Genomic DNA, 115343 nt, shown 5'->3' on the forward strand with positions numbered 1-115343 from the left:
GATTTTCTATAGAAACTACCACCATAGACAAACGCTTTGGGTTTATCAGTGAATCACCAGGCTCAAAGTTATTAGTGGCTACCACTCTCTCAAAAGCTACTGTAGCTATTGACTATACCAAAGGGAAAAGTAAGGAGAAGTTTACCGAAGAGTTGATACTTGATGACCTAATAGATGTAAAAGGGTGGAAGGCCTTAGGGAATAAGCTTTCTGTTCACAATGTAAAAAAAGTGAATTTCATAGGTGGTGAGGAGCCGATAGTAGAGGATAAAACCGTAGTAACCTCTCCGGAAGCCCCTGACGATGCTGAAGCAGCTTCGGGCGAGCAAAAAGATAAAGCGGCTGATAACTCGTCTACGGATACTAAAGAAGACAACGGTTATGGAGCCGGCCAAACCATCGAGTTGGATTTTTGATCATGTGTGGTGATCAGTCCGGTTTTTTTGAGTTTCTGTCGCAATACGTTACGGAAGGTAAAAAGCAGGCTATAGAACGGGTTTTAGAACACCGGACACGCTACCTGACGGTGGTGTTGGAAGATGTTTATCATTCGCAGAATACCAGTGCAGTGGTACGATCTTGTGATTGCTTCGGTATCCAGGACCTTCATGTTATAGAGAACAAACATCATTATGAACTAAATCCCAGGGTAGTTCATGGAGCTTCTCAATGGGTAGATGTGATTCAATATATGGAGGAAGAGCATAATTCTGAAACATGCTTTTCCACGCTTAGGGAGAAGGGTTACCAATTAGTAGGTACTGTACCTGACCCAATGGCGCCAAATATCCATGATTTTCAATTCGAACAACCTACCGCACTGGTATTTGGCACAGAAAAAGAGGGTTTGTCTGATATGGGTAAAAAATATTGTGATAAACTCGTAACCATCCCGATGTATGGCTTCACTGAGAGTTTCAACATTTCTGTAAGCGCTGCCCTTTCCATTAATTTACTCGCACGGAAACTTTTTTCTTCCAATTTGCATTGGAGGTTATCGGAGAATGAAAAACAGACGCTTAGGTTAAAATGGTTTAAACGGATAGTGCGTAACTCAGATATAATGGAAAAAGAATTTTTTGGGTCCGGGAAATATTTGTGAAATAACACGTTGTAAGCAGCAGACTATTTTTTTACGCCTTCAATACAATGATTTATAAAACATTTCAGCCTTTTCATTTGCTGCTATTCATTGAAAACTTCCTATCGCTTCGCGCGTTTAATTGTAAAGTTTTTTGAATAAAAAGAAACCCTTTTGATCTTAGAGATACTTTATAGCTAATAGATGTTTTCAATTTAATCTAAAAGATTAGTGTTAAAAAAAGTTACCCCTCTGATATTGTCTTTGATAGTGTTGAGTTTGAGCTCCTGGGCTCAAAAAACAATTATTAAGGGGAAAGTAATAGATGCTAATTCAGGTGACCCTGTTCCTTTTGCCAATATTGTTTTCCAGGGTACATCCATAGGTACAAGCACAAACTTTGAAGGGGTATATCAATTAGAGACGGATAGCCCCACCGATTCTATGACAGCGTCATATGTAGGATATATTACCCGTTCGAAACCTGTCAGAAAAGGACAGACACAGGTCATAGATTTTCAACTTTTTGAGAATGTCATTAACCTGCAGGAAATCGTATTTGTAGCGGGTGAAAATCCGGCATTTGAAATAATGCGGGATGTTGTTGATAATAAAAAGAAGAATAACAAAAGATCTCTCGAGGCTTATCAATATGAAACCTATACAAAGATTGAAGTTGACGTAGATAACATCACAGACAATTTTAAGAAAAAGAAGATCGTCAAGAAGATCACCCAGGTAATGGACAGTGTAGAACGTCTGGCTGGTGAAGACGGCAGGCCGATATTACCCGTGTTTATTTCAGAATCACTATCAGAGTATTATTACCGCAATGAACCCAAACTTCAGCATGAAAAGATCCTTAAATCTAAGATAACAGGTGTGGGAGTAGGGGACGGGTCACTGGTTTCACAATTTATAGGATCCTCTTTCCAGGAATACAATTTTTATCAAAACTGGCTCAATATTGTAGGCAAAGAGTTTGTCTCACCTATTGCGGACTCATGGAAGGTATATTACGAATACGACCTGATAGACAGTGCAGAGATAGAAGGCCACTATTGCTATCGATTAGATTTTTTTCCCAAAAGTGAGCAGGATCTCGCCTTTAAGGGAAGCATGTGGATCACCAAAAATGAATATGCACTGAAACAAATTGATGCCACCGTTTCTCCATCAGCGAACCTGAACTATGTTGAAAAGATAAAAATACAACAGGCTTTGGAACCAAGTTCGGCTGGTCCATGGATCCCTACCAAAAATCGCGTACTCTTAGACATTGGTGAAGTAACCAACAACATGGCGGGAGTGCTGGCTAAATTCTATACCAGTAACAAAAAGATTGTGGTGAATAAACCACGTGATCTGAAATTTTATGCGATGCCCATACAAGTGGCAGAAGATTTTAAGATAGGTAATACGGACGAATACTGGGATGGGCATCGACACGAACCCCTGAGTTTAACAGAGTTGAGTGTTTATCAAATGATTGATACCCTGAAAAACATTCCGGTTGTAAAAACATATACAGAGATCCTAAAGATAGCCATCAATGGTTACAAGAAAGTTGGAAAAGTTGACATTGGTCCTTATTTGGGCGTATATGCTAATAACAGTATTGAGGGAAACCGCTTTCAGCTTGGTTTTCGTACGAATATTGATTTTAGTAATAAATGGATATTTGGAGGTCGCATGGCTTACGGAATGAAAGATACCAAGATAAAGTATCATGGCTTTGCAGAACGTATTTTAGACCGTAACCGATGGACCACTGTTAGGGCAGAGTTTGGGCGCGATATTGATCAGGTGGGACTGGCAGCGGAAGACCTGATTGGTAATAGTGTTTTTTTGGCTGCCACGCGCTTTGGTGATCTTATAAGACCGTATTATTATAAACAAGGTAAATTCACGGTACAAAGAGAACTCTTTAAAGGTTTTACGCAAAAAGCCCTTTTTCGATACCGGGATTTTAACCCGGCCGTTGGGTATAATTTTGCCTATATAACGGATCTGGAAGCTAACGATCCGTCTCCACCTCTGGCCAATACGTTTAAAACTTCAGAACTGATATTGGAAGCCAGGTACGCTAAGGATGAAGTCTTTGTGCAAAACGATAATCAACGCCTGAGTATCGGAACATTGAAGTGGCCAATATTTACACTCAGGTATACGCGAGGGCTAAAAGGCGTATTTGGTGGTGATTTTGATTATAATAAAATCACATTCAACATAGAAAAAGGATTGAAAATGGGCTTTTTCGGGACCTCTAACTTTTCCATTACTGCCGAACATATTTTTGAAACGCTTCCTTATCCGTTGTTGAAAGCTCATATTGGTAATGAATCCGTCTTTTATACTACAGCAGCTTTTAATCTCATGAATTTTTCCGAGTTTGCCAGCGATAGCTATGCTTCACTCAGATACAATCACTTTTTTCAGGGATTTCTATTGAATAGAATCCCGCTGATGAAAAAATTAAAATGGAGACTATTGGCTTCTGCCAATGTTTTATATGGGGACCTCTCCAGTGAAAATCGTGCTCTGATACCGGAGTTTGATGGTGAGGGCCGGGAGGTAGAGCCAATAAGTGGCCTTGGTAATGAACCATATGTTGAGGTAGGGTATGGTATAGAGAATATCCTGAAAGTGATCCGTGTTGATTTCATCCATCGTCTGAACTACCTGGACAAGCCGGATGTAGATAAATTTGGAGTTAAGGTTAGCTTTCAGTTTATCTTGTAATCTATTCAATGATCCATTTTACCTGGATTTCTATGAGAGTATAATAATTCTCAAGGCATTTTTCTTCTTACAATCCATCTGCTCTACTTTTGTTTTGCCAAGCTATCCGCATATCGTGTATCAACCTCACCTGCTTTATAAAGCACATGGACTTAATATATTAACTTTGTAGGACGCTATAAAAGATCTAGTGCTTAGATTTACTGACATGTATTTTTGTAGAATTAGTATAGTCATTCTGATGGTGACAGTAATGATGCAGTGTGTGCCACGTTCAAATGATTCCATAGAGGATGTATCAACCGAAAATATCCGGTTGGTGATGGAATACCTGGGTGACGTCGTGAAATCTGACCCCTCGAATAGCAAGGCCTATTTTCGTATAGCGATGCTTCAGAAAGAAAACCAAAACCCTGAAAAAGCGCTACAGGCCATAGATCGTGCCATTCAGATTGAATATGCTGATCCTAAATACTTTTTGACAAAAGGCGATATCCTGACTGACCTGGGCAATGCACAGGAGGCAATTGAATGGTTACTGAAAGCCGAAGCAGCAGGAGATAAAAATAGGGACCTCTATCGTTTGCTGGCACAAAACTATTTAAAGATGGACCGCCCTGATATGGCACGTAATGCTGTAGACAGACTGCTGAGAATTGATGATAGAGATCTAAGCCATGTGTTAGCCGGCAAAGCTTACCTCGAACTGGGCGACACCACATTGGCGATAAACCAATTTAAACAGGCTATTTTACGCAATGCTGATAATATTTCAGCCCATTCCGGACTGGCGGATATTTACGAAGCTCAGGGTGATCTAAAAACTGCAGAAGAGGAACTGGACATTGCATTGGCACTCGAAAATGGTAATCTTTTATTTCTGAGGAAAAAAGGTGAGCTGTTATCCGCCAGGCAATCATATGACAGTGCGCTTCAGTTATACAAAAATATCGCAGCACTTCAACCCGAACATAAGTCTTACCTGGACCTGGCCACCATCTTTTATCGTATGGGACATTTTGACTCCACGTTGCTTACTCTTGATCAACCTTTATTGAATGATCATTATTATGAGGAAGTATTATTGCTGAAAGCCAGGGCCAAAAACGAGGTGCGTGACTACAGCGAAGCTATATTACTTTATTCACAAATACTGGAAAAGGATTCTACTCACAATTTAGCGACCACCGAGCTGGATAAGTTAAGGAGAAAAGTATCATATTTGCAGCGTCAGGAACAAAGACGCCGGGCGTTGGATTCGGTTGTCAATAATCCACCGCCATCTTTGAATAGAAAAGGAATAGAAAATTAAGAATAAATGATCAAGATCACCTTACCAGACGGTTCTGTAAGGGAATATGAACCAGGTGTTACCAGTCATGAAATAGCATTAAGCATTAGTGAAGGACTGGCACGTAATGTACTTTCCGCAAGAGTAAATGGAGAAGTGTGGGACTCAAATCGTCCGATACAGGAGGATGCGACGGTACAATTACTGACCTGGAATGATGATGACGGAAAGTCCACATTCTGGCATTCTTCAGCTCACGTGCTCGCAGAAGCGCTTGAAGCTTTATATCCCGGTGTAAAATTTGGCATAGGTCCACCTATAGATAACGGGTTTTATTATGATATAGACCTTGGAGATCAGGAGTTTGGTGAAGATGATCTGGAGCAGGTAGAGAAAAAAATGCTCGAACTGGCTCGAGGTAAAAGTCAGTTTGTGAGAAAGGACATCGGCAAAGCAGAAGCAGTCGATTACTACAATGGTAAAGGGGATGAGTACAAGCTGGAGCTACTGGAAGGCCTGGAAGACGGACAGATCACATTTTATGAGCAGGGAAACTTTACCGACCTCTGTCGGGGCCCACATATTCCGCACACTGGTTTTATCAAAGCCATCAAATTGATGAACGTAGCGGGAGCATACTGGCGTGGTGATGAAAAGAGAAAGCAGTTGACTCGTATCTATGGCGTTTCGTTCCCGAAACAAAAAGAGTTAACAGAATACCTTGAACTGCTTGAAGAGGCCAAAAAGCGTGACCATCGTAAGTTAGGAAAAGAGTTAGAACTGTTCACTTTTTCAGAAAAAGTAGGCATGGGTTTGCCATTGTGGCTACCCAAAGGCACTATTCTTCGTGAAAGACTGGAAAACTTTATGCGCCGGGCCCAGATAAAAGCCGGGTACGATCCTGTGGTGACACCGCATATAGGAAGTAAAGCACTTTATGTTACCTCAGGGCATTATGAAAAGTATGGTGAAGATTCTTTTAAACCCATTAACACGCCACATGAGGGGGAAGAGTTCTTATTAAAACCTATGAACTGCCCTCATCATTGTGAAATATACAAGTCAAAACCCCGGTCCTATAAAGACTTACCGATACGGTATGCGGAGTTTGGTACCGTTTATCGCTATGAGCAAAGCGGTGAACTCCATGGATTGACCAGGGTAAGAGGTTTTACCCAGGATGATGCACATATTTTCTGTCGCCCTGAGCAGGTAAAAGAGGAGTTTATCAAAGTTATAAACTTAGTATTATACACTTTTAAAGCTCTCGGGTTTGACAATTATACCGCCCAAGTATCTTTACGTGACCCTGAAAATAAGTCTAAGTACATTGGAGATGATGCACTATGGGAAAAAGCTGAGCGTCAGATCCAGGAAGCGGCAGATGAATGTGGTTTGATCACTGTAACAGAGGTGGGAGAAGCAGCATTTTATGGCCCTAAGCTGGACTTTATGGTGAAAGATGCGTTGGGCCGTAGCTGGCAGTTAGGCACAATTCAGGTGGATTATACCTTGCCAGAACGTTTTCAACTCGAATACATTGGCTCTGACAATCAGCGACATCGACCAGTGATGATCCACCGTGCGCCATTTGGTTCTATGGAACGTTTTGTAGCGGTATTGATAGAACACTGTGCCGGTAACTTCCCATTATGGTTAGCACCTGAGCAGATTGCGGTGCTTCCCATTTCTGAGAAATATCATGATTATGCTCAGCAAGTGCTTACAACGTTGAGTGAGCAGGATATCAGAGGTTTTCTGGACAATCGTGATGAAAAAATCGGACGTAAGATCAGAGATGCTGAAGTGCAAAAAGTGCCTTACATGCTCATAGTGGGAGAAAAAGAGGAAAGTGAGGAAAAAGTAGCGGTACGGAAGCATGGTCAGGGAGACCAGGGAAGCCTCGCGCTAACAGAATTTGTAGAAAAATTCAGAGCGGAAATAGTATTGTGAAGTTATTTCTTTCCTTTTTATAAGCCTTTTTGGTTTTGATAAATCGAAAATATATATGGATATTTGCATCCCTGTTGGCGGAAGCAGACGGGAACTGTTTTTTTATAATTAAACTTAGGAGGTAAAAATTAGTAAACGACCATATCAGAGAAGGGGCTTTCGCGGTAGAGTGGAAGAGCCTTACAAAGTCAATGAAAAGATCACAGCTGATCGTGTGAGGCTTGTGGGTGAGAATGTACCCGTTGACGTGTATCCTACGGATAAAGCCATACAGATGGCTAAAGAGAAAAATCTCGATCTCGTAGAAATATCTCCTAAAGCTGATCCTCCGGTTTGTAAGATCATTGATTACTCTAAGTTTAAGTACGATCAAAAGAAAAAACAGAAGGAGATTAAGGCCAAAGCTCAAAAAACGGTGATCAAAGAGATCCGGTTTGGCCCTAATACCGAAGAACATGATTTTAATTTTAAATTGAAACATGCGATTAGCTTTTTGGAAGATGGGTCTAAAGTGAAAGCCTATGTTCATTTTGTAGGAAGGACGATAGTTTTTAAAGAGAGAGGAGAGATCCTATTATTGAAATTTGCTCAGTCTTTGGAAGACTATGGCAAGGTAGAGCAGTTGCCTAAGCTGGAAGGGAAACGTATGATCATGTTCATCTCTCCTAAGGCACTTAAGAAAAAGTAAGAATACAGATCGATCAAATTATATAGTAATGCCAAAAGTAAAGACGAAATCCGGGGCCAAGAAAAGGTTTAAGTTAACCGGGACAGGTAAGATTAAGCGAAAGCATGCTTTCAAAAGCCACATTCTTACCAAAAAGGGAACAAAGCAGAAGAGAGCTCTGACACACACTGGGTTAGTTAACAAAGCTGATGAACCTAATGTGAAAGCAATGCTTAACATCTAGTAGAAGATGTATTAATGCTGTCTGAAAAGACAGCCAGGTTTAATTGTATCACCCGATCATATGGCCCAAAAGAAGTTGAATTCAACTCGCCTGTGATCAAAAACAAAAATTAAAATGCCAAGATCAGTCAATCATGTAGCCTCAAAGGCTCGTAGAAAAAAAATCCTCAAAGTAGCCAAAGGATACTGGGGTAGAAGAAAAAATGTATGGACAGTAGCTAAAAATGCTGTCGAAAAAGGATGGACTTACGCATATCGCGATAGAAAAGCCAAAAAGAGAGATTTCAGAAAACTTTGGATCCAAAGAATTAATGCCGGTGCTCGTATGCATGGAATGTCTTACTCTCAGCTGATGGGTAACCTTAAGAAAGCAAACGTAGATTTGAATAGAAAGGTACTGGCCGATCTCGCCATGAACCACCCCGAGGCCTTTGAAGCTATCGTGAAAAAAGTAAAGTAAGTAATCACTAAAGATCTGTAGTGTAAACCCCGGCCGAAAGGCCGGGGTTTTGTTTTTTAAAATTCAACCAATAATGGCCATTTCGTTTAGTGTGAATTCCTCTATTGCTCCATCAGTAGCTTTGGCGTAATTAGCCAAATGAGAGTTATTTACATGTTTTTTCCATAGTTCACGACTGGTCCAGTTTTCATAAAACAAAAGGAGGTTTTGGTTTTCGTTATCCTGGTGCAGGTCATAGTTAATGCAACCTTGCTCTGACCGGGTAGTGTCAATAAGTTTTAATAACTCTTGTTTGACCAGGTCTCGTTTTTCATCTTTTGCTAAAATTTTGGCTACAATGGTTAATTTTTGATTGCTCATGATTTGATTTTCGATCTTTAAGTGTACTATATTTATAGGATCAGCTTTTACTTAAAACTCACTGCGCATATCCAGGCTAAGGTGGTTTAGAAACTATTGATCTGCCTGCTTATATCCAGGAAACATAGTCTATAGTGTTTCAAATAAAATTGCCCCAATGATTTTTATTTCGTTGGTATCTCAATCTTTTCGTTCCAAATATATTTACCAAACCACTGCCAGTTATGCCACATAGCTGCCAGCCTTTCCTTTGGTTTATTAATTCCGTGCCCAAACCCTTTGTAAATAATTAACTTTGTATCTACGCCTACATCCTGAAGGCCTTGAAACAACTCATATGCATTAGCAGGAGGGACCCTTTTATCAAATTCGCCATGTTGTATCAATGTAGGAGTGGAAGCACTATTTATATTTGTCATCGGTGAAGTCTTTTCATATACTTTCTTGTCTGACCAGGGAGTAGCTTTTAAATACTGCCGGGTAAACGGGTGGATATCCGTATTGACATAATAGGTCATCCAGTTTGAAATCCCTGCACCCACAGAAATGGCTTTGAACTTTTTTGAGTTAGTGGTCAAAAAAGCGGATATGTATCCTCCCTGACTCCATCCCATTGAAGCTACTTTATCGCCGTCAATGATGCCTTTATCCTCTAAATATTTCACCCCGGATAATACATCCCAGGAATCTCCCACACCTAAATTCTTGACATTTAATGACCTGAATTTTTCGCCGTAACCCGCTGAACCTCTATAATTTGGTCTTAATATTAAGGCGCCTTTGTTAAGCCATTGGAGCATCGGATACACATAAGAAGGTGTTGCACCGGGTGTGGATATACCTGTTGGTCCACCATGGATGATCACCATAAGCGGATACTTTTTGTTAGGATCGTAATTCTGGGGTTTATGCAGGACGCCCTCTATGGCCGTGCCATCCTCACTTTCCCATGAAATAACCTCACTTTTGGCCACTAACCAATGCTGAATTTGTCTGGTTGACTGAGTTAATGGTTTTGGAACGTTTAATGGATAGCCACCAACATACACTTCCGTTAAGTCATCGTCGTTTACTCCTGTATATGCCAGTTTTTTGCCATCTTTTGAGAAAGAAAAATTCCATACCCTTTCAAGGCCGTTGGAGAGTATGGTGGCATTGCCTTTTTTTGGATCTATTCTTATCATTTGCCTGACAGTCTTTTGCCAGGACAAAGCAAATATTCCGTTTTTGTTCCACTGCAGGCGAAACAGGTCCTCATCAAAGTCTTTAGCCAATTGCTGATTGTCAGAACCGTCCACGTTAATTCTAAACAGCTTTCCATTCAGGTAATAATTGGAAGTACTATCGTTAAGACTTGTTTGATACAGGATCGACCTTCCATCCGGAGACCAATCCACCAAACCATCATAACTCATATTGTTAACCAAAATTTCATAGCTTTTAGAAGCGATATCATAAATGGAAATATCTGCTTTAAAAAAGGTATTTCTTAGAGGGTTAGGTTGATGTTCAATAGCTAATTTTTTTCCGTTGGGTGACCATTTGAAACTATTTACAGAAAAGTTGACACTATCGAGTAATAGTTTCGGTTTTAGCTTCCGGGTGTAGACGGAGTCTTTAATCTGTTCAGGCAACGGCATCTCATTCAATCGTGATGGATTGAAATCTGTGATCCAGATTTGGTTTAAGCTATATTCTGCGTCTTCAACAGCAAAGCCACCATATTTCTCTTTTCGTTTTTTTTCTTCTTTGGATTTATCTTCAGATTGGAGAAAAGCTATTTTCTTACCATCCGGTGACCATTCAAAGTCGAAGATATTGTTTTCAGTGTTAGTGATCTGAAAAGACTCTCCCCCGACTAAACGGATCACTTGCAGTTGTGTTTTCTCTCCTCGTTTTGACAAAAAAGCTATCCATTGACCGTCGGGAGACCACTTTGGGTGATTACTGCTATGATTAAGATTATTTGTGAGCTGAAATGGAGTTGCTCCATTTTTTGAAAGCCATAGTTCTCTATCATATCGGTTTTCTTTCCAATCTACCGATTGTGACTCAAACACTACATGATTGCCATCAGGTGATATGACAGCATTAGACACAGACTGTAGTGAGATCACTTCTTCAAATGAGGGCGCTTTTAGAGCCTGGGCATTTGACATGCTTGTAAGGCCTGAAATTAATGTGATTAGAAATGCTCTTTTCATCAGGTTAATGGTTTAACGTTTGGTGTATGGTTTTTTAGTACAATTTATCCCTTAGGTACTGGTGAAGGTTCTGCTTTTCATTAGTCCAGGCTAAAGAAGATATTTTCTATCCTTTGTTGACTTTGATAAATTAGACCTTTTTTACGCCCTTTGATTCAAAATCTACTTCATTTGTATTGCTTATTATCATTCCGTCGGAAATAAATAACTCTTTTATTTTTTGGTCATCAATAACACAGTTTACATTAGTGAAAAGGTCAAAAAAACAGTGGTTAACTTGTCAATATCCTTCCTGTCTTTTGTATTACTTAATGGAGAAAAAAGCAACACACTATCGTTTTCTGATAGATTTAATGTCTTTTCAAAATGAAGCCCTATCTTATTCAAAAGCTTGATTGAAGCAATATTATTAGGATCAGTGATAGCCACAACCTTATGTATACCCAGGCTATTCTTGGCATAAGTCAAGGTTGCGTTTGCCATTTCAAACCCATAACCTAATCCTGAATATTCGGGAAGCATGGCAAACCCAATATCAATGTTTTCCAGTGTAGCTCTATTTACCAGGCCACACATTCCAATGGGTGTGCCGGGATCCTTTAATTGAACTAACCAAAGACCATATCCGTGTTCCTTATAACTTTTTATTGGGCCATTTTTTAAATAATTTTCAGCACTGTCAACACTCTTAACGCCCTTATCTCCAATAAATTTGAGCCAATCGGGTGTGTTGACCAATTTTAAAATAAAATCAGCATCGCTTATTTCAAATTCACGAAGGGAAAGCCTTTCTGTTTCAAGTATTGTTTTTGGTGCCATTTACGATTCTCTAATCACTGTCAACGATAGTTTATCTCTAAACCTTAAATTACAAAAACTAAAGTGTCTTCCGCTTAAAAAGGCCCGTTTTGAGGACAGGCTACACTGGCTAAAAGCATTCAGATATAGACACTTTGTATATTTATTATTTCTCGGTTCCTATCAACTCATTCAAAATTTGACTTAATTCTTCTGACCTGTTCATTACCATGAAATGCCCGGCTTTTTTTATGATAAAGGCACTTTCATTTTTTGAACATCCCAAAAGCCGATCTGACGATCCATGAATTCTGATCATGTTACCAGGTATTTCCACATTATTCCATTTTGTAATTCCCTTTAGCGCCCATCTGAGAAAATCTACGTCAGTATCCGCTATAATTTTCCTGAGAATACTTTGGTACCTGGGCTCATGTACTCCGAATAACCAGCGGGTCACAAAAAATGGTGGCTTCATCAAGAAATTTGGTATTAGATTCAGCAATCCAGCATGCCCAAATATTCTGAATGCAACGGGAATGTCAGATTTGCTGGAAGCCGATGAAATTAAAATGATTTTCTTAGGCTGAAGAATTTTGTTCAATTCAATGGCCAACATTCCTCCAAAGGAGATGCCAATGATTGAGAACGGTTCATTTTGATCAATTTGGATAGAAAACCTTCGCGCATAATCTTGTAGCGGTTCATTTGATGCTGGTCGGATCCACGAAAGAGGCGTCAGTTCGAAATTAGGATTTAACTCCGAGAAAACCCTCTCATCTACTCCAAGTCCGCCTATTGCATACACTTTCAATTTTTGATCGGGGTTTTAATAAGAAGTAATGTTTCGACTATGCCGGCATAAGATTGAAAGGAGTAGGGTAAGCTCTTTGCTAAGCACAAATAATATGGCCCTTATTACCTATGGGCGATTTTGTTGGCTTGTACCACATGTCTTTCATTATGATAAATAAGTACCCTAAAAGTATCTCCTAATTTCAATTTCATCCACTTCGAAATACTTATAGAAGTTTTAACCTTACTTAAATCTTTGTTTCCGGCTATGTCTAATAATTCTAAGGTCTTCTTTTGTTGTCTGATAAACCGGTCAATACATTTTTTATCCAACGTTTTGTTAATGGGGTCCTTATCTTTGAACGTCGTCATTTTATTCAGCTTTTCTTTGGGTAGCATGCTTTTAGCGAAATAATTCCCCAGAAAACCTGATTTAAAAATAGGCGTACCTTCCTTATTTGACGCTGACATTCTATTTTCAATTTCAGGAAGGTAAAAATCCCCGTATAAATTTAAGTGTTCAAGACATTCTAAAATACTCCAACTCCCCGGGGCATTTCGCCCATTCAGCATTTCGATGGATAGCTCATTGAACTTCTCTGCTTCTTTCAGGTTATTTTGTGTTCTTTTTACCAGGTCCTGCAGCAGATCTTTTGATGCAATATTCATTCTCTTTTTACTACAAACCTCTCTATTTTGTTGTGTTAAAACATTGATTGAAATTAAGATTTTTTAATCCTTGAAAGTGTTTCCGGTGTCATTCTTAAATACGAGGCGATATATTTGTTTGGTATTTCCTGGAAAAGTTGAGGGCTACGCTTTAAAACCCTGTTATATCTTTCTGAAGGAGAAGTCGTTAAAATGTCCCTTTCTCTTTCCATTTGTTGTAAGATAAAATTTTCCAGGATCGTGTACCATATTCCTGTGTTTTCAGGAGAAGACACAACCCAGCTCATAAGTTCCGTTTTTTTGACGGCTTTTAACCTGGTTTTCTTTATGGCTTGAATATAGAAGTCAGATGGCCTTTCATGTATAAATGAATCCAGCGCTGCAATAAGATTGTTTTTATAGCCGAACCGAATGGTTTGTTCCTCAAATTCATCCACAATAAAAATCCTTAAGCTACCATTTACCACCAGGTAGAAGTCGGTGTCAATGCTGCCTTTTGTTTTTAAATAGTCATTCCTGTTCAGCACGAATTCTTTATACCATAAGCGTTGGTTGCTTATTTCCTCGATCAGGATTGAAATAGGATCCATTTTTTTGCCTGCAGGTAGATACACCTAATTATGTCTTTTGTTATATAAAAGTTATAACAATTGCTCCAGGAGGAAATCAACTTGTTTTATTGCACCTTCTTCTTGGTGGAAAAAAATGATCTCTACCTTCTTGCCTTCCTCTTCCAACATCCTGCGATATACCTTTATGTCTTTGGAGTTGTCTTTGTTGATAGATATAATCTTATCTCCTTTTCTTAGTCCCAAATTGTAAGCGGCAGATTCAATGGCAATATTGCTTACCGTAACTTCATCATTGTCTTTTTTCAGTTCGATCCCACTCCTGGAAAATTCAAATGCATTTTCGAAGTTAGAATTTGCTTTTAGGTATAGCATTTTTTTTCTGTAATCTAATATTACATCAAACCTGGAGATGATGACATTACCTAAGATGCCTAAATGGGTCCCGTTTCCAAAAACTCCGGAATCACTCATTGAAACCTGGGCAGCCATTTCACCTAAAGAAGAAGTGCCGATTTTGATCGATTGAATAACCGCCTGTTTGTACTCAGAGCTGGTGTGCAGGCCTCTGCCACTCAGCGTGATTGTCTTTCCGAATTTTTCAAACAAGTCGTTTGTTGTGGCAAATTGTTTTCCAACTCTTAAAGTCAGACCCGCACCAGAATCAAAAAGTACCCGGGTAGTTAAGGTCTCGTTGTTTTTTAGAACAATGGATATCTCAAATTGTGGAATATTGGTATCGTTGTCAAACTTAAACGGGATGGCCTGGTAGTCAGATATGTCAATGTCTTTTATCTTTTTGTAGAATGATAGTTTCTGATGGATGTAATCTATTTTTGTTACGTATTTTTCAAGTAGATCATAGCCTATTGCCCCATCAAATTTTTTTTCAAAAGCTGACAGATCAGACAAAATAAAGTGAAGATTTTTAAGTGTAAAGTTGTCGGCAACGGTCAGGCTTTGATTAGAAACATATTCTAATGATCTCTTAGCATCCGCGCCGGTTACTTCAATTTTTCCATCGACTTTCATGCCTGTTTTTTTTGCCAGCCCGGCATCAAACAAGGAAGGTTCTGCCCCTGTATCAAACATGAAATCCCTTTCCACCCCATTACCGTCTTTAACCTTTATGAACAGATGATCCTGGTGTATCTCGAAAGGCAACTCTGCTATCTGTGCGTTAAGACTTAAAACAGAGACAGTAAAAAGTAATGTATGTATAAAAAAGGATTTCATGGATACTTTAAGTATAGTTAAAGTTTTGCTCTATTCAGAGGTCAAATATAGAGAATGCTTAATGCTCTTTTACAAGTTGTTATGAGCTTTTCTACCTACAAATCTAATGACAGAACCCCTGCCAATATGGTATTTTCCTTCATTTAAAAGAATTTCTTCCTCTTCTAACATCAACATTTCATAATTGCCAAAATCGGCCATCAATTCAGCTTTTGAATAAAGCATATCAATGTCCTTTGGGCCTCCCACCTTAGGATCAAGCTTGTTGTAGTGTAAGTGATTTTTGCTGAAAGCCTCTAAAATAACGATACCACCCGGTTTGAGATAGTCATTTAACTGCTCGTGAAACATCGACTTTCTATTAGCAGAAAAATGAGCGTAGACAAGCCCAATGGCGTCGAATGTTTCTTTTTCAAAAGTAAGTTTTTCAAGATCTCCAACAATATACTCAAGTGTAACCTGGTTTTCCCGGGCAAGCTGTAATGCTTTTGACTGTCCTTCTGCACTTAGGTCAAGCGAGGTTACTTTCCATCCGAGGCGTGCGGCAAATACGCCATTACGTCCTTCTCCATCCGCTGGCATTAATATAGATCCAGCCTCAAATTTCGTGAGCCACTTTTCAAAAAACACGTTAGGTTCTTTACCATATGCAAATTCTCGATCTTTATATCTTTCATCCCATTTCTGTTTCATATTGGTTCTGTTTAAACTTCTGTTAATAATTTGATTACAACGTTTTGTGAGCCGGCAAAAATAATTGTCAGAGCAGCCTGCCGGATAGGACAATAATGTAATTTCACAGGACTTACCCGTAGTTATTTATGTCTGAATGCTTCGGGCGAATAGCCGGTATGTTTTTTGAAGAACCGGATGAAGTAGGAGACATCTTCATATCCCAGGTGGTAAGCTATTTGATTTACCTGGTTTGTGGTGGCAAGAAGATATCTTTTAGATTCCAAAATTATATATTCATTGATCAATTCTGAGCACGTTTTACCTCGTGTTGCTTTCGTGATTGCATTGAGCTGATAGGAGGAAAGGTTCAACATACCGGCATATTGAGATACCTGCTTATGGCTGGAAATATGGGTCTCCAAAAGCTCTGAAAATTCCTCAAGTCGTTCTTGTTCGTATGAATTAACACTATTTGAGGGGTTGTCGCTGTTCTGCCGGATAAGTTCAACAAGGAAAATACCCAGGTTCGCTTTGATGACCTCCTTATACCCTTCTTGTTTGTCAGTGTATTCCTGGAAAATATATGTCAAAATAGAAAGTAATTTTTCGAACCGGTTGACTTCGGATTGATAAAGATTCAAATTACTTGCTTTGCGTAATAACTGGTTGGAGAGCGTGTCATAGGAATAATAGAAATCAGTTTTAAATTGCATCAAGTATCCTGTACTTCCTGCTTTTAGCGTGAGTTGGTGAACCTGCCCGGGGCGCATGAAGAAAACAGAATGGTCGCAAACTTTGTACGATGTAAAGTCTATTTCGTGATCACCAGTTCCTTTTTTCAAAGCCAGTACATAAAAGAAATCATGCCTGTGAAGCTCCTGGATCATGTCTTTTTCGGCAAGTAGACCCTGAACATCCCGTATGCTAAAGCTTTTGAAAAAAAATGATTTTCCTTGTGTTGCATCTATATTCCTTATTGGAATATGCTCCATTTTAGTTTTATTGCTTCTGCTATCGGTTTGCCTCAAAATGTCAAATTGCGAATTATAAAAAGCTTTCCATTAGCGTAAACAGTGTTTTCGGGAAATGGTTGTAGATAGCAAGATGAACTTATAGTCCATTGGTGACTCAAATGTTCGTAACACTCATCAATGTCTTAATAGTTCTAACCTTTGAGGAATTTGACCGATAACTAAACCTTGCACATTAAGTTTACTTCTTTTTGATGCTCTTTGTTTTCTCCATAAACCCCTTTGCTATTTCATCTACCAATATATGATAATTGCCCCATGACTGGTAGACTTCCTGCCCCCATTTTTTGATCATTTCTTTACACGCTGATGCTGACTCTGAATGGCTAAGTACGTCTGTTGTTGTTATGTGTCCGCGTTTTGAAATGGCCGGGGGTGTCAAAAACTCATGTTGCTTATCGATTTTATAAGCATTCAAGTAATCACTTAACTTTGGAGATAGCTCATAGTTCCAGGCCATGTGGTATCTAAAAATCAAGTGCAGCCTTAACAAATGAAAATGGTTATTCCACCTGCCGTGAATTTCAGGGTGCTGCAAAGTATGAGCGTCCACACTGATAAAGCGATATATATGGTTTTCTGCTTTTGAATAGTCAAGGCTTTGAAAGCCTAAATTAAAGATCTCAACACATTCATGTACTCCTTTTATGGTATTGGCCCCACAGAATTGGCACCTACCTGTGTCAAGAAGTGTAATCCCATTCTTCCTGGCTAAATCGATGTAATTTTGCATGAAATACTATGGGTTTGTGGCTAACCTAATAAAATTATCCACAAACCCATAGCCTAACTATAATAATATCCTAGAAATTGAAAAACTGAAAATATTGCGTATGTCTTAAACTGTCATGACTTACGCGATAAACCTGTATTTTCTGTAACACATTATTTAACTTCTAATCTGACATTTTCATATCCAACGAAGCTTATATGCAAGTCATTGGGTCCATCAGCTTTCACTTTGAAAGTGCCGTCAAGGTCAGATACGGTCCCTGTTGTAGTTCCGGTGACCACTATGTTGGCCCCTGGTAACTCCTTACCTTCATCATCATAGACAGTGCCGGACCATTGGCCATCGGAGTATTGAGCGTCTACCTTAAGCCGATCTTTTTTCAGCTGAACTTCCTCTACAACAATTATGCCCTGTGCGCTGTTATCTGCATTAGACTTACCTTCGTTAAGCTTGAAAACAATGGGTAGTGTCATGCGTACTCTTACCGCCTTACCTCTTTGAGATCCCGGCTTAAACTTGGAGGCGTTTTGTACGACTCTCGTAGCCTCGCTGTCACAGTCGGCGTCAATCCCTTTGATGACCTTTACATCTGATAAGGACCCGTCTTTTTCCACGACGAATTGTACATATACACGTCCTTCAATACCTCCAGTCCTGGCTTCTTCTGGATACTTTATTTCACTTGCAACGTAATCATAGAGCGCGTCCAGACCCCCGGGATACTGTGGTAGTTCTTCCACCACCGTGTATACTTCACCGTCCATTTTGTACTCATCAGCGTTGCTTTGGCTAAAAATATCTTTTGTTTTCCCGTCCTGCTCTTCACTGCATGCGAATACTACGAAAAGTATCACACCCAGAGCACCAAGTGTTCCCAATTTCCATGGGCTTACATTTTTTGCTTGTTGTTTCATTGCTATTAGTCGTTTTAAAATTAAACCATCATGAAACGAGCTGGCCAGGCTCAGTCCATTTGTTCTCAAAGTAGAACTGATCAGTATAGACGAATATTGGTCAATGCCGTACGACTTAAGTGCACATGCATCAGCCTGATATTCGTGTATTTTTCTAATTTCTTTATTGATGAACCATGTGGTGGGAAGCCACCAGAAACATACTTTAAACAGCTCGAAGAACATTAAGTCATAGGTGTGTCCCAAAGAGGCATGTGCCTTTTCATGCTTTAAGATAACCTCATAATCTTCTTGGCTTTTATCGATCTCATCACTTAGGAAGATCCAGTTGAAAAAGGTGAAGCTTCCTTTAATATTTGCGACTTTAAGGACATACAGGTCATTAAATTTTTCACAGCTGCTCCTGCGCTCTAAGTAGATCAGATAGAAAAGACTGTTCAGAAATTTGATCAGAAAGAACACACTAATGGTCACATATATCCAGATGAGCAAGTCAGGGTTCCAGATCGAAGCATCGGCCTTAGTAGTTACGGTCATAGCATCCAGCTGGATGGTTTCCAAGGGCATCGTATGTATAGGGTCATTGCTTTGAAATAATAGCTTTGGCAGTTTGATCAATGGGATGATAAGCGCCAGAAGGGTGGAGGCCAGAAGATAAAATCTCATTTTAGCATACTGTCGTTCTTTTCTTAGAAAAAACCAATACCCCAGCACCAGTGCAATATGGATAATCGAAAATTCTGTTAAATAATTGCTCATGCGTCTTTGTTTTTGAGGTCATTAAGGAGTTGCTCCAATTCACTGAGGCTAAGGTTGTCCTCCTTGGTAAAAAAGGAAACCATTTGCTGATAAGAGCCACTGAAGTACCTTTTTACAAATCCTTTCATAAATGACCGGGTATAAGCTTCTTTAGTGATCAAAGGGTAATATTTATGGGACTTACCATGTATTTCATGTCCTACGAATCCCTTTTGCTGTAAGATCCGAACGATCGTAGATACGGTATTGTAGGCAGGTTTTGGTTCAGGTAGTTTGGTGATGATGTCCTTTACGAATGCTGAGTCCAGCTGCCATAGGACTTGCATGATTTCGTCTTCGGCTTTCGTTAGTTCTTTCATTACGCTTCTTTGAAACTATTCGATTAGTTTAAACTATATTATTAGTTCAAATATATCGGGGGAAAACCACTTGTCCAAGCAAACAAACTAAAAGTTTAGTTTTGATGATTGGATAGATGTAAAAAGGGGTGGTCATCGCAGGAGATAGTGAGTGATGGCCTCAAAGAAGATGAAGTCAATCTGACTTGGTAAGCCGGAGAATGGGTGTTTCAGTAGTTGGGTTCATGAAAGCAATTCCATTTCTTGTTGTATGTTTTGTTTTGCTTGTGCTTCAAACGTTTTATAAAAAATATCTGTCTTGAATATTCTGTCCATTTCCAAAAAATGGGTTAACACCTTTTTGCGACCTGGATTGTAAATAAGGTCTGGGTAAATGCGATACTCCTTTCTTACGTTCTTATAATACTCGGAATATTTTTTCCAATTTTGCCCTAATACGGAAAGGTCAGTATCTGTAAAATAATTCGTGTCGGAGTCAGGTGATTTACTATGGGATTTGGTGGCTAGAATTTGTCTTTTGCAAAGTTTTATTGTGTCATCAGGAACAGAAATTTTTTTCATTCGTATTTCAGCAAGTTCAGCACTTTTTTCTTCGTTATTTGATTTTAGTGGGTTGTATACTACATCGTGATAATAAAGTGTGAATAATATAGCGTCCCAATTGCGTATTTCTCTTTTTATTTTAATGCATTGAATTAATAGACTTTCAAGATGTTGTAGGGTATGATAATGTCTTTTTTTACTCGAATAGTTTGTCTCGATTTCGTTCCATAGTTCATTGACCAGGTTTTTGTTATCTGTATATTTTATCAAAAGTTCTAAGAAAGTTTTTTTGAGCACTTTTACTATTTTATTTACCGGTAACCAACTAATAACAGGAGCCATTCCTGTTATCAACCTTTCAAATATACTCAAATCTTCAGGCACGCCCGGAGGACTTGTTATTCAGAAATATAGTGTTTGTAAATATTTGATATACAACTTTTACTATTAATACGCGTTTGTCCGGGAGGTGAAATTAAGCTGTGATTCCTGCAATGTGGACCAAAACAAGTTTGTCAAAAATATGCGCTTAGAAATCCTACATTTGCCGCTTTACAAGAAATTGGAATGCATTTGTGTTAGTGTTAGAACAAAAAACTAATATTCTACTTCTAACTCCAGGCCCTTAGCAGATTCAATACACCTGTTCATGTCACGAGCGCCAATATGTGCATTGTATAGTTCTCTTTCCTGGTTGAGTTGTTTTACTGTCTCATATAACTCCTTGTAATGGGCATTTGCCACTTTTTCAGCAGTATCATAGCCTGCTTCAAGTAATACATAGGCGAAGGTATGGTTCACCCAATTTATACGGGAAAGGTCTGCTAATTTCGTAAGCTTCATTATTTCACTCTTACTAATTCCTGCTTCCTTGGAAAGTGAGGTTCTTTTTTCGTCAGTTAGTATCTTGTCATATAATGTAAGCGTATTTTTTATTCCTAGTTTTTCGAGTGTGGCGACCGTTTCTTCCCCTATGCATGTAAAATCTTTTATTCTATTCGGTTTCTGTCGATAGCCGTTTACCACTCTTTTGAGTACAGTTAAGTAATTCTCCTGTAACCCGCTTTGTTTTGAGAATTCATGGATTTTGTTTTTGTCCTTAAGGGCTATTAATAATTCGTCAAGGTTCTCAATGTTATATTTCTTAATAACGTCAAGGTTTTTATCGATATCTTCTTCCAGGACTTTCCAACTTGGGATTAAGTCAGCCCTTTTTAAGACTTCTTTGTACTTATCAATACTGATGCTTTTTAAATTAATATAGTATCCCATTTTATCATTCCTTTATATTGGTATTTGCTCTAGTCAATATGGAGAACAATGCTATTATTCCCAAGCATGATGTTGGTTCGCCTGTGAGCTTTGACCAAGTCTATGCAACCAATAAGCCGGATCTTTCCTATATGCTCATTAGATAAACACTTGTCTTTAAAAACTAGTGCCTGTTCAATGAATAATTATTTTCTCATTTGTTTGAGAGCGCCTGGAAAATCAGGATACACATTTACACATTCAGGTTTTCTGAAGGCACTTCTTCACCGATAAACCCCAGGTTCAACCGGTCTGAAAATTTGTTGCTGAAGATTTTGTTGGGATTAAATTCTCTGAAAACCTCTTGCCATTCTTTCAGTTTGGGATAGTTGGCCTGGATTATCTCAGGTTTGCCGTCAAGGATGGTGTTGATCTTCCCCCAGTGGGGGATACCCTTGTTTTTCAACATAATCTCCTGGTACCCAAGCAGGATCTCGTCCAGTTTTGGGGTATGGAGAATAAAAGGAGTATCGATATAGGCTACCTGTCCGCGGTATTCGGGTGAAAGGTAAGCGGGGGATTGGTCTACAAAACGTAAACCCATTGGGGCGGTTTGGTAAAGTTTATCGGCCTTGTTGCTCTCAGCCTTTTTGAACATTTCCTCCAGGGCTACGACAAAGTCATTTTTATTGCCGGTCATATCAAAGGCAAACTCACTGTCATAGGCCCTGATCTTTACAAATTCAGCGCCTTGATATAATATTTTATAGCCTTTGTTGATATAGCGTTTGTCTTTAAGGGACCGGAGAGAACGGTCTATCATTTTGGGCATTTTAGCAGCGTTTTTATTGGCTATTCTTCGTATTACCCAATAAGAGACGGGAAGACGCCCCAAAATACTGCTTATCCAGTTTCGGGTGGCATCACCTATGGACCTGCCACGTTTTTTTTCGATCAACCGGTGCCTTACTACAATGCACGTATGGTCTTTTTGGTCATTTTCGTAGGGATTGACCTGTACCATTACTCCCCGGATAGGTGTAGTACCGTCTTTCTCATAGAACAGACTTCTGTCTTCCAATTGAGGTTTAATAGTACTCCACTCGTAACACTTTTTTGTTTCCTCCAGGTAATACATCTTTTCCATTTCCAGGATAAAAGAATATACAATACCGAAACAGCCAAGACTAAGGATAGCGCTATAAAAGATCTTGTCATTCTGGACCAACTCCACCCCGGTTTCGTTATATTGGTCCGCGTTTGTGATGCCGTTTGTAGGTTCTATGCGTAAGCATTTACCTCCATGTGTCACTAGTAGCAGCGAGCGTACCATGCCGGGAAAGGAGGGTAGGCCTAACCCAGTGCCGTGTGTGCCCGTGGCAATGGCGCCTGCCAGCGTTTGATTGTCTATACCTCCCATATTGGCTACACAGAGGTCCATGAGTTCCATCCTACGGTTAAACTTCTGCACAGTCATTCCACCCTCTACATGCACCAGGTTTAATGTATGAAAGTCAGGCTTGATGGTGTCCTTGTCTAAGGATAAGAGCTTGTCCAGCTTTTTGAGATCTACCAGATAACTTTCAGGAACAGCTACATCGGAAAATGAGTGGCCGGAACCCACGGCTTTAATACGTTTGTTCTCACTTTCGGCACGTTTAACCAGTAATATTACGTCCTGTAATGACTTAGGAATACAATAATATGGCATCCGCCCACCAAACTTTTTGATGGTGTTAAACCAACGTTTGTTTTTAATGATTCTCATAGAAAAGTGATTTACAGGGCATAATGGGAATGGGCGCTACTTAGCTAATAGTATTACAATAATATGATTATTTTGATAAAAAATAAAATTAATGACCATATCAAAAAAAGAGCTACCCCTTATTTGGAGGTAGCTCTTTGACAGTTAATAGGTTATGATCAGTATAAGAAATTCAGTGCTGTTTTGTCATTGGCGGTAAATGGGCGGTCCCCTTCGGGGCTTCCACATGCCAGCATCCATGAACCGGCTTCAGGTCCAACGGGTGTTCCTGGAATATAGTTAGCTCCAATACCACCGTCACCTTCGTTATCAGGAGCACCACCGCAGCTGAAGCTTCTGTCCATATAGTCGGTATGACGGAAACCTATGCAGTGACCCATTTCATGAGCTATGGTAGTAGCGAGACCATTTATGTTTACCACATTGTCATAGAACTGGCGGGTCAATAGAATTTCGTTGAAAGGATCTCCTCCTGCTGTTGGGAACCCGGCTGATCCCAGGATGCCAAACCAGAAATACCAGAAAGGCGAGGCCTGAATGACCATGTCAGCACCGGCAGCGGAGCCTACCTGTTGGAATGTGAGGTTCAGAGGCTCTGCATTGTACCTCGCAATGGCAATGTCGGTAGCATCTCTATAACGCTGTGGCATATTCACAAAGACGGAAATGACGCGTGGAGTACCCGTTACCAGGTTGTCCGTAGAATAATGCTCTTCCGTAGGAGTGGTGCCGGCAGGTGACATGTTCATGATCTGCTCTTCGGTCAGTAAAATGTCACGCTCTACAATATACCCGGTCTCTATCTTTTTTACATCGAAATCCACTGTATTGAAACCAATGGCTTTTAATTGATTTAATATTTCCGGGGATACTTCATCCTGTGGAGTGGCAGATTCTTCTTCCTGACTACAGGCAAATACCATTAAGGCCATCAGGGCAATGCCCCATAAAGAGAACTTTTTCATAACTAATTGGGTTTAGGTTAATTAAATAATTATCTGTTAAATTAAATTATTTTAAGATTAAATTAAAATTGAAAAAGATAATGAATATTACCTTGACAGTATCGATGAAGTATTTTAGCTAAAATATACTTAGGAGGAGTTGATTTACTTGGTTTTGATAGAGGTGCCAGCTAAAAATTTAAGTGTTATTTCAGCAACTTTAGCTGCGAAAGCCGCATTTTGCGCTCTTAACTCAGCGTTGATCAAATTGATTTGAGACTCTCTCAATTCCAGTGCGTTAGACAACCCTATCTCATACCGCTCTTGAGCTATTTCATTGTTCTCTTTGGCTACTTCCAAGTTTTCTCTTTCGAGGGTAAGCAAGTCTAAATTATTGCGATAGTTGAGGTAATTGGTTTTGATGTCCGTTTTTATGGCCAACAGACGATTTTCATACTGAAATTGTGCAGTTTCAGAATCAATTCTTGCATTCTGTTTTCTGCGTTGCAGGTTAAAACCGTCAAACAATACCCAGGAAGCAGAAAGACCATAGGTAATATTATCTGAAGTGTTTTCTACCACGAAACCTGCCGGAGATTCTGAATTGGTATGGGTAAAATCAGCAAACAGACCAACGCTGGGAAGCATTTCACTTTTTAGAAGAAGCTCATTTTGATGGCGTAACAATTCTTGTTTCTTCAGGCTGGTAAGTTCGGGGTTTTGCATCTCTACTGCTGATAAAAGATCATTTAGGTTGAGTTCATTATCAAATAACAGTGTGTAGTCCAGGTCAAATTCAATGGAATCAGTGTCCAGTGCCATAAGTTGGAGCAGATCAAACTTCCCTCGTGCCAGCCGTTCGATTTGTTGTATATAATTGGATCGGTCTGCGTTAAGGTCAACCTGGGCCTGCAGATATTCAAGTTTAGAAGCTTTGCCAAGCTCATACTTTTGTTTTGCCACTTGAAGACGATCTTCAGACAGGGTTACATTACTATTCAGCAGACGCAGTCGTTCTTTTTCTGCTGCTGCCAGATAAAAGGAGGACTGCAGTTCGAAAATAGTGGTTTGTATTTGGAATTTAAGATTTTCTTTTTCGAGTGCGGTCAATTCTTTTAAGATATCACTGGCCACAAACATTCCTAATCCATTGAAGATAGTCCAATCCAGTCTCGCACCATAAGAGAGGCTATTAGATTTAACTCCGGACTCTTCACGTACATCTCCTGATGCTCTTAACTGATCAAAAGACTGCCGTCCGAAATTACGATTGAAAGAAGCGGTAACACGAGGTAAAAAACCTGCATTACCGAGGGTAGCATCGTTTTCTGTGATCTCAAAACTGTTTTCTGCTATTTTGATATCATAATTGTTTTCCAGCGCTATCTGTACAGCATCTTCTACGGTAAGGATATCCTGGGCGCTTGCCGAAGAACAGATACCGACAACAAGAAAAAGAGTGATCAGTTTTTTCATGTCCTGGCGAGTCTTTTTTGCCTGCTGGTAATGAAGACGTAAACAGCAGGAATAACAAAAAGTGTAAGTACGGTGGCAAATAACATCCCTCCAATAACGGCAATACCCATGGAAACCCGGCTTTCAGAGCCAGCTCCTAAGGCCAGGGCTATAGGTAATATGCCTAAAACAGTAGAAAGGCTGGTCATTAATATGGGACGAAAGCGTGCTTTAGCAGCACCTAAGATAGCTTCTTTTACACTCATGTCCTGGGCTTTGCGCTGGTTGGCGAATTCCACAATTAAAATCCCATTTTTAGTCACCAGGCCTATCAACACAATAATACCGATCTGGCTAAAAATATTGATGGTCTCTCCAAAGGCATACAACGAGAGCAGTGTGCCTGCCAGTGCCAATGGCACGGTAAACATAATGATCAGAGGATCACGAAAACTTTCAAACTGCGCGGCCAGTACCAGGTAGATCAATACCAGGGCAAAACCAAAAGCAAAATACAGGTTTCCGGAACTTTGCGTAAATTCCAGTGAAGTGCCTGCCAGTGCAGTGCTGAATGAGCCGTCCAATACTTTTGCAGCTACCTCATCCATTGCCTCTATACCATCACCTAGGGAGTTTCCGGCCGCCAGGCTGGCAGAGATAGTGGCTGAAGCGAATCGGTTGTAACGATAGAGTTGGGGAGGAGTACTTTTTTCTTCAAGGGTGACCAGGTTATCCATTTGTATCAATTCACCATCTTCATTCTCAATATAAATAGATTTAAGGTCGAGTGGGTCGTCCCGGTCACTTCTCTCCATCTGACCAATGATCTGGTACTGCTTACCGTCCTTAATGAAATACCCGAAGCGCTGACCACTCAGCGAAAGCTGTAGCGTCTGGGCAATGTTTTGTACCGACACCCCCAGATCACGTGCCTTGTTACGATCAATAGCGATATTTATTTCAGGCTTGTTGAATTTTAAATCGACATTCACGAAGTCAAAAACCCCGGTTTGATTGGCTTCTTTTATGAAAGATGGTATAACCTCTTTGAGTTTATCCAGGTTGGGAGCCTGGAGCACATACTGAACGGGAAGGCGGCCACGTCGGTTGCCTATGGTCTGTGGCTGAGACACAAAAGCCCTGGCCCTGGTATTTTTAGCGACCAATGGTTTTATTTCATCCACTACCTGGCTTTGGCTTCTTTTGCGGTCTACTGCATCTACCAGGTTCACCACGGCAAACCCTGAATTGACGCTGGAGGATGCTCCAAACCCGGGAGAGGTAATGGTTAGGATACTTTTATTCTCAGGCACTTCATTGCTCACCAGTTCCAATATCTGGTCCATGTAGAAGTCCATATAATCAAAGGTGGCACCTTCCGGGCCGGTGGCATATATTCTAAAGTTACCACGGTCTTCCATAGGTGAAAGTTCCTTCGCAATGTTTTGACCCAAGAGGTAGATCGATACTCCGGACAAGCCAATGACCACAAAAGCCACCCATTTGATATTCATAAAGCTATCCAGCGCATTTCCATACACCCTGTTCAACCATTTGAAAAAAGGTTCGGTCCTGGTATAGATCCACTGCTGCTTCTCACGTTTCTTCAGCATATTGGAAGAAAGCATAGGGGTAAGTGTCAGGGCTACAAAACTGGAAATGATCACAGCCCCTGCCACAACCACGCCGAACTCCCGAAACAGTCTGCCGGTGAGTCCCTGTAAAAAAACAATAGGAAAAAATACCGAGGTTAATGCTACGGTAGTACTGATTACAGCAAAAAAGATCTCTTGTGCTCCTTTTTTACCTGCTTCGTGGGGTTCCTCTCCATTTTCAATTTTCGAATAGATGTTTTCCAATACCACTATAGCATCATCTACCACTAAACCGATGGCTAAAACAATTCCTAAAAGTGTTAAAACATTGATCGAGAAATCGAAGGTATACATCAGGAAAAAGGCCCCTACCAGGCTGATAGGTACTGTAATGATGGGAATAAAAGTGGTACGCCAATCTCTCAGAAAAGCAAAAATAATAAGTGCTACAAGGCCAAAGGCAATGTATATCGTTTGCTCTACTTCATTGATGGATTCGGTAATGTATTCGGTGTTATCAAAGGATATTTCCAGCTCTATGTCCGATGCCAGGTTCTTTTTGATACCTTCCAGACGTTTGTAGAATTCTTTTGAGATATCCAGGTTATTCGATCCGGGTTGTGGAGTAACTACCGTGATCACCATGGGGACCCCGTTATTTTTTAACACAGTACGTTCATTTTCCGGGAAAAACTCTGCTCTGCCTATATCTCTGAACCGGGTCACACCACTTTCGTCTTCTTTAATAATAAGGTCATTGAATTCTTCCGGGGTATTTAGCCGCCCGAGCGTACGTACTGAAAGTTCAGTAGTGTTGCCTTCTATTCTTCCGGAAGGTAGTTCCAGGTTTTGTGCATTTACTGCATTGAAAACGTCCAACGGAGTTACTTTGTATGCCGCCAGCTTAACCGGGTCCATCCAAAGGCGGATAGAGTAGCGTTTTTCTCCCCATATACGTACTTCACTGACGCCCGCTATGGTCTGGAAGTTTTCTTTGAATACGTTGTTGGCTATTTCTGATATTTCCAATAAGCTACGCTGCCGACTGAATATGCGTACACCAATAATGGGAGAAGAGTCCGCATCTGATTTGGACACTACAGGGGGTTCAGCATCGGGTGGCAGGTTTCTTACGGCCCGCGAGACCTTATCTCTCACGTCATTGGCAGCCGCTTCCAGGTCACTATCAATACCAAATTCTACCCGGATGGTACTTCGTCCGTCACGGGAAACGGAACTTAATGATTCAATGCCCTGTATACCGTTGATAGATTCTTCCAGTGGTTCGGTAATTTGAGTTTCCACGATATCAGCATTGGCACCGGCATAACTGGTAGATACGGTAATGATAGGAGGGTCTACGCTGGGATATTCACGTACACCCAGAAAGTTGAATCCCACGACACCCATGATCATGATCAGCAATGACATGACAATGGCCAATACCGGCCGGTCTATACTTATATTGGATAAACTGCTCATTCAGTTGTCAGCGTTATATCTGCTTTCATTCCAGCCCTTAGTTGTAGAATACCTGTAGTAAGTACAGTGTCCCCGAGATTGATCCCTGAAGTGATCTGTACCTGGTCAGCGGTACGAATACCTGTTTGTACGGGGCGGTTCTGGACCAACCCATTTTCCATGACAAAAAGCTTTTTACCACTCAATTCGGGGATCACAGCTTCGGTAGGTACCATAATGGCTTCTTCAAAAGTCTCTAAGGTCAGCTTGATCTCTGCAAACTGGCCCGGCAGCAATTGGTTTTTCGGGTTAGTGCTTTTTGCACGTATACGCAGACTACGTGTTTGAGGGTCGATCTGGGGTTCTATAGCGTAAATACTTCCACTGAATTCTATTTCACTGGCATCTGTTTTAAAAAGGACCTTATCGCCAGGGTTCACCTCATTAGCGTATTTCCCAGGGACTGAAAAATCCAGTTTTATAGGATTTATGCTGTATACGGTGGCAATATCATCCGATGGATTCAGGTAACGACCGATACTGACTGACCTTAACCCAATGATACCGTCGAAAGGAGCTCTGATCTTATGTTTTTGCAATTGTACCTGTAACACTTTAATATCTGCTATAGTTGTATTCAGAATGGTAAGCGATGTTTCGTATTCTTCTTTGCTTATAGCTTCTTTAGCAAGGAGCTGCTTCTGTCGGTATTCAATATCTTCATTGAGCTTTTTAGCGAACTGAAATTTTGCTATCTCTGCCTTGATCTGTTCATCGTTCAATTGGATCAGTAGTTGACCTTTTTTCACTTTCTGACCTTCTTCAAACAATATGTCGGCTACAACACCCGCTACTTCACTTTTCAACACTACCGATTCATTAGGAAGTAAAGATCCTGTGATTCTCAGGCTGTTATCAAGGGTGCTTCTTTTAGCTATAACACCGTTGACAGGTAACGGAGGCCTACTTCTACTTTCTGCAGAAGACTCCTTGGGGTGTTCTGCACTGAAAATGTTAGGGAAAAAAATAAATACTGCTGCTATTGAAGCTATCACCAGCACCAACAACATCTTGATTGTTTTGTTCATGAATCAACTAAAACACAAAGGTAAAGCCATTAAAAGGGGATTTGCCTGACCGTTCATCATAATTACAGAAAAAACAGGATTTATGTCTTGTTGTAAAGGTTGGAAGGCAGCCTTTTTGCGCTGAATGACTGTGCATTACTAGTGTTAAGTTAAGTGTTAGATGACGGTTAACTATTTTTCCGGTTCCGTTCTTAAAGTCAGCAGTTGGCCATAAACCATCGGTAAACCTATCATTTGCCTATTGCCGACCGATCGAAAGTTTCACAATACCGCAAGTATAATTCATCATGTAACCTATGCATTAATTTGAACTTAACTTAACAATAAATAGCAACACACTTATTTGAAAAGTGGTTTTACATCATGTAAATCTTACCACTATTGCTACATTGACTGTTTAAGGCAGAACAGGTATCCTTCCCGGTGACCTATGTCTTATCCGGGAAGAATGAAATCTGGATATTAGTCTTCCTGTATTTTGATTTGCTGGATCTTGTCGCCCTGGCGGATGTCATCTACTACTTCTACACCTTCCACCACTTTTCCAAAACACGTATGGTTACGGTCCAGGTGTTGAGTATTTTCACGACTGTGGCAGATAAAAAACTGACTGCCACCCGTGTTACGTCCTGCATGTGCCATGGATAACACACCACGATCATGGTATTGATTGTCTCCGTCCAGTTCACAATCAATTTGATAGCCCGGGCCACCGGCGCCGGTACCATCAGGGCATCCACCCTGGATCACGAAGTTGGGGATAACACGGTGAAAAGTAAGGCCATCATAATATCCGCTTTTAGAAAGCTTAATAAAATTCTCTACAGTGTTGGGAGCATCATTGTCATAAAACTCCACTTTCATAGTTCCTTTGTCTGTTACGATCTCGGCTGTTTTCATAGTTGCTTTTTATTTTTGCAAACCTATTAAAACTTTGCTAAAAAACTGAGTTTTAAATGTATCGCAATGGCGGAGGTAAAAGAGGTAACCACCTTGATGACTTTTTGGGAGAAGGAGAGTGCTTTAAGTGTTTTAAATTAATTTTGACCTATGTTGAGTTATAAGACCAAAATGAAACTGATTAACTGGTGGCCGCCAATGCTGGGCACCGGGATCAGCCTCAAATCCATTTCTGATGACTACACTCGTTTTGAAGTGGAAATGAAACTAAAATGGTATAACCGAAACCTCATAGGCATTCATTATGGCGGGTCGCTTTATTCTATGTGTGACCCCTGGTATATGTTTATTCTTACGGCTAACCTGGGTAAACGGTATGTGGTAGTGGATAAATCTGCCAATATCCGTTATTTAAAACCTGGTAAAGGCACCTTGCGTTGTGTTTTTGAAGTCAGTAAAGATGAAGTTAAGGATATCAGAAGCGAGCTGGACCAGATTGGTAAAAAAGACTATACATTCCTTTGTGAAGTGCGTAATGCGGCAGGTGAGGTAGTCACTGAGGTGGATAAGATCGTTTATATCAGGAAGAAAGACTTTGACTGGGAGGCCTTTAATCAAAAATCCAGCGTTAGCTGAAGCCCGGGAGGCTCTTCCTCTTTCATTTCATGATTAAGATTGGATACGGACAGTCCCAACAGCCGTATTTTAATGTTGTTCATGTCCAGAGTTTGAAGCAGTTCCTCAAACAGCGCTATAATTTGTTTTTCATCTTCAATCCAGGTCGTCAGCGTTTTGCTTCGTGTGATAATCTGGAAATCAGAGAATTTTACTTTTAGCGTCAATGTCTTGCCTTTCGTGTTAGAGTGCTCCATACGTCCGGTGAGTATTTCAGTAATATGCAATAGTTGCTCCCTGATCTGTTCCAGTTGAGTCAGGTCTTGTTCGAAGGTGTTCTCAGCTCCTAATGATTTGCGAATACGATTAGGATTGACCTCACGCTCGTCCTGGGCACGGGCAATCCGGAAGTAATAGCGACCAGCCTTACCAAACCGGCTCACTAAATCCGGCTCAGACAGTTGTTTCAGGTCCAGTCCGTTATAAATGCCCATTTTATGCATCTTTTCAGCGGTCACCTTACCAATCCCAAAAAAACGTTCTATAGGTAGTTTTTCTACATATGCGATAGCTTCATCCGGGGGAATAACAAATAGTCCATCCGGTTTATTGACATCGGAAGCTGTTTTTGCAAGAAACTTATTGATAGAAATACCTGCAGAAGCCGTCAGGTGTGTTTGCTGCCTGATCCGGGTTTTAATTTCATGGGCGATAAGAGTGGCGGATGGTAACGATTTCTTATTGGTAGTTACGTCCAGGTAAGCTTCATCAAGAGATAATGGCTCTACCAGGTCTGTGTAGTTATAAAAAATATCCCTGATCTGATGGGATACTTCTTTATATGCGTCAAAGCGAGGTCTTACAAAAATAAGATCAGGGCACTTTCGGGCAGCTATTTTGGAAGGCATGGCAGATCTTACACCAAACCTCCGGGCTTCATAGCTGGCTGCGGCCACTACCCCACGGTCAGAACTTCCGCCAACAGCCAAAGGTTTCCCTTTCAGGTCAGGGTTATCACGTTGTTCTACAGAAGCATAGAAAGCATCCATATCGATATGTATGATCTTCCGCATAGTAGTATTACGTCATTTGCCTTGAAATTGGTTATCCGGTATTTCCAACCGCTTAAATAATTGCTTTTTGCTTCGGGTATTTTAATGAACATCTTCAACAGTATAATGAAGAAACGAGTTTTTCTACATTAAAGTAAAACATATCACCTAAACCAAAAGGAGGACAATTTGAAACGAAGAGATTTTGTGCAATTGGCCGGGCTCGGAGCAGGCGCTGTAATGCTTCCAGGTCAGTTGACAGGCAATGCCATTCCTGTTGAGGCGCTACTCGCCCCGGGTATGGACATAGCTGCAAAGAAACGTATGGCTGATGTCGCCCTGAACACCGCCAAAAGCTTTGGCGCCAGCTATGCTGATGCGCGCATAGGGCGTTATTTGAACCAATACGTTTTTACACGTGAAGATAAGGTGCAAAACGTGACCAATACGGAATCGTTCGGTATTGGCATACGTGTGATCGCCAATGGTACCTGGGGGTTCGCCTCTACCAACAATGTGACAGAAGACGGAGTAAAAAAAGCTACTGAACAGGCCATTGCTATTGCTAAGGCAAATGCCAAGATACAAAGCGAGCCGGTCAAACTTGCTCCTGTGAAATCCCTTGGTGAGGTAAGCTGGAAAACACCACTCCAAAAAGACTTCAAAGAGATCCCGGTATCAGAAAAGGCGGATTTGCTGTTAAGTGCCAATGCTTCAGCCATGGAAAACGGGGCTAATTTTGTGAATTCAGCCTTGTTTATGGTAAATGAGCAAAAGTACTTCGCTTCTACAGAAGGCTCTTACATTGATCAGGATGTGCATCGTATCTGGCCTACATTCGGAGTAACAGCGATTGACCGTTCCCAGGGTAAGTTCAAGTCCCGGCAGGCATTAAGTGCACCTATGGGTATGGGATATGAATATATGGATGGGTTGTCTTCTGAAAAGGTAGAAAGCCCGGCAGGTTTTAATTTGTTCAGGAAGAGCTATGATATAGTGGAAGATGCTACATTGGCAGCCAAACAAGCTAAGGAAATGTTGGAGGCCAAATCGGTTGAGCCAGGAAAGTATGACCTGGTACTCGAACCTAACCACCTAGGACTTACCATTCATGAGTCTGTAGGTCACCCTCTTGAGCTGGACCGGGTATTAGGCTATGAAGCTAACTACGCAGGTACCAGTTTTGCCACTCTGGACAAATGGAAATCAAAAAACTTTCAATACGGGAGTGATATTGTGAACCTTGTGGCTGATAAAACACAGGAAGGTTCATTAGGGGCAGTAGGATATGATGATGAAGGTGTAGCCTGCAAAGAATGGGACCTGGTGAGAAACGGGATACTGGTAAACTACCAGGCCATACGTGATCAGGTGCATATGATCGACCAGCAGGAGTCACATGGCTGCTGCTATTCCCAGAGTTGGAACGACGTTCAGTTTCAGCGGATGCCTAACGTATCCTTAGAACCTGGAAAAGAACCCTATTCCATTAAAGAAATGATCAAAGATGTGGAAAAGGGTATTTACATCGCAGGTCGCGGTTCATACTCTATTGACCAACAGCGTTATAATTTTCAATTTGGTGGTACAGTGTTTTATGAGATCAAAAACGGTGAAATAGGGCCTATGCTCAACGATGTGGCCTACCAGTCTAATACCCAAGAGTTCTGGAACTCCTGTACTAAGATCTGTGATGCCAGTGATTACCGGATGTTCGGATCATTCTTTGATGGAAAAGGCCAACCACCGCAGATCAGTGCGGTGTCACACGGCAGTTCTACCACACGGTTCAATGGCGTGAATGTCATTAACACCGGGCGGAACATTTAATCATTGTTGCAAAAAATTGAGATCATAACATGGCAATATATTCAAAAGAAGAAGCAAAGCAGCTGTTGGAAAAAGCGTTGTCTTTTTCTAAGGCAGATGCCTGCGAAATAACATTGAACGGAAGTGAGAGCGGCAATATCCGTTATGCGCGAAATTCCGTGTCTACAGCCGGTCATCGTTCAAACCAGACGATGTCCGTACAAAGTAGTTTTGGAAAAAAATCAGGAGTAGCTACTATTGATGAATTTGACGATGCTTCACTGCAAAAAGTGGTAGGCCGTTCAGAAGAACTGGCACAACTTGCACCGGAAAATCCGGAATTTATGGAGCCACTTGGCCCCCAGGAGTACCTGGATTCTAAAACGTATGTCGAAGCCACTGCTAAAATTAACCCGGAATACAGAGCCCGAGTGGCATCAGATAGTATCAAACCGGCAGCGGCTAAGGACGTGACGGCAGCCGGATTTTTAAATGACTCCGCCGGATTCACGGCGATGGCTAACACCAATGGTTTATTCGCTTATAATCAGTCTACAGATATAAGCTTTACCGTGACCATGCGTAGTAATGATGGCACAGGTTCCGGTTGGTCTTCCAGGGATTTTAATGATGTCAATAAATTTGATGCAGCGGAAGCTTCGGCGGTGGCCATCGATAAGGCCATACAGTCCAGGAATGCCAAAGCGATAGAGCCTGGTAAATATACAGTAATATTAGAGCCTGCGGCATCTTCACAACTGCTTCAGAATATGTTCAGCGCATTTAATGCCCGTACTGCGGATGAAGGCAGAAGTTTTATGAGTAAAGAGGGCGGCGGCACTAAACTTGGAGAGAAAATAGTAGATGAGCGTGTGAACTTCTGGTCAGACCCGCAGCACCCTGATGTGCCTTCCGCTCCCTGGAATGGTGAAGGGCAGGCAAGAAAGAAAATGAATTGGCTGGAAAACGGTGTGGTGAAAAACCTTGCTTATAGTCGTTACTGGGCGAAAGAAAAGGGAGTAGAACCAGTGCCAACACCCAGTAACGGTATCATGACCGGTGGCGATGCTTCACTGGAAGACCTCATCAAGGATACTAAAAGAGGGGTACTGGTCACACGATTATGGTATATCCGAACGGTAGACCCGCAAACCTTGCTTTACACAGGTTTGACACGTGATGGTACTTTTTATATTGAAAACGGTAAGATAAAGCACCCGGTGAAGAATTTCCGTTTCAACGAAAGCCCGATCATTATGTTGAATAATTTGGAGGCATTGGGAAAACAGGTGAGGATCAACGGCAACCTGATCCCTTATATGAAGGTGAGGGATTTTACATTTACCAGTTTGTCAGATGCGGTGTAAACCACTGTGATATTTATTGGATCCACATGAAAATTTGCTCCGGTTTTTATGTGGACCATATCATAGGCATTTGTTTTGTTATTAACAGGTCAATTTAACTTAAGGGTTTCCGGTGTTTGTCTTCAATTTATTCACGGATTTTGTTCTGGCAGACAGACGTAGTTTTAAGTTACTGTCAAATACTTAAAATGGAACGGTATCGCCAATTACCTGGAACCCCTGGTTCATTGACGATCAGAAGTCTGGTTTTATTATTGGTGTAGTTTTTAACTGGATTTCATCACAATACAACATCCTTTTTTAGCCATATCTGTGCTAGATTTCGGACCTCTGTATTTTTACAACGGACCTCTTTTTCTTTAATGGTTTATTCTTACCCAATTGGAATTGAAATTAGGCGATACATGTAGCTTATCGATGGTGTATATAATTTAATGAATTAAAAACCGCCGAACCCGAAAACCCTACCATTAGTCGAAACATTCCAAATTGTATAATAAACAACCTTACTTTCGAGGAAATCATAGATCATGTTAGTTGAACAACCCCATATTGGCAGTATTCTGGCGCAGTGCACGGCTTCACAATTAAATTTTTTAATGGTGGGTGAGCACAGTGATCTGGACATTTCCAGTTTAGTACAACAGGCCAATGAGGTGGGAATTCGATTAGCAGGTGGCATTTTTCCAGGTATTTTGCATGGTGACCGGCATCTGGAGAAAGGGGTGATCATTAAACCATTAAATGTAAATAGTTCGTTCATGCTGTTTCAGGGTTTGACGCAACGTCATGAACTTCCTGAAATAGATGAAACGAGCCATTCTGCTATTGTTTTACTGGATGGCTTAACAAATGGTATTCCACACTTTTTAGAAAGTATCTATGAAAAATATGGTGATAACCTGAACTATATTGGCGGTGGATGCGGGTCCCTGTCATTGAAGTCTCAGCCCTGTATCTTTACGAATGACGGGTTTTTTCAGGATGCAGGATTACTCATTTACGTGCCAGACCAGCTGAAAATCGGAGTGCAACATGGGTGGAAAAAAATTGAAGGCCCTTTCCTGGTCAATAAATCTGAAGGGAATGTGATCTATGAGATCAATTGGAAGCCGGCTTTTGAGGTGTATAAAAAAGTAGTAGATGCACACAGTAACACCGCCATTGAACAAGATAATTTTTTTGGAATAGCTAAAGGTTACCCTTTTGGAATTTTCAGAGAAGGGTATGAAAATGTGGTGCGTGATCCTATCATGACATTGGATAAACGCACATTGACGTGTGTAGGAGAAGTGAATAACAATACTTCAGTAGATATATTGGTAGGCAGCCCCCACGACCTGATAGCTTCTGCAGGTAAGGCAGCCGAAACGGCTGTGGATGGAGTGGATACAATGTCTGTTTTGGTGGTAGATTGTATTTCCAGAGTGCTATTCTTAGAGCAAGATTTTTCAGAGGAACTGGAAGTTGTAAATAGCGTAATTAAACAAAAAAAAGATTCAATTGAATTGGAAGGAGTCTTATCTTTAGGAGAGATATCCTCTTTTGGCGAGGGCTACCTCGAATTTTTTAATAAAACCATTGTAGTTTCCAGCTTCTATTAAAACCATTGAATGGAAGATAATTTTTCCCAAGTAGCGTTGCTCTATGAGCTCAGTCTTACGAACGTTAAACATCGTAATCCGGAAGATATTGCCGGTAATTTTATACGTAAGATCCTTTCAAGGAAAGCGTTGAACTACGGAGCCGTATGGCTCAAAGACGTGGAAAAAGAGGGAGTCGTTCATTTCTCCAGTTTGTATGCGATGCCGGTAACCTGGGAAGCCGTAGATACCACTCAGCAAAGGATAGATCAGTTGTTTAAAGAAGGTAACCTCGCGCTGACTACCGAATCTTTCTTTTTTGGAAAAGAGCTTACGGGACATTTCGCGTACTTTCGGTTACTGGATATAGGTATTCTGGAGTTGTATTCATCCAATGACGCTGAAAAGCTATGTGAAGATAGCGTTTACCCTCTGCTGGATGTGGTCCAACAACTGGCAGCTACCATAGAAAGTGGTTTTGCTTTTAAAAAGCTGAAAGATGAGATAGGCCATCGAAAAAGAGCAGAGAAGTATCAGAAGAATAGTGAAGAAAAATATCGCAAGATCATTGATAATATCCATTTAGGACTCATGGAAGTCGATAATGATGAGAAGGTACTCTTTGCCAATGAATCATTTTTAAGGCTTACGGGATATAAATTAGACGATATAATAAGCAAAAGAGCTTCTGATATTTTTTTACAACCGGATGCCACACAAGCGCGCGAACAACTTAAAGAAGAACATAAAAAAAGACTGAACGGAGTATCCAGTTTTTATGAACTCCCCATTATAGATAAAGAGGGGAATGAAAAATGGGCCATGGTGAGTGGTGCACCTATTAAGGATGGCACAGACCAGGTAGTGGGGTCCATCGGTATTCATCTGGATATCACGGAAAAGAAAGAGCGGGAACTGTCTGAGCGAAAACTACTGGCAAAACTTGCAGAGCAAAATCAAAAGCTAAACGAACACCAAAGTTATTTGAATGCAATCAACGATTTTGCTACCCGACTGATCAAAGCACAGGGAATTGAAAGTATTGCGAAGGAGATCACCGAGAATGTAGTCAAACAATTCCGGTTTACAGACTGTATGGTGTATCTGGTAGATGACGATAAGAAATCACTTACACAGGTATCTTCGTATGGTGTCGATAATAAAAAGGGGATACTTAAAAAGCCTGTTTCTATTCCCATTGGAAAAGGAATACCCGGACAGGTGGCTAAGACCGGAATACCTGAAATTGTAAATGATACGTCAAATGAGCCCAGGTATCTTCATGACGGTGGTGGGTTATCAGAACTGGCTGTACCTATTATTACGGACGGAGAGATCGTAGGGGTGATAGATACTGAACACTCTGATAAAGGGTATTATACGGATAAACACCAGGAGACACTGACTACCATTGCCAACCTTACAGCTACCAAAATTAAAAATGCACTCATTCGTAAAAGAAGTAAACGAGCGGAAAAGGCATTACTTGAAAGTGAAAGTAAGTTTAGGTCAATCATTGATTCAGCGTTAGATGCCGTAGTAACCATTAACATGGCGGGTGACGTTACCGAATGGAACCCACATGCTGAAGTGCTTTTTGGCTACAGTAAAGAGGAGGCGCTTGGAAGGCCTTTATATTCATTGATTATACCTCATCACTACCGGAAAGCACATACCGAAGGGATTACACGTTTCAAAAAAACCGGGGAGACAAGGGTTTCTAATAAGCGTATAGAGATAACGGCTTTGCATAAGGACGGAAACGAATTTCCCATAGAATTAAGTATCAAGCCTGTTACCATAGGTGGGAGGACTTTTTTCTCTGCATTTGCAAGAGATATTACACAGCGAAAGCAGGCAGAAGAGGATATGAAAATGGCGCTCGAACAACAAAGAGAGCTTAATAAAATGAAATCGCAGTTTGTGGCCATGACCTCCCATGAGTTTCGTACACCGCTTACTACCATTCAAACAAACATTGAGCTGCTTGCCTTCCGCCTGGAGAAAGAAGAACTGGCAGCGAAAGAAAAAATAGAGAAAAGCCTTGATCGTATTAACTCAGAAGCAACACGGCTGACGGTGTTGATGAATGAAATATTATTGATGGGTAAAATAGAGTCCGGTAACATTCCTTTTCATCCGGTGCCTACCAACATTCATGAGTTGGTGAAAGAGGTGATTGACCAGTCTTTTTCCAATCAACGTGATGGTCGTGAAGTGGCTATAAAGATGGTAGGGAAAGAGCGTGACATACGTATTGATCCCAATATTTATACGCATGTCATTACAAATTTAGTGTCTAATGCATTTAAATATTCTCCCGAAGCCGGTAACCCCGAATTGCATTTAATATTTCATAGGGAACATTTAGAAATGCGAATAAAGGACTGTGGTATGGGCATTCCCAAGGCTGATATCCCCAAGCTGTTCAACTCTTTTTTCAGAGCAATGAATGTTGGAAATATTCAGGGCAGTGGCCTGGGGTTAGCAATTGTTAAAGAATTCATAGACCTGCACAAAGGTACGATTGATATTACCAGTGAAATGGATGTGGGCACCACATTCATTATTGATCAGCCTTATTCGGGAGCAAGTGCGAATTAAAATTACAGTTTATGAAAAAGGTTTTAGTGATTGAAGATGATGTAAACATCAGAGAAAGCATCGTTGAGTTGCTTGAAATGAAAGAATATGATGTGATGGAAGCGGAAGATGGTGATCAGGGAGTGGAAATGGCCAAACTGAACAGACCTGATATTATATTATGTGATATCATGATGCCCGGAAAGAATGGCCATGAGGTACTTGCTGTTATCAGAAATGAAAAAGGATATTCTAATGTGCCTTTTGTTTTTCTTACGGCCCTTTCACAAAAAGAGGATATACGGGCAGGAATGAACCTTGGTGCAGATGATTACCTTACCAAGCCCTTTAAGGCCCGTGAACTCTATGCTACCATTGAAACAAGGCTTGCCAAACAGGCTGAACGTGCGGAGGAAAGCACCTCAGCGCCTGACCCGTTCCAGCAACGGGTAATTAACGAGAATATTGTGGCACCCATACAGGGACTTAAATCATCTTCCGCTACATTACTGGAATATTTTAATGACTATGCGAAAGATGAAATTGCCACTTTCATCCAGAAATTAAACGCTTCATTGGGCAGGGTGGAGCGTGCTACCCGTAATCTTGTCGCAGCACAGGCTATTGAACTCTCTAATTACGATGAGAAAACAATGAACGGGCTGATCACAGGCGTGACCTCCGACGGGTGTCGTTTGATTAAAAGTATCATACAGGAAACGGCTACCAACTGGGACAGGTTGGAAGACATCTTTGTGAAAGATATACCTGAACATACCTTAAACCTTCCCGAAAACACTTTTCGCACAATAATGTCGGAACTATTATTCAATGCCTTTAAATATTCAGACAAAGGTACTTTGGTAACAGTAGAAGCAGCTTGTGACAATGACCGCTTTGTCATTACCATTAAAGACAATGGCATTGGAATGGATACGGCATTACGAGATAAGTTGAATAATGAAGAATTACTACATCCTTTGGAAGGTAAATATGGCCTGTATATTGTTAAGTCCTTGATAAACAGGACTGGAAATGAAATGAAAATAGAGTCTGAAAAGGAAAAAGGAACTTTGATTATTTTAACATTTCAATAAAATTTCGGTTATATTCATAAGCTATTTTAATTAAAGCATACTTTATTTCATTTATTCAATACATTAAACGTTTATGAATTCATACAAAGTACTTGTGGTTGAAGATGACCCTAGAATATCGGAATCACTTTCTGAAATGTTGGAAATACTAAACCATGAGGTGGTGGGTGTGGCCGAATCGTACGACGAGGTGGTAAAGATAATGGAGAAAAATGATGCGGATGTTGCACTCCTGGATATACAGATCAAAGGAGATAAAACCGGTATAGATGTAGCTGAGCTGTTGAAAAATGATTATCATATTCCCTTCCTTTTTACCACAGCTTTTGCCGATGCTGATACTATAAAAAGGGCTACCAAACACAGCCCTTATGGCTACCTGGTAAAGCCGTATGGTATGAAAGATATCAATGCCGGTATCGAATTGGCGGTGAATAACCATAAAAATGTTTCTTCACTCAAAAATGAAGAAGGTAACTTGTTCAATACGGATAATTTATTTGTAAAAGTAAATTCACGCCTTGTACGTATAGAACCCAAAGACATTTTGTTTGTTGAAGCTAAAGGAGATTATGTGCTTTTCAAGACAAAGGAAAAGGGCTATATCGTTCATTCTACCATCAAAAACATAGAATCAAAATTAGATCCTTCTATTTTTGTTAAAGTGCACCGTTCTTACATTGTTAATGTGAGTAAGATCGTAGATATTGAGGAGAATAACTTACTTATTGGAGATTTAGTGATACCCATAAGCAGAGGGCAAAAAGGTACTTTACTTGGTCGTTTGAATACGATCTGACATAGTATTGAATTTATTGTAAAATACCGGTTTATCCATTATTCTATATTTTATCGCTAATCCGATCCCTGAAAAGCTAAAACCATTATTAGTAACGGCTGATATTGAATTATGCTGACCATGCAGCTTCATTTGTAAACGTCCGATCTCTTTTTCGAAAGCCACATTCACTCGCCAGGCAGGCTGTTCCTGTCCGTCACTGAATTGATAACCAACGGCCAGGTCAGCGCTAATGGCTAATTTAAACTTTTCCGTTTCGTCCTTTTTGAACCCTGCAAACCACTCAATGTTGTGAAACTTTTCAGGGCTGTAGTATAATTCAGGCACAGATCTGGAAAAAGTCATGGTGGAGTAATTGATCCCGGTTTTAAGCAGGGGCTTGTCTAGCAAATTTCGATAGACAGAAGTAAACAATAGTGACCGCTCGTTTCCATCACTGAATTGTGTGTAGTAATATTCAGAGTACCAACCTATTTTAGGGATCTTCCAAAAACTAATGTTTTTCAAAATATAGTGGTCCATCATGATGTCTAACTCAAGGAGGGCTTTGTTGAAGTTTTGTATCTCTCTTTCATGAGCTACTATCACTTGCTGGCTTTTACTTAACCTAAAAGAAGCCTGTACTTTATAATTTAAAAAATCAAGATCAATTGTTTCCGAAGTCGCGCTGGTGATATCAATGTTTGCTTCTACCAGGGTAAGTTTATTGATGCGGTAAGAAGAACCTACGATGAAAGTGTTGGCATCGGCGATATCATCGGTAATGGCATCACCGAAAAGTTCATGCTCGTAACCAAGATTTACCTTGAATAACGGACCCAGACTTAATGAAGAGTAGCTCGTAAGCCGTTTTCTCCAACTGCCGTCACTGGTTTCCGACAGGAAACCTTCTGTACCAATATAGGGCGCATGCCCATCGTTAAGTCGATCAATAAAACCTAGTACATCTTTTTGTCCGGGGTAAAATGTCAGTGTTTTAAAGGCTCCCTGGTAGGCCAGATGATCCAGACCCAGCGCATGATTGGCATCGGCCATACCCAGGTTCCCTTTAAATGATTTAGGCGCATAGCCGAGATACTCCTGATATTTACTAACTCCACCGGAATAATCTGAAAAATAGATCAGTACTTCTGCTTCTGAAGCTATCACCTCTTTATTCTCCGGATAAGTTTGCCTTAGCTCTTTTACGAATTCACTGGCGTCTTTTAATTCGTTATTCCAAAGTAGTGCTGTCACATATTGAAGTTGCATGGCAAGCTTGTCTTCCTTTGTGCCTTTCTCAGAGAGAATTTCTATTCCTTCTTTTACCACCTCTAACGCACGCTCGTCGGCGCCCAGAAAATGCTCTGCGACACACCACCCCTTATACGCTTGTACTTTATTATCAATTCTATGTTCGTATATGTCGCGGGCTTCGGCAAAGCTGCCTTCTAACAAATGAATGGTAGCTTTCAGCATCAAAGATTCCTGGTCCTTTGAGTTAGCAGTAAGGTTTTCATTGACTAACTTCTTAGCACCGGTATAATCACCTTTTTGTGAAGCCAGATAATCTGCCAGGCCTAAACGAATAAATTTCCGGGATATCCGGGCCTGTTGATTGTCAGGATTAATAACAAGTGCTTTTTTGATGTAAGTATATGCCTCATCATATTTTTTTTGCATGGACATACTATTAGCATAGCCCATAAGGGCTACGAAGTTTTTCGGATTAGAAGATAAAATATCACTGTAGACAGCTGCAGCGCTAGCGCCATCGTTACCCCATAAGTGAGACTCCGCCATATTTAAAAGTACCTCTTCGCTCTGAGGGTTTTGATTGAGGAGGCGTTGGAAAATACTCTGTGATTCAGATACATTTCCCGAGAGCCCTGTAGCCCTTCCATAACAGATCAGGGCCGTAGGATTCTCCGGGTCATTTTCTAAAAAATTACCGAAAAAAATTTTTGCCTCTCCAAACTGACCGGATTCCAATAACTTGAAGCCTTCAGACATGTTTTGAGCCAAAACGGTAAATGAGTATGTTAAAAAAAAGATCAAGACAGTTATATGACGTATGGCGCAGGCCGGTAATCGATACGTTTTCAATACTATAATATGATGCCGGATCATGTGGTGTTCTAAGATTTATGCCATTCAAAATTATCCTTCTTAAAAGGTTATGATTGAATATTTCGATGAGCAGTAGCTTAGTGACGAGAAAAGGTGCATTTCAACTTGTGAAACGTTTCTCCTACCAAAGGAATGACCTTCCTGAAAGATGTCATGACCTATACCTATTTGCTTTGGCCATCATAATACGAGATGCAAATGATTCTCGTTTCCCTTATGCCTTTCAGTTTGGAAAAGCGAATAAAAATGAGGTGGTAATGCATCAGGTAGCTATGAATTTACCAGCTGTATCCGGGATAGGTGATTCCTGTTGCATTCACCTTCGATTTTCATCCAGTCGTCGAAATGCTACCGATCGTGAGTGATTTAACAATACATTTGATATAAATGAGAGACCTTATGATACGAGAAATGATTTTACAAGAGACTGTCAATGGAAAAGTATCAGCGCCTGCCGCTTTACAGCTTTCAATGTTTGGAGAAATTACCTCTGATAACGCTCATGACATTTATCACAAATTGAGGGGACAATTGGATGATGCGGATAATATTAAAGTAAGTCTTTCAGGCGTAGAGAAAATTGACCTGGCAGGTTTTAATGTGTTGATAAGGATCTATATGACGGCGAAGAGGCTTAAAAAAGAATTGACTTATGTCGATTGCCATGATAAAAGACTGGCGCACCTTATAACGCTCACACGGTTTCATCATGTTTTCCATACGGAATAGCGCTTTATCACGAAGCTGGCTGCTCAGGCAGCTAAACCCTTCACTGATCTTTATGATCAGTGCGATGGTGGTGAATGCAGGAAATTATTATTACAACGTTTTTTTAGGAAGGTATGTAGGCCCTGAAGTATTCGCTGAAACAGGTCTTTTAGTGACCTTACTTTTGCTGCTTTCTTTTTTGGGGATGACTTTTCAGATAGTGGCAGCCAAATATGTAGTAGACTTAACGGCGGGAGATAAAGAGCGCTTTCAACGAAATATCACAACGATCAGTATAAGCATTGGTCTGTTATGTTGCTTACTGTTATGGGGAGGAGCAGAAACCTTATCCGTATTTTTTCAACTGTCCAATCCATGGGTGATTAAGGCCTTTGCAAGCGGAATACCTTTTTATTTTTTATTGAGCGTGCAGCGTGGCTTGTTACAGGGGCAGGAGAAATTTATACCTCTGTCCGTGTCTTATCAGGCAGAAATGCTGGGCCGGTTCGGTATTACGTTAGCCATTCTGTTTTTGATTGACGGTCAGGCTGGTATTGGAGTAGCTTCTGGCATAGCTGCTTCTATTGTCTTTGCCGTACTTTTTACAGGTAAGGTTCGGTTGACTTTTGATCTGAGGTCTTTAGGGAAAACTCCCAGGTACGTATTGCATTTTTTCATTTTTACTGCACTATACGAAGTAGTGCAGATGGTGATCAACTATTTTGATATCTTGTTGGTAAAGCATTATTTCTCATCGCTTATGGCAGGTTATTATACTTCCCTGTCACTGATAGGCAGAATGATCTACTTTGTTACCTGGATGTTTGTGATGCTGTTGTTACCCGCAGTGGTGAACCGCAGGAAAGAGGGTAAACCTTATCAGTATTTACTTAACAGGTATGTTCTGTACATTTCTCTGATCGCTTCGGCAGCAGTATTGAGTTGTTACCTGTTTGCTGACCTGATCGTAATTATTGTTTTTGGAGAACAGTATCTTCCTATCAGTCCGTATTTATGGAAATATGCCCTGGCTACCAGTCTTTTTGCCGTAAGTAATATTTTTACGTATTATCACCTTTCTCTCAACAATTATAGGCCTATGTTCATTACAGGTGCTTTTGCTCTTTTGCAAGTATTGAGCATGGTAGTGTTCCATAAAGACTTCAGTCAGATCATTCACATTCAGATAGGTTTCATGGCAATGGCTGTGCTAGGTCAGAGTATATACCACAAGGCACATGGCAAATACTAAAGCCATCCGGTTTTGGCGGAAATCAACGACGAATGGAATTCGGGTGATTGGTCGAGTACTTTCAGGCATTCATCGAAATATTATCATTATGGGGCGACTCCGGCGTACATTTACATCAAGATAATAAAGGAATAAAGTGAAGAGGGAATAAAGTGAAGAGGGAATAAAGTGAAGAGGGAATAAAGTGAAGAGGGAATAAAGTGAAGAGGGAATAAAGTGAAGAGGGAATACTCTTTGACGGTAATGTGAGGTTGGGAAGAGATGATCAAAGAGTAAGACAGGTGGGGGTGAAATATCTTCCACCTGTTTTTTTTATACTGTTTTCACGACTGACTCTTAAGCCTATGCTACCATATCTGGTAATTCAAAGTATTATTGGACGGTCTTTTTCAGATACTTCAATGACCCATTCCGGAAATAGAAAACCTCAAATTTGGCTGGTTATTCAAAATATCAGGTTTATTCTGTGACCTTGGGTTAATAGCGTTAAGAGTTTCAACAAAGCACTGTACTACATTGCCAGGTTTAAGTGCAGCTGGTCTGTGGCCTTTTATGTAATCTGCGTTAGAAAACTTTTCATTTGGCTTAATCCCCTCAGGTTGTTTTGGTTGGTTTATTCAGGCCTTCCCTGAAAACTAAAATGATAGGAAATGCACTCAACGGTGTATTGCATTACGATTGTGGACAACAGCGACTGCATAATGATTACTAAAAACAGCATTTTGAGGGCCTTAATTTGATTTTCATTGCCCTTTCCTTGTTCTGAAAGATAATGATCGGGTTACCTGGTACGTATAAGTAGCGAGAATTTCCCACCAAATCGGCTGTAGGTTCAGCAATCTCCGGTATCCGGTCATCAGTCCTGAATCTATTATACGCTAAACCCTAAACTCTATGTGCCATGCGCTACGCTGCATGTGAAACGCCAAAATGGATCAGATACCAATCTGCAATATCAGACATCCCCAGGGAGGTAGAGGCCCGATAGTTTTTGACGCCTAATGCATGGCGATATTCTTCATCGGTAAGCACCATTTCTAATGCGTTTGCCAGGCTTTCCACGCTTTCAGGCTCAAAGTAGGAGCCACAATAACCCTCAGAGTCCATGAGCCTTTCCAGATCTCCTAATCGAGGTAAGACAGCCGCTTTTCCATAACTACCCGCCTGATGTAATACACCGGAGCTTCCGGTGGTAGAAGTGTATGGGAACACTACCACGGTACTTTCTTTGAAAATACGTTCTACATCCTCTTCAGGGACGTATCCTGTAAAGGTAAGATCAGGAACGTGTCGATAGGTCTCCTGTACCCCAGCCAAATAGCCTGGTACATTGGGGCTGTCCGTTCCCGCGATCACCACCTCAATATTCAGGTCTCTTTTTTGACGTAACTTCTCAACAGCTTCAATAAGGATTTCCACTTTTTTGTATGTTCCGAATTTACCGAACGTCATCACTTTCAGGGACTCTTTTTTGTCCAACTTATCGAACGAAGGCATTTTAGGGATATCGAAAGTTCCGTGAGGAATAAGCGCTATATTGTCTTTTTTATACTTGTTTCGAAGTACTTCGACATACTTCTCAATGGTAACGCCTACTACATCTGATTGAAGTATCATCGTAGTAAGCGTATTGCCGATCAGTTGATATATTTTTTGCAAAAGCTTGTTGTCTGTGAAACCGGCACTACCTAAGTCTACCTGCTCAAGAATATTATGTAATAACGTTACGGTATGGTACCCTTTCCATTTGAGCAGCATGGGTGTCATCAATCCAAGCGCCGCAGGTACCTTTTTATCCGCGAATAAAAGGAACTGCAGGTTAAACAAGACGACATCGGGTTTTTCATGTTTTACCTGGTTGAGGATACTTACCGGGTTTTTCCAGCTATTGAACGACCAGCAGGGTACGAGCCTTACTTTTCTATGCTCACTTGAGTAAGCGGAATTATCCGGCAGATGATTGGTAAGGACGACTATTTCTCCTACCTCTTCTTTTCGTGCCAGATGTTTTATTAAGTGATATCCGTACTCGTTTAACGTAACTTCACTGGGCGGATAAGGCGAAACAATAGCTATTTTTATCTTGGTCATCACAAAAAATCGATTGGTTGGTTATTAAATATATGGCTCAAATACCTTTTGCGAGTATTATTTCGATGAATGGCTGGATGGTGACGATGAAGAGAAAAAGTAAGCAATTGGCAAAAGAACGGTAAGCAAAGTTTGGGTGGCAAACCGGCATTGGTCCTAAAGCTACATGTTGGAGTTTTATAGATAAATTTTGTTAAAATCACTCATTAATTGAAAGGCTTTCTTCTTTTTGTTTCTATTGCCAATAAGTCCGAAATTCTTTTGTATGTTTTTTCTCCAGGGTATTTTTCCTACTACATTGTCAGGTATTTTCCTGAAATCATATAATGTCCAAATGGCATAGGAAATGGTGTTTTCCCGGATTACTTTGGTCAGTTCGGAAAGGTATTGGTATTGATCTTCTTTTGTTTTTCGGAAAGGATACCACCATGAACTGTAAGAGTGCTGACCCATTTCTTCCAGTAACAATGGTTTATCAAAGTCTGCTTTCAGGTAGGTTGGCAGGTCTTCCGGAGCTTTATAATAATGGAACGAGTAGTAGTCCACGTCATTTTTTAGCGTGGTGATGTATTCCGGGGAGCTCCACCCAATAGTGACCAGGTGATTCGGGTCATAGCTTTTGATCCTTTTACAGGTAAATGATAACCATTCCATCACCGTTTCTTTTCCTTTTGATTCAAAATCCAGATCAGGTTCATTTTTGATGTCCCATGAAAAGATAGCCGGGTGATCTTTGAAGCGTGTCACAATGCCTTCCGTATGTCGGTCTGATAAGGTCCATTTATTGACATCATAACCTAAGAAGAAATCGAATAAGGTAATGATCACCTTAAGCTTATGCTTGTGGGCGATATCCAGTAAATTTCCGAGTTTAATGATATACTCTTCCTGTACCTCGGCACCGCCAAACTTCTCATAAGGTACAAAAACACGTAACGTATTAAAATGGGCTGATTTGATGAGTCCAAAATCTGAATTGAGCAACGAGGCATTGACATTATCCCAGAATAAGTGCCAGGGAAAATCAGCAGGATAGTAGTTGATCCCTTTACTGATAAACCTGACATTATCGACCAGGAAGTGCTTTCCTTCCGTTTTCGTACATTCATTTGATGTTGATACACTCATTGGAATTTCCGTTTCTGAGCGTACTTTATGTCTTATTCTCCAGAAATTATCTTCTAACAGCAGCATAACATCGTAAGAGGTGGTGTCATAACCGGAAAGAATGAACTGCTCGTTTTCAAAAAGCTGATAATGGCTTATGTTCGTATCCTTAAGTACCACCAGTGTACCGTCCTCTGAATAGAAATCCAATGTTAGATCATGGGCTATTGTAGTACTTCTTATTTCCTGCTGCTGCTGTTCTGTTTCGAAAGCTGCGAGCATTACTTTATCTCTTGATTTTTCGGTGAAATGGTCTTTTAAGCCAGCTGTTTTCCTTCCGGCAAGTGTTTCGTTTTGATAATAATAAGAAGCCAGGTAATCTTTGGTGATCTTTTTCAAAGTGTGTTTTTCCATTTCACGTCCTTCATTTTGCAAAGGCTCCCATGTATACGATGGCTGATACAACAGCTTTGTTTGATTGGCTGGTCGGAATTGAATGATCGTTTTATCAGCAGTTTTGAAGTAGGCTACCAGCCGGGAGGATACAATGAATAAGATGATGGATATCCCTAGAAAAGAGAGGATCACATAAGTCATATAAAGTTTTTTGATTTTATTCATTGCACTAAGATTTGTTTATAAGCAATTTGCCCCCCACAATTCAACACTACATCATATAAGCCACGGGTCAGATTAAGCTTTTCAGGATCAAAAGTTGCTTTACCACCGGCGGTGTATAACACTGTTTTATAATGCTCATCTTTATGGCATAGTGTGATGTTGATTTCTGTATGATCAGGTACAAACTGATAGGAAAACCCCTTTATCGGACCTATTTTCATCATACCTTCTTCAAAAGCCACAGGATATGGCTTTACAGATGGCAAATACTCAATACTACTTTCAGTGCTTTTGGTATAATCTTCAATAAAGGCTTGTACTGTCCATAACATAGCCTCTTTTGGGGCAGGCAGACGAATGGTAGCTATGCCATTTACCATACCGGCGGTGGCGTAAGTAGTGGTACCCAGGTTACTGACAATCTTAAAGTATACCAAAGTACCATCGGCGATAATATTCCTCAGCTCGTCTTTTATTACAGAGGTTTTTATGGCGGTGACCTGTTTTCCGTCTGCATACTTATGGCTGCGATCATATTCCAGGCTAAAGGTTTCGGGACGATTAGGGTATAGTGTGACATTAAATTCACTGTGGCTGGAACCATGGGAAGCCACCGTAATGACCGGCGTACCGGATTCGTCATCAGAGAAGAACCGGGTATAACTATGTAGTGTTTTGGTGTTTACCGATCGTTTTTTAAAAGTACGTTTGAACAGGTATTCATAATCTACAGCAGTACCCCGGGGCCATGGGTTGTCCAGTGAATCTACTCCGGTCCCTATCACCATGGTAAAATCTTCGCCTCCCGTCAGGATCTGTTTGGGCCCGCAATAGGCTTCTACTAATGGAGCATAACTGGTATCCGGCAGTATGGTAAGCTTTTCTTCAGACAGTAGTTGGTTTTCGAAAAAAAGCTTTAGCTCAACTTCTCCCGAATGATTCCATAATTCAGAGGAAGTTGGAAATGAGACCACACACTCAGCGGCATTAGCCTGCCAGCTATGGAGTCCAAAGCTGTGTAGTACCAACAGACGTAAACGGGCGCCTTCCTGTATGTCTATTGCATACGAGATACCGGGCAATTTACCTGCTATTTGTCTCTTACCTGTCAATAACATCACATGATGTGCCGGTGATGCGTATAGTTGGTGTGTGATCAATATGATGAATAAGATAACTCTCAATTAAAAAGGCGTTGGGTTCCCTACATAATTATTGAGACTTAAGCTGACCGATGGTACGTCGATCCACCCGGTCATGATAAGATTTCTGTTCCTGTCTAAAGAGCCTCCCTTATACTTAGCCCTTATGGGTGTATTGTCAAGTCCATTCACTAGTATCTCATCTGCCTGGTAAGCCACGATCTCGAGCCCTTCCAGATCAGGCCTTTGTTTTCTGAAATCTTCATTCCTTCTGGGTTTGACGCTTTTTTCTACAAAAAGATGGTCCACCCACACTATTCGATTTTGGTTATTATAATAGGCCAGTAATATTTGCGGGATGGTTACTGTGCCCGTACCCTGGTTGAACAGTTTACCAACGATGTTCCCGTCTTTCATGATGACATCGGTAAAAGAAATGTCCTTATACAGATCTTGCGTAGTTACGGTGGCGAGCGTTTCCAACTCAAATGAACAGGCCCTTTTTCCCAGGTTTGCTTCTACAAATGTATCGGGGTCAAAAGGTATGGAATCCTCTTTGTTATAAGTGCCTCCAAGAGATTCAAAGTCGATGCGAAAAGGAGTGATTTCCTTAGGTGCAAGCTTGTGAGTGACATGGAATTTTTCAGTGTATTGGATCAGTAGGCTACTATCCGTATCGTATAGTTTAGCTTTTAGACTTATGTCTGCCGGGTAGCTGTCAATATTTTGAAGCATACCCACTACTGAATATTTTCCCTGAAAGTATACCAGAGCGGCTTCTAATACATGGAGCACAGGCCTGTCCAGGATGTCGGTATGAAATGTTTCTTCTGTGGTGATCTTTTTACGCCCCTGATTCTTAAAGTTCGTGGCATTTGTAAATACAAATTGGTCAGCGGGTATGGCATATTCCAATGGCTCAGCTTGCATTAGCCACTTAGTCCCTCGTTTTATTAATACATGCTCTTTAGTCCGATGAAAAACTTCCAGTGGAGTGATAAAGGTCAGGTCTGTCTTGATAAAGGCATGATCTGATGTAGCGCTGACCACAGTGGTGCGAATGTCATCGAGTTTTCCATAAGACTCTACCAAACCATCTGTTACTGATTTTTCGAGCATAAACTGTTGAAGCGTATAGGCTTCAGGCGAATTCAGGTAGCCGTAGGCTTCTTCAAATTCGCCAAAATCAAGTGCGTTGTAGTAACTTATCACTGTTTTGGAGGGAGTATCTTGTTTGAGATTAATGAGGTAAATATTACTGATGATCAAAAAGACAAATAATAGTACCAGGTAAAACCAGTACTTGGACAGAAAATAGGTGATAGGGTGGATGGTCTCTTTGAGGGTTTCCGGGTTGCCATAACTGTCTCTGTTAACATTTCCCTTGACAATATGATTGATCCAGTGCAGTTGGACATTGAAAAAAAAGGTCATGACAAGGCATAGCATAGGAACGGTACCCCACATAATTTTTTGATAGATTGGGATATCTTTTTTAGGGAGCAGGGCGGGAAGGGCGCTGACATCTTCGCGTTCCCAGACCATAATACCATTGTCAAGTAACTTGACCCGGTGCCATCCGCAGAAATACAGAACCGGATCGTAGAATTTATCATTTGAAAAAATGTATTTCAGATGATACTGTTCCGGGTAGGTCAAAAACTGTTGCAGCGTTCCGATACCCTCACTGCCTTTATATTTAGAGTTCTCCAGGCGTTCAACTGCCCTGGAGGTCAGCTCAGGGACCCTTCTGGCAGAGTGATAATTACCATCTATGGTAAGTGCAGTAGTATTGGCCGATAACCAGGCCATCTGATCGCCAAAACCAAGTGTGAGGAACCTCCATTTATCATGCTTGTCTGTGTTGATAAAATTCAGGAGTGGAGTAATCTCTACCGTCTTGGGCTGAAGAGGTCGAAAATAACTCAGGTTCATAGTAAATCCCGCACTGCAGAAAATGGAAATGACCATAACTCCAATGAGAAAATTATATACTTTCCTCGAGTTGTTGCTCAGGATACGGTTTCGTATAGGCCCTTCAAAAAAGCTCCATAAAAATTCGCCGGTTACGGGTGTAGCTAAAATGGTGGCCCAGAAGGTGAACCGTTCCAACGTTAAAATTGAAAATGCATTTTCACCTAACAATAGTTTAGGTATTGGGGTAGTACCACCTGTACCAAGTATGAGTAGCAATCCAAATGATAATCCTAAAAATATGTTCCGTTTAGAAAACAGCCGGTAGGCTATATAAGGCAGCAGTGCCAGCAGAAAACCCCAGGGGATAATGAAAAAGACCAACCCGGAAGAAAAAACCTCAAAGAAGTTATCCCTTGACCCATGAGGTATAGGCACTTGTGTAATGGGATCGTTTTTAGAATATATCCAGTAAGGGAGTATGACAACTACGGCTACAATGATCACACAAAGGCCTGTGGCAATGACACGTGGGAAGTACTTACGGAAGTATTTTATAAACAATAGTACGCCTATACTCCGGTAGCTTCCTGCTTCTTCTTTAGCTCCATCCATTACGGCAGTACCCATTAACGGCAGTACGAAAAAAACCATTCCGAAAATAGGTGTAACGTGGTGTGAGCATACGGCTACAGCAATAATGCTAAGCCCATTTCTAAAATAATTGAGTTTACCATAACGTACCCAAAGGTATATTTCAGGGAGGGCATGAAGTAGCCAGCCAATTCCCAACATCATAGGTAACTGGCCAAACACATGAAAACTTTCCACTACGGATGGAGTAAACACGGCCACCAGGGCAGTATAGCCTGCTGCCCGGTCATTTCCGGAAATCATTTTTCCGAAGCGATAGGACCCTGTGATGTATAATATTATAATGGCATATCCCAGGGCATAGGCGCCGAACTTCAATCCTCCCAGATAAGAGAATAGGGCAATCAACTGGTGCGCCATAGGCGGGTAGCTGGTCAGGCTGAAACCGGTATACCAACGCATTTCCCAGGGTTCAAACCAGGAATGGGCATAATGATCTGCAAAAAAGACATGTACATACACATCATAGGTATCTTCCAAAGTGCTGAACATGGTGCCTCCATGAAAGAGCAAACCTATGGCAAGCGCCAATACAAGCAGTAAATAGTGGTCCTTTTTGAGCTGCATTCATACAAAAATACCCTGAGGGCAATGTAAGGGCGTTTTTTTCGATGAATGGTAGAAATTTGGCGGGGAAGAGTCAAAAATGCTTTACCATACGATCAAACCCGTATTAGTGCCTCTTAGACTTCTAAGTGATACCCTCTAACGAATCATCATAAAAAGTGTAGCTGACCTCATTTAATTCGCAAATGTGACAGTGCAGAAAATCGAGAAGAGATGAATCACGGAATAATAATACCATGCTATAATGAATCCAGCCGGCTTGATATCGATAGTTTCCTGGATTATGCTACGAATAATAAGAAAGCGACCATCTGCTTTGTGAATGATGGCAGTTCAGATGCGACGAGGTCCACTTTGGCGCACATTAAAAATTTCGAAAGTGACAATGTGCATATTTTTAACCTCGCTGAGAACAGTGGAAAGGCACGGGCTGTCAAAGAAGGGGCGCTCTATCTTTACAATGAAACTGAAGTAGATACCATTGGTTTTATCGATGCAGACTTATCTACTGACTTTAACGATTATCATCACTTGCTGGATACGATAGATAACAAAGAGGATATTAAGGTGATTTACGGTTCCAGGGCAAAAAGCGATGACAACAATATCGAACGTAATCCCATCCGAAAATTCATAAGTTTTGTAATACGCTACATCATATTACTGATCACGCGGTTGAATATTCAAGACACCCAGTGTGGAGCGAAGGTGTTTGACAGAGAGCTGGTGCCTAAAGTTTTTAAAGCTAATTTCAGAACCCGGTGGCTATTCGATGTTGAGATACTTTTGCGACTTAAAAGTTTGCACGGTGTAAAGAAATTTAAAGCGATGTTTTTTGAGCAACCATTACAAAACTGGGTGCATATGGACGGTTCCAAATTGGGTCTGAAAGACTCCATTAGTATCCCCTTGAATTTGATCAATATCTGGCTTATTTATGATTTTTTCCCACCGTTCAAGCCTCATATTAAGCACTTTAAAGACCATATCACCCAACCTTTTGCAAGGTTTGTAAAACGATCAATGTCTAATAAAGCCGTACAATTAATAGGTTTTCTGTTAGTACTTATTGAATCTGTCTATTTAGTGTTTGACAACTTGTCGCCAAAATTAATCGAGGTACTTGAAATTGTACGCGTATCATTGTTGCCGGCGTATCTGCTGATCATCGTTTTCGAGCTTTTCAAAAACAGGTTTGGAGATGGTGCCAAATTCAAAAGATGGGTGGGGAAACTTAAAATGACTTTCAGAAATTTATCCAATCAGAATACCTGATCCGTTTTTTACCTTACGGCTGCGGACTGTTTTTAGATGATCTTTTATACCGTTTAAATAAAGCCGGTTTGCAATCTTATGTTATTGGCTGCAATTTAGAATAGGTATAAAGATCAGATACGTAGTGAAGAGATCGGAAATAGCGTTAGGTAATCAGGCTTTCTTTTTCACGAGGCTTCAATATGAGTCCGGTGATTGGGATGTAGACCAGCGTATGCCTTCCAATCTACTTCATTCGCTGGTGGAATACACCACCTTAAAAGTAGATACGCAGGAGAATATTATTCCACTCAGTAGCAGTAAGATCTTTGAATGCCCTTTCTGCTATTTATCAGGCCACAAACTGGTACAATTCAACAGAGAGGAGCGAAGTAATTTCCAACGTTATGTGGAAAATGGCGGGTTCGTTTTTGTTGATGATTGTAATCATGACATTGATGGGCTATTTGCCAAGTCATTTGAGTCCCAGATAGCACGATTATTTGGCCGGGAAAAGCTAAAGAAAATAGGGAATGATCATCCCATTTATACTACCTTTTTTGAATTTGAAAATGGGCCTCCCACCACGTCACAGGAGTTAAATGGCTGGGGCGATGATCTGGTGCATGACTACCTGAAAGCTGTTGAGATCAATGACCGTATAGGTGTGCTTTATAGTAACAAAGATTATGGGTGTGAATGGGACTATGATTTTAGAAATAAAAGGTGGTATAAAATTGATAACACGCGTTTTGGAGTAAACATCGTCATGTATGCACTTACATCGTAAAATTGATGGATAAATTCACCTTAAGAGAAGCAATACTTGATGACCTTCCTCATATCGTCAATATGTTGGCAAGTGATAAGTTGGGAGTGCAGCGAGAGTCGTTCACAGATCCTTTGCCGGAAGCCTATGTTCAGGCATTTGATCAGATCACCGCCGATCCGGCCCAATATCTGATGGTGATGGAACTTCAGAGTGAGTTGGTCGGTACGTTGCAGCTGAGTTTTTTGCCGTACCTTACCTATCAGGGGGGCGTCAGGGCTCAGATAGAAGCCGTGCGTGTTCATAATGATCATCGCGGTAAAGGATTAGGAAGAAAAATGATAATGAGGGCCATAGAAATGGCCCAAAAAAAAGGCGCGCACATGGTGCAGTTAACCACTGATAAAAAGCGACCTGAAGCTATTCGGTTTTATAATGACCTGGGCTTTACAGCAACACATGAAGGAATGAAATTACATTTTTGATGACAAACGAAGAGCTGAAAAATACAGAGCAGGAAGTAAGTCAGGTGGTCAGTAAGCTCGGATTACTAAAGAGTGAGATGCAAAAAGTGATCATTGGCCAGGATGAGACGATAGAGCAGTTGATCATTACGTTCCTGGCAGGCGGACATGCCTTGCTTGAAGGGCCCCCCGGACTTGCAAAAACACTTATGGTACGCACACTTTCCCAGGCGGTGGATCTGGACTTCCGGCGTATACAGTTTACACCTGATCTTATGCCTTCGGATATTATAGGCACAGAAATACTGGAGGAAGACCATACCACTGGAAAAAAGTTTTTTAAGTTTAATAAAGGACCCGTATTTTCTAATATCATCCTGGCAGATGAAATTAACCGGACCCCCCCAAAGACGCAGGCTGCCTTATTAGAAGCTATGCAGGAATTTGAAGTTTCCTATAGTGGTAAAACCTATCAGTTAAAACGACCTTTTTTCATTTTAGCCACGCAAAACCCTATAGAACAAGCCGGTACCTTCCCACTTCCTGAAGCCCAGTTGGACCGGTTTTTATTATACATACAGATAGGCTATCCTGGAGAAAATGCGGAAACAAATATTCTGAGGAGTACGACAGGTGCTGGTTCAGTTTCGATAGAAAAGGTACTGGACGGACCTGATATTATCGAGTTGCAGGAACTTGTGCGTGAGGTAGTCATCGCGGACGACCTTATCGCTTATGTAAGCCGGCTGGTGAGGGGTACAAGACCTCAAACCACCACGAGCGAATACGTCAAAAGCTGGGTAAGCTGGGGGGCTGGTCCAAGAGCCGGACAGGCGCTTATACTCACAGCCAAGGCCCGTGCCCTATTGAAGGGTAGATACGCGGTGATACCTGAGGACATACATGTCATGTCCAAACCGGTATTGCGTCACAGAATATTGATAAATTTCAAAGCGGAAGCTGAAGGAGTATCCTCCGATGACATTACCTCTGAGCTGCTTAAGGTGTATACGTTACCATCAAATGGTTTGAAATAGTGTTAAGTGAGTACAAAGAGCTGCTGAAACCTGAAATCATCAATGCTATCAAGGGCCTTGAACTGATATCCCGGGTAATTACAGAAGGCTTTTTAAAAGGACGGAACAAAAGTTCTAACATAAGCTTAGGCCAGGAATTCAGTCAATACAGAAGCTATGAACCCGGCGATGACCTACGACTATTAGACTGGAAGATGCTGGCACGTTCTGCACGTTATTACATCCGCCAATCCGAATTAGAAACCGATATAGCTGTTACATTTATATTAGATGCCAGTCATTCTATGCAGCATACGGAAAACGGACTGTCCAAAGTTGATTATGCGAAAGTATTGATTGCATCTATGGCATACCTTGCCCGACATCAGGGAGATAGTATTGGCCTATGGTCAGTTAATGACCTAAGAGAGCATAAAGTGTATCCGCGAAATGACAAACAACATTTTCAGCGAATTTTACATTATTTGATTGAAACTAAGGCGCAAGGACGGTGGCCGGGCGATGCGAAGATGGAACCTGCACGTTACAGCAGTGGCCGGGAGCTTGTTATTTTTATCTCTGACATGTATGAGCACGAAAAAGAACACGTAAGCTTTCTTAAAGCTTTAAAGACCAGGCGAAATGAAGTAGCCGCTATTCAATTGATCGGTAATGACGAATGGCAATTGAAGTATCCTGAGGCGGTGACTTTACAAGACCTTGAGACTGGTGAGAAAGTAAAGATCGGAGGTATGCGGGAGGCCTATAGGTCAAACCTCAATGAGCATCACGAGAAACTTCGTCAGACGATGTTAGATAACCAGGTGGATTATCATACCTATTCACTGCAGGAGCCAATGGATGATGTGCTGGTTCGGTTTTTACAAAGGCGGAAAACGTTATTGTGATGTCATTTTTAGCCGGTGAATATCTTTTTGCACTAATGGGGCTACTGGTGCCTCTGGTCATACACCTTTGGAGTAAAAAAGAAGGTAAAGTGATCAAAGTAGGTAGCATACGTTTTTTTCCGAAACAGGAAACCAAGAAATCTCAAAGTATCAGGCTTCATGAATTGGGCTTACTTGTGTTGAGGTGTCTGATGGTTATCTTTTTGGTTGGCATACTTGTGCAGCCTTTGATCCGGACAAAAAAGAACAGACAAAAGCATGTGATATTGGTGGAAGGTGAATTATGGGCAGATGATCGTTTTACGCTGATAAAAGATAGCCTGATCCGGTCTCAGGGTTATGAGCTACGTCTTTTGCAAAAAGGATTTCCACTTGCTGAAGAAGATATAAATGTGCAGCAAGAAACCATACATTACTGGCAGCTGCTTCAAAGTGCCAGGAAACTTGAGGCAGACAGTATCTCGGTTTTTGCACAATCAAGGCTAAGAGCATTCAAAGGAAAGAGGCCAAAAGTACCGTATATTCTACAATGGTATACAGTGCCAGGCAATAAAACCAGTGAGTTTATTGCAGAAGCTTATCACGGAACCGACGGCATCAACGTGCTGAGCGTCCGGACAAGCCCGGACGTGACACATATTAGGCATTATGTCATAAATGAAGCGGGTACAGCAGAAGTCAAAAGTAAAGAGGAAGGAGGGAACCACTACGTTAAAACGGATGGACAAGAGAACTGGATAAAAGCCAACGTACCTGTTCAGCAACGAATTTATATATGGTATGATCAGGCTTTTACAGAAGATTCCTACTTCATGGAGGCAGCTATTAAGAGCATAGAGCAACACCTGGGAATAGCTTTTAAGGTGTTGCGCCAACTGTCATCGGAATACCAGGAAACAGGGCCTACAGACCTTGTCATTTGGTTAAGTCAAACCTCTTACCCGGGAGGAAGCAGTAAATCAATTGTTTATGCACATGATCCTGTGTCTTCCATGATAATTCAACCTTCATTACAATCAGAGAAATATTATTTAACGAATAAACTATCTTATGATGTGGTCTTTCAGGAAGACCTGATTGCTCATCTTCTGCCGCTCATTTTTGATCTTTATCGCACAGATTCACTGATCACGGCTCTGGATAAACGAGTTGCGACGAGTGATCAACGAAAAGCTATCCAGCAAAATGTTGATATTCAAGGCGAAAGGTCACAGCAAGCGGGAATCCCTTATTTTGTATGGGTTTTATTTGCTGTCCTTTTTTTAGCGGAAAGAGTATTGTCATTCATGAGAAAACAATGAGCCAGGGTAAAAAAATATTGCATAATATCAAAACGAGGTGGCGGTTCTATCGATGGGTGGAGACATCCATTTATGCGGTATGCCTCGCGTTGATTGCTTATTCTTTTGCCGGGACAGTGGCGGCATTTATTACGTTTATCATGGGCTTATCAATGATCATGTTATTGCTTAGACCATGGGACCTGAACATGGCCACTGTAGTTCAGTTAGTGAACCTACAACTAAAAGCTATTCATTACAGTGCGGAATGCTTACTGGCCAATCCGGTAAGTCTTACCCGACTGGGAAAGATCCAACAGCGTAAAACAGCTTATTTACTTGCTGAAAAGCGCCGTCAGGTAAAAGTGCCAATACCCGTTAAACGCATTGCATTGATCTTCTGTCTCTTTTCAATGGTCTTTTTGGGTACACGTTATGTACCATTGACAAATCAAATGACCTCACCTCACATAACAGCCGGAGACCTTGTATTGCCTGCCGATACGCTGGCAGAAAACTATAATTGGCCAGTGGTGGAAAGTCTTATTGTTGATATTACCCCTCCCAAATACACTCTCCTTTCTTCCTTCACTCAAAATGGCCCCGGTATTAATGTAGTTGAAGGTGCTTATGCAAAGTGGGAAGTACGGCTTTCACATGCTATTGATGGTATTGATTTAATCACTTCTGCCAATAAAGTCTATCCTATGAAGGCTGAGGGCAATGTTTATACCTGCGGTGCGAGGTTATTTCAAAACGGATTTTATAGTTTCAGGTTCACAAATGGAATAAGAGAATATGTCAGTGATCTTTATGAAATTAAGGTCATCCCGGATAATCCCCCCGAATTGGTGCTGAGAGGTGTGCCGATTCATACTTATTTCGATTACAACCAACCGAAAGTGATAAATATTACGTGTGATGTACAAGATGATCATGGTATCACGGATGTTTATTTGATAGGGACAGTTACCCAGGGATCAGGAGAATCGGTGAAGTTCAGAGAAGAAAAACTATTCTTTGACGCGGGTTGGGAAAAAGGTAGTAAACGTTTAACACTTTCCAGGCGCATTGACCTGGACCAGCTAGCAATGGGACCTGGTGATGAGCTGTATTTTTATGCTGAAACTCTTGATAATCGTTACCCTAAAACACAGAAAAATCGCACAGAAACTTTTTTTGTGGGTGTAAAAGACACGACGAAAGTAGAATTCTCATTAGCAGGCTCACTGGGGGTAGATGTCATGCCCGATTATTTTCGCAGTCAGCGTCAACTGATCATTGATACCGAAAAACTGATCAAAGAGAAGAAAACCATCCCAGCGCAATCATTTAAATCTAAAAGTAACGAACTGGGGCATGACCAGAAAGCACTACGTATCCGGTATGGAAAATTTATGGGAGAAGAGTTTGCTACTACTTCGCCTGGTCAGGAGAGAGGTGCACCTGAACCCGATCCAAAGACCGGACCTAAAGACCCCCTAAAAGCATTTATGCATGACCATGATGGTGACAATGAACATCACCTGGTAGAAGATCATGACCATGATGACCATAGCGAAGATAAACAAAATAAGGAAGGAAATGACCCATTACATGCGTATCAGCATATACATGATGATACGGAAGAAGCCACCTTTTTTACCATGTCTGTGAGGCAAAAGCTAAAGCAGGCGTTAACAGAAATGTGGGATTCGGAACTCTATTTACGTCTTTATCAGCCGGAGAAGTCACTGCCTTATCAATATAAAGCATTGAGGTTATTGAAGGAGATAAAAAATCATTCCAGGATATACGTACATCGGATTGGGTTTGAACCTCCTCCCATTAAGGAGGAAAGCCGCTTAAAGGGGGATTTTGATGAAGTGATTAGCCGTACCAAGACAGTATATCATGTTTCCACAGAACCTTATACGAGCCTAAGAAATTCAATACCTTTACTTCAAAGACTATTGACCACAAACGCGACCCTTGACATAGAACAAAAAGCACTGCTGGAAAAAGCCGGTGATGAGCTTGCAGGATTAATAATTCAACAGCCGGGGCAGCACCTGGAAACCCTGCAGAGTTTGCGTAAAGTGCTCACCTCGGATAGTGATCCGGTAAGCAGGGCTGCTTTAATTGAGAAGGCCTTGAATGGAGTTGTCCAGGCCGTGCCTTCATTGTTACCAAAACCTTCCGTGGAAAATACCGGGGAACACATACTCACGCAGTTGTTCCGGTTAAATCTGGATTCAATCAGGAGGCGGAAGCCATGATTACCTTGCCGGATACAAAATACCTGTTCTGGATATGGGCATTGGGGCTTCTATTGTTTTTAATATTGGTGATCGTTGAATTTATGCGTAAAAGCGATCATTTTTATTACAGGATCATTGCTTTGTCAGGATGTGTCCTATCTTTAATGGGGATAGTACTGAAACCTGCATTTCCTGAGAAGATACAGCGCAAAAACCTCATAATTTTAACGGATAATTATAGCCAAAAAGTACTGGATAGTTTACAGAGGTATAGTGCCAGCCAGGTGGTCCGGTGGGATTCATTGTCAGTAGATCTGTCCCGGTTTGATAAGTTTCATTTGCTGGGTGCGGGTATCCCGGTATATGACCTTTGGCAGATGAAAGACAAGTCGGTCCGTTATGTTCCCGCTGAACTTCCGGAAGGAATTACCAGGATCAAATACGCTTCCTATATAACCGCAGGAGAATCTGTCATTCTTCAGGGGGAATACAGGCAGTCAGAGGCAAATCATGTAAAACTTATACTGAATGGTCCATCCGGAAAAAAAATGGATTCTACCTCCGTATCCATAAGCGGAACCACACAATTTTTATTGAAAGGGCCTTCTTTTGCTACAGGAGAGCTTTTATATACGTTGGAAGTACGGGACACTACATCCTTACTTTCCAGTGAGACCGTGCCCGTAGTAGCCCAGGCTCCTACGGTAATGAACGTGTTTATTATTAATGACTATCCAACATTTGAAACCCGTAGCCTTAAGCAGTTATTGGTCTCCGAAGGTCACAAAGTAACAGTAAGGAACAAGGTCACTCAAGATCGTTATAGCTATGAATATTATAATACCCGCGCCAGGCAGATCGATCGGTTAACGTCCGGATTACTACAGGCAGTTCACGTAATCATTATTGATTTTGATTCTTTCAAAGGACTTACGGATAGCGAGTATCAGGAATTACACAGGCAAATGACGGAAGCAGGGCTGGCTTTGTTCATACAACCTGATGAGGCAATGTTCCACTCGGGTTTGGAGAGGCTGCCGTTCTCATTTTCGAAAGCCGATTCTAAGGAGACGGTGCTGAAAGTGAATGATGAACCTTTATCCGTGCCTACCTACTCCTATAGACCTGTAATGAAATTGGGAGTGGAGGCGATAACGAATTTTTCAACATTTCCTGTTTTCTTTTTCCATCATTCCGGTCGTGGGAAAATAGGGTCTGCCTTGTTAACAAAAACTTACCAGATAGGCCTGCAAGGGGATACAATAAGCTACAATCGTATTTGGAATACGGTATTTGATCGCCTGTTGGCGGATGTCAATGAAGCAATAGAACTTGACCGGCAAATGGTTTATGAAAATGAACCCCTTCAAGTATTCTGGTTTTCAAAAGATGAGAAGCCCTTTGAGGTTAAATACAGGCAGGAACTGCTACCTCCCATTCAAACTGCATTGATCCCGGAACAATGGAGCAGTCAGCTATGGCCTGATAAAAAAGGATGGGACGAACTGGTATTTATTCGTGATTCATTAAGGCGATATTCATTTTATGTGCATGATGCCGCAGACTGGAAGACAGTTCGTCAGTTTGAAAGAATAAATGCTAACATTCGTGCCTTTGGAGCGTTCACTAAACTATCTGAGAGCATCAAAAAGAAGGATGAAGTCACTGAACAAATACCAATAGAGCCCATTTGGTTTTATTTGATCTTTTTGGGATGTGCAGGATATTTGTGGATAGAACCAAAATTTTAACGCGTTCTTTGCGTGTAGGCTGGTTTTATTGTTTGATATTTTTATAAGTGTATGAAGTCTTCAAAAAAGATCTTTTTGTTTTTAGCCATAACATTTTTCATTGGAATGATATATTTAGGGTATGATATTTCGAGTAGAACCACGTTCCCTGGTTCTAAACCTCAATTGAAAGAAAGAATAATTAAAGATGCCAAAGCAGACTCCATTGAGTTGGATTCAGGGCGATCTTATTGACTTGAAGTTCTATGATTAGAAAAAAAATTGTGTTATTCCATTTTGGTATTAGAAAATTTCCTGTATATTCGTCTTAATTAAAGCCAACTATAAACGATGAATTATTCCCTGACAGAGCACTTTGTCAGGGAATTTTTTTAGCGCTGTCTGATATCATTTGAATGTGGCATTGGGCATTATAGACTATTACCTTTTGTTTTGATATTTAGCCGGTGCATAGTGCTCAATAAATTTCTGCTGATTCTGACAATATGATCAAATAAGTGTGGTGATTATTCGGGTGTGTAATGTGCTGGTTTTTAAATTCCTCATCATCGTTTCTAAGCGCTATTTATCGGCCTTAAGATACGTTGGTCGATGAAACTTTTGTCATCAGGTTCCGGGTATTTAGTTTTCAATACATAAAGCCAACTATAGACAACGAATTATCCTCCGGAGCCAGGTCTTCGGGGGATTTTTTGTATCCACTGATATCTCATTCGTCTATTATATCCCGTTTTTATTATTCCTGATATCATGTGCTAAATCAAGTAATATACAGGCGACCTTGTTTTAATGCGTTAAGAACGCTATTAAAAAAGGCAACACACCTGTTATCTGTCACATTTACTTTTTATCGTCACTTTTAGAGGTTGATCGAATGAAGATTTATTTAGCATCATTTACTTATTACATTTATACCAGTTAAAGCCAACTATAGACAACGAAAAATCCCCCGGAGCCAGGTCTTCGGGGGATTTTTCGCTTTACATATAAAATGTTTGGCCGTACTTTGCCAAAAAAGCCTTCCTAATGTATCGTTCACGTCCTACCGGGGCTATGGTTTAATCGCATTATTAATTACTTTGGAAAATATTTTTTGCTGAGGCAACCGATCCTAATAAATATCCGTGTTGTGTAAAATTTAAAGCTAAAAGAGTCAGTAAGTATACTAATGGTGCTTATTAAGGGATGTCAGGAAGGAGACCGTGAAAGTCAGCGATTGCTGTATAAGCACTATTATGTATACTGTATGAGTATTTGTGTGCGCTATGCCCAGAGTGAAGAGGAAGCTAAAGAAATATTAAATGATGCTTTTATTAAAGTATTTAATAAAATTAGTCAGTATGATACTGATAAGCCATTCAAAGGATGGTTGAGAAGAATAATGATCAATACGGCTATAGATCATTTCAGGTCCAATAAGAAGCATTATTATCATGCAGATATTGACGATGGTTATGATGAGCCTGTGGAGGCAAATGTTGTTGGTGATCTTTCTTATGAAGAAATTTTGCTATTAGTTCAAAAACTAAGTCCGATGTATCGGTCTGTATTTAGTTTATATGTAATAGATGGGTATAATCATGAAGATATATCCGGGAAGTTGGGGATTTCCGTAGGGACGTCCAAGTCGAATTTGTCTAAGGCCAGGGCAAATTTGAAGAAGATGTTGGTTAAAGCGAACAAAGATATTTATGAGCAATATGTCTGAGAAGGATCTTGATAATCTGTTCAGAAAAGCGGCTGATGAGTATACCACACCTTTTGACGAAGAGGCATGGGACGCATTAAATGACCGCCTGGATGGGAAGGGGGCTGGGCTCATGCCTGACTATTATAAAATAACAGGGGGTATAATACTCATGTTCGTTTTATTATCATTGTTCATATGGTATTCAGCTTATAATAATCCGCAAACCGTTACTGAAATCAGTAAGACGGAAGAGTCACAAACGAGCTCGAAGAGTTTCAGATCAAAGCGTGAGCAAGAGTCTCAAATAGCATTTGAGGCACAGGATAAAACACGATCATCACAGTCGCAATCTGAAGCACAAGGTCATGTTAAGGACAACTCAGGCAGGGCTGAGACCGGCAAGAGATCAGCAGAAAACCTGAATGATCCGGCTACTAGCCTTGATGAGGAAGGAGATACAGGCAACGTAGCTGAAAATGACCAGCGCACCATTGAAAACTCCTCTCAAAAAGATATGTATGAAGAAGGCATTGACAGGGTAGGGCAGGAGAGTGCCGGGGTAAGGCGATCTTTAACTTCCGAGGTGTCTGATAATGCATCGTCCAATGATAAACGTACCAATGCATCCCCCACCATTGAATCAATGGATGAAAAAGCAGATCCGGATAAAAGGACACCCCCTAATGCCATCGTAAAACCTCTTGGGTCCCGGGAACCTGAAACAAATGGTAATGCGTTATCCGACAGGAGGCCTGCCAGACCTCAAGAGCATCAAAAATTAAACTTAAACGATGATCAGGCTGCTATAGCAAATGTTGACGAAGAGGACTCTCATTTAACAGGTTACTCTACGGATGATGGCCCCACAATTATTTCAGGAAAAACAGAAGAAGGCTTTCCGTATCTTTTAATAGGGTATAGGGAAGGTTTTGATCATTTATTGATGCTTCCGGAGGTTGACCTTGAAACCGTTGAGGTAGAAAAGGCCGAAGAAGTTGTAGATGAGGAAGAGAAGGATGCGGATACCCCGGAAAAGGATAAAATTTTTGCACTAAAATTTATGCTGGCCCCCGATCTGAGTTCAGTAGGCTATTTTAAACCGGATGAACCAGGCTCTAACATAGGGATTATGTTAGAATATTACCTGGGGAAAAGATGGAGTATATCAGGCGGGGCCATCCGCTCAAGGAAAATCTATTTCACGGATGATGCGCTGGACATTGGCCGGTATGCTTCCAATCCTAATGTTTCCCGCGTAGACGCGGCTTGCACGGTGATTGATATTCCCGTGAACCTGAGCTATTATATACAACAGCATAAGCGTCATAACTTCATGGCTACCCTGGGTTTTTCCAGTTATTTGATGCTTTCTGAAGATTATCGATATTTTTTAGAAGTTCAAGGCAACCCTACGGAATGGACACAACGTATTGAAGGGGAAAATAATCATATTCTTAATATGTTGAATTTGTCCATTACTTACGAAAGACGCCTTAATGAACATTTCTATTTACAACTGGAGCCTTTTGTTAAAGCACCCTTGTCAGGTGTGGGTGAAGGGGAAGTTGACCTGGTAAGTAGTGGTCTTTTCATCAACCTGAAATACAATTTTTTAAGACCCAAAAAGTAACAATTAACACAACAGGATATTTGAATTATGCGAGGAAAATTAAAGAGCCTTGGTGCTATAGGTATGGCCGTTTCAGTAGGTTTTATAGCTGCATGTACTGGTGAGAAAGACCCGGAACCGGCATTTGATTGCAGTCTGTCAGACTTACAGATCGTTGAAGTCAGAACACAGGAATTGACAGGTTGTACGTCGTTGGACGGTATTATAGAAGTAACTTCTACCGGAGGGGAAGGAGACAAAAGTTTTCAGTTGAATGAAGGTGCGCCACAACCCACCGGTCTTTTTGAAAACCTGGCTTCCGGCACCTACAGATTATCCGTTACGGACCAGAATAAATGTACCTCACAGGTGGAAATAGTGCTTACGGCTGTGGATTCTGATCTGGTGATCTCTGATGTTAACTCAACCCTCTCAGGGTGTGAAACATCTAACGGGGTGCTTACGATCAATGCCAGTGGACAGGGGACCCTAAGGTATAAAATAGATAATGGTGCTTTTCAGGAGGGAAATGAATTTGGAAACCTACAGGCAGGAGAGTATACCGTTACTGTTATGGATGATATCTGTGAAACGACCAGCCTTCACCGGATACAGACCGGTGTATCTTTTGACGATCAAATAAAAACAATTTTATCTACGAATTGTATACTTTCAGGCTGCCATAATGGTGGTAACAGTTTACCTAATTTTTCTAATTTTTCCGAAGTTAAAGAAAAGGCTTCCGGCATCAGGAGCCGAACACAAAGTGGCAATATGCCTCAACGCAGCTCCGGTTTAACACTAACACAAGAACAAAAGGACCTGATCGCCTGCTGGGTGGATGATGGAGCACTAAACAATTAAATCACTATAAACTTTAAAAAATGAGAACCTTATTATTAGCTGGGCTGGTATGCATAACATTTACAGCCTCTGCACAAAAGTACAAGTCAAACAAAAGCTACGTAAAGTTTTTTTCAGAGGCCACTTTAGAGGACATAGCCGCAGAAAATAAAGATGGGGTCAGTGTAATCGACCTTGCTACCGGTAACGTGGTTTTTTCTATTCCTATTAAGTCTTTTGAATTTGAGAAATCTCTTATGAAGGAACATTTCAACGAAAAATATATGGAGTCGGAGAAATATCCTAAAGCAGTGTTTAAAGGAGTTATTGATAATGTAACTGATCAGGCTGGTATTCAAAAAGTGAAGGCAAAAGGTGATATGACCATTCATGGAGTAACGAAGAAAATGGAGGTAGAAGGGGAAATAGACAAAACAGGCGATACGGTTTCACTGAAAACCCAATTTAAGGTGCGCCTGGAAGACCACAAAGTAAAAATACCAAAGCTGCTATGGCAAAATATCGCCGAAGTTGTAGAAGTAACCGTTGATTTTGAATATAAACCTATTGAACAGTAATGAAGTATTTTTTCATAATCCTCTTCTTTTTAGCGATATCTCAAAGTTCTTTTGCCCAGGATGATCTGATGGATCTGCTGGATGAAGGGCCAAAAAAGAAAGAGCCTGTATATGCCACTTTCAAGGGTTCCAGGGTAATTCTGGGCCATTCAGTGAAGTTAAAAGAAAAGAAAGAGTTGGAATTCCTGATAAGCCACAGGTTTGGAGCCCTCAATTCCGGGGCCCACGAATTTTGGGGGCTGGACGCTGCCAATATCCGGTTGGGGTTAGAATATGGACTGCTGGATAATTTGAACATTGGTGTTGGAAGAAGCTCTTTTGATAAAAGTTTCGACGGGTTCATAAAATATAAGCTGGTACAGCAGTCCAAAGGACCGGGAAGCTTTCCTTTTTCTATTGTCTTATTCAGTAGTGTAGCGGCGCGAACTACGCCAAGGCAAGAGGATGACGCAACGTATGACTTTAATGACAGACTGGCGGGTACCTACCAGATTTTGATTGGAAAAAAGATAAGTCCTGCACTATCACTACAGTTAATGCCGGTTTTTGTACATAAAAACCGGGTGGCACAAATCGATGATAATGATCAGGCAGCTATTGGAGTAGGGGGACGGATAAAACTGACCAAGAGTTTGGCATTGAATCTTGAATACTACTACCGGCTTTCACCGCCGGACCAGACAGAATTTCACAATTCGTTGTCCGTAGGGCTTGACATAGAGACAGGTGGGCACGTTTTTCAACTCCACTTTACAAATTCTGACATGACATTGGAAAGAGCATTTGTTACTGAAACAACAGGGGACTTTTTCGATGGAGACATCCGTTTCGGGTTTAACATTTCCAGGACTTTCCAGCTGGGTGGAAAGCGTATATAGCTATTATTGTTAGGTTGGGGGACCGCTATCGGAGTATGACGCTGAGTTATGCTCCGATTTTTTTAGCTAAACAGGCCATTTATTTCTGCATCAATACGCTGTATTACCAAAGAACGGTCTTCTATGTTGTTGACAAAATCCAGTTGATTCACATCTATCACCAGGTGTTTTCCTAAATCATAACTGCTTATCCAGTTCGTATAGTGCTGATTTAGATTTTTCAGATAATCCAGCCGGATGGCATTTTCATATTCCCTGCCACGCTTCTCAATTTGACTGACCAGCTTGGGGATATCTGCTTTTAAATAAACGAGCAGATCCGGAGGCGTGACGTGCTCTATCATAGATTCAAAAAGTGTCTGATAGCAGGCATAGTCCCTGGCATTCATAAGGTCGGAAGACTTGAGATTAGCGGCAAATATATAAGCATCTTCATAGATCGTTCGGTCCTGGACGGTAGACACCTTGCTCGATCGTATATTTTTAACCTGTCTGAACCTGCTGTTAAGAAAATAAACCTGCAAGTGGAACGACCATCGCTGCATGTCTTCGTAGAAGTCAGCCAGGTAAGGGTTTTCTTCAACGGATTCTAATTCGGCATGCCAGTTGTATTGTTTGGCAAGTAGTTTGGCAAGGGTGGTTTTTCCGGACCCAATGTTTCCGCAGATGGCTATGTGCATAAGTATTCAGTTAGAGCCTCAAATTTACGATCGTTAAGGAAAGCACTGGCATATAAAAACAAAAAGGTCGACCGTCTGTCGACCTCTTTTTAACCTAAATGAAACCTTATGAAGAAGTTTACGGGTGCAAAGATATTGCTGACATCTACTTACCATTCAAAACGTTAGTTACGGATTTATTATAAAATGATTGTTAGACTTAACCATTTGATAATGATCAAAGAAGCAGTTTCTAAACTTCACACTTCAAATTCTATGTGTGGAGTTATTTTGTCTTCGTTATTTCCAAAATACTTTTCGTTCAATCAGTACTATTAAGAGGTTCCTTTATTTATTATTATCAGCGATGGAAGCTCTGACACTAAGAATAAAATTTCTTCCCGGAGCGCTGATGCCGCTTGAGTACGGCCGGTAATGTCGGTCGAGTATATTTTCCAATGCTGCAGTAATGAGAAAAGTCTTGTTCAGTTCGTATGCTCCGCTGATATTTAATGTATACCAGCCTGGAGAACCATCTTTGGACTGATCAGTGCGATGTCGCGCATATAAGTACGGTTTATCCACTATTTCATTATCAGGGATATCATCACGAAGGCGCGGACCATTGAACTCTGAAAAGAACTCCGCTCTTAGAGCATCTTTCTGGTAGATAACGGACCATCGCCCAAACACAGGTGTGGTATGGCGAAGGGGCTGATCATTGGTCCTGTCGTTACCTGCAGTCTCTGTGATACTCAGGCTAGAGGCCCAGTGCGTCGAAATATTCCAGTCCAGCTGTATACTTCCACCGTAGATAATGGCCTCACTGGCATTGACTTGAGCCAGCACTTTTCGGTTAATTCCATCGGTTAAAACAGAGTCCTGACCATTCACTGTAAAATCCCCTCGTACAATGGCGTTATCCAGGAAAGTGATAAAGCCCGTAAGCCGCCAACTGAACGTATCCGAATTTTTGCTCCAGCTTACCTCCGTATTGTAACTAAATTCAGGTTTTAAATTTTCGTTGGGTACTATGATGGTATTGTCATTTAACTCAAATACCTTTCCCACGTCATCTACATTGGGTGCACGAAACCCTGAAGAAAACAGTAAGCCCAGTTTCTGATCTTTGAGCCCTTTATAGACGATACCCAGACTACCATTCAATGCACTATTATTAAGGTCTATTTTACCAGCGTCAATAAAAGTGGCCTCCTGATTTCTCGTAGTTGCTGTCAGTCTTACATTAGTAAAGCGCATCCCTCCGCTTAAAATGAACTTTTCAAGACGATGGGTATAACTGCTGTACAATGCGGTAGAGTAGTAATCACTCCCCCCATCCGGATATCGCGAACTGGTATTGGTTATCTCCAGGGTGTTAAGGTCTTTTCTAATGCCTTTGGACTGTACATCATTGTATAGAAACTCACCCCCGTAAAATAAGGAATGAATGCCTATTGGCTTATCGAAATCGAGGTTTACGGAATACAAGTCTACATCCTCTGTTCGGGTACGCAACCGGGGGCTTCCAAAGCTACGGTCATTTCGGCTTTCGCGATAGTCCTGGTAGGCGGCCACAAGTTTGGCCTGATGGAATAGTTTTCTTGGAGAGGTATATTCCACTCTAAGCGCATGCATCCCCCAACGTTGAGGCCCATAATACCATTCAGCATTCGTTAACAAGTCTGTACCTGTTACAGGTTCTGTAAGAGCGTCGTACCTGGGAATATCAGTAGTATTGCTCCAGTAGAATCCATAAGACAGGTTAAGTTCTTTGCTTGGTCTATAGGCAAATTTTTGGATGATGTTCCAGCTATCGAAGCCACTGGGAACCTGATTTTCGGGTTTGTCATTGGGTATGAGTATATCTGTACCATTTGCCGCCTGATCCACGAATGAGTTCCTCTTTCCAAATTCAGGGTAATCATCAGGCCGGTTACTACCGCTTCTCAGGTCATCAAAAGAGCTGAATGAGAAGGAACTGAATGAAGCTAGTTTACCACCTCCTATTTTAAGGTCCAGGTGTCCGGTTTTTTCGTTCGTAGCAGTAGAACCACGTAATAATGTGTTGCCCATTACAAGTATCGATTTATTGGTAGCGAACTGCGGGTCTTGTACATGAAAGTCCATCACGCCTCCTAGAGCATCACTTCCATAAATAACTGAGCCTGGCCCCATAATGACCTCAGTGCCTTCCAGGGCATTAGGGTCTACACTGATTACATTTTGAAAGTTACCACTGCGATAGATGGCATTGTTCATTCGTACTCCATCCACCACAATTAACGTAGAGTTAGCTGAGAAACCTCGTAACTTTGGGCTGCCTCCACCAAGCTGACTTTTTTGAACAAATACCTCTCCTGAAGTGGCAAGCAGGTCTGCGGAGGTTTGTGGATTATGGTAAGCTACCTGTCTGGCTTTAATACTCAGTATTCTGTTGGGGATCTCCGAGATATCCTGCTCCCACTTATTGGCCGAGACCACGACACTTTGCATTTCGATAATAAGGTCTTCTAACGTTACTACATCATTAGGTACCTGACTTTTTATCACCGTCAAATCACGGTAAGATGGGTGTTGGAAATGGAGCGCTTCAGTATTTTCAAATATGCTGATATCTGCCTTACCTTCCATGTTGGTCAAAATGGAGGTTTCTCTGGCTTTATTAAAAATAACAACATTGGGAATGGGTACACCGTGTTTATCCAACACCTTTATTTGCTGCCCAAATGCGGCTGTAATACTCAATATACACCACGCAATCATAAAAAAATACAGCCTTGTTTTCATAGGGAGTGAAGCTATTGAAAATAAATAGCAAGTCATATGATGACTCTTATGTTCGGTTGATTTATTATTTAAAGCTTCAGCTTCATTTCCGGCATGCTACCATACGGCCTTCCTTGAAAAGATATTGAGCAGGAGTTCTTTTGAAAGTTTATCCGGTATTATTTTCAGGAATCAGATGAAGTAATGCCAAAAACCTCATGTACGGCATGGGTAAGTCAATTTTTTTATTTTAGCGAAAAGTGTTTAGTAAGTAGCTCTTAGTTTATTGAACTATTAGGGCCCTTCCTGTACAAGTTTTATGTCGCTTACTTCTACGAAACACGGTATAGACACGGACTGGGGTTGATATTCCAAGGTGGGTTTGTCCATATAGGTACGGGGTTCTACAATCCCCTTGATCTGTACTCTCTTACCTTTGAAACGATCAGCTTCTTCAGTTGGGCGGACTGATGCGGGCATGTATGGAGGTAAAAGGAGAACTTCCAATGTTTCACTTATTTTTAGACTGTACCTGCCCGTATGTACTCCCTTTGCCGGCTTTTGAGCTAGTTTGCTCTCCACGTAAATACCTTGCAAGGTCACCGTCTGTCCGGAGATCTTCTCAATGTCTTCAACAGTATTGATTTTCATAGCGCGTTGATTCGAATTACATCCAGTATAGAACAATACTGTTAAAATAAGTGGTAAGACTTTCATTTATTTTTTCTTGATCCTTATTGTGGTAGGAGATTGCCCATGTAGATTGGTATCTTCATGTTGTTCATGGAATGTTTGACCGGCCTTATGTGTTCCGTACATAGCAAAATCCCATTTTTTGTTTTCTATAGACGGGTCACCGACAGCGTAATTTTCCAGGGTCACCTTATCTTTTTTATCGTCACTTTCTGCTACTACACCACCCCAATGAAAATTCCAGGTATCACTTTCATAACCCGGGACGGGGCTTCCTCCGCTGGCCATGGTATAGCCTTCACCCACTTCCGGAACGGCATAGCGATTGATGGCTAGATCCTGATCTATAGACGCTTGTTCGCTAGGGGTAAGCCCGTTGTAATATGTCCAAAGAACTTCGGTTTTTTTGTCATTTTCAAGAATATAATCCTTGATTATTTTGTCTTTATCGCTGGGGGTGGTAGCCGTACTGTAATCTGATGCGAGGACACCTAGCTTCGCATCTATCACGGTAACTGCGTCCAGTACCTTTTTAATTTTGGTCTTTTTACTTGCACTGGTGGTACTCAAGCCATACGTATGGTTAAGCCAGGCATTCATAATTTCACCTCGCATGGAGGAGGGACCTTGTGCAGCAGTTTCTATCGTAGCGCCACTTCCGGGTGATTGGTACATTCCTACGCGTGATTCACTGCCCACCACAACTCCCGCGCTTTTGCCGCAGTCGGCCCATAGATCCATAGCTGTACCAGCGGTAGAGTTCTGAAGGTTTTCCGGTAAGACTTTCTTTAATGTTTTTTTCTTTGTGCCATCAGATACCTCTATGGTTGGCGACATTTCTTTCAGTTTTATCCCTGAACCTACCGATTTCAAAGCGCTATTGGAAGTAGCGGCCTTACCAGAGGCCAGGTACATTACATGGTTTGGATAACCTACTTTTACTGTTGCGCTCAGGTCATCAGCCACCCGATAATTGTCAGAACGTATATTATCTACAAAGTATCCCTGGATGGGGCCTTTACTATTGGCGGTGGCTTGTTGTTCAATTGAACCTATGGCGGAAGGTTCTCCTCTGGCGGCTCTGACTCCGGCTGTGTCTGCTTCTTTCTCTAATCCGGGGTCGTCATTAATGTTACTTTGACCCGCCTGCACTCTGCCTTGCCTCTGCTGTACAACATGCGCAAATTCATGACCTATAAGCTCCTGGCCTTTACTGCTTTCAGGATTAAATTGGCCTGGAGCGAAGTGCACATTTTCACCTTGAGCAAATGCCAGTGCTCCAAAACTTTTTGCCTGTGCTGAATTGGTTTTGATCTTTACGGAAGAGAAATCAGTATTAAAAGATTCTTCCATTTTTTTCTGAATAACGTGCGGTAATGGACCCATGCCGATACTGCTGTCATTTGTCAGGGGTGTATCTTTTTCTGACGGATCAAAATTAGCATTTATATGCGATGGATCTACAGCTCTTTGTATCCTTTGACGTTGGGACTGATTCTTAGTATGAATATCAGGATCACGAGAAAAACTAACCTTGTCGTTACTTTGTTCTTTGAACTCCATTTGTTGGCCAGGGGTTTTAAATGAATAAATATATAACTTATCCTTAAATAACGCAAAATCATGAAATGTGGTAATGAACAAAATGATCTGGGTATTTTTATGCTGATTTCAATTTATCTTATTAAAACGCTGACATCCTTACCTTCTACAGATAGAAACCTGTAATAATCTTGAGCGCGAATCTAAAGATAATTCGAAACCTGGTATCTCCTGAAATAAATTTGATACAAGGAAAGTTTTGACAGAGTATCTGAGATCATACTTCTTTACATAATTGTGCCCCTGGTAAATTCTACATACAAAGCTCCGTTCTTCTTGAGAAACGGACATATAGCTACAGTCATCCCAAGCATTTTGCGCGAGGTGAGTGATATACATTACGTACGGGAAAGAATAGATACACCCGATGATGACTTTCTGGATCTGGACTGGCTTACTGCTTCATCAGGAACATTGGCAGTAATCACACATGGGTTAGAAGGAAGTTCCAATCGGCCTTATGTTTTGGGAATGGGTAAATACCTGTACCAGAATGGGATCGATGTACTTGCCTGGAACTGTCGTAGCTGTAGTGGCGAAATAAATCGTCAGGCTCGGTTTTATCATCATGGTGAAACTCAGGATATTGAACTGGTGATTTCGCATGCGTTGCAAACCAGGGCTTACAAAGCCGTGGTTCTAATCGGTTTTAGTATGGGAGGCAGTATTACGTTAAAATATCTTGGAGAAAACGCACACCTGGTACCAAAAGAGGTGAAAACAGGGGTAGCGATATCTGTACCTACGGACCTGCGTAGTAGTGCAGATCAATTTGAAAAGGCCCATATGGCATTCTATAGAAAGCGATTTTTGAAAAAACTGGAACTGAAGGTGAAAGTAAAGGCTCAATTATATCCTGATAAGATTGAATATTTAGATTTTTCAAAGATCAGGGCTTTCCGACATTTTGATAATACGTACACTGCTCCTTTGCATGGATTTACGGATGCAAATGATTTTTATGAAAAAGCCAGTGCTCAAAATTACATTCCCGGCATAAGGGTGCCATTTTTGCTAATTAATGCATTGAATGATCCTTTTCTTACTCCACAGTGTTTTCCGAGGAGTTTAGCCCGGGATCATCCGCTTTTTCATTTAGAGATACCTGACTATGGAGGGCACGTAGGGTTTACCCGGTATAATAGCAGTATTAGCTATATGGAGATGAGAACATATGAATTTGCAAAAAATATGCTTTAATTATTTGCAATAAATGTATTACTTGTGACGTCATTGTGATAGAAGAATTTTTGTGAAACAGAGCTATTTTATTTTTTTACTTTCGAGTTACTTCCTAATCTTTTCCGGGGACCTGGGTGCCCAACAGTTGACGGAGATAGCTGACCTGAGAAAAAAGCTGGAAACTGCTAATGACACTACATTGGCTGGCATCTACTTTGAGCTCTCTATGAAATACCAGCATATGAAGCCTGATTCGGCCATGTATTTCGCTGAGGAGGCCATTGTTCACAGTCGAACTATCAACTACCAGAAAGGAGAGGCGGACGGCCTGATAAGTTTAGGAAGGTTGAAGAGGGATAAAGGCGCTTACGCGGAGGCGTTGGATGACCTTTTTATGTCTTTGAAAATATTTAGGGACATAAAGGATAAAAAACAGATAGCCAATGCCCTGAATGACATTAGTATAGTTTATGCAATTTCCGAGGATTATGAGCAATCGCTTGATTTCTTTAAACAGGCGTTAACTATGTTTCAGGAACTTGGAGATGAAAAAGGGGAGTCTTATGCATTGAATAATATTGGTATCATTTACCAGGAAATGGGACTTGATAGTACTGCACGCGACTATTTTTTACAATCCTTGCATATAAAAGAAAAGAATAATGACGGCTATGGCATATCCAGAGCATACAGTAATCTTGCTTCCATTATGGAAGAGTATGAACTCTATGACGAAGCCCTCCTGTATTATTTCAAAGCTGATAGCGTATACCAGACCCAATTCGACTTAAGGGGAGAGGCGGATAATTATATATCCATTGCTAACCTTTATCATTTAATGAATGCTCATGATTTAGCACTAAAATATGGTTTAAAAGGACTTGAATTGAGTTATGAAATTAATCTCCCACCCATCCGGCAAGATGCCCTGCAGGTATTGACTATTATATATGAGAGTCTTGGAAATTATAAAGAGGCACTTAAATATCAAAGGTCTTACCAATACCTTACAGATAGTCTTTTGAATGTGGTGAGTCTTGAAAATGTAGAAAGACTTAAGGAAAAATTTAATACAGAAGAGAAAGAAAGAGAGATAATAGCTCTAAAAAAGAACCAGGAATTGCAGCAAGCCCTGGTAGAGAGAAGGACTATACAAGGTTATCTGCTTATCGGGTGTGTAATGTTACTATTACTATCGTCGGTTTTTCTATATATTGCCTACTCAGCCGGTAGGAAAAAGAAAAATACCTTGTTAAAAATGAATCGGGATAAAGACCGGTTTCTTTCCATTCTGTCGCATGACATAAAAAGTCCGTTAAATACACTTAAGGGGTTTTCTCACCTATTATCTTCCTCAGTGGATCATCTGAGTCAGGATGAGATAAAAACTTTTGGCAATCGTATAAATAGCTCTTTGAATAAGTTGACACAACTTATAGACAATCTTTTAGAGTGGTCTATGGTGCGGACAAATGTGAGTGAAATGCACTTCGATAAGATCGATATGAAAGAGCTTATACAGGATGTGGTAGAACTTTATCAGTTGACGGCTGAGCATAAAAAAATAGAAATAGTCACCGATGCTTCTTCTGATGCATTTGGCTATGCCGATTATAACTCGATCCATACAGTCTTGAGAAACCTTTTATCGAATGGTATAAAATTCTCCCATCCTGATAGTAAGATTATGATCAAGACCGAGTCAGACAAAGGACAGGTAAGGACTTCCGTGAAGGATTTTGGAGTTGGTATCGGTAAGGAAGTGCTGAATCGCTTATTTAGCTTAACGAAAGATAAAGTACGAAACGGTACTGCTGACGAGAAGGGAACAGGTCTGGGTCTGGCGCTTTCCAAGGAATTGATCTTAGAAAATAATGGAGAGCTTAACGTGATGAGTCAGCCGGGACAGGGGAGCGAGTTCAGTTTTCTAATTCCTGCTTATCAATAAGTGTATGTTATTCGAGGGTATAAGGGAAGTGTTTTCTTTGTACTCGTAACTAATTGCAATGCGTTGAAATAATCATGATAGATATGAAAAAAGTCATTTACGCTTTTATGATCGTGTTTTTGGGGTGTACTGCCAAAGAAACTACGGAATCCGATATGGGAGAAGGCAAAACAATAAAGTCAGTACCCATAGATATTACAGGCACATGGGCAAATCTATCACTGAAAGTGGATATTGGATCTGATCCTGATTCAGTTGTTGATGTACCGGCAGGTGAGTGGGAGAACGTATTGCAGATCAAACCTATTGTCACCACATTCAGGAAAGACAGTACGTTTGTTTCGGAATACCGAAATTTGGGAGATTCGCTTTTTATGACCAGTTCAGGAGTGTGGTGGATGCAGGGCGACTCTCTTTTTATGGAAGAACAGGGAGTGATGAATTCGTATTTTGTAGAGCTTTCTACAGATACAGCCACATTTACAGCTTACCTGGACTGGGACCAGGATGGTGATGCGGATGACTTATACAGTGGAATGCAGATTAGAAAATAGAACTAATGCTCCATATGTGATAAATCATCACACATGGAGCATTAGTTCATTCTAAAAGCCTTCTCCGGATACAAGATCATAGAAGCAGCGTCCTGGTTACACCCTTTTCTGTATTCAGTGAAGTGGTAAGAATTTTCTGTTTAACTGACTTTGCTCTTAACGCACTTCACCTCACAAGAGAACAAAATAAATGTTCAATGAAATGCTTAATATTTAGCCAGTGATTGATCTATCTGATCTGCATAGGCCAGAATACCACCTTTCAGATTATAAAGGTTTTTGAACCCGTATTTTTTCTCCAGGGTCCGGATGGCCTTAGCGCTTCTTACACCGCTTCTACAGTGTACCACCACTTTTTTATCTGAAGAGATTTGATTGACCTGTTCTTCTATGTCACCCAAGGGGATAAGTGTGCCTCCAATCTCTGCAATTTCAAACTCATAATCCTCACGGACGTCTATGAGTTGAAAGCCGTTACCATTACTTTGCATTTGAGCCAGCTCTTCTACAGTGATTTCCTTCACTTCTTCTTCCTGTTCTTCTTCACCACCTATTCCACAGAAAATTTGATAATCAATCAGTTCAGTAACTGGTTTTTGGTCGGGATCTTTGATCAGTTTTACTACCCTTGTCTCAAAAGTGAGTGCATCAAAAAGAAATAACCTTCCGGAGAGTGGGTCGCCTATTCCTGTGATCACCTTTATAACTTCGTTGGCCTGCAAACTGCCTATGATGCCTGGCAGAACACCAATCACACCACCTTCAGCGCAGCTGGGTACCAGACCTGGCGGCGGTGGGGCAGGGAAGAGGTCACGATAATTAGGGCCGCGCTCACCTTTTTCATTTACATAGTTGAAAACTGATACTTGTCCGTCGAACCGGAATATGGAGGCATAGACGTTCGGTTTGTCTAAAATTACGCAGGCGTCATTTACCAGATACCTTGTAGGGAAGTTATCTGTACCGTCGGCTACCAAATCATAGTCTTTGATAATATCCAGCGCATTTTCGGAAGTAAGCTGTACATTATAGGTATTGAAAGTTATATGAGGGTTTAATCCTTTTAGCCTTTCTACCGCGGCTTCTACTTTAGGACGGCCAATATCGTTTACTGAGAAAAGCACTTGACGCTGTAAATTGGACTCATCTACAACGTCAAAGTCTACAATTCCTAAAGTGCCTACTCCTGCAGCAGCAAGATATTGTAACAAAGGTGCCCCAAGACCACCGGTTCCTACTACCAATACCTTGGCTCCTTTAAGTTTACGTTGCCCTTTGATGTTAAAATCAGGGATGATCAAGTGCCTGCTGTACCTTTCCAGCTCAGCTTTGTTGAAATTGATTTCTTCCATTTTGCATTTAGTTTATTCCACCTGCTATGGCAGGTATGATACTTACTATACTGCTACTGTCAAGTTTAGTATTTTGATTGTCCAGTGCTTTAATGTCGTCTTCGCCAACGTAGATGCGCACAAAACTTCTGATATTTCCGTCTGCATCAAACAAGTGTTTTTGCAGTTCAGGAAAATTATTAGCCAGTCCTTTGATGGCTTGCTCCACAGTACCTTCAGAAGTTTCAATGGAACTCTGGTTTTCTGTGAATTTACGTAATGGTGTTGGAATAATTAATTTTGCCATTTTTCTATTTTTTATTAATGTTTAATTCTTCTTTCTCAAATCGTGACGCATCATTTAGTATCCAGCTGGTCACTTCTGCACTGATACCTTCCATGACACTTATAATAATATATGAAAACACGGGTACCGCACTTATTCGGTCGTGTTCTGATGGCACTGCAGGGTGGTTTGGGTGGGAGTGGTATACTCCTAACAAATCCAACCCATGTTTTAATGCATACCTTTCTCCCTTTAAGTAATCTTCCGGTGATATTTCAAAACGTCTGCGTTGGTCTCCGTCTTTTGTATTGTTTATCACCAGTACTTGGCTGACTGTTTTTTCGTCTCCATATTGACCATAAAAAAAACCGCAGCATTCATTTGGGAAACGTGTTTCAGCATCGTGTTTCATAGCTTCCCATGCCGAATTATTTATTACTATCTTCATATCTTATTTAGGATAAGAACAAACCATTGATGATCTCACTGTATTTATCAGAGCTGTCAGGAAACAGTGTGACTATTACACCTTCGTCAATTTCGTCAGCCAGCTTCAGTGCCCCGGACAGGTTAGCTGCAGAAGAAGGGCTCAGTATTAACCCCTCCTTAGCGGCACATAAACGTATCATCTCAAGGGCTTCGTAAGAGTCGATCTCTTCATACCTGTCAGGAAGTTTGTCATGGTAAATGCCGGGAACTTTAGCTGTCTCCAAATGCTTCCACCCTTCCATCAGATGAAGGGCACTGTCCGGCTGTAGTGCTATCAGTTCTATTGCAGAGTTGTATTCCTTTAATCTTTTTCCTGTGCCTGAGAAGCTTCCTGTAGTGCCTAATCCTGTAATAAAATGAGTAATTTCTCCTTTTGTTTGTGTTATAATTTCTTCAGCGGTGCCATAATAATGAGCTTTCCAATTGTTGGGGTTATTGTATTGATCAGCATAAAAGAATTTACCGGGATCAGACCTGTAAAGTCCCATGGCGACATTTTGGGCTTCATCGGTAGATCCAAATTCAGAAGTGTAAATAATTTCTGCTCCCAGGGCTTTCAGTAGCATCTTACGTTCTTTTGAAGCATTAGAGGGGAGGCAGATGGTAACAGGAATGTTCAAGGAAGCTCCTATTGTAGCGTAGGCAATCGCTGTGTTACCACTTGATGCGTCTAGCAAGGTTTTTTCTTTATCTAACTCACCGTTTTTAATCGCATTTTTGATGATGTTGAAAGCAGGCCGCGCCTTTACGCTACCTCCGAATTGTTGCCATTCCAGTTTTGCATAAAGCTTTACACGTTCTTTTTGCAGTATATTGTTGAGCGGGAAAAGGGGGGTGTTCCCGATAAAATCACTAAGATGTGTAACCTCTTCCTGAAGTTTTTCTTCTGATATAAACATTGTATTTGCTTTGGATTAAGCCCCGGTTTATAAAAGGAAGAGCAATAAAAAGGCCCTTCCAAATACTGGAAGGGCCTTCATTTCATTTTTTTCAATAACCTTATACTATATAATAATGAAAGTCCCTCCGTTTCAGACAACAGTTACAACAACACATTGTATTTTGACTAGTTCTTTTCATTATCAGTTAAAACAACGCAAGATTGGTTTTTAAGTTCTGCTAAATAAACAAAAAAAAACAAAAAGCAAACCATTTGTTCGTAATAGTCTGAAAAACAATTTGTTATATATTGGACTATAGTTAGATTTTTTTCAATACTTTTTCAGCAACTGTATCTCCAATAGAAAGTGATGATGTCGCAGCGGGTGATGGCGCATTACATACATTAACGGCTCTTTCATTTTCCAGGATCAGAAAATCATCGATCAGTCCACCATTACGATCACATGCCTGTGCCCGAACACCAGCGCCACCAGGCATGAGATCAGCTTCGGAAAGTTCGGGCATCAGTTTTTGTAATGCCCGGGTAAAAGCTGACTTTGAAAATGAACGATACATTTCACCAAACCCTGTCTTCCAATACTTCGATGCTACTTTCCGGAAACCAGGCCAGGCTAAGGTCTCTGCCAGTTCACCCAGATGAATATCTGTTTTGGTATATCCCTCTCTTTGAAATGCCAGTACGGCATTAGGGCCTGCTTCTACGCCACCTTTGATCATACGTGTAAAATGTACTCCTAAAAATGGGAAATTCGGATCGGGTACCGGATAGATGAGATTTTTGACTAAATGCTGTTTTTCAGGCTTTATTTCATAGTATTCCCCCCGGAAAGGGATGATCTTCACAGATGATTCCATACCTGTGAGTTTGGCTACCTTATCGGAATACAGGCCTGAGCAATTTACAACAAGCTTTGTAGAGTAGGAAGATCGATCAGTGATTACCACACTTCCTTTTGCATTCTTTTTAACACCGATTACTTTCTCATCAAAGTGTAACTCCCCGTCATTTTTACGGATCACTTCGGCATATTTCAGAGCTACTTCTTTGTAATCTACAATTCCTGTCTGCGGTACGTAGATGGCTTCTAAACCGTTGACATGCGGTTCGTATTCTTTGAGTTGTTCCCTGCCAAGTACTTTTAGGCCCTCCAGACCATTTTCTATGCCTCTATTATGAAGGGTGTGCATCAGTGGGATTTCTTCTTTAGAAGTAGCCACTACCAACTTACCACAGAGTTCAAATGGAATATCGTACTTCTTACAAAACCGGATGAGCATTTCATAGCCCCGTATACAATTGATTGCCTTTAAACTTCCAGGCTTATAATAGAGACCGGAATGTATTACTCCACTGTTATGCCCGGTTTGATGAGCAGCAACTTCAGACTCCTTGTCCAGTACCAATATTTTTAAAGAGGGATTCTTTTCTTTGAGTTTCAAACTGGTGGCAAGTCCTACAATACCTGCTCCAATAACCACAACATCATATGCCATACTACGCTAATTGAATCAAGCTGCGAAATTAGGTATGAAAAAGAAAAACCCCTCAAAATTGAAGGGTTTTAATACTTGTGTGGCGTTTTAATTATCTTTCAACGATATATATTATTGTTGCTTATTCTTTTCAAAATCCAAAGAAGCAGAATTAATGCAATAACGTAACCCGGTAGGTTCAGGACCATCCGGAAAAACATGACCGAGATGACCGCCACATCGGGTACATACCACTTCTTCTCTGACCATACCAAAACTTGTGTCCTTTTCTACTGTCACATTCTCTTCATCAATTGGCTCATAAAAGCTAGGCCATCCGCTCCCAGATTCGAATTTAGTGCCTGATGAAAATAACTTTTGATGACATGCAGCGCAATAATACGTCCCCTCTTCATGATTGTCCCAAAATTCACCTGTAAAAGCTCTTTCCGTACCTTTTTCCCGAAGTATATTATACTCTTCTTTCGTTAATTCCTTTCTCCACTCTTCTTCAGATTTCACTATTCTATCGTCCATATTTTTTATTATAGTTTTTCTTGATTCCTGACCTGTACTGCATGAAAAAAACAATATACCCGTCAGAATCAAAATACCATGAATAAAATTGATGTTTTTCATGTTGAAAATTTTTATCTACATGTATCTTAAACTCAATCTATCAGATAAGGTTTATAGAATAAAGTATTTACCGGCAAGATGTCCAACATCAGACATTTTTTAGGCGATCTTTAATTCAAAAGCGTGATATTGATCAATAATTTATTATTTTGGCTTTATTTTTTAGAAGTAAGAAATTCTGTTGGCTTCATTATATTTGGTTGCACTCGTAATTTCTTTAATTTCGCTTCTCTATGAAGAAATTATTGTTTTTGCTTTTATTACCTCTTACTAGTATACTTCCATCTTTTGGTCAAAATTATCAACTTCATTCAGTTTATATTTATAGCTTCATCAAGTATGTACAGTGGCCCAATACTTCTGATTCGGAGTTTATCATAGGAGTTTATGGAAATTCTCCTATAACAGATCATTTGAAAAAAATGGCTGCAGTAAAAAAAGCTGGAGATAAAACCATTATAGTTAAAAACATAAATAATTTAAGTAATACAGCAAATCTCAGTATACTGTTTGTATCAAAAGCGGTGTCTGGTGAACTGGATTCCATCATTAGAAAAATGATGGGTTCCAGCACTTTGTTAATTACTGAAGTAGAAGGTGCAGCTGCAAAAGGCAGTAACATCAATTTCGTAATCAGGTCCGGTAAATTGGCTTTTGAACTGAATCGTAGTGCCATGGATCGAGACAATTTAAAAGTATCGTCAGAACTGACTCGTTTGGCGATCATTATTTAGCAATATAAACTTATAGAACAACGTAACATCATGCGTAAGATCAGGTTTTCCATTGGGAATAGAATTTTTGGAGGATTTTTAGCACTCATCATTTTGTTTGCTGTAAATGCTACTATCATTTTCTACACAGGTAACCAAATTGATAATGTTGTAGACCGGTCAAGAGAGGTCATCAGGCCCTCTGAAGATGCGATCAATAACTTTATTCTGTTAGTCACCCGCTCCAAAATGCTTATTATCAACTGGGTATATGTCCAAAGCAATACTGATGACAAGGAAGCATTGAAGGACTTGCACAATTTCGAATATCCACAATTGAAGGACGATCTGGTTGAACTGAGGGAGTTATGGAGTCTGGATAGTCAGAAACAGGAACTGGATTCCGTTTTTGCTCAGTTTGAAAGCCTGCTGGCTATTGAACAAGACGTAATGTCACAACTGGTCACTTTTGAGAATTATGAGGACCCACTTACTAAACTCCTGGCAGAGGATGCCATAGAAAGTCAAGTGATCCCTATGACTACTTTGATCATTAACCGCTTGAAAACGGTGGCACAGCTTCAGCAAGAAGTTACCAGAGAGTCTAGTGAGATGCTATCGCTTGCTACCAAACGGCTGCGTACTATCACTATAGTATTGGGACTAGTGTCAATTGTTATTGGATTATTGTTTGCCTATTTCATGGCCCGTTCTATGACGCGACCGGTGAATTATATTAAAAACCTGTTGCTCAAACTTGGTAAAGGAGAATTGGTGGATGATCAGGGTAGAAAGTTCAATAATGATGAGATTGGAGAAATGTCTGTGGCGATGGACAATCTTATCAAAGGGCTTAGGTCCACGACTATTTTTGCTGAGAATATCGGAAAAGGTGAATATGATTCAGAATTTAGTCCTTTAAGTGAAGAAGATGTGCTTGGCAACGCGCTGATAGAAATGAGAAATAACCTTGCCCGGGTGGCACAGGAAGATAATAAAAGGAACTGGTCTACTGAAGGACTGGCAACCTTTGGAGAAATTCTCAGGAGAAACAATGACGATATAGAAAAACTGAGTGATGATATCATTCGCAATCTCGTGAAGTATACGGGGTCGAATCAAGGGGGATTATATATTATTGATGATACCAATACGGATGATCCAAGTATGAGCTTAATGGCTTGTTATGCCTGGGATAAGAAGAAATACGTTGATCAAAAAATACACAGAGGAGAGGGACTGGCCGGACAAGTTTGGCAGGAAAAAGATAAGATCTATCTAACGGATGTTCCTGACGACTACGTTAAAATAACCTCAGGACTTGGTGATGCAAATCCAAGAAGTATCCTTATCGTACCCCTTATGGTCAATGAAGAGATTTACGGAGTGGTAGAGGTTGCTTCTTTCAGAGAGTTTGCCGATCACGAAGTCGAGTTTGTAGAAAAGATAGCAGAAAGCATTGCTTCTACAATATCTTCTGTTAAGATCAATGCTAAAACACAAAAGCTTCTGGAAGAATCACAGGAAATGACTGAGCAGATGCGTTCACAAGAAGAGGAAATGCGTCAGAATATGGAGGAATTACAGGCCACCCAGGAAGAGATGCAGAGAAGCCAGGCAGAATCAGAAAGTACGATGGAGGCCATCAATGAGGCTTTAGGTACGATAGAATTTGATCCTGAAGGTAAAATACTGAACGTGAACAATAACTTCCTGAATATTATGGGGTATACAAAAGACGAGATAATGGGTGAACATCATCGTATTTTTGTACCAAAGGAAGATCGTCTGTCTGAAGAATATAAGCAACTTTGGAAGGACCTGGGTTCAGGCATAAGCAGGAGCGGAGAATTCAAAAGGATCAATAAATTCGGTGAGATAAAGTGTCTTTTGGCAAGTTATACCGTCGTAAAAGGAAGAGATGGCGGCGTCAATAAGGTGATTAAATTTGCTTTTGATATAAGTAAAGAATAAGCAGCAGTGGCAACGTATGCAACGTTCAACGCAATATGTTGCTTAAGGGGTGGTGACAGACTTAATGATAGATTTTAACTCCGTCGGACTGTAAGCCAGGTGATGAACTCCTGTTTCTTTTAATTTTTTGTCATGACCCTTCAGAATGTGACTTGCTCCGCAAAACCCGATTACTTGCATGCCTGCAGCGATAGCTGATTTTGCCCCACTGAGGCTGTCTTCAATAACAAGACAGTCATCAGGGCTCTTTTTGGTCGTTTTAGCTGCATGCAGGTATACATCAGGATGCGGTTTGGGGTGTTCTACCATTTCTGCGGAAAAATAATGTTCACCAATAATATCACCGATATTAAGAAATTTGATGGCTTTTTCAACCTGCCATATGTTGCTATTTGATGCCAGTGCTATTGGCAAAGGTAGTGATCTCAGCAATTCAGGCATGCCTTTGATTACCTTGAGATTACTGTATATTTCACGTTCAATTTCTTCAGCAAAATCAATTATCGACTGATTAGCCTCGGGTTTGATCTCAAGGTAGGATAATATTGATGTTAATGTTTTGCCTGTGTGGTTGTTCAGATATTCTTCTACTGAAATACTTATTCCTAATGGGCTAAGCTTATTCGTTACTACCTCGGCTGCTACGATTTCTGTGTCCACTAACACACCATCACAGTCAAAAATTATCTGTTGGATCATGATTTATATATTAAAGATGCAATGTTAGTACTTCCAAGGCAGTGATGGTGTGAATAAATTGTATAAATTGCGATAAAAGGTTGTAAGCACATTGAAGTTTGAAGATTTTGGCCTCGACGCGAGGCTTTTAGAAGGAATAAATGCTATCGGTTACCAGGAAGCTACTCCGATACAAGAAAAGGCCATTCCGCCGATACTTTCAGGAAAAGATATAATAGGTTCAGCTCAGACAGGTACCGGGAAGACTGCTGCATTTTTGTTGCCAATAATTGACCTGATCTTACGTTCGGAACATGATGGGAACATTCGTGCGTTGATCGTGGTGCCTACCCGGGAGCTGGCGGTACAGATAGACCAGCAAATGGAAGGGTTGTCCTATTTTACAGGCATTAGCTCTATAGCTGTATTTGGTGGGAGTGATGGGAGTTCTTTTACACGTGAAAAGACGGCCCTTACTACTGGTGCCGATGTAGTTATAGGTACACCTGGTCGATTAATTGCACATCTGAACCTTGGATATGTTAAAAGTAACCAACTCAGGTACCTGATATTGGATGAAGCTGACCGAATGCTGGACATGGGTTTTCATGATGACCTTATGAAGATCGTTTCACACCTGCCGGAAGGTCGTCAGAATTTGTTATTTTCTGCTACCATGCCACCAAAAATGCGGACGATGGCAGATAAAATATTGAAAGATCCGGTAGAGGTCAAGATCGCAGTATCTAAACCGGCTGAACGCATTTTTCAAGCGGCTTTTGTGCTTTATGATACTCAAAAGATCCCTCTGGTAACGCATTTGCTTCAGGCGAAGAAATTACAAAGCGTTATAATATTTTGCAGTACCAAACAAAGTGCTAAAGATTTAAATCGAGAGCTTCAAAGGCTTGAGTTCTCTTCAGAAGATATCCACTCTGACCTTGAACAGACTGAAAGAGAGAATGTGCTGAGAGAATTTAAAAATAGAACATTGGGTATCCTGGTCGCCACGGATATTCTATCGCGGGGTATAGACGTAGAAGACATTGATTTAGTGATCAACTACGATGTGCCTAATGATGGTGAAGATTATATTCACCGTATTGGACGTACGGCACGCGCAGCTTCAAGAGGGGTAGCTTTTACCCTTATAAATGAAAAAGACCAGGCAAATTTCCTGCAAATTGAGGAGCTGTTGGGAGAACCTGTGAAGAAGGCAAAAGTACCTGTGCATTTGGGCGAAGTACCGCAATACAATCCAAAGAAAAACCGCGGGAAGGGAAGACGCCCGGGAGGGAAACGGTCAACCAGGCGAAAATAATTACCTGTTTATCTATCTACATTTGAAATGCAAAATTTATTCCTCCTGTTTCATTCCGAGATGAAGAAAGCAGTACTTCAAGCAATAATTCCAATTTGTAAGGATGGCAAAGTTGCCTACGGCATGACTTAAATAAGCAGAATCGTTCTTGAAACCACGAAGTCATCCGTAGGAATCCTTGCAGCAAAGAAAGTCATTGGTATGGATTTGCAGCAGGGTAAAGATGCCTATGGTAAAACTTAACATTCAGGTCGTTAAAGAATTCTCAGATGGCCTTTGCTGCTGAAAAGATCTTTGCGAGATGACTTCCGGATTTTAAATGCGTATTATAATCAGTTAGTCATTTCGTAGCAAAGCGAAGAAATCTTTGCCATATAGCAAGTCCGCCACATTCTTTCTACCTGGTTAGATGTCTTCACCAGGTTGCGACATGACTTCGTAAATGAAAACTAATTGCGACAATTTGAAATGCAACCCCTGAATTGAGGGACTGCCTGCCCTTCGTACGACTTCGGAAGGCGAGGTACTACCCTAAACCTCCGTTAATTGGTGGACTCTCGGATCGTTCTCTTCTGTTTTTTATACCGAACTCAGGTTAGTAAGCCGAATAAAACGAACCTATACTACGGGTTAAATTATTATAAATAGGATCGGTAAAAGCCACAAACATTTGCTGAGGAGAAGGAGGGGATTTCTCCTTGCGCTTGCATATCTTGACTTGTTCATCCGTCAAAGCTCTTTCGTCACCTTTGAAGTATCCCCATTTTGCATTCCATACATACTGTCCTCTGAACTTTTGGTTTTTCAATACGGCATTTGTATTGCCATTGATTACTTCCATGCTCAGTACACCGTGAGACCGAAGGGATTTGGTTAAAGTAGTAACTTTGGCATGTACCGTGCTGTAAACAGCTTGCTTGGTGCCATCTTTCAATTTGACCGTACCCACTTTTACACTGTCTTTGCTTACAGATTCTATGACCTTTTCAGTATGTGAATCGCCTAAAGCAAAATCATCGAATTGTAACCTTAAAAAATGATCTACATAAGGCAATTGTTCTGATTCTGCCTCATACGGCGTGTAAAACCTTACAAACGGGGTTCTTTTGGAAGGTTTATGCAGATAACTCTCAATTTTATTCTGAAAGAACTCAGCGCTTAAGTTATATTGAGTAGGAACGGGTATTTGTTCTACCACTACTTTTAAAGTGGCCTTAAACTTTGACTCCTCAAGTTTATCTCTCACATCTTTGTATTCAGACACGAACCCCTGAACATCTTTAAACCTGTAAAACGCTTCTTTAGCATCTTCGCGTGTATCCTTTTCCAGGGCCTCAATTCCGGCTTCATAACTTTCTTCTGCTGCTCTTTCTTTCAGTTGTGCTACTTTGGTGTAATAATCCACCGGGTTAGGAATGATCCGCATAGCTCCTGGTGATCTACGAATTTCTTCATACAAAAAATTGATCTTTTCATAGTTACGGAAGGCCTCACGATACTTAAACTCTACATCCGCTGAAATAGCATTTATCGCATTTCTTTCAAAAGTTTCTACAGCCAATGGATAACTCTGTTTAAGTGTCTCCCTGGATTTCTTATGGGTGGGGTTCTGACGTAACCTGCTTACGGATTTCATCACCGCCTGGTAATAGTCACCTTGCTCAAAGGATTTTTTGCCGGAAGAGCAGGAAAACAGTGCTAAAGAACAAAGGAAAAAGAATGAATAATAGAATCGGCTCATACTTGAGTTAAATTTTGACAACAACTTACAAATAACACATTTGATGCCAATATTTCAATGATACCTTACAGATATCTCTTTATATCATTTCATTATCTCATTCTCAGTGTTGATCTGTAGTGTTTTCATTGTCATTCACCAAAAGGTTAAAAAGCCCTGCTATTATCATGGAGGAGCCTCCTAATACTAAAGCGAATATAAATTCTCCATTGAAGAATTGTGTAACAAGAAACCCAAGGATACTGGCGGCTATGATTTGTGGGATGACAATAAAAAAGTTAAAAATTCCCATGTAGTATCCCATTTTATTGGCAGGTAGTGAAGCTGATAACATAGCGTATGGAATAGTGAGAATACTGGCCCAGGCAATGCCTACGCCAACCATAGAAATGATCAGAAGAGTTGGGTCCCGGATGAAATAAAAAGACACTAACCCTATACCTCCACTTGAAAGAGCTAACATGTGCATGAACTTTCTGCCAACAACCCGGGCAAGGTAAGGTATCGCTAATGCGAAGATTGCGGCCACACCATTATATCCTGCAAATAGCAATGAAACCCAATCAGCACCTTCATTATAGGTGACGGTAGTTGGATCTGAAGACCCGTAAATATGACTGGTGACCGCTGAAGTAGTGTATATCCACATAGCAAACAGTCCAAACCAGGAAAAAAACTGGACAAATGCCAGTTGCACCATGGTCTTGGGCATATGCTGAAAATCCTGAACGATCTGTACAAGACCATTTTTAGATTGAGAGCGTTGCATAAACATGGCTGCGACTACATAGGTCAGACCAAAAAGTGCGAACATGCCTGCAAAAACGTAGAGTTGTGGTTCCAGCCCTTGAATAGCAAACCAGACGGAGAGTGAAATAGCTACTGCGAATAAAAGCGCCCCTATTTTAAAATAGTAAAACGGGCTATGTCCTGTATTAAGGGATTCTTCCTCCTGTCGCACGTCATTGTCTGTAATTTCCTCTTCAGGAGGATATTCCTTTGTGGTAAAAACCGTCCACATCACAGCAAAGAAAAAAGCAAAAGCCCCAATATAGAATGACCATTTAACGGAGCTTGGTATCTCTCCTTCATCGGCTACATTGCTTATCCCTAGCCAATTGGTGAATATCCAGGGTAAGGCAGAGGCCACCACAGCACCAACACCGATAAAAAAACTTTGCATCGCAAATCCTTTTGTACGTTGTGATTCGGGAAGCATGTCACCAACGAAAGCCCGGAAAGGTTCCATACTTACATTAATCGAAGCATCCATGATCCATAAGGCTCCAATGGCTACCCATAGTACCGAAGAATTAGGCATAAGTATTAGAGCTGAGGAGGCCAAAATAGCGCCAATAGCGAAAAAAGGTCTTCTACGACCCCACTTAGGATGCCAGGTACGATCACTGTAATAGCCTATAATAGGTTGCATGAGCAAACCGGTGACAGGTGCGGCAAGCCAGTAAATAGCCAGGTTTTTGGTGTCACTTCCCAGGGTTTCAAATATTCTGCTGGTATTTGCGTTTTGTAAGGCAAAACCAAACTGTATGCCCAAAAAACCAAAACTCATATTCCATATTTGCCAAAAACTCAAACGAGGTTTGGCTGATGAGATAGATATATTTTCCATAAGTAAATTACCAGCTGATCGTCAGCGGGCCTGTAGTGTAGTCTAGAAGTAGGTAAGGTAGATCCTTTAATACGAACTCTTGTCGGCGGTCTCCGACAGGATCAAAATTTGAGATTTTTTGGATGTAACGATAGTCTTCATAAAAAGTATCAGCCAGTTTGCTATTCACTTTAAATCGGGAGCTTTCAAAACCATGGAAGCAGATTTTTAGTGCGTCAAAACGGGAAGAATAACTTCCTTCAACTTCCGCTATTTTTAGCTGTGACTTGTCAGGATCAAATGCTATGGTACGTTGATGGAAGTCCCCTTCTTTGTAAGCGTAGGACTCTCCGTCATCTTCGTAATAGAAAAACTCGTTTTTATCCTGGCCATAATAAATATGAATTTCCAAAGTGGTTCCCAGGCCTTGCGTATTGTTCTTTGCATAGGGAGCCATAGGTATAATAGCAGAGCCTTTGACGTATAACGGTACCGTTTCAATAGAGCATTCGGCAATGATTTGTTGTTGTCCGATATGCTTTTTATCCGTGAAAAACTCATACCATTCACCTTCAGGTAAATACACTTTAGCCAAAGAAGCATTACTTTCTACTGGCGCCACCATTAGGGAAGGCCCAAAAAGATATTGTTGTTCAAAAAGACCATCATAAATGTGAGCATCTTCCGGGTAGTAGATGGCCAGGCTGCGTGAAACAGGTATTCCTGTTTTTGTGGCCATGTAAAAGCAAGAGTATAGGTAGGGTAGCAGTTTATAACGGAGCGTGATGAAATTACGTGATACTTCTTCTACCTCCTCACCATACGACCATGGTTCGGAATCTCTGCTATTGACCATAGAATGCCCGCGAAAGAAAGGAGAAAAGGCGCCAATCTGAAGCCAACGTGCAAAAAGAGACTCATGTGCATTGCCTACAAAACCACCAATGTCATAGCCGGCGAATGCGATTCCGGTAAGCCCTAAGCTATTGACAAGACGTACTCCAAGCATCATGTGCTCTTCGTTAGCCACATTATCTCCTGTCCATACAGCTGCGTAACGTTGTATACCCGAAAATGCGGACCGGGTTAGGTTAAAGGGTCTTTTACCGTTGAGAAGTTCACGTGTACCTTCATAAGTACTACGTGACATTTGTAGGCCATAAACATTTCTACCTTCGCGGGACGACGTCTTATTGCCGTCAAAATCAAATTCTATAAGTTCTGGTAGCGTATTGCCCCAGGTGGCTATCTCGTTCATATCATTCCAAAACCCGTCAATACCAATTTCTGAATAGCTCTTCAAGCTATTCTTCCACCATTCACGAGCCTCCGGTTTGGTGAAGTCCGGGAAATAGCACCAACCCGGCCATACCTGACCGGAATAATGTGTTCCATCCGGGTACTTTAGAAAGATGTCATGTTCCTTTCCGGATTCATAAGGGGCATATCCATCTTCTGCCTTTATGCCCGGATCACACATGACAACCACATGAAATCCTTGTTCTTTTAATGTTTGGATCATGCCGGCAGGATCCGGGAAGTGATTTTTATCCCAGGTAAAGATCTTGAATTGATCCATATAGTGAATGTCAAGCACGATAACATCCGCTGGAATGTCCTTTTCCCGGAATGTTCGGGCTGTACTCAATACTTCTTTATCAGGGTAATAACTGTATCGGCACTGCTGATAACCAATACTCCATAATGGAGGCAATTCCATCCTTCCGGTAAGCTGTGTATAGTACTCGATAATGCCACTGACCGAATCGTCATAAATGAAATAATAGTTCATATCTCCGCGATCCGCAGCGAAGCTCATGAAACGATTATTGGAAGCGCCGAAGTTAAAATGCGTCTTATGGCTGTTGTCAAAATAAATGCCATAGGCCTGACCAGCATGGATACCGATATAAAAAGGTGTGGAGCAATAGAGCGGATCTGACCCATTATGATAGGCATAATTATCGGTATTCCAGTTCTGATAACCGTTTCCGCGTCTGTCCAGTGATCCGGTCTTTTCCCCAAGGCCAATAAAGCGTTCGTCCGGTTGTAATTTTTTGTAGGTACTTACCTGTTCTCCTATCCACGAAGTACCGAATGCTGCGTCGTCTTCATTGATCACATTACCCTTTAGATCCTTGAATACAAACCTAACGGGAGTGCGATATAGGATCAACTGTATTTTGGATGTAGTGATTACCAATGACGTCTCACTTTCTTCCAATTTGAAGTCCCCGGATGGTGTATCAACTACTGCATAAGAATGGTCATTGTATTGAGCTAATGTAGCATGTATCCTGATGGTATGTGGGTTGTAAACAACTACTTTAAATGTGCCATGAGAAGTGTGACCTTCAATGCCATGGTCTATTTTGGTATATCGTCGTAAATCACCTAATGACTGATTTGTATTATGTTTGTCTATGTCCGTCATAAAAAATGATCGTTTTAAAAGAGGTTTTCATAAAGAGATAAAAACGTCTGCTGATGAATCTAAAGTAGTCATAAATATTCCAGATTGATAGGAGGTAGGTGGTAAAAAGTTCCGTAAACGTTTGCATGAACAGAAATGGCTTGACCACAGTGTCTTATTTTGTTATTATTAGGAAAAGTGTAGCTTGTGATGATAAGGAAAATGAGATAAACACCCGATCGTCTAGGTAGGATGGATTGAGACTTTGCAGAATAGTGCCGTTTTTCGGTGACTTTCCTCAGTTTTTGTCAAAAAAATGACAATTAAATTGGCATTTGAAAAAAGGATAGCTAAATTGGTTGACCAGTTGCTGGTAGGTTAATTATAGGATATGAGAAAAGAGATTTTAAATAACTTCAGTGAGATCGTCATCGAGAAACCGGTTGACAAGATCATCCATCAAATTCGTGAGCTCATATCGTCCGGACAACTACAGCCGGGGGATAAGTTGCCATCAGAACGTATGTTAAGCGAGCGGTTTGGTGTAGGTCGTACCAATGTGCGGGACGCTATTAAGAAGCTCGAGTTTTATGGCATTTTAAAGACGTTGCCACAAAGCGGAACTGTAGTGGCCGGGTTTGGTATCGTTGCTTTGGAAGGACTCATTACGGATGTGTTAATGTTAGAAGGTAATGATTTCCATTCATTGGTAGAAACCCGGGTGCTCCTGGAAAGTAACTCTGCCAAGCTAGCTGCAATGAGACGAACGGATGATGACATTGTTTCTCTTTCCAAGGCGCTGAATGCTTATGAAAAAGCTGTGAAGGCAGGAAAGTCGGCAGTTGAAGAGGACCTTCTGTTTCATTTGGAAATCGCCGAGGCCAGCAAAAACTCCGTATTAAAATCGCTCATGTTAATTGTGACTCCTGATATACTCACTGCATTCAAGGAAAATGATATCTGCGGTGGAGACCGGCCTGAATTGGCCCTGGAGGAACATCATGCCATATTGGATCACATAACAAAACGTGATGCTGTGCACGCCGAGCAATCAATGAGAATTCATTTAAGTGACATACTCAATTTTTATAGTGAGAACACAACCCCTAAATAATATCAATGAAAGAAAAAAACGGATAAAACAAAATGGATTAACTAAGAGCTAATCCATTTAGGCAGGATTGTAATCGGTGGTGGTATCGCGAAATAGTTCCACCCATTCCAATGCATTGTATCAACAAAGATAATTGATATAGCACAAAATATCAATGTGGTGATAGCCTTTCCCTGCCTTTATAGCGCTGAGCCACTCTACCCCAAATTCAGAAACAATGAAAAAAACTTTTACAAAAAGATTTTTATGGGCACCCCTTTGCCTGCTTTTTACCGCCCTGGTAATAGGCGATCTGGCTGCTCAGGAGGCTTACACGTTAAATGGGCGTGTTACGGATGATACTGGTGAGGCATTGCCCGGTGTTGCAGTATTAGTTCAGGGAACCAGCTCAGGTACAGTGACTGACATTAATGGAGCTTATACGGTCAATGTTACCGGAGATCAGGTTCTTGTTTTCTCCTTCATAGGATACAAGACTACCCAACAACCAATAAATGGAAAGACCCAGCTTGATATAAGTATGGAGGTTGATATTGAAGAACTGGAGGAAATTGTGGTCGTAGGTTATGGTACACAGAAACGATCACATTTGACCGGATCGGTATCAAAGGTAAATAATGAGAATTTAGATCAGATACCTTTGGCAAGGGTGGATGACGCGCTCGTAGGCCAAATTGCAGGTGTAATGGTTTCACAAACCAATCCGGCAGCTGGTGAGGCGCCTGTTCTACGTGTAAGAGGACAAGGGTCAATTTCTTATGATTCTGATCCTTTAATCGTATTGGATGGGATCGCTGTGGGAAATGACAGTGATTTTCTTTCCAGTCTGGACATGAATGACGTAGAGTCTGTAGAAGTGCTTAAAGATGCTTCTTCATCCGCTATATATGGCTCCCGGGGAGCTAATGGTGTGATTATGATAACGACCAAACAAGGTAAGGAAGGTCCTACAAGGTTTTCCTATAATGGCTACGTTGGATTTAAGTCGGTCCCTGACAATGACTTACTTCCCCAACTCGATGATTGGTATGATTTTGTGAGGGCTAATAATGGAGGTGAGCTTACTGAACGGGCACAATACATTCAAGAATTGGGTACACGAACAGATTGGCAGGATGTAATGATGGATGGAGGAACCATTACCAGTCATGCTCTGTCAGCCAGAGGGGGTACTGAAAATACCAAATATACCGCTGCACTTAGTTATTTGAACGATGAAGGAGTTTTGCTTACAGATAATTTTGAAAAGATCAATTTCCGTTTGAATGTGAATACCAAGGTGAATGATAAAGTAGAATTTGGCCTCAATCTAAACCCTTCACATACAGAGCAGCGAAGGTTCCCCATAGGAGTGCATGACGCCATTCGTCAGGGCCCCTGGCTGCCATTGTACCTGGACGAAAATAATTTCCAATATGTTAATTTAGATCCTACCAGACCTAATTATGGTGACGCAGAATACCTGTTTTCAAATGCGGCTATTGGTGGGTATGCCATGGAGCGCTTTTTCGATGATTATGATTTGGTTAATGGTCAATCGGTCAATGACGGTGGAACGGATATCTCTGCTACTTCAAATCAAAATGCTTTGGCCAAAGTTTTGGAGCGTGATCAGCGTAGATTCCAAACCATGTTATATGCCAACACCTTTGTCAAGGTAAATATTAATGATGATCTATTCTTTAGACAGACTTTTGGGGGTGATTTCAGGTATATAAGAAATACTAATTGGACCGGAGTTTTGGCGTCAAGAAATGGTCCGGGCGATTCTGAATCCACACGAACGACTAACCTTCGAATGCACGCTGTTTCTGAGAGTACCATTAATTATTCCAAGAACATCGGGAATCATTCCGTGAGCGCTGTTGCCGGATTTGCCTATGAACATTGGCAATATGAGGAATCGGAATTAGAAGCGGCTGGCTTTGATAATGATTTTATCCAAACGATTCCAGAGGCTAATCAAAACGGTGGTTTTAGCTTAGAAGCGGAAGAGATCCTGGTTTCTTATTTGGCAAGAGTGAACTATGCTTATGATAATAAGTACCTGTTTTCTTTTAGCGCCAGACGGGATGGAAGCTCTAAATTTGGGCTGAATACGAAGTTTGGATTCTTTCCTGCTGCTTCTGTGGGTTGGAACCTGACCGAGGAATCTTTCCTTTCTGGTAATAAAATTGTTCAGGACCTTAAGCTTCGTATGAGTTATGGGGAAACCGGTAACAATAACGGGATAGGTCAATATGGTCACTTTGGACTTATTTCTCCTGTAGGTACCGGTTTTGGTTCTACTGGATTCAATGCAGACAACATTCGAAATCCGGATCTTGGATGGGAAAAACTAGTGGAAATTAACCCGGGAATAGATGCTTCTTTCCTATCCGGACGTCTGAATTTTTCCGTTGACTACTACAAAAGAACCAGTAAAGATCTGCTATTGGATTTACCTATACCCTCAGTCACCGGCTTTACGACAGCATTGGTCAATAGGGGGGAGGTAGAAAATGAGGGAGTCGAGATCGAGTTATCCAGCATGAATTATTCATCCAATAACCTGACATGGACTACCACGGCTAATCTCTCTCGTAACAAGAATACTCTTACGGACTTTGCCGGAGCCAGTGGCTTGATAACTACTGTCGATAATAAAAGAGCATTGGAGTGGATAGCCTTAGAAGGAAATCCTGTTTCATCATTTTACGGATATGTAATGGATGACAGCAGGCAAATTGATCCCCAGTTTATCAATAACCCACTTTACCCTATAGGCGGTCAGACGCAAGATGTTTATGTGAAAGACCTGGATGGAAATGGTGTAATAGACTCCAATGACAGGACAATATTAGGTTCACCCTACCCGGATGTGGTTTGGAGTGTAATCAACAACCTGAAGTTTAAAAATTTTGATTTAAGCTTTATGTTCCAGGGCTCACATGGCGCTGAGGTGAGGAATATAATTTCTGAATACGTTTTTAACGAGTTCGCCAGTGCCCAGGATTATACAGGTAGTTTCCCCGATGCGGATCTGGTTAGAAGAAGAATTAACACAGACGACGATATTCAGGATGCCTCTTATGTGGTGCTAAGGAACCTTAATATAGGTTACAGAATTCCCGAAAGTTTTCTCAGCCCGGCGGGAATAAGAAGTGCAAGAGTATATGTGGCTGCTCAGAACCTCCTTTATATCATGGCAGATGGGTACCAGGGATATAATCCTGAAGGGATTGACCGTGCTTTAGACAGTCCTCTGACTTACGGGTATCAAAGAGGCCCGGCACCAATCTATAGGTCTTTTTCTGTGGGTGTAAATATTGAATTCTAATACAATGGAACTTATTAAAAAAATAACAAAACTACTTACGCTGTTGCTTTTGGCATTGGCCTTGGCAAGTTGCGGTGAAGATACATTGGAGCTAACACCTATTTCAGCCATTGCCGATGAAGAATTCTACCAAAATGATGATGATTTGGCGTTAGCAACATTGGCGATCTATGATGGGCTTCAAGCTGTGCCCTTACGTGAATTTGCGCTTACAGAAATGAGATCAGATAATGCGGAAACCAACATTGGTGAAGGGGAATGGGCGGAATTCGAGACTTTAAATGTACAGACTACTAACGGAGCAGTGGCTACCTATTGGGCTGATAACTATAATGTGATTTTCAGGGCCAATGTCGTTCTGGAAAACCTCGATGTGATGACAGATGAAGCTTTGAAAAGTCAATTTGAAGGAGAAGCAAAGTTTGCACGTGCCCTGGCTCATTTCAATTTGGTGCGAGCTTTTGGTGCTGTCCCTTTGGTAGATAGGGTCTTATTATTGACAGATACAGAGCATTTTGGCCGAGATGAAATTGCAGAAGTGTATAGTGCGATCACTGCTGACCTTATAGACGCCGCAGCTTTGCTCCCGTCCAAGGGTGGGATAGAGTTTGGTCGTGCGACTTCCGGTGCTGCTCAGGCTCTTTTAGCAAAAGTGTATTTGACCACTGACAACCATTCATTAGCAGAACCCTTACTCGCCGCGTTGATAGCTGATCCAAATTACCGACTAGTCGAAAAATACAGAGATGTGTTCTACGATGAGCAAAACAGTGAGATCATCTTTGCTATTCCATACATTGATAATAATGCCATTGAAAGTCAGGATTTTTCATTTGAAATGTCTGGAGGAGGAACCGCCAGTGGGTTAAATTATTTAACGGATGACTTCCTTTCCTCCATGACCCCTTCGGATACAGCCCGAAATGCAGTTCTTAGTAATCCGGATAATCAAAAGACAACAGGTAAGTTCCTTAATGAAGGAAGCAACGCAAGGCTGGCTGGTAACGATTGGATCGTTCTCCGGTTAGCGGATGTCTATTTGATGCATGTCGAAGCTATTATGAATGGTGCCGGCTCTACACAAAGTATTGCAGCCATTGAATCTTACAATGCCGTTCGCGATCGTGTAGGTTTAAGCGAGCTGCTTACGGATGGCAGTGAGACCATTACCTTAGAAATGTTGCTGAATGAGCGAAGATTTGAATTGGGATTCGAAAATCATCGCCTGTACGATTTAGTTCGTACCGGGCAAGCTATGACTGTCCTGACTGCTTTTGCGGATGCCGAAGGTTATAATTTTAACGCTGATGATCTTTTATTGCCTATACCTCAAAATGAAAGAAATGTGAGTGAAGGGCTTCTTAGCCAAAATCCAGGATATCAACAATGAGGCAATAAGTGGACATTTCCGCATCATGGTTAAAAACAGAATTATGAAAAACCTGGTATATAATCTTTTTGCAAAGACAGGCGTTCCGGCATTCACTCTTATCCGGCACGACTTTCTGGCAGCAAATTATATGACCAAAGAAGGTGAAGGTGCTTTTGCCGATGTGAAATACCATGATCCGGAAGTGTCCCATCCTTAAATCTCAACTATACAATGCGATACATAGCGATCATATTAATACTTCTGATAATAACCCACGCCGGGTTTTCTCAAGATCATCCTTCCATTATTCTTACCAAAGGGGGAGTAGAAGAGATAAAAAGGCAGCGAGAGAAACTACCTATCATGGATCAGTCGTTTAACCAGGTTGAGAAAGAGGTAAAGGAAGCTATGAAAAATGGGATACAGGTTCCTTTACCTAAAGATTTGGCGGGTGGCTATTCTCATGAACAACATAAGCGTAATTTCTTTGCGCTTCAGAAGGCGGGAGTGCTTTTTCAGTTGACAGAAGATGAACGTTATGCTGTTTTTATACGAGATGTTTTGTTAGAATATGCGAGGTTATTTCCTGGTATCGACAGGCACCCCGCTACACGTTCTTATGCGCCGGGAAAGTTTTTCTGGCAATGCCTGAACGACGCCAACTGGTTGGTGTATGTAAGCCAGGCGTATGATTGCATTTATGATTGGCTGGACCCTAAAGTGAGGAAAAAACTGAATAAGCAGCTTTTTAGACCATATGCCGACTTTCTATCCAATGAAACACCGCAGTTTTTTAACCGAATACATAATCATAGTACCTGGGGTAATGCTGCTGTGGGTATGATTGGTCTTGTAATGGATGACGAGGAATTGGTACAACGTGCGTTATATGGCGCTTCAAATGCAGTTTCTTCCAACCTTAAAAAAGACAATGATGGAGGGACCATTGATTTGTCCGGAAAAAAAGAAGCTGGCTTTCTGGCCCAGATCGATCATGCTTTTTCACCCGATGGCTACTATACGGAAGGACCGTACTATCAACGTTACGCAATGTATCCATTTCTGATCTTTGCTCAGGCATTGCAAAACAAAAAACCGGACTTAAAAATATTTGATTACAAACAGGGAGTGTTGATAAAGGGCGTATATGCTTTGCTTAATCAAACAAACGCTGCCGGTGAGTTCTTCCCACTTAATGATGCGCAAAAAGGCATGTCATTTCTATCCCGGGAACTCGTGACAGCAGTAAACATAGCTTATCATTTCGGAGCGCAGGATATGTCCTTGTTGAGCATTGTTCAACAGCAAGGCAGGGTGCCTCTCAATGATACAGGGTTAAGTACTGCCCGTGCTTTGACTTCAGGTAAGGTTGCTTCATTTACTAAAAAAAGCCTGGAGTTAAAGGACGGTGCAAGTGGTACTGAAGGAGGTATAGGTATTTTAAGAAGCAGGGCAGCGGAAAATGATTTTGCTCTGGTTATGAAATATTCGAAACATGGTATGGGGCATGGGCATTTTGATAGGCTTTCCCTCACTTTTTACCAGGGGGAAGATGAGGTTTACCAGGACTATGGTGCGGCCCGATGGGTGAACATAGAGCAAAAGGATGGTGGCGGATACCTGAAAGAAAATACCACCTGGGCCAAGCAGACCATTGCGCATAATACTGTGACAGTAAATCAAAAATCGCAATTCAATGCTAACGTTGGTTTGGCAGACGAGCATCACCCAACCCCTTATTTGTTTGATACTGCCAATCCCGAAATGCAGGTAGTAAGTGCGAAAGAAAGTATCGCTTATTCAGGCATAGAATTTCATAGAACTACAGCGTTAATTGAAAATGATCTGTTTAGCAATCCGGTCTTATTGGATTTCTTTCGGGTCACCTCAGATAGTGAGAACGCTACTTATGACCTGCCCTTTTACTTTCAGGGAGAAGTTATGAAAACCAACTTTACGGTAGAGCAGCCTCCTTATGTCAAAAGTTTAGCTAAGGGCCATGGCTATCAGCATTTAGGTGTTGAAGCGATAGGTCAGACCAGTTCCGGTAATGCAGTATTGAATTGGCTATATAAGGGTCACTTTCACACTCTAACGGCGGTGACAGGGAACCAGGATAGCCTGATTTTTGGACGGATCGGTAAAGCCGACCCTTCTTTTAACTTACGTCGGGACCCTGTATTTATGCTTAGAAAAAGTAATGTCAAAAACGCTTTTTTTGCTTCGGTTACAGAGTCACATGGCAAATATTCGACAGTAACAGAAATAGCTACCGAGGCTTATGGAAATGTAAAAGCATTAGAGGTATTAAGGAATGATGCGAACTATTCCGTTCTGCAGGTAATCACTAAAAATGACAAGCGAATGGTGTTTGCGTTGTGTAATGATAATAATGAGCCAATGGCCCGGCACAGCGTGACCCTTGATAATGAGACGTTGCAATGGGAGGGGCCCGTTGCACTAATTCAGCGAAAATTAATGAACTGACAAATGATGGAAAAATTAAAAGCAAGTGAAGAATTTTTATTCGGAAACCAACTAAAATGGGAAGAGGTAGGTCCGGGCCTGAAAAGGCAGATCATGGGATATGATGATAAGATCCTGATGGCAAGAGTGCTATTTGAAGAAGGTGCTGTAGGTACTGTTCATGAACATTTTCATAGCCAGGCGACGTATGTGGTTAGTGGAAGGTTTGAACTGCAGGTGGGCGAAGAGAAGAAAGAGATCGGCCCTGGCGATGGTTTTTACATTCCGCCAAATGTTGCACATGGGGCAATATGCCTGGAAAAAGGAGAATTAATTGATGTTTTCAGCCCGATAAGGGAAGACTTTTTTGAAACCGTATAAAATGAAGGTTAAAGGACTACGCTGGATTATTATTGGGCTTATTTGCCTGGCTACCGTCATCAATTATATTGACCGGTCAGCTTTGGGTATTATGTGGCCCAGTATATCCGAAGATGTTGGGATGACCAAAAGTGATTATGCCCTCATCTTAAATATTTTTATGGTGGCCTACGCTGTTGGGCAATCTGTATCAGGACGCATGTTTGATAAGATTGGTACACGTATGGGGTTCGTCATTTCAATTACTGTGTGGGGGATAGCTACTATTCTTCACTCAGCAGCACGAAACTTATTGACATTCAGTGTTTTTCGTGCATTGTTAGGGTTGGGAGAAGCAGGCAACTGGCCTGGTGCAGTAAAGAGTAATGCTGAGTGGTTTCCGTTAAAAGAACGTGCCATGGCTCAGGGTATATTTAATTCCGGTGCTGCTCTGGGTTCTGTCGTTGCTCCACCGCTCATAGCGATCTTATGGGCAGCTTTTGGATGGAAAATGACCTTCATACTGGTAGGTGTCCTGGGGCTCCTGTGGGTGATCCCCTGGATCTTGATCAATAAGGCTTTGCCTGCCAAACACCCCTGGATCACTGAGGAGGAAAAACAGCATATTTTGGGAGAATCGGAAGAAAAAGAAACTACCGAACCTTCACAAAGCCTGAGTATGTCACAGATCCTTAGTCATCGGGCATCTTGGGCAGTATTAGTATCACGTTTTTTTGTAGAACCTATATGGTGGCTGTTTGTAGGCTGGATGCCTATTTATCTGGCCGATCAATATGGTTTCAATGTAAAAGAGATTGGCTTTTTCGCGTGGGTGCCCTATGTTGGCGCAGCGTTGGGAAGTCTTTCGGGAGGGTATTATGCCGGTGAGCAAATGCGTAAAGGAGCTACAGTGGATAAGGCTAGGAAACGTACTATTAGCATTGGCGGACTGATTATGTTTTTAGGATTAGTAGCTACTGTGCTTTTTGCAGATACAGCCCTGGTCTTTGTGATCATAGTCGCTTTTGTATTGTACGGATTCCAGTTCGTTATCAGTAATATACAGACCATCCCCAGTGATCTTTTTCAAGGGCCTTCTGTGGGTTCTCTGGCAGGATTGGGAGGTACTGTAGGCGTATTTTCTGTGATTATCATGAACTTTTTGGTTCCGGTGATTTCAGCTTATTCCTATGTGCCCATATTTTTGATGATAGCAGCTTTTGTGCCTTTAGGAGTGGGTTCGATCTATTGGTTGGCTAAAGAAATTAAACCCATTAAATAATAAGTATAACATTTAATTAAGTCCATAAAAACAAGTAAACAATGCTTTTAAAAAACAAAGTGGCCATAGTCGCTGGTGGTGCCAGAGATATTGGCAAGGCAGTTTCTAAGAAATTAGCCTGTGAGGGAGCCAAAGTAGTTATTAATTACTTTGATAATGAAGATCAGGCCAGAGAGACGCTTCAGGAGATTCAAGATGAAGGAGGAGATGCCATGATTGTACAGGGAGATATGACGAAGAAATCAGATGTAGATAATTTGATCAGTGAAGCCATTAAAAAGTATGGTAATGAGATCAATGTATTAGTCAATGTAGTGGGAGGTCTGGTGGCCCGAAAGAAACTGGAAGAGATGGAAGAAGATTTCTTCGATAAGGTGATAAAACTTAATTTGAACAGTGTCTTCTTAACCATGCAGGCTACTGTACCACATATGCCGGAAGGGTCTTCTATTGTAAATTTTGCTTCTCAGGCCGGACGGGACGGCGGCGGCCCCGGGGCTTCTGCTTATGCCACGTCAAAGGGAGCTGTGATGACATTTACCCGGTCCATGGCCAAAGAGTTAGGACCCAAAAACATACGTGTTAACGCACTGTGTCCGGGTATGATCGCTACCACCTTCCATGATGTATTTACAAAAGATCAGGTACGTCAGAATGTGGCGAATGGTACTCCGCTAAAAAGAGAGGGTACTGCACAGGAGGTAGCTAACCTGGTGGCATGTTTAGCTTCTTATGAGACATCTTTTGTAACAGGAACAAATATAGATATCAACGGAGGTCTGGCTTTTTCGTAACTTAACGGTATGAAGATCATTACATTTGGAGAACTTCTCATGCGTCTTACACCTCCTGGCTATGGCAGGTTTGAGCAAACCAGTAGCTACCAGGTAAATTATGGGGGCGCAGAGGCCAATACTTCCATTACACTAGCCCAATTTGGACATGATGTAGATTTTGTAAGTGTGCTTCCTGATACGGATATTGGGAAAGGTGCACTTAGAGAGATGAAAAAGTGGGGGGTGAATACCTCCCACATTCAGCGTCATGGCCAAAAAATGGGACTGTATTTCATGGAAAAAGGAGTTTCCATTCGTGGTGGTAACGTTATTTATGATAGAGAAAGATCTTCTTTTAGCGATATTAATGCGGATACTTTTGCCTGGGATGAAATTCTCAGCGATGCTGACTGGTTCCACTGGACCGGTATTACACCCGGGCTATCTGCGGGAGCAGCTGAAGCCTGTAAGAAAGCTATTGAAGTAGCGCACAAGCATAATGTCACAGTGTCCTGCGATCTCAACTACCGGAGAAAATTATGGAACTATGGAGTCGCTCCTTTGGAAGTAATGCCGGAACTCATTGGAGGCTGTGACATTGTATTGGCCAACGAGCATGATGTGGCGAATTACCTTGGGATCGTACCAGGTAAAGAGGATTATAAACGACTGGACCGTTTTGAAGAAAGAAGTTATGCCTTTGTCAGTAAAATGTTGATGGATAAATTTCCCCAGGTAGGTAAGGTGATCAGTACGTTGAGGCAAACCATCAGTGCTACACACAATTTATGGTCTGGTGTAGTTTATGATGGATCAGATTTTACATACGGACCAGTTTTCGATATCAATAACATTGTAGACCGTATAGGAGGAGGGGATTCATTCATGGGTGCCTTTATTCATGGAGCGTCTCGATTTGAAGAAGATAAAAAAGCCCTTGAATTCGCATTGGCTGCATCTAGTTTAAAACTCACTATCCCGGGAGATTACAATATACTTTCTGAAAAGGAAGTAATGAACTTCCTGTCGCAAAATGGCAAAGGAGAGATGAACAGGTAACGGTGAAAACCTGGCACTGACTTAGTACAAGTCGAAGATCTTTTTTTAAGCACCATCCGGGCCCCGGTGCTTCACAGGTATTGAAAGAAATACCATTCTATTGCCTTGTAATATTTAAAAGCTTAGGACTATCCATTGGACAGACCCGGGCACCCTATTGTAGTAATTAATCCAATTCCAAACTAAACCTAATTATTATGACAAACCAACAAATTTCAGAAAGGAGTGGAGGCCACTGTTTTCTACGGGCATTGCACTATACAATGACCTTTTTAATTCTTGCTTTTTTTGCAGCATGTACGGAAGAAAATAGTGTAGACCCTATGGTTCAAAATGCTCCGGAGGATGTTCCGGAAATAACGTCGAAGACCAACATCAATGCAAGGTCGGCGGCAGTATTGGCCGTTTCCAGTGTTTCTGCCAGTTCGCATGACGGAAATGTACCGCAAAATACGCTGGATGGCAATTTTTCCACACGATGGTCTGCCAACGGAGCCGGGCAGTACATTACTTTCGACCTGGGGTCATCCAAGACCGTGGGTAGCATGAAAGTAGCCTGGCACAAGGGAGATCAACGAGTAGCTGACTTTAAGATCAGAGTAGGTAATTCCACTTCCAGCATGAGTACGGTCTTTGATGGATTGAGTAGCGGGAATACAACTTCACTGGAGAGCTATGATTTCAATGATGTATCCGTCAGATATGTACGAATTACTGGGTTTGGGAACACCTCGAATACCTGGAATAGTATTGCGGAAGTGGAGATCTTAGGCAGTGATGGTACCGGTGGTGGTGGCGGTACTACAGGTTATCCCAGCAGCTTGCTCAATCTCAGTGCCTGGTCATTGACCTTGCCTATTCCTGAAAACAATGATCCTAACAATCCAAAAGATATCTACCAGCCCGCATTGAATACGTTTCAACACAGTACTTACTTTCGTTTGAACAGTGCTGGCAATGCGGTAGTGTTCAGAGCACATGCAGGGGGTACCACTACACCAGGGTCAAGCTATCCCAGGTCAGAGTTGAGAGAAATGCAACCCGGCTACTCAGGAAATAACCCTAAGGCAAGTTGGTCTACGAATTCCGGCAGACATACGATGTATATCCGGCAGGCTATCACCCATGTGCCGCCGGTTAAAAAACACGTAGTGGCAGGTCAGATCCATGATGGCGGTGATGATGTTATCGTCTTTCGGTTAGAGAATAAAAAGCTTTTCATAGACCTGAACGGAAATGATGGCCCCGTTTTAGACAGCAATTACAATTTAGGAGAAATATTCGAGGTGAAATTTGTAGCGCATGATGGCGTGATTGATGTTTATTATGGCAATATGAACAGCGTATTCTGGACGTATGATGAGCCGGAAGCCAATACTTCAGGTTGTTACTTTAAAGCAGGCTGTTATACACAGTCTAATACGGATAGGGGTGACGCAGCGAGCGCATATGGTCAGGTGCTGATCTATGATCTCTCCATTTCGCATAATTAGATTTTGCCGTATGACCACATTAAATGTTACTGGTTTTTAGCTCCGGACCAGTAACAGGATCAAACCCACCCTAATTAAACTTACGCCCTTGCGAAGTTTTGGGTGGGTTTTTGTTTGGAGTCCCAATGGTCAATTATCGAGATCAGCTTTTAACTTACTGGAGTAAAACACGAAATTTTATTTGTGACGTTTTATGCCGGAATTTTTATAACTACGTAAAATGGGCAATTTCGATAAGCATAAGACCGGCATGACTCAAAGTGGAGCACTTAGAAAACCAAGATCTTTTTTCAGCAGATAGGTTTGGCCGGAAGTAAAAGAGAACTCAATGAACTTTTTAGAAATACGAAAGCTATCCACCGGGACAGGGCAGTAGAATGAATAGTTTTCGATGAATCGCTGTGATTTTCTCAATGTATGATTTCCTGATAGCGCTGTGGTCAGTGATAGGGCTGCATTTGCCGTTACCTGGAGCTTTTCCGGAAGCACCTGTAATTCATTGTCAGAATGATTGACTATTTTAAACTTCAGATGTAGTGTATCCCGCCACAGATAGGCATGAAGTTGTAGATTAACTCCTGCCAGGGCGAGCTCATTTTCGTCAACATATACAAAATCCGACTTCCCAAGTTGCTCTTGATAAGCCTGTTGCACTTGCTTGTCTAATCGAGGTTTGAAAAACCGTATGTGCGGTTCTAAGGCATGATGTTGCCGGTAGTTTTCCCATACAGTATCGGCTAACTCAAAATGCAAAGCTGCTGTAATGGACCGAAGTTTTAAGCTAAGCGTATAAGACTTATTTAAATCACCTTTTAAACCCGTCTTCATGAATAATTTACGATTATGGGTAGGTTGAAATTGAAGACGGAGCTTTTGAATGTTACCGGATGTTATAGCAGAGTCATTCAAAGGATCACTAAAATTGCCCTCTGGCGTCTGTAGCGTGATTTCAATATCCTCCGAAGTTATTGACTTCTCTTCGTTATACGCAAGAAATAAGCCTGCCATCATTTTTCCGTCATCCGATGAAGCCAATAGCTGACCTTTGATAAACAAGCCCTTTACACTGTCTTTGCTTTTAAGCGTATAGCATATGTCAAAATCAGAGTGTTCACCTTTTTGCCCGGAGAAAAATGTATTGGCTTGCTCTTCATAACGGACAGTACAGCTAAAGAGCATCAGGAAATAAATGAGGAAGGGTAAAAGTTTTAACATACCTGTAAATCAGTAAAATACCCCGGCAAAACCAAAGAAGAATTGCCGGGACATATGTCAACAGTAAGTACGTCTCGTTACTTCGGAGACCAGATAGAATAGCTGTTCGGTGGGCATTGGATCTTTACCCAGGTGTCTCCCTGCGTAGCAGGCTCCCAGTTGGAGTTACCGGTGAAATCTTTGATCACCGTATTAGACCAGTTGGTGGGTATCCATCTTTCTACCCAGCCATTGGAGTCATTCAGGTAAACCACTAATCCTGGAGAGCCATTCCTTCTTGCGATGTACTCGTCATTATCTGTATAAAGTATGGAAGTATTGCCCACGGCTTTATTTCGATGGATCCAGATCAGGTTATCCAGTTTGGCTTTATCCAGCCATTCCTCATAGTCACGATAAAATACAGTAGGATATCCCTCGTGTGTCATAATGTAAGCATAGGCATGCATCTTGTCCCAGATGATGTCCGTATCATGGTTGGCTACAAAAGTTACCGCCTTTGCAGGATCACGTTTCCACAGCATGTCATCGTTTAGCTTGTTCAGGTTGTTCCCGTCGAAAGCTTCATCCATTTTGTAATAAGCAGCGAAATCAAAGGCAGAAGACTTGCGGTCTGTGCTGTTTACCCAGTTCTGCAGCAATCCGGCGTTTCCATCCCAGTATTCACCTACGGAAAAGCCACCTACTTCATTCACCCAGTCACGTACTACCCAGCCGCCAAAACCTTTTACGTAGTCGAAACGCCAGCCATCAAAGCCCATCGTATTCTTGTAATATTTGCCCATACTGTCACTGCGCTTCCACAGCCAGTCCTGTACATAGGGCACAGAATGGCTCACGTCCGGAAAGCCACCGAATATGCCTTCATCTGAATTTCGGATGTTATTGGGGTGGAAATCACCATATGACCGAAAAAACTTCCCTGATGCCGGGTTATAGTCGGTATACGTATTGGCTCCTGCGTACGGGTTCCATTCCAGATCGCCACCACTATTGTGATTGATCACCACATCAGCGTATACGTCAATGTTGAACCCGTGTGCCGTACTAATGAGGCTTTGCAACTCTGTTTTGGAGCCAAAACGGGTTTCGGTAGAACCTTGCTGGTTGTAATCCCCAAAATCCCAGTAATCGAACGGATCATATCCCATTGAAAAAGGACCATTTTGGGCTTTGGAGACGGGAGGGAGCCAAATGGCTGAAAAGCCGGCAGCATCCCAGGCAGCAAGTTTACTGGTAACCGTATTATACCACGTGCCTCCTGCGGGCACGTCCCAGTAAAAGGCCTGCATCATCACGCCGCCTCCCGGCCCCGGTAGCCTGCCGACGGCACTTCCCGGATGGGAAACCTCCTCTTCAGGAGTAACTTGGATCACCTGATTTTCAGGCTGGACCTGTGGCTCACTACAAGCCACAAGCAGTGCCATGACACCGAAGTGCCAATGGCGGTGTAGTTTGGATTTTAACATAACAATTAGGTTTAGATTGGACTCACAATTTCGAAAGAGTAGCTCTTAAATACCGGGTTAGGTAAGGATAAATGGCTTTAAGAAAATGGAAACGTGTGTGCAACCGTTTGCGAGGATTGTTGCAGGGTTTGGATGTAAGATTAAAGCGCTAAGTACTTTGAAGAGAAGGACCAGTAGCCTCAGATATGGGATCAGTAGTTTAGCTGGTAAGCTAATCATCCCACAGCGTTAAGTTATCCCGTGATCATCGATCAAAAAGGGTGTCTATACGTAATTGTCCTGTGGAGATCGGGTAGACACTTTACTTCCTTCCTGGATTTATAGCAGTGTAAGTGTCTATCCACTAAACTGACTTAATTTTTTCACTGCAAAGGCGCAGAGAGAACAAAAGAAACCAGCCTACCAAAACCTATAAAGAGTGGTTTCTTTAACCGTTTAATGTGTTACTTCTAACTGATAAAATTTCACAACGGCCTTTGAGCCAGGTTCTTTGGTTTGCAGGTAATTACCTGCATTGAAATAATTTTCAAAGGGCCATTTTCTGGTACTTGTATCTCTGTAAACGATGGGCTTCAGATCATTTAAGTGTACTTCTACCCGGCCATCGGACACCACTATTTTAATATTCGCTTTCTCGAATGATACGGTGCCTTTAAAGTATCTACCCGAATCATCCTTCCAGGCACTTTTTTCCAGTAAATCATTTCCTGAAGTGCTTTCGTCTTCGAGTACTTTCCGCTGGATCCTGATCCGTTCATTCTGCCAATAGACTTTTAATAGCGGCATAGAAATGCTTTTTTCTCTATCCATTTTCTCATTCTGTTCTTTTGTGCTTCTACCCTGGACTTCGAAAAGAAGAGTTCTGTGATATTTTTTGGAAGTTTCCTTTGACATTTCAGTGACCTGGAATTCTGCCGTAAGTGTGCCTCCTTCCTGCATGGTCCAGTTTTTACTGCTTGAACCCGGTTCCATTTGCTCTCGCAGGGTATTTTTAGTGTACTTTGCCTTTGATTTTCCAGGGCTGGGATAGGCTTCCATCACCAGGCTTCCGTTCGTTGGGTCCAGGTAAAAGAAGGGTTTGGCAAACTTGTCTTTCTGAAAGTTTGAGAGCTTCCATTCTGATGCCGTGTATCCGGTAGGTAACTCAAGTTTCCAATGCGAAAGGTCGATTTCTCCCGCTTTCTGACCAAACGTCAGAAGGGGTAACAATAACAATACGGTAATTCTTATCAATGTCATGTTTAATGTTTTACTTCCAATGAATAATATTTCACATAAGCGTGTGATCCTGACTCTTTGGATTGAAAATAATTGCCTGCTTTAAAATAATTTTCAAATACTCCCCATTTTTGCATATGTATATCGTTATATACAAAAGTTTCCTTATCGTTCAATGATACTTCCATACGCCCCTCACTTACTTTTATTTCCAGGGTAAACTTGTCCGTTCCCACTATTTCCTTGAAATTTCTGCCTTTATCATCCCCCCAGGCCTTTTCATGTAAAATTTCAGGTTCCGATGCGTTCGTGTCTTTGAGTACCTTGGTTTTAACTCTTATTTTACCCTCATCCCAGTAGATCTTTAAAATAGGCGGGGCGTTGTTATCGTCTTCCCCGATGAGGTCTCTTTGTTCATTGGTAAGACGACCGTGAATTTGCATAATGATCACCTGGTGATAATTTCCCACCGCGTCTTGTGTTACCTCCGGTACCGACAAGGTCCCTCTCATGATACCCCCGTCAGCAAAAGTCCAATTCGTAGAGTTCTTACCGGGTACCATCTGTTCTCTCAGCTCTGTTCTTGAGTAAGAAGAATTCCTGGTGGAAGAAGCAGGGTATGCGTAGAATACGAGGGCCCCGTCCTTTGGGTCTTTGAAAAAGAAGGGTTTTAATGCTTCGTTATTCTGATAGTCTAAGATCTCCGGTGGAGACACTTCTGTGGGTCTTCCTGTTGGTATGGTTACTTTCCAATGGTTCAAGTCAATGCCCTGCCCCATAGCTGTACTCAGGCTTATTGAAATAAAAGCGAAAAACACATATGAGCGTTTAATCATGGCTAACCTCCAGTTCATAATACTTTACTTTCGCAGAAGCTCCTTCATCTTTTGTGACGAGATAGTTTCCTGCTTTAAAATAATTTTCAAAAACGCCCCACTTTTGCATGTGAATGTCATCGTAAACAAAGGTTTCCGCATCGTTTAACGTCACTTCCATCTTGCCTTCTGAGACCACCACTTCAAGCGTGAATTTTCCGGTACCTACCTCTTCAGAAAAGCTCTTGCCCTTGTCGTCTCCCCAGGCGTTGGTAAACAGGATCTCAGTGTTTGACGCATTTAAGTCTTTTAACACTTTGGTTTTTACCCGCACAAAACCGTTGACCCAATAGATCTTTAATACAGGCGGAGCATTGTTATCATCTTCACCGATCAGGTCCCTTTGGGCATTGGTCAACCGGCCATGTATTTGCATAATGATGACTCTATGCGGTTTTCCGTCTTCATCCGTCGAAATTTCAGGAACAGCCAGCGTACCTCTCATGCTACCCCCTTGGGCGAATGTCCAATTGGTGCTGTTACTCCCCGGCACCATCTGTTCCCGAAGCTCGGTCCTGGAAAAAGAGGAGTTCGCGGTGGAAGCCCCTGGATAAGTATAGAAAACGATAGATGTATCCGAAGAGTCGTTGTACATAAATGGAATTAACGTTTCATTAGTAGCATAATCGAGAATTTCAGGAGGTTCTACCTCTAGCGGCTTGCCATCTGACCGGGGTATGGGCAAGGTCACTTTCCAGTTATTAAGGTCAATATTAGTGAAGCTACGATCGGTGTTTGGCTTTTCGACCTCGTCGTCCGGTTTAGGTGAATCAATACGCTCGAGGGGAGTATCGGAAGAATCACTATCGCAGCTAAAGCATAGCAACGATATCATCAAACAGAAGGTAAAAACACTGAATAAGCCAGGTGCCTTACTTCGAATTTTTAACATCCATGAATTGTTTTTCATAACACAAACTAGTTTACCAGTAACTGGTCGACCAATTTATGAATGATTTCAATAAATACAAATGATTAAAGTCATTTTCTCGAAAACGTTTGCTGGAAATCAAGCTATTGGGAATCATCAGGCTAGGGTGTATTGGTTTATTGTTTCGGGTTTGTAGGTTCACATTAGCATCTTAATGCAAGCTGGCCAGAGGCCTCAGTAATATCTATCACTCGCCTAAGAGGCAAGCGATTGTTATGCTTTTTTGAGCGTGGAAGTGACTGAGAAGAGTACAATCTTTCCGTTCATTACAGCGAAAACTATGTACATGAAGTTTTCGTTAGTATTTCATATATTTGTACCATATTGGTACGCAAAATTTACAACATTATGTTAGTGATAAGCAGCAGGGAATTTAGACAGAACCAGAAGAAATACTTTGAAAGAGCGGATAAAGGAGAGCATATTATCGTTCAAAGGGGAAAAGACAAAGCCTACGCTTTAACTCCAGTAAGCGAGGATGATATGTACTTCAATGCTGAAATGGTCGATAAAATCAGGCAGAGCATTTTAGAAGTCCGGCGAGGGGAAGTTCAAAAGGTATCCACTTCTAAGGAAATCAGTGACTTATTGGGTCTATGAGTTATACGTTAGAGTTCTCTAAAACGGCTTTAGAAGATATTGAAAAACATAAGAAATCAGGAGACAAATCTACACTCAGGAAAATTGAAAAATTGCTCAATGAACTGATGGAGCACCCTACCACGGGAACCGGGCAACCTGAAATGCTGAAACACGATCTCGCAGGGTTGTACTCTCGCCGGATCAATAGAAGACATAGATTAATTTACTCCATCAAAGAGCAGATCGTTACTGTATACGTGTTGAGTGCCTGGTCGCATTACGGAGATAAATAGCTATGTTTCATTCCACGCAAAACTCGTCACTCTCAAGCTGTTCAGATATCCGGGTGATCACTATTGAATAGGTCTCAGGCCGGGATGACTTATATAAAAGAGAAAATAATGAAAGGTATGGTGTGGGTATGGGTTTTACAAGCTTTCGAGTTGAGTTATTGAAGAATGTCTAAGGTATACTCAGCCCGTACTTTATTAGTTATTAGTATCACGGGATTGTCATTAAAAAGCATATAGACATCTGTATTACTTCAGCAATCAGCACCTTAATGCAAACCGGTAAGGAGGCCTAAGTGATACCTATCATTCTCCCAAAAGAGGCAAGCGATTGTTGTTATGCTTTTTTGAACATACAAGTGACTTAAGAAGTCAATATTGGTCAATTTGTCATTATCATTTTCCTTGACCTTACGAGATGGCGGAATAAAATCATAGGATGACCGACAGGGTGATTCGTTGTTGCAGGCTAATAATGTAAGTAACAAAAAAACAAAGAAAAAAAAAGAGGCCGTCTCAAAAGTGATTGAGGCGGTCTTTTTACTTTTTTTACCATAAAAAGAAGGTGCCTTTTGAGACACCCTCAATTTTTATCAAACTGAAATAGTCACCAAAAATGAATGGTCCATCGACCCTATTAATTTTCGGCTATTGAAAAGGTATCAGCATAACCCACGGCCGCACCGGTATTCGTGATGTAGATGGCTATGGTCGTATTAGCCCCCGAGTTAAATGGAATATCAACAGAAGTAAAATCCCCCCTACCAGTACCATTTTCGCCGATATGAGAGGCAATGGTAGCGCCACTAATAGCTGCTGGATCATTAACCTGACCAGCAAGTACTGCTACCAAAACAGAAATACCAGGGCCTTGACTTTCAATGGAATATTTGTAAGAAAGTATGTAGTCTGTATTTGCTTCTACGGTTATTTCCTGATAAGCAATTCGATCATTGGATGTTGGGAATTTGGCAGCGCCACCACCATCAAAGTCACTACTACTTGACACCTGGATAACTCCTCCTAAATCACCGTTTCTCCACGGGCCTTTTGTATCTTCATTATTACCTAAATCAAATCCAGGGGCCAATATTACCGGAACAAAACCTTCTGCAACGATTATGTCCTCGGAGGCTTCACTGGTTATACCGGAAATACCCGTAGCAGTAAGTGTAACTTTATATGTACCAGCTTCCGGGAAAGTATAAGTAGGTGATACCTCAGTAGAAAGGAAACCATCTCCAAAATTCCATAAAAAGCTTTCTGCATCTGTGGAAGTATTCGTAAAGGATACCTGCAAAAAGTTATCCGGGTCCTGAACGTATTCAAAGGATGCTGCGACAGGGTCGGGGATCACTACATCCAGTTTGAAGGTGTCCGTGGTAAAAAACCTGCTTTCAGCCACTAACGTTACGGTATAGGTGTCTATCCCGGGGAATTCATGCACTGGATTTTCTTCCTGAGAGAGCTCAGACCCGTCCCCAAAATCCCAAACATAATTGGCTGCATTTAAAGAACTATTAGAGAACTCATACTGAAGTATGTTACTTGCACTGGGTTCTGCTGTAAAGGCAGCTGTAGGAGGGATAAAATCTGCTTGTGTGATTTCAATAGTAAAGTCATCCAATCTTGCTACATCAGACTGTCTGTT

At 41.2% G+C, this 115343-nt stretch carries 95 protein-coding genes (2 of these 95 cut by a window edge); 49 read left to right on the forward strand and 46 right to left on the reverse strand.

The genetic code is table 11. From position 1 onward, the window contains the following. From FNH22_RS09780 to rplT, 8 genes are all read left to right on the forward strand, one after another. A protein-coding gene (locus FNH22_RS09780; protein ID WP_370513179.1) for a DNA gyrase/topoisomerase IV subunit A crosses the window boundary here: on the forward strand, positions 1-416 show its 3' portion. 2248 nt of this gene lie to the left of the window's left edge; the window shows 416 of its 2664 coding nt (coding positions 2249-2664); its start codon lies beyond the left edge, outside the window; it ends in the stop codon at positions 414-416. A gap of 2 nt (positions 417-418) precedes the next feature. Further along, positions 419-1102, forward strand: coding sequence for an RNA methyltransferase (locus FNH22_RS09785; protein WP_143398182.1), 684 nt, complete (start codon positions 419-421; stop codon positions 1100-1102). Positions 1103-1312: 210 nt separating this feature from the next. Then, positions 1313-3823: a DUF5686 and carboxypeptidase-like regulatory domain-containing protein gene (locus FNH22_RS09790; protein WP_143398183.1), complete on the forward strand. Its 2511-nt coding sequence runs from the start codon at positions 1313-1315 to the stop codon at positions 3821-3823. 265 nt (positions 3824-4088) lie between these two features. Then, positions 4089-5135, forward strand: a complete 1047-nt coding sequence (locus FNH22_RS09795) for a lipopolysaccharide assembly protein LapB (protein ID WP_185154156.1) — start codon at positions 4089-4091, stop codon at positions 5133-5135. A gap of 6 nt (positions 5136-5141) precedes the next feature. Continuing rightward, complete coding sequence (gene thrS, locus FNH22_RS09800) at positions 5142-7067, forward strand: threonine--tRNA ligase (protein WP_143398185.1); 1926 nt, start codon at positions 5142-5144, stop codon at positions 7065-7067. Positions 7068-7236: 169 nt separating this feature from the next. Then, positions 7237-7755, forward strand: a complete 519-nt coding sequence (infC, locus tag FNH22_RS09805; protein WP_143398186.1) for a translation initiation factor IF-3 — start codon at positions 7237-7239, stop codon at positions 7753-7755. Between the two features lie 28 nt (positions 7756-7783). Beyond that, the gene (gene rpmI, locus FNH22_RS09810) at positions 7784-7978 is read left to right on the forward strand and encodes a 50S ribosomal protein L35 (RefSeq protein WP_143398187.1); all 195 of its coding nucleotides are present in this window, start codon (positions 7784-7786) and stop codon (positions 7976-7978) included. A 114-nt stretch (positions 7979-8092) separates the two neighbouring features. Continuing rightward, positions 8093-8437, forward strand: coding sequence for a 50S ribosomal protein L20 (rplT, locus tag FNH22_RS09815; RefSeq protein ID WP_143398188.1), 345 nt, complete (start codon positions 8093-8095; stop codon positions 8435-8437). Between the two features lie 63 nt (positions 8438-8500). On the opposite strand, the gene FNH22_RS09820 is transcribed toward rplT, so the two are convergent. The 20 genes from FNH22_RS09820 to FNH22_RS09915 all read right to left on the reverse strand — a co-directional run bounded on the left by FNH22_RS09820 (position 8501) and on the right by FNH22_RS09915 (position 30544). Then, positions 8501-8797, reverse strand: coding sequence for a putative quinol monooxygenase (locus FNH22_RS09820; protein ID WP_143398189.1), 297 nt, complete (start codon positions 8795-8797; stop codon positions 8501-8503). A 164-nt stretch (positions 8798-8961) separates the two neighbouring features. Then, on the reverse strand, positions 8962-11001 hold the full coding sequence (locus FNH22_RS09825) for a S9 family peptidase (protein WP_143398190.1): 2040 nt from the start codon (positions 10999-11001) through the stop codon (positions 8962-8964). A gap of 240 nt (positions 11002-11241) precedes the next feature. After that, positions 11242-11820, reverse strand: a complete 579-nt coding sequence (locus tag FNH22_RS09830; protein WP_143398191.1) for a GNAT family N-acetyltransferase — start codon at positions 11818-11820, stop codon at positions 11242-11244. Positions 11821-11965: 145 nt separating this feature from the next. Beyond that, entirely contained in the window at positions 11966-12613 is a 648-nt protein-coding gene (locus tag FNH22_RS09835; protein ID WP_143398192.1) for an alpha/beta hydrolase, read from the reverse strand. Positions 12614-12717: 104 nt separating this feature from the next. Then, positions 12718-13263, reverse strand: coding sequence for a DinB family protein (locus tag FNH22_RS09840; protein ID WP_143398193.1), 546 nt, complete (start codon positions 13261-13263; stop codon positions 12718-12720). Positions 13264-13316: 53 nt separating this feature from the next. Beyond that, the gene (locus FNH22_RS09845; protein WP_143398194.1) at positions 13317-13853 is read right to left on the reverse strand and encodes a Crp/Fnr family transcriptional regulator; all 537 of its coding nucleotides are present in this window, start codon (positions 13851-13853) and stop codon (positions 13317-13319) included. A 51-nt stretch (positions 13854-13904) separates the two neighbouring features. Then, positions 13905-15068, reverse strand: a complete 1164-nt coding sequence (locus FNH22_RS09850) for a retropepsin-like aspartic protease (protein WP_143398195.1) — start codon at positions 15066-15068, stop codon at positions 13905-13907. 69 nt (positions 15069-15137) lie between these two features. Next, on the reverse strand, positions 15138-15761 hold the full coding sequence (locus tag FNH22_RS09855) for a bifunctional 2-polyprenyl-6-hydroxyphenol methylase/3-demethylubiquinol 3-O-methyltransferase UbiG (RefSeq protein ID WP_143398196.1): 624 nt from the start codon (positions 15759-15761) through the stop codon (positions 15138-15140). Between the two features lie 122 nt (positions 15762-15883). Continuing rightward, on the reverse strand, positions 15884-16735 hold the full coding sequence (locus FNH22_RS09860; protein WP_143398197.1) for an AraC family transcriptional regulator: 852 nt from the start codon (positions 16733-16735) through the stop codon (positions 15884-15886). Positions 16736-16955: 220 nt separating this feature from the next. Then, positions 16956-17507: a DUF5946 family protein gene (locus FNH22_RS09865; RefSeq protein ID WP_143398198.1), complete on the reverse strand. Its 552-nt coding sequence runs from the start codon at positions 17505-17507 to the stop codon at positions 16956-16958. A gap of 152 nt (positions 17508-17659) precedes the next feature. After that, positions 17660-19180 (reverse strand): TonB family protein, encoded by a 1521-nt coding sequence (locus FNH22_RS09870; RefSeq protein WP_143398199.1) that lies wholly within the window; start codon positions 19178-19180, stop codon positions 17660-17662. Next, positions 19177-19539, reverse strand: coding sequence for a BlaI/MecI/CopY family transcriptional regulator (locus FNH22_RS09875; protein WP_143398200.1), 363 nt, complete (start codon positions 19537-19539; stop codon positions 19177-19179). Before FNH22_RS09875 ends, FNH22_RS09870 begins: the two co-directional genes overlap by 4 nt. Before the next feature lie 222 nt (positions 19540-19761). Then, a complete protein-coding gene (locus FNH22_RS09880; RefSeq protein WP_255518019.1) occupies positions 19762-20466 on the reverse strand; it encodes a hypothetical protein in 705 nt (234 codons plus the stop codon). 213 nt (positions 20467-20679) lie between these two features. Next, positions 20680-21354, reverse strand: a complete 675-nt coding sequence (locus FNH22_RS09885) for a DUF4332 domain-containing protein (RefSeq protein WP_143398201.1) — start codon at positions 21352-21354, stop codon at positions 20680-20682. Between the two features lie 232 nt (positions 21355-21586). Further along, a complete protein-coding gene (locus FNH22_RS09890; RefSeq protein ID WP_143398202.1) occupies positions 21587-23101 on the reverse strand; it encodes an FAD-binding protein in 1515 nt (504 codons plus the stop codon). Positions 23102-23259: 158 nt separating this feature from the next. Next, positions 23260-24066, reverse strand: coding sequence for a M57 family metalloprotease (locus FNH22_RS09895; RefSeq protein WP_143398203.1), 807 nt, complete (start codon positions 24064-24066; stop codon positions 23260-23262). 144 nt (positions 24067-24210) lie between these two features. Further along, positions 24211-25521, reverse strand: a complete 1311-nt coding sequence (locus tag FNH22_RS09900; RefSeq protein ID WP_143398204.1) for a TolC family protein — start codon at positions 25519-25521, stop codon at positions 24211-24213. After that, positions 25518-28577, reverse strand: a complete 3060-nt coding sequence (locus FNH22_RS09905) for an efflux RND transporter permease subunit (protein ID WP_143398205.1) — start codon at positions 28575-28577, stop codon at positions 25518-25520. The genes FNH22_RS09900 and FNH22_RS09905 overlap by 4 nt, the downstream gene beginning before the upstream one ends. Continuing rightward, positions 28574-29644 (reverse strand): efflux RND transporter periplasmic adaptor subunit, encoded by a 1071-nt coding sequence (locus tag FNH22_RS09910; protein WP_143398206.1) that lies wholly within the window; start codon positions 29642-29644, stop codon positions 28574-28576. The genes FNH22_RS09905 and FNH22_RS09910 overlap by 4 nt, the downstream gene beginning before the upstream one ends. Positions 29645-30106: 462 nt before the next feature. Then, positions 30107-30544, reverse strand: a complete 438-nt coding sequence (locus FNH22_RS09915) for a peptidylprolyl isomerase (RefSeq protein ID WP_143398207.1) — start codon at positions 30542-30544, stop codon at positions 30107-30109. A 171-nt stretch (positions 30545-30715) separates the two neighbouring features. Between FNH22_RS09915 and FNH22_RS09920 the strand changes: the two genes are divergently transcribed. Next, on the forward strand, positions 30716-31180 hold the full coding sequence (locus FNH22_RS09920; protein WP_143398208.1) for a YiiD C-terminal domain-containing protein: 465 nt from the start codon (positions 30716-30718) through the stop codon (positions 31178-31180). Here FNH22_RS09920 and dinB read toward each other — a convergent pair. Then, positions 31159-32232 carry a DNA polymerase IV gene (dinB, locus tag FNH22_RS09925; protein WP_143398209.1) on the reverse strand — a complete coding sequence of 358 codons (1074 nt, stop codon included), beginning with the start codon at positions 32230-32232 and terminating at the stop codon, positions 31159-31161. The two genes, FNH22_RS09920 and dinB, sit on opposite strands and share 22 nt — an antisense overlap. Positions 32233-32400: 168 nt before the next feature. On the opposite strand from dinB, the gene FNH22_RS09930 reads away from it, so the two are divergent. The 6 genes from FNH22_RS09930 (at position 32401) to FNH22_RS09955 (ending at position 41449) form a co-directional block, all read left to right on the forward strand. Then, positions 32401-34041 (forward strand): TldD/PmbA family protein, encoded by a 1641-nt coding sequence (locus FNH22_RS09930; protein WP_143398210.1) that lies wholly within the window; start codon positions 32401-32403, stop codon positions 34039-34041. Positions 34042-34070: 29 nt separating this feature from the next. Continuing rightward, positions 34071-35387, forward strand: a complete 1317-nt coding sequence (locus tag FNH22_RS09935) for a TldD/PmbA family protein (protein ID WP_143398211.1) — start codon at positions 34071-34073, stop codon at positions 35385-35387. A gap of 530 nt (positions 35388-35917) precedes the next feature. Beyond that, complete coding sequence (locus tag FNH22_RS09940; RefSeq protein ID WP_143398212.1) at positions 35918-36991, forward strand: FIST signal transduction protein; 1074 nt, start codon at positions 35918-35920, stop codon at positions 36989-36991. A gap of 9 nt (positions 36992-37000) precedes the next feature. Continuing rightward, a complete protein-coding gene (locus FNH22_RS09945; protein WP_143398213.1) occupies positions 37001-39574 on the forward strand; it encodes a PAS domain S-box protein in 2574 nt (857 codons plus the stop codon). Between the two features lie 11 nt (positions 39575-39585). Beyond that, complete coding sequence (locus FNH22_RS09950; protein WP_143398214.1) at positions 39586-40650, forward strand: response regulator; 1065 nt, start codon at positions 39586-39588, stop codon at positions 40648-40650. Between the two features lie 73 nt (positions 40651-40723). Then, positions 40724-41449: a LytTR family DNA-binding domain-containing protein gene (locus FNH22_RS09955; protein WP_143398215.1), complete on the forward strand. Its 726-nt coding sequence runs from the start codon at positions 40724-40726 to the stop codon at positions 41447-41449. Here FNH22_RS09955 and FNH22_RS09960 read toward each other — a convergent pair. After that, on the reverse strand, positions 41423-43441 hold the full coding sequence (locus FNH22_RS09960; protein ID WP_143398216.1) for a lipopolysaccharide assembly protein LapB: 2019 nt from the start codon (positions 43439-43441) through the stop codon (positions 41423-41425). The two genes, FNH22_RS09955 and FNH22_RS09960, sit on opposite strands and share 27 nt — an antisense overlap. 182 nt (positions 43442-43623) lie before the next feature. Here FNH22_RS09960 and FNH22_RS09965 point away from each other — a divergent pair, with 182 nt between their 5' ends. The 3 genes from FNH22_RS09965 to FNH22_RS09975 are packed head-to-tail and all read left to right on the forward strand — an operon-like array spanning position 43624 to position 45518. Beyond that, complete coding sequence (locus tag FNH22_RS09965; RefSeq protein ID WP_143398217.1) at positions 43624-43923, forward strand: hypothetical protein; 300 nt, start codon at positions 43624-43626, stop codon at positions 43921-43923. Between the two features lie 34 nt (positions 43924-43957). Continuing rightward, positions 43958-44287: an STAS domain-containing protein gene (locus FNH22_RS09970; protein WP_185154157.1), complete on the forward strand. Its 330-nt coding sequence runs from the start codon at positions 43958-43960 to the stop codon at positions 44285-44287. Beyond that, the gene (locus FNH22_RS09975) at positions 44268-45518 is read left to right on the forward strand and encodes an oligosaccharide flippase family protein (protein WP_143398219.1); all 1251 of its coding nucleotides are present in this window, start codon (positions 44268-44270) and stop codon (positions 45516-45518) included. Before FNH22_RS09970 ends, FNH22_RS09975 begins: the two co-directional genes overlap by 20 nt. Before the next feature lie 906 nt (positions 45519-46424). On the opposite strand, the gene FNH22_RS09980 is transcribed toward FNH22_RS09975, so the two are convergent. From FNH22_RS09980 to FNH22_RS09995, 4 genes are all read right to left on the reverse strand, one after another. After that, positions 46425-47609 (reverse strand): glycosyltransferase, encoded by a 1185-nt coding sequence (locus tag FNH22_RS09980; RefSeq protein WP_255518020.1) that lies wholly within the window; start codon positions 47607-47609, stop codon positions 46425-46427. 177 nt (positions 47610-47786) lie between these two features. Further along, a complete protein-coding gene (locus FNH22_RS09985) occupies positions 47787-49337 on the reverse strand; it encodes a glycoside hydrolase family 2 TIM barrel-domain containing protein (protein ID WP_143398220.1) in 1551 nt (516 codons plus the stop codon). After that, positions 49334-50521: a hypothetical protein gene (locus FNH22_RS09990; RefSeq protein ID WP_143398221.1), complete on the reverse strand. Its 1188-nt coding sequence runs from the start codon at positions 50519-50521 to the stop codon at positions 49334-49336. Before FNH22_RS09990 ends, FNH22_RS09985 begins: the two co-directional genes overlap by 4 nt. After that, positions 50522-53614: a hypothetical protein gene (locus tag FNH22_RS09995; RefSeq protein WP_143398222.1), complete on the reverse strand. Its 3093-nt coding sequence runs from the start codon at positions 53612-53614 to the stop codon at positions 50522-50524. A gap of 213 nt (positions 53615-53827) precedes the next feature. Here FNH22_RS09995 and FNH22_RS10000 point away from each other — a divergent pair, with 213 nt between their 5' ends. The 13 genes from FNH22_RS10000 to FNH22_RS10065 all read left to right on the forward strand — a co-directional run bounded on the left by FNH22_RS10000 (position 53828) and on the right by FNH22_RS10065 (position 68894). After that, entirely contained in the window at positions 53828-54889 is a 1062-nt protein-coding gene (locus FNH22_RS10000) for a glycosyltransferase (protein ID WP_143398223.1), read from the forward strand. Between the two features lie 124 nt (positions 54890-55013). Continuing rightward, entirely contained in the window at positions 55014-55658 is a 645-nt protein-coding gene (locus FNH22_RS10005) for a DUF4159 domain-containing protein (protein WP_255518021.1), read from the forward strand. 5 nt (positions 55659-55663) lie between these two features. Further along, positions 55664-56122, forward strand: a complete 459-nt coding sequence (locus FNH22_RS10010; protein WP_143398224.1) for a GNAT family N-acetyltransferase — start codon at positions 55664-55666, stop codon at positions 56120-56122. Next, positions 56122-57138 carry a MoxR family ATPase gene (locus FNH22_RS10015; protein WP_143398225.1) on the forward strand — a complete coding sequence of 339 codons (1017 nt, stop codon included), beginning with the start codon at positions 56122-56124 and terminating at the stop codon, positions 57136-57138. The genes FNH22_RS10010 and FNH22_RS10015 overlap by 1 nt, the downstream gene beginning before the upstream one ends. Then, entirely contained in the window at positions 57138-58025 is an 888-nt protein-coding gene (locus FNH22_RS10020) for a DUF58 domain-containing protein (protein WP_185154158.1), read from the forward strand. The genes FNH22_RS10015 and FNH22_RS10020 overlap by 1 nt, the downstream gene beginning before the upstream one ends. Continuing rightward, positions 58025-59326 carry a BatA domain-containing protein gene (locus tag FNH22_RS10025; protein WP_143398227.1) on the forward strand — a complete coding sequence of 434 codons (1302 nt, stop codon included), beginning with the start codon at positions 58025-58027 and terminating at the stop codon, positions 59324-59326. The genes FNH22_RS10020 and FNH22_RS10025 overlap by 1 nt, the downstream gene beginning before the upstream one ends. After that, on the forward strand, positions 59323-61563 hold the full coding sequence (locus FNH22_RS10030) for a tryptophan-rich sensory protein (RefSeq protein WP_143398228.1): 2241 nt from the start codon (positions 59323-59325) through the stop codon (positions 61561-61563). Before FNH22_RS10025 ends, FNH22_RS10030 begins: the two co-directional genes overlap by 4 nt. A 5-nt stretch (positions 61564-61568) precedes the next feature. Then, positions 61569-63296 (forward strand): hypothetical protein, encoded by a 1728-nt coding sequence (locus FNH22_RS10035; protein WP_185154159.1) that lies wholly within the window; start codon positions 61569-61571, stop codon positions 63294-63296. Positions 63297-64464: 1168 nt separating this feature from the next. Then, the gene (locus FNH22_RS10045; RefSeq protein WP_143398231.1) at positions 64465-65004 is read left to right on the forward strand and encodes an RNA polymerase sigma factor; all 540 of its coding nucleotides are present in this window, start codon (positions 64465-64467) and stop codon (positions 65002-65004) included. Then, positions 64988-66616, forward strand: a complete 1629-nt coding sequence (locus FNH22_RS10050; RefSeq protein ID WP_143398232.1) for a hypothetical protein — start codon at positions 64988-64990, stop codon at positions 66614-66616. Before FNH22_RS10045 ends, FNH22_RS10050 begins: the two co-directional genes overlap by 17 nt. Positions 66617-66643: 27 nt before the next feature. Continuing rightward, entirely contained in the window at positions 66644-67459 is an 816-nt protein-coding gene (locus FNH22_RS10055) for a hypothetical protein (protein WP_143398233.1), read from the forward strand. Positions 67460-67479: 20 nt separating this feature from the next. Then, positions 67480-68016, forward strand: a complete 537-nt coding sequence (locus FNH22_RS10060) for a YceI family protein (protein WP_143398234.1) — start codon at positions 67480-67482, stop codon at positions 68014-68016. Next, positions 68016-68894 carry a DUF5777 family beta-barrel protein gene (locus tag FNH22_RS10065; RefSeq protein WP_143398235.1) on the forward strand — a complete coding sequence of 293 codons (879 nt, stop codon included), beginning with the start codon at positions 68016-68018 and terminating at the stop codon, positions 68892-68894. The genes FNH22_RS10060 and FNH22_RS10065 overlap by 1 nt, the downstream gene beginning before the upstream one ends. 62 nt (positions 68895-68956) lie before the next feature. Here FNH22_RS10065 and FNH22_RS10070 read toward each other — a convergent pair whose 3' ends face one another. The 4 genes from FNH22_RS10070 to FNH22_RS10085 all read right to left on the reverse strand — a co-directional run bounded on the left by FNH22_RS10070 (position 68957) and on the right by FNH22_RS10085 (position 74578). After that, on the reverse strand, positions 68957-69574 hold the full coding sequence (locus tag FNH22_RS10070; protein WP_143398236.1) for a deoxynucleoside kinase: 618 nt from the start codon (positions 69572-69574) through the stop codon (positions 68957-68959). A 327-nt stretch (positions 69575-69901) separates the two neighbouring features. Continuing rightward, the gene (locus tag FNH22_RS10075) at positions 69902-72343 is read right to left on the reverse strand and encodes a TonB-dependent siderophore receptor (protein WP_185154160.1); all 2442 of its coding nucleotides are present in this window, start codon (positions 72341-72343) and stop codon (positions 69902-69904) included. Between the two features lie 273 nt (positions 72344-72616). Next, complete coding sequence (locus tag FNH22_RS10080) at positions 72617-72973, reverse strand: hypothetical protein (RefSeq protein WP_143398238.1); 357 nt, start codon at positions 72971-72973, stop codon at positions 72617-72619. A gap of 66 nt (positions 72974-73039) precedes the next feature. Beyond that, positions 73040-74578, reverse strand: coding sequence for a DUF4157 domain-containing protein (locus FNH22_RS10085; RefSeq protein WP_143398239.1), 1539 nt, complete (start codon positions 74576-74578; stop codon positions 73040-73042). A gap of 315 nt (positions 74579-74893) precedes the next feature. Here FNH22_RS10085 and FNH22_RS10090 point away from each other — a divergent pair, with 315 nt between their 5' ends. The 3 genes from FNH22_RS10090 (at position 74894) to FNH22_RS10100 (ending at position 78301) form a co-directional block, all read left to right on the forward strand. After that, positions 74894-75817, forward strand: coding sequence for a YheT family hydrolase (locus FNH22_RS10090; RefSeq protein ID WP_255518022.1), 924 nt, complete (start codon positions 74894-74896; stop codon positions 75815-75817). A gap of 52 nt (positions 75818-75869) precedes the next feature. After that, positions 75870-77747: a tetratricopeptide repeat-containing sensor histidine kinase gene (locus FNH22_RS10095; RefSeq protein WP_143398241.1), complete on the forward strand. Its 1878-nt coding sequence runs from the start codon at positions 75870-75872 to the stop codon at positions 77745-77747. An 83-nt stretch (positions 77748-77830) separates the two neighbouring features. Further along, complete coding sequence (locus FNH22_RS10100; RefSeq protein WP_143398242.1) at positions 77831-78301, forward strand: hypothetical protein; 471 nt, start codon at positions 77831-77833, stop codon at positions 78299-78301. Positions 78302-78507: 206 nt separating this feature from the next. Here the strand turns inward: FNH22_RS10100 and moeB are convergent, their stop codons facing one another. From moeB to msrB, 6 genes are all read right to left on the reverse strand, one after another. Further along, on the reverse strand, positions 78508-79653 hold the full coding sequence (gene moeB / locus FNH22_RS10105; protein WP_143398243.1) for a molybdopterin-synthase adenylyltransferase MoeB: 1146 nt from the start codon (positions 79651-79653) through the stop codon (positions 78508-78510). Between the two features lie 7 nt (positions 79654-79660). Next, positions 79661-79939 (reverse strand): MoaD/ThiS family protein, encoded by a 279-nt coding sequence (locus FNH22_RS10110; protein ID WP_143398244.1) that lies wholly within the window; start codon positions 79937-79939, stop codon positions 79661-79663. A 4-nt stretch (positions 79940-79943) separates the two neighbouring features. Further along, on the reverse strand, positions 79944-80366 hold the full coding sequence (locus tag FNH22_RS10115) for a Mov34/MPN/PAD-1 family protein (RefSeq protein ID WP_143398245.1): 423 nt from the start codon (positions 80364-80366) through the stop codon (positions 79944-79946). A 7-nt stretch (positions 80367-80373) separates the two neighbouring features. Then, positions 80374-81306 carry a PLP-dependent cysteine synthase family protein gene (locus FNH22_RS10120; RefSeq protein ID WP_143398246.1) on the reverse strand — a complete coding sequence of 311 codons (933 nt, stop codon included), beginning with the start codon at positions 81304-81306 and terminating at the stop codon, positions 80374-80376. 301 nt (positions 81307-81607) lie between these two features. Beyond that, a complete protein-coding gene (gene lhgO, locus FNH22_RS10125) occupies positions 81608-82804 on the reverse strand; it encodes an L-2-hydroxyglutarate oxidase (protein WP_143398247.1) in 1197 nt (398 codons plus the stop codon). A 111-nt stretch (positions 82805-82915) separates the two neighbouring features. Next, complete coding sequence (gene msrB, locus FNH22_RS10130) at positions 82916-83422, reverse strand: peptide-methionine (R)-S-oxide reductase MsrB (RefSeq protein ID WP_143398248.1); 507 nt, start codon at positions 83420-83422, stop codon at positions 82916-82918. A 233-nt stretch (positions 83423-83655) separates the two neighbouring features. Here msrB and FNH22_RS10135 point away from each other — a divergent pair, with 233 nt between their 5' ends. Next, positions 83656-84156 (forward strand): YfiR family protein, encoded by a 501-nt coding sequence (locus FNH22_RS10135; RefSeq protein WP_143398249.1) that lies wholly within the window; start codon positions 83656-83658, stop codon positions 84154-84156. Between the two features lie 30 nt (positions 84157-84186). Next, positions 84187-86109: a GAF domain-containing protein gene (locus FNH22_RS10140; protein ID WP_143398250.1), complete on the forward strand. Its 1923-nt coding sequence runs from the start codon at positions 84187-84189 to the stop codon at positions 86107-86109. A 42-nt stretch (positions 86110-86151) separates the two neighbouring features. Here the strand turns inward: FNH22_RS10140 and FNH22_RS10145 are convergent, their stop codons facing one another. Continuing rightward, positions 86152-86808 carry an HAD family phosphatase gene (locus FNH22_RS10145; protein WP_143398251.1) on the reverse strand — a complete coding sequence of 219 codons (657 nt, stop codon included), beginning with the start codon at positions 86806-86808 and terminating at the stop codon, positions 86152-86154. 91 nt (positions 86809-86899) lie between these two features. Between FNH22_RS10145 and FNH22_RS10150 the strand changes: the two genes are divergently transcribed. Beyond that, positions 86900-88108: a DEAD/DEAH box helicase gene (locus tag FNH22_RS10150; RefSeq protein ID WP_143398252.1), complete on the forward strand. Its 1209-nt coding sequence runs from the start codon at positions 86900-86902 to the stop codon at positions 88106-88108. A gap of 595 nt (positions 88109-88703) precedes the next feature. Here FNH22_RS10150 and FNH22_RS10155 read toward each other — a convergent pair. The 3 genes from FNH22_RS10155 to FNH22_RS10165 all read right to left on the reverse strand — a co-directional run bounded on the left by FNH22_RS10155 (position 88704) and on the right by FNH22_RS10165 (position 93892). After that, the gene (locus FNH22_RS10155; protein ID WP_143398253.1) at positions 88704-89849 is read right to left on the reverse strand and encodes a hypothetical protein; all 1146 of its coding nucleotides are present in this window, start codon (positions 89847-89849) and stop codon (positions 88704-88706) included. Positions 89850-89952: 103 nt separating this feature from the next. Further along, a complete protein-coding gene (locus tag FNH22_RS10160) occupies positions 89953-91479 on the reverse strand; it encodes an MFS transporter (RefSeq protein WP_185154161.1) in 1527 nt (508 codons plus the stop codon). A 7-nt stretch (positions 91480-91486) separates the two neighbouring features. Beyond that, entirely contained in the window at positions 91487-93892 is a 2406-nt protein-coding gene (locus FNH22_RS10165; RefSeq protein WP_143398254.1) for a glycoside hydrolase family 31 protein, read from the reverse strand. 370 nt (positions 93893-94262) lie between these two features. On the opposite strand from FNH22_RS10165, the gene FNH22_RS10170 reads away from it, so the two are divergent. The 10 genes from FNH22_RS10170 to FNH22_RS10210 all read left to right on the forward strand — a co-directional run bounded on the left by FNH22_RS10170 (position 94263) and on the right by FNH22_RS10210 (position 107112). Then, on the forward strand, positions 94263-94985 hold the full coding sequence (locus tag FNH22_RS10170; RefSeq protein ID WP_143398255.1) for a FadR/GntR family transcriptional regulator: 723 nt from the start codon (positions 94263-94265) through the stop codon (positions 94983-94985). A 217-nt stretch (positions 94986-95202) separates the two neighbouring features. Beyond that, entirely contained in the window at positions 95203-98304 is a 3102-nt protein-coding gene (locus FNH22_RS10175; protein WP_143398256.1) for a TonB-dependent receptor, read from the forward strand. 4 nt (positions 98305-98308) lie between these two features. Next, positions 98309-99694 (forward strand): RagB/SusD family nutrient uptake outer membrane protein, encoded by a 1386-nt coding sequence (locus tag FNH22_RS10180; RefSeq protein ID WP_143398257.1) that lies wholly within the window; start codon positions 98309-98311, stop codon positions 99692-99694. Between the two features lie 43 nt (positions 99695-99737). Next, positions 99738-99893 carry a hypothetical protein gene (locus tag FNH22_RS31975; protein ID WP_185154162.1) on the forward strand — a complete coding sequence of 52 codons (156 nt, stop codon included), beginning with the start codon at positions 99738-99740 and terminating at the stop codon, positions 99891-99893. 14 nt (positions 99894-99907) lie between these two features. Further along, the gene (locus FNH22_RS10185) at positions 99908-102163 is read left to right on the forward strand and encodes a heparinase II/III family protein (RefSeq protein ID WP_143398258.1); all 2256 of its coding nucleotides are present in this window, start codon (positions 99908-99910) and stop codon (positions 102161-102163) included. Between the two features lie 3 nt (positions 102164-102166). Next, a complete protein-coding gene (locus FNH22_RS10190; protein WP_370513177.1) occupies positions 102167-102523 on the forward strand; it encodes a cupin domain-containing protein in 357 nt (118 codons plus the stop codon). 1 nt (position 102524) lies between these two features. Further along, positions 102525-103784, forward strand: coding sequence for an MFS transporter (locus FNH22_RS10195; RefSeq protein ID WP_143398259.1), 1260 nt, complete (start codon positions 102525-102527; stop codon positions 103782-103784). Positions 103785-103825: 41 nt separating this feature from the next. Next, a complete protein-coding gene (locus FNH22_RS10200; protein ID WP_143398260.1) occupies positions 103826-104578 on the forward strand; it encodes an SDR family NAD(P)-dependent oxidoreductase in 753 nt (250 codons plus the stop codon). 9 nt (positions 104579-104587) lie between these two features. Further along, positions 104588-105619 carry a sugar kinase gene (locus FNH22_RS10205; RefSeq protein WP_143398261.1) on the forward strand — a complete coding sequence of 344 codons (1032 nt, stop codon included), beginning with the start codon at positions 104588-104590 and terminating at the stop codon, positions 105617-105619. A gap of 197 nt (positions 105620-105816) precedes the next feature. Next, positions 105817-107112: a polysaccharide lyase family 7 protein gene (locus FNH22_RS10210; protein ID WP_221420249.1), complete on the forward strand. Its 1296-nt coding sequence runs from the start codon at positions 105817-105819 to the stop codon at positions 107110-107112. A 255-nt stretch (positions 107113-107367) separates the two neighbouring features. On the opposite strand, the gene FNH22_RS10215 is transcribed toward FNH22_RS10210, so the two are convergent. From FNH22_RS10215 to FNH22_RS10235, 5 genes are all read right to left on the reverse strand, one after another. Beyond that, positions 107368-108327, reverse strand: coding sequence for a hypothetical protein (locus FNH22_RS10215; protein WP_143398262.1), 960 nt, complete (start codon positions 108325-108327; stop codon positions 107368-107370). A gap of 77 nt (positions 108328-108404) precedes the next feature. Continuing rightward, complete coding sequence (locus FNH22_RS10220) at positions 108405-109796, reverse strand: alpha-amylase (protein ID WP_255518023.1); 1392 nt, start codon at positions 109794-109796, stop codon at positions 108405-108407. Positions 109797-110231: 435 nt separating this feature from the next. Beyond that, positions 110232-111035, reverse strand: coding sequence for a polysaccharide lyase family 7 protein (locus tag FNH22_RS10225; RefSeq protein ID WP_143398263.1), 804 nt, complete (start codon positions 111033-111035; stop codon positions 110232-110234). A gap of 2 nt (positions 111036-111037) precedes the next feature. Further along, a complete protein-coding gene (locus FNH22_RS10230) occupies positions 111038-111850 on the reverse strand; it encodes a polysaccharide lyase family 7 protein (RefSeq protein WP_221420250.1) in 813 nt (270 codons plus the stop codon). Beyond that, a complete protein-coding gene (locus FNH22_RS10235; RefSeq protein ID WP_221420251.1) occupies positions 111843-112799 on the reverse strand; it encodes a polysaccharide lyase family 7 protein in 957 nt (318 codons plus the stop codon). Before FNH22_RS10235 ends, FNH22_RS10230 begins: the two co-directional genes overlap by 8 nt. A 369-nt stretch (positions 112800-113168) precedes the next feature. Here FNH22_RS10235 and FNH22_RS10240 point away from each other — a divergent pair, with 369 nt between their 5' ends. Both FNH22_RS10240 and FNH22_RS10245 read left to right on the forward strand, forming a co-directional pair. Beyond that, a complete protein-coding gene (locus FNH22_RS10240) occupies positions 113169-113420 on the forward strand; it encodes a type II toxin-antitoxin system Phd/YefM family antitoxin (protein ID WP_143398265.1) in 252 nt (83 codons plus the stop codon). Beyond that, positions 113417-113695: a Txe/YoeB family addiction module toxin gene (locus FNH22_RS10245; protein ID WP_143398266.1), complete on the forward strand. Its 279-nt coding sequence runs from the start codon at positions 113417-113419 to the stop codon at positions 113693-113695. The genes FNH22_RS10240 and FNH22_RS10245 overlap by 4 nt, the downstream gene beginning before the upstream one ends. A gap of 634 nt (positions 113696-114329) precedes the next feature. Here FNH22_RS10245 and FNH22_RS10250 read toward each other — a convergent pair. Beyond that, a protein-coding gene (locus tag FNH22_RS10250) for a PKD domain-containing protein (protein ID WP_143398267.1) crosses the window boundary here: on the reverse strand, positions 114330-115343 show its 3' portion. It continues 843 nt past the right edge of the window; 1014 of the gene's 1857 nt are visible here — the last part of the coding sequence; its start codon lies beyond the right edge, outside the window; the stop codon is at positions 114330-114332.

Origin of the sequence: Fulvivirga sp. M361 (assembly GCF_007097395.1) — a bacterium.
Taxonomy (GTDB): domain Bacteria; phylum Bacteroidota; class Bacteroidia; order Cytophagales; family Cyclobacteriaceae; genus Fulvivirga.

Coding starts and splice junctions, on each gene's coding strand:
- FNH22_RS09785 (WP_143398182.1), top strand. CDS start 419: ATGTGTGGTGATCAGTCCGGTTTTTTTGAGTTTCTGTCGCAATACGTT.
- thrS (WP_143398185.1), top strand. CDS start 5,142: ATGATCAAGATCACCTTACCAGACGGTTCTGTAAGGGAATATGAACCA.
- rpmI (WP_143398187.1), top strand. CDS start 7,784: ATGCCAAAAGTAAAGACGAAATCCGGGGCCAAGAAAAGGTTTAAGTTA.
- rplT (WP_143398188.1), top strand. CDS start 8,093: ATGCCAAGATCAGTCAATCATGTAGCCTCAAAGGCTCGTAGAAAAAAA.
- FNH22_RS09820 (WP_143398189.1), bottom strand. CDS start 8,797: ATGAGCAATCAAAAATTAACCATTGTAGCCAAAATTTTAGCAAAAGAT.
- FNH22_RS09825 (WP_143398190.1), bottom strand. CDS start 11,001: ATGAAAAGAGCATTTCTAATCACATTAATTTCAGGCCTTACAAGCATG.
- FNH22_RS09830 (WP_143398191.1), bottom strand. CDS start 11,820: ATGGCACCAAAAACAATACTTGAAACAGAAAGGCTTTCCCTTCGTGAA.
- FNH22_RS09840 (WP_143398193.1), bottom strand. CDS start 13,263: ATGAATATTGCATCAAAAGATCTGCTGCAGGACCTGGTAAAAAGAACA.
- FNH22_RS09845 (WP_143398194.1), bottom strand. CDS start 13,853: ATGGATCCTATTTCAATCCTGATCGAGGAAATAAGCAACCAACGCTTA.
- FNH22_RS09850 (WP_143398195.1), bottom strand. CDS start 15,068: ATGAAATCCTTTTTTATACATACATTACTTTTTACTGTCTCTGTTTTA.
- FNH22_RS09855 (WP_143398196.1), bottom strand. CDS start 15,761: ATGAAACAGAAATGGGATGAAAGATATAAAGATCGAGAATTTGCATAT.
- FNH22_RS09860 (WP_143398197.1), bottom strand. CDS start 16,735: ATGGAGCATATTCCAATAAGGAATATAGATGCAACACAAGGAAAATCA.
- FNH22_RS09865 (WP_143398198.1), bottom strand. CDS start 17,507: ATGCAAAATTACATCGATTTAGCCAGGAAGAATGGGATTACACTTCTT.
- FNH22_RS09870 (WP_143398199.1), bottom strand. CDS start 19,180: ATGAGCAATTATTTAACAGAATTTTCGATTATCCATATTGCACTGGTG.
- FNH22_RS09875 (WP_143398200.1), bottom strand. CDS start 19,539: ATGAAAGAACTAACGAAAGCCGAAGACGAAATCATGCAAGTCCTATGG.
- FNH22_RS09885 (WP_143398201.1), bottom strand. CDS start 21,354: ATGGGATACTATATTAATTTAAAAAGCATCAGTATTGATAAGTACAAA.
- FNH22_RS09890 (WP_143398202.1), bottom strand. CDS start 23,101: ATGAGAATCATTAAAAACAAACGTTGGTTTAACACCATCAAAAAGTTT.
- FNH22_RS09895 (WP_143398203.1), bottom strand. CDS start 24,066: ATGAAAAAGTTCTCTTTATGGGGCATTGCCCTGATGGCCTTAATGGTA.
- FNH22_RS09900 (WP_143398204.1), bottom strand. CDS start 25,521: ATGAAAAAACTGATCACTCTTTTTCTTGTTGTCGGTATCTGTTCTTCG.
- FNH22_RS09905 (WP_143398205.1), bottom strand. CDS start 28,577: ATGAGCAGTTTATCCAATATAAGTATAGACCGGCCGGTATTGGCCATT.
- FNH22_RS09910 (WP_143398206.1), bottom strand. CDS start 29,644: ATGAACAAAACAATCAAGATGTTGTTGGTGCTGGTGATAGCTTCAATA.
- FNH22_RS09915 (WP_143398207.1), bottom strand. CDS start 30,544: ATGAAAACAGCCGAGATCGTAACAGACAAAGGAACTATGAAAGTGGAG.
- FNH22_RS09920 (WP_143398208.1), top strand. CDS start 30,716: ATGAAACTGATTAACTGGTGGCCGCCAATGCTGGGCACCGGGATCAGC.
- dinB (WP_143398209.1), bottom strand. CDS start 32,232: ATGCGGAAGATCATACATATCGATATGGATGCTTTCTATGCTTCTGTA.
- FNH22_RS09935 (WP_143398211.1), top strand. CDS start 34,071: ATGGCAATATATTCAAAAGAAGAAGCAAAGCAGCTGTTGGAAAAAGCG.
- FNH22_RS09940 (WP_143398212.1), top strand. CDS start 35,918: ATGTTAGTTGAACAACCCCATATTGGCAGTATTCTGGCGCAGTGCACG.
- FNH22_RS09945 (WP_143398213.1), top strand. CDS start 37,001: ATGGAAGATAATTTTTCCCAAGTAGCGTTGCTCTATGAGCTCAGTCTT.
- FNH22_RS09950 (WP_143398214.1), top strand. CDS start 39,586: ATGAAAAAGGTTTTAGTGATTGAAGATGATGTAAACATCAGAGAAAGC.
- FNH22_RS09955 (WP_143398215.1), top strand. CDS start 40,724: ATGAATTCATACAAAGTACTTGTGGTTGAAGATGACCCTAGAATATCG.
- FNH22_RS09960 (WP_143398216.1), bottom strand. CDS start 43,441: ATGTCTGAAGGCTTCAAGTTATTGGAATCCGGTCAGTTTGGAGAGGCA.
- FNH22_RS09965 (WP_143398217.1), top strand. CDS start 43,624: ATGAGCAGTAGCTTAGTGACGAGAAAAGGTGCATTTCAACTTGTGAAA.
- FNH22_RS09970 (WP_185154157.1), top strand. CDS start 43,958: ATGATACGAGAAATGATTTTACAAGAGACTGTCAATGGAAAAGTATCA.
- FNH22_RS09975 (WP_143398219.1), top strand. CDS start 44,268: ATGTTTTCCATACGGAATAGCGCTTTATCACGAAGCTGGCTGCTCAGG.
- FNH22_RS09980 (WP_255518020.1), bottom strand. CDS start 47,609: ATGACCAAGATAAAAATAGCTATTGTTTCGCCTTATCCGCCCAGTGAA.
- FNH22_RS09985 (WP_143398220.1), bottom strand. CDS start 49,337: ATGAATAAAATCAAAAAACTTTATATGACTTATGTGATCCTCTCTTTT.
- FNH22_RS09995 (WP_143398222.1), bottom strand. CDS start 53,614: ATGCAGCTCAAAAAGGACCACTATTTACTGCTTGTATTGGCGCTTGCC.
- FNH22_RS10000 (WP_143398223.1), top strand. CDS start 53,828: ATGAATCACGGAATAATAATACCATGCTATAATGAATCCAGCCGGCTT.
- FNH22_RS10010 (WP_143398224.1), top strand. CDS start 55,664: ATGGATAAATTCACCTTAAGAGAAGCAATACTTGATGACCTTCCTCAT.
- FNH22_RS10015 (WP_143398225.1), top strand. CDS start 56,122: ATGACAAACGAAGAGCTGAAAAATACAGAGCAGGAAGTAAGTCAGGTG.
- FNH22_RS10025 (WP_143398227.1), top strand. CDS start 58,025: ATGTCATTTTTAGCCGGTGAATATCTTTTTGCACTAATGGGGCTACTG.
- FNH22_RS10030 (WP_143398228.1), top strand. CDS start 59,323: ATGAGCCAGGGTAAAAAAATATTGCATAATATCAAAACGAGGTGGCGG.
- FNH22_RS10045 (WP_143398231.1), top strand. CDS start 64,465: ATGGTGCTTATTAAGGGATGTCAGGAAGGAGACCGTGAAAGTCAGCGA.
- FNH22_RS10050 (WP_143398232.1), top strand. CDS start 64,988: ATGAGCAATATGTCTGAGAAGGATCTTGATAATCTGTTCAGAAAAGCG.
- FNH22_RS10055 (WP_143398233.1), top strand. CDS start 66,644: ATGCGAGGAAAATTAAAGAGCCTTGGTGCTATAGGTATGGCCGTTTCA.
- FNH22_RS10060 (WP_143398234.1), top strand. CDS start 67,480: ATGAGAACCTTATTATTAGCTGGGCTGGTATGCATAACATTTACAGCC.
- FNH22_RS10065 (WP_143398235.1), top strand. CDS start 68,016: ATGAAGTATTTTTTCATAATCCTCTTCTTTTTAGCGATATCTCAAAGT.
- FNH22_RS10070 (WP_143398236.1), bottom strand. CDS start 69,574: ATGCACATAGCCATCTGCGGAAACATTGGGTCCGGAAAAACCACCCTT.
- FNH22_RS10075 (WP_185154160.1), bottom strand. CDS start 72,343: ATGAAAACAAGGCTGTATTTTTTTATGATTGCGTGGTGTATATTGAGT.
- FNH22_RS10080 (WP_143398238.1), bottom strand. CDS start 72,973: ATGAAAATCAATACTGTTGAAGACATTGAGAAGATCTCCGGACAGACG.
- FNH22_RS10085 (WP_143398239.1), bottom strand. CDS start 74,578: ATGGAGTTCAAAGAACAAAGTAACGACAAGGTTAGTTTTTCTCGTGAT.
- FNH22_RS10100 (WP_143398242.1), top strand. CDS start 77,831: ATGAAAAAAGTCATTTACGCTTTTATGATCGTGTTTTTGGGGTGTACT.
- moeB (WP_143398243.1), bottom strand. CDS start 79,653: ATGGAAGAAATCAATTTCAACAAAGCTGAGCTGGAAAGGTACAGCAGG.
- FNH22_RS10110 (WP_143398244.1), bottom strand. CDS start 79,939: ATGGCAAAATTAATTATTCCAACACCATTACGTAAATTCACAGAAAAC.
- FNH22_RS10115 (WP_143398245.1), bottom strand. CDS start 80,366: ATGAAGATAGTAATAAATAATTCGGCATGGGAAGCTATGAAACACGAT.
- FNH22_RS10120 (WP_143398246.1), bottom strand. CDS start 81,306: ATGTTTATATCAGAAGAAAAACTTCAGGAAGAGGTTACACATCTTAGT.
- lhgO (WP_143398247.1), bottom strand. CDS start 82,804: ATGGCATATGATGTTGTGGTTATTGGAGCAGGTATTGTAGGACTTGCC.
- msrB (WP_143398248.1), bottom strand. CDS start 83,422: ATGAAAAACATCAATTTTATTCATGGTATTTTGATTCTGACGGGTATA.
- FNH22_RS10135 (WP_143398249.1), top strand. CDS start 83,656: ATGAAGAAATTATTGTTTTTGCTTTTATTACCTCTTACTAGTATACTT.
- FNH22_RS10140 (WP_143398250.1), top strand. CDS start 84,187: ATGCGTAAGATCAGGTTTTCCATTGGGAATAGAATTTTTGGAGGATTT.
- FNH22_RS10145 (WP_143398251.1), bottom strand. CDS start 86,808: ATGATCCAACAGATAATTTTTGACTGTGATGGTGTGTTAGTGGACACA.
- FNH22_RS10155 (WP_143398253.1), bottom strand. CDS start 89,849: ATGAGCCGATTCTATTATTCATTCTTTTTCCTTTGTTCTTTAGCACTG.
- FNH22_RS10160 (WP_185154161.1), bottom strand. CDS start 91,479: ATGGAAAATATATCTATCTCATCAGCCAAACCTCGTTTGAGTTTTTGG.
- FNH22_RS10165 (WP_143398254.1), bottom strand. CDS start 93,892: ATGACGGACATAGACAAACATAATACAAATCAGTCATTAGGTGATTTA.
- FNH22_RS10170 (WP_143398255.1), top strand. CDS start 94,263: ATGAGAAAAGAGATTTTAAATAACTTCAGTGAGATCGTCATCGAGAAA.
- FNH22_RS10175 (WP_143398256.1), top strand. CDS start 95,203: ATGAAAAAAACTTTTACAAAAAGATTTTTATGGGCACCCCTTTGCCTG.
- FNH22_RS10180 (WP_143398257.1), top strand. CDS start 98,309: ATGGAACTTATTAAAAAAATAACAAAACTACTTACGCTGTTGCTTTTG.
- FNH22_RS31975 (WP_185154162.1), top strand. CDS start 99,738: ATGAAAAACCTGGTATATAATCTTTTTGCAAAGACAGGCGTTCCGGCA.
- FNH22_RS10185 (WP_143398258.1), top strand. CDS start 99,908: ATGCGATACATAGCGATCATATTAATACTTCTGATAATAACCCACGCC.
- FNH22_RS10190 (WP_370513177.1), top strand. CDS start 102,167: ATGATGGAAAAATTAAAAGCAAGTGAAGAATTTTTATTCGGAAACCAA.
- FNH22_RS10195 (WP_143398259.1), top strand. CDS start 102,525: ATGAAGGTTAAAGGACTACGCTGGATTATTATTGGGCTTATTTGCCTG.
- FNH22_RS10200 (WP_143398260.1), top strand. CDS start 103,826: ATGCTTTTAAAAAACAAAGTGGCCATAGTCGCTGGTGGTGCCAGAGAT.
- FNH22_RS10205 (WP_143398261.1), top strand. CDS start 104,588: ATGAAGATCATTACATTTGGAGAACTTCTCATGCGTCTTACACCTCCT.
- FNH22_RS10210 (WP_221420249.1), top strand. CDS start 105,817: ATGACAAACCAACAAATTTCAGAAAGGAGTGGAGGCCACTGTTTTCTA.
- FNH22_RS10215 (WP_143398262.1), bottom strand. CDS start 108,327: ATGTTAAAACTTTTACCCTTCCTCATTTATTTCCTGATGCTCTTTAGC.
- FNH22_RS10220 (WP_255518023.1), bottom strand. CDS start 109,796: ATGTTAAAATCCAAACTACACCGCCATTGGCACTTCGGTGTCATGGCA.
- FNH22_RS10225 (WP_143398263.1), bottom strand. CDS start 111,035: ATGACATTGATAAGAATTACCGTATTGTTATTGTTACCCCTTCTGACG.
- FNH22_RS10230 (WP_221420250.1), bottom strand. CDS start 111,850: ATGATTAAACGCTCATATGTGTTTTTCGCTTTTATTTCAATAAGCCTG.
- FNH22_RS10235 (WP_221420251.1), bottom strand. CDS start 112,799: ATGAAAAACAATTCATGGATGTTAAAAATTCGAAGTAAGGCACCTGGC.
- FNH22_RS10240 (WP_143398265.1), top strand. CDS start 113,169: ATGTTAGTGATAAGCAGCAGGGAATTTAGACAGAACCAGAAGAAATAC.
- FNH22_RS10245 (WP_143398266.1), top strand. CDS start 113,417: ATGAGTTATACGTTAGAGTTCTCTAAAACGGCTTTAGAAGATATTGAA.